112 protein-coding genes, 1 tRNA gene and 1 pseudogene (1 of these 114 running past the window's edge) are annotated in these 115,343 nt (G+C 46.9%); 89 read left to right on the top strand and 25 right to left on the bottom strand.

From position 1 onward, the window contains the following. The 5 genes from hrpB to AM231_RS12610 all read left to right on the top strand — a co-directional run. Positions 1-1,499, top strand: the 3' portion of a protein-coding gene (gene hrpB, locus AM231_RS12630) for an ATP-dependent helicase HrpB (protein WP_054402901.1). Its footprint begins 1,012 nt before the window's first position; 1,499 of the gene's 2,511 nt are visible here — the last part of the coding sequence; its start codon lies off the left edge, out of view; the stop codon is at positions 1,497-1,499. 78 nt (positions 1,500-1,577) lie between these two features. Beyond that, positions 1,578-2,129: a general stress protein gene (locus AM231_RS12625; protein WP_054402900.1), complete on the top strand. Its 552-nt coding sequence runs from the start codon at positions 1,578-1,580 to the stop codon at positions 2,127-2,129. A gap of 199 nt (positions 2,130-2,328) precedes the next feature. Then, positions 2,329-3,534 carry an acyltransferase gene (locus AM231_RS12620; protein WP_054402899.1) on the top strand — a complete coding sequence of 402 codons (1,206 nt, stop codon included), beginning with the start codon at positions 2,329-2,331 and terminating at the stop codon, positions 3,532-3,534. 314 nt (positions 3,535-3,848) lie between these two features. Continuing rightward, positions 3,849-4,208, top strand: coding sequence for a replication termination protein (locus tag AM231_RS12615; protein WP_053492748.1), 360 nt, complete (start codon positions 3,849-3,851; stop codon positions 4,206-4,208). A gap of 41 nt (positions 4,209-4,249) precedes the next feature. Next, complete coding sequence (locus AM231_RS12610; protein WP_054402898.1) at positions 4,250-5,254, top strand: Gfo/Idh/MocA family protein; 1,005 nt, start codon at positions 4,250-4,252, stop codon at positions 5,252-5,254. Positions 5,255-5,364: 110 nt separating this feature from the next. Here the strand turns inward: AM231_RS12610 and AM231_RS12605 are convergent, their stop codons facing one another. Next, positions 5,365-5,928, bottom strand: coding sequence for a TraR/DksA C4-type zinc finger protein (locus AM231_RS12605; RefSeq protein WP_054402897.1), 564 nt, complete (start codon positions 5,926-5,928; stop codon positions 5,365-5,367). A 236-nt stretch (positions 5,929-6,164) separates the two neighbouring features. On the opposite strand from AM231_RS12605, the gene AM231_RS12600 reads away from it, so the two are divergent. Then, positions 6,165-6,542, top strand: coding sequence for a DivIVA domain-containing protein (locus tag AM231_RS12600; protein WP_053492751.1), 378 nt, complete (start codon positions 6,165-6,167; stop codon positions 6,540-6,542). 52 nt (positions 6,543-6,594) lie between these two features. Here AM231_RS12600 and AM231_RS12595 read toward each other — a convergent pair whose 3' ends face one another. Beyond that, entirely contained in the window at positions 6,595-7,161 is a 567-nt protein-coding gene (locus AM231_RS12595) for a cupin domain-containing protein (RefSeq protein ID WP_082341615.1), read from the bottom strand. A gap of 264 nt (positions 7,162-7,425) precedes the next feature. Between AM231_RS12595 and AM231_RS12590 the strand changes: the two genes are divergently transcribed. From AM231_RS12590 to nagE, 4 genes are all read left to right on the top strand, one after another. Next, positions 7,426-10,110 carry a CHASE3 domain-containing protein gene (locus AM231_RS12590; protein ID WP_054402896.1) on the top strand — a complete coding sequence of 895 codons (2,685 nt, stop codon included), beginning with the start codon at positions 7,426-7,428 and terminating at the stop codon, positions 10,108-10,110. A 276-nt stretch (positions 10,111-10,386) separates the two neighbouring features. After that, positions 10,387-11,277, top strand: coding sequence for a PRD domain-containing protein (locus AM231_RS12585; protein ID WP_053492754.1), 891 nt, complete (start codon positions 10,387-10,389; stop codon positions 11,275-11,277). Between the two features lies 1 nt (position 11,278). Continuing rightward, the gene (locus AM231_RS12580; RefSeq protein WP_054402895.1) at positions 11,279-11,776 is read left to right on the top strand and encodes a PTS sugar transporter subunit IIA; all 498 of its coding nucleotides are present in this window, start codon (positions 11,279-11,281) and stop codon (positions 11,774-11,776) included. A 408-nt stretch (positions 11,777-12,184) separates the two neighbouring features. Further along, positions 12,185-13,642, top strand: coding sequence for an N-acetylglucosamine-specific PTS transporter subunit IIBC (gene nagE / locus AM231_RS12575; RefSeq protein ID WP_053492756.1), 1,458 nt, complete (start codon positions 12,185-12,187; stop codon positions 13,640-13,642). Between the two features lie 83 nt (positions 13,643-13,725). Here the strand turns inward: nagE and AM231_RS12570 are convergent, their stop codons facing one another. The 5 genes from AM231_RS12570 to AM231_RS30225 are packed head-to-tail and all read right to left on the bottom strand — an operon-like array spanning position 13,726 to position 17,377. Continuing rightward, on the bottom strand, positions 13,726-14,865 hold the full coding sequence (locus tag AM231_RS12570) for a Ger(x)C family spore germination protein (protein WP_054402894.1): 1,140 nt from the start codon (positions 14,863-14,865) through the stop codon (positions 13,726-13,728). Beyond that, on the bottom strand, positions 14,862-16,097 hold the full coding sequence (locus tag AM231_RS12565; protein ID WP_242615137.1) for a spore germination protein: 1,236 nt from the start codon (positions 16,095-16,097) through the stop codon (positions 14,862-14,864). The genes AM231_RS12570 and AM231_RS12565 overlap by 4 nt, the downstream gene beginning before the upstream one ends. Next, positions 16,010-16,273: a hypothetical protein gene (locus tag AM231_RS29945; RefSeq protein ID WP_242615136.1), complete on the bottom strand. Its 264-nt coding sequence runs from the start codon at positions 16,271-16,273 to the stop codon at positions 16,010-16,012. The genes AM231_RS12565 and AM231_RS29945 overlap by 88 nt, the downstream gene beginning before the upstream one ends. Then, positions 16,270-16,863, bottom strand: a complete 594-nt coding sequence (locus AM231_RS30230; RefSeq protein ID WP_278044632.1) for a GerAB/ArcD/ProY family transporter — start codon at positions 16,861-16,863, stop codon at positions 16,270-16,272. Before AM231_RS30230 ends, AM231_RS29945 begins: the two co-directional genes overlap by 4 nt. Next, the gene (locus AM231_RS30225) at positions 16,847-17,377 is read right to left on the bottom strand and encodes a GerAB/ArcD/ProY family transporter (RefSeq protein ID WP_278044623.1); all 531 of its coding nucleotides are present in this window, start codon (positions 17,375-17,377) and stop codon (positions 16,847-16,849) included. Before AM231_RS30225 ends, AM231_RS30230 begins: the two co-directional genes overlap by 17 nt. Before the next feature lie 223 nt (positions 17,378-17,600). On the opposite strand from AM231_RS30225, the gene AM231_RS12555 reads away from it, so the two are divergent. Continuing rightward, complete coding sequence (locus AM231_RS12555; protein WP_054402893.1) at positions 17,601-18,977, top strand: amino acid permease; 1,377 nt, start codon at positions 17,601-17,603, stop codon at positions 18,975-18,977. Here the strand turns inward: AM231_RS12555 and AM231_RS12550 are convergent. Next, positions 18,974-19,609 carry a LysE family translocator gene (locus AM231_RS12550; RefSeq protein ID WP_053492759.1) on the bottom strand — a complete coding sequence of 212 codons (636 nt, stop codon included), beginning with the start codon at positions 19,607-19,609 and terminating at the stop codon, positions 18,974-18,976. The two genes, AM231_RS12555 and AM231_RS12550, sit on opposite strands and share 4 nt — an antisense overlap. A gap of 220 nt (positions 19,610-19,829) precedes the next feature. On the opposite strand from AM231_RS12550, the gene AM231_RS12545 reads away from it, so the two are divergent. The 4 genes from AM231_RS12545 to odhB all read left to right on the top strand — a co-directional run bounded on the left by AM231_RS12545 (position 19,830) and on the right by odhB (position 25,718). Beyond that, positions 19,830-20,345: a metallophosphoesterase family protein gene (locus AM231_RS12545; RefSeq protein ID WP_054402892.1), complete on the top strand. Its 516-nt coding sequence runs from the start codon at positions 19,830-19,832 to the stop codon at positions 20,343-20,345. A 110-nt stretch (positions 20,346-20,455) separates the two neighbouring features. After that, positions 20,456-21,358, top strand: a complete 903-nt coding sequence (locus AM231_RS12540; protein WP_054403639.1) for a DUF72 domain-containing protein — start codon at positions 20,456-20,458, stop codon at positions 21,356-21,358. A gap of 221 nt (positions 21,359-21,579) precedes the next feature. After that, positions 21,580-24,456, top strand: a complete 2,877-nt coding sequence (locus AM231_RS12535; RefSeq protein WP_054402891.1) for a 2-oxoglutarate dehydrogenase E1 component — start codon at positions 21,580-21,582, stop codon at positions 24,454-24,456. A 5-nt stretch (positions 24,457-24,461) separates the two neighbouring features. After that, entirely contained in the window at positions 24,462-25,718 is a 1,257-nt protein-coding gene (gene odhB, locus AM231_RS12530; RefSeq protein ID WP_054402890.1) for a 2-oxoglutarate dehydrogenase complex dihydrolipoyllysine-residue succinyltransferase, read from the top strand. Between the two features lie 75 nt (positions 25,719-25,793). Here odhB and AM231_RS29060 read toward each other — a convergent pair whose 3' ends face one another. Then, positions 25,794-25,958 carry a hypothetical protein gene (locus tag AM231_RS29060; protein WP_165593395.1) on the bottom strand — a complete coding sequence of 55 codons (165 nt, stop codon included), beginning with the start codon at positions 25,956-25,958 and terminating at the stop codon, positions 25,794-25,796. 177 nt (positions 25,959-26,135) lie between these two features. Between AM231_RS29060 and AM231_RS12525 the strand changes: the two genes are divergently transcribed. The 3 genes from AM231_RS12525 to AM231_RS12515 all read left to right on the top strand — a co-directional run bounded on the left by AM231_RS12525 (position 26,136) and on the right by AM231_RS12515 (position 28,606). Continuing rightward, positions 26,136-27,218, top strand: a complete 1,083-nt coding sequence (locus AM231_RS12525; protein WP_054402889.1) for a lactonase family protein — start codon at positions 26,136-26,138, stop codon at positions 27,216-27,218. A 252-nt stretch (positions 27,219-27,470) separates the two neighbouring features. After that, positions 27,471-28,262, top strand: coding sequence for an SDR family oxidoreductase (locus tag AM231_RS12520; RefSeq protein WP_054402888.1), 792 nt, complete (start codon positions 27,471-27,473; stop codon positions 28,260-28,262). 95 nt (positions 28,263-28,357) lie between these two features. Further along, positions 28,358-28,606, top strand: a complete 249-nt coding sequence (locus tag AM231_RS12515) for a YuzB family protein (protein WP_053492769.1) — start codon at positions 28,358-28,360, stop codon at positions 28,604-28,606. Positions 28,607-28,705: 99 nt separating this feature from the next. Here the strand turns inward: AM231_RS12515 and trhO are convergent, their stop codons facing one another. From trhO to AM231_RS12500, 3 genes are all read right to left on the bottom strand, one after another. Next, a complete protein-coding gene (trhO, locus tag AM231_RS12510; RefSeq protein WP_054402887.1) occupies positions 28,706-29,611 on the bottom strand; it encodes an oxygen-dependent tRNA uridine(34) hydroxylase TrhO in 906 nt (301 codons plus the stop codon). A 227-nt stretch (positions 29,612-29,838) separates the two neighbouring features. After that, complete coding sequence (locus AM231_RS12505) at positions 29,839-30,375, bottom strand: PadR family transcriptional regulator (protein WP_054402886.1); 537 nt, start codon at positions 30,373-30,375, stop codon at positions 29,839-29,841. Positions 30,376-30,476: 101 nt separating this feature from the next. After that, the gene (locus AM231_RS12500; protein ID WP_054402885.1) at positions 30,477-31,637 is read right to left on the bottom strand and encodes a YhgE/Pip domain-containing protein; all 1,161 of its coding nucleotides are present in this window, start codon (positions 31,635-31,637) and stop codon (positions 30,477-30,479) included. A gap of 513 nt (positions 31,638-32,150) precedes the next feature. On the opposite strand from AM231_RS12500, the gene AM231_RS12495 reads away from it, so the two are divergent. From AM231_RS12495 to AM231_RS12455, 9 genes are all read left to right on the top strand, one after another. After that, a complete protein-coding gene (locus AM231_RS12495; RefSeq protein ID WP_054402884.1) occupies positions 32,151-33,188 on the top strand; it encodes an ABC transporter substrate-binding protein in 1,038 nt (345 codons plus the stop codon). 59 nt (positions 33,189-33,247) lie between these two features. Further along, positions 33,248-34,168: an ABC transporter permease gene (locus AM231_RS12490; RefSeq protein ID WP_054402883.1), complete on the top strand. Its 921-nt coding sequence runs from the start codon at positions 33,248-33,250 to the stop codon at positions 34,166-34,168. After that, complete coding sequence (locus AM231_RS12485; RefSeq protein ID WP_054402882.1) at positions 34,168-34,962, top strand: ABC transporter ATP-binding protein; 795 nt, start codon at positions 34,168-34,170, stop codon at positions 34,960-34,962. The genes AM231_RS12490 and AM231_RS12485 overlap by 1 nt, the downstream gene beginning before the upstream one ends. Positions 34,963-35,237: 275 nt before the next feature. Then, a complete protein-coding gene (locus AM231_RS12480; protein ID WP_054402881.1) occupies positions 35,238-36,626 on the top strand; it encodes a helix-turn-helix domain-containing protein in 1,389 nt (462 codons plus the stop codon). A 323-nt stretch (positions 36,627-36,949) separates the two neighbouring features. Next, entirely contained in the window at positions 36,950-37,741 is a 792-nt protein-coding gene (locus tag AM231_RS12475; protein ID WP_054402880.1) for a hypothetical protein, read from the top strand. Positions 37,742-37,782: 41 nt separating this feature from the next. Continuing rightward, the gene (locus tag AM231_RS12470; RefSeq protein ID WP_106406069.1) at positions 37,783-39,150 is read left to right on the top strand and encodes a helix-turn-helix domain-containing protein; all 1,368 of its coding nucleotides are present in this window, start codon (positions 37,783-37,785) and stop codon (positions 39,148-39,150) included. Between the two features lie 166 nt (positions 39,151-39,316). Then, positions 39,317-40,546 (top strand): CynX/NimT family MFS transporter, encoded by a 1,230-nt coding sequence (locus AM231_RS12465; protein WP_054402878.1) that lies wholly within the window; start codon positions 39,317-39,319, stop codon positions 40,544-40,546. Positions 40,547-40,818: 272 nt separating this feature from the next. Next, positions 40,819-42,048 carry a chromate transporter gene (locus AM231_RS12460; RefSeq protein WP_054402877.1) on the top strand — a complete coding sequence of 410 codons (1,230 nt, stop codon included), beginning with the start codon at positions 40,819-40,821 and terminating at the stop codon, positions 42,046-42,048. 168 nt (positions 42,049-42,216) lie between these two features. Next, a complete protein-coding gene (locus tag AM231_RS12455; RefSeq protein WP_054402876.1) occupies positions 42,217-43,152 on the top strand; it encodes an NAD(P)/FAD-dependent oxidoreductase in 936 nt (311 codons plus the stop codon). Between the two features lie 65 nt (positions 43,153-43,217). Here the strand turns inward: AM231_RS12455 and AM231_RS12450 are convergent, their stop codons facing one another. Then, entirely contained in the window at positions 43,218-43,520 is a 303-nt protein-coding gene (locus AM231_RS12450; RefSeq protein ID WP_054402875.1) for a hypothetical protein, read from the bottom strand. 179 nt (positions 43,521-43,699) lie between these two features. On the opposite strand from AM231_RS12450, the gene AM231_RS12445 reads away from it, so the two are divergent. From AM231_RS12445 to AM231_RS12410, 8 genes are all read left to right on the top strand, one after another. After that, entirely contained in the window at positions 43,700-44,086 is a 387-nt protein-coding gene (locus tag AM231_RS12445; protein ID WP_054402874.1) for an antibiotic biosynthesis monooxygenase family protein, read from the top strand. A gap of 208 nt (positions 44,087-44,294) precedes the next feature. Beyond that, positions 44,295-45,293 (top strand): AAA family ATPase, encoded by a 999-nt coding sequence (locus tag AM231_RS12440; RefSeq protein ID WP_082341704.1) that lies wholly within the window; start codon positions 44,295-44,297, stop codon positions 45,291-45,293. Between the two features lie 15 nt (positions 45,294-45,308). After that, on the top strand, positions 45,309-46,412 hold the full coding sequence (locus AM231_RS12435) for a DUF58 domain-containing protein (protein WP_054402873.1): 1,104 nt from the start codon (positions 45,309-45,311) through the stop codon (positions 46,410-46,412). Beyond that, positions 46,409-47,716, top strand: coding sequence for a DUF4129 domain-containing protein (locus AM231_RS12430; RefSeq protein WP_054402872.1), 1,308 nt, complete (start codon positions 46,409-46,411; stop codon positions 47,714-47,716). Before AM231_RS12435 ends, AM231_RS12430 begins: the two co-directional genes overlap by 4 nt. A gap of 13 nt (positions 47,717-47,729) precedes the next feature. Continuing rightward, positions 47,730-49,682 (top strand): type I pullulanase, encoded by a 1,953-nt coding sequence (gene pulA, locus AM231_RS12425; protein ID WP_054402871.1) that lies wholly within the window; start codon positions 47,730-47,732, stop codon positions 49,680-49,682. 101 nt (positions 49,683-49,783) lie between these two features. Next, positions 49,784-51,388: an S-layer homology domain-containing protein gene (locus AM231_RS12420; RefSeq protein ID WP_054402870.1), complete on the top strand. Its 1,605-nt coding sequence runs from the start codon at positions 49,784-49,786 to the stop codon at positions 51,386-51,388. Between the two features lie 133 nt (positions 51,389-51,521). Then, complete coding sequence (locus tag AM231_RS12415; RefSeq protein WP_054402869.1) at positions 51,522-51,977, top strand: RidA family protein; 456 nt, start codon at positions 51,522-51,524, stop codon at positions 51,975-51,977. A 2-nt stretch (positions 51,978-51,979) separates the two neighbouring features. Continuing rightward, positions 51,980-52,507, top strand: coding sequence for a GNAT family N-acetyltransferase (locus tag AM231_RS12410; protein ID WP_054402868.1), 528 nt, complete (start codon positions 51,980-51,982; stop codon positions 52,505-52,507). A gap of 48 nt (positions 52,508-52,555) precedes the next feature. Here the strand turns inward: AM231_RS12410 and AM231_RS12405 are convergent, their stop codons facing one another. Next, the gene (locus AM231_RS12405) at positions 52,556-53,410 is read right to left on the bottom strand and encodes an alpha/beta hydrolase family protein (RefSeq protein WP_054402867.1); all 855 of its coding nucleotides are present in this window, start codon (positions 53,408-53,410) and stop codon (positions 52,556-52,558) included. 197 nt (positions 53,411-53,607) lie between these two features. Here AM231_RS12405 and AM231_RS12395 point away from each other — a divergent pair. The 13 genes from AM231_RS12395 (at position 53,608) to AM231_RS12335 (ending at position 62,845) form a co-directional block, all read left to right on the top strand. Then, positions 53,608-53,680 (top strand) — tRNA-His (locus AM231_RS12395). Between the two features lie 125 nt (positions 53,681-53,805). Further along, positions 53,806-54,066: a YqkE family protein gene (locus AM231_RS12390; RefSeq protein ID WP_054402865.1), complete on the top strand. Its 261-nt coding sequence runs from the start codon at positions 53,806-53,808 to the stop codon at positions 54,064-54,066. Between the two features lie 152 nt (positions 54,067-54,218). Next, positions 54,219-54,800 (top strand): uridine kinase family protein, encoded by a 582-nt coding sequence (locus AM231_RS12385; RefSeq protein WP_054402864.1) that lies wholly within the window; start codon positions 54,219-54,221, stop codon positions 54,798-54,800. A gap of 134 nt (positions 54,801-54,934) precedes the next feature. Beyond that, positions 54,935-55,654 carry a DsbA family oxidoreductase gene (locus AM231_RS12380; RefSeq protein WP_054402863.1) on the top strand — a complete coding sequence of 240 codons (720 nt, stop codon included), beginning with the start codon at positions 54,935-54,937 and terminating at the stop codon, positions 55,652-55,654. A 99-nt stretch (positions 55,655-55,753) separates the two neighbouring features. Further along, positions 55,754-56,563, top strand: a complete 810-nt coding sequence (locus AM231_RS12375; protein WP_054402862.1) for a GNAT family N-acetyltransferase — start codon at positions 55,754-55,756, stop codon at positions 56,561-56,563. 36 nt (positions 56,564-56,599) lie between these two features. Then, complete coding sequence (locus AM231_RS12370) at positions 56,600-57,202, top strand: DUF4269 domain-containing protein (RefSeq protein ID WP_054402861.1); 603 nt, start codon at positions 56,600-56,602, stop codon at positions 57,200-57,202. Further along, positions 57,195-57,683, top strand: a complete 489-nt coding sequence (locus AM231_RS12365; RefSeq protein ID WP_054402860.1) for a DinB family protein — start codon at positions 57,195-57,197, stop codon at positions 57,681-57,683. The genes AM231_RS12370 and AM231_RS12365 overlap by 8 nt, the downstream gene beginning before the upstream one ends. Before the next feature lie 36 nt (positions 57,684-57,719). Beyond that, positions 57,720-58,334, top strand: coding sequence for a TVP38/TMEM64 family protein (locus AM231_RS12360; RefSeq protein ID WP_054403637.1), 615 nt, complete (start codon positions 57,720-57,722; stop codon positions 58,332-58,334). Positions 58,335-58,511: 177 nt separating this feature from the next. Continuing rightward, positions 58,512-58,838, top strand: a complete 327-nt coding sequence (locus AM231_RS12355) for a hypothetical protein (RefSeq protein ID WP_054402859.1) — start codon at positions 58,512-58,514, stop codon at positions 58,836-58,838. A 199-nt stretch (positions 58,839-59,037) separates the two neighbouring features. Then, positions 59,038-60,399, top strand: coding sequence for a sensor histidine kinase (locus AM231_RS12350; RefSeq protein ID WP_242615135.1), 1,362 nt, complete (start codon positions 59,038-59,040; stop codon positions 60,397-60,399). After that, on the top strand, positions 60,396-61,040 hold the full coding sequence (locus AM231_RS12345) for a response regulator transcription factor (protein ID WP_054402858.1): 645 nt from the start codon (positions 60,396-60,398) through the stop codon (positions 61,038-61,040). The genes AM231_RS12350 and AM231_RS12345 overlap by 4 nt, the downstream gene beginning before the upstream one ends. A gap of 190 nt (positions 61,041-61,230) precedes the next feature. After that, positions 61,231-62,184, top strand: coding sequence for a DoxX-like family protein (locus tag AM231_RS12340; protein WP_054402857.1), 954 nt, complete (start codon positions 61,231-61,233; stop codon positions 62,182-62,184). Continuing rightward, positions 62,168-62,845: a DUF4166 domain-containing protein gene (locus AM231_RS12335; protein ID WP_054402856.1), complete on the top strand. Its 678-nt coding sequence runs from the start codon at positions 62,168-62,170 to the stop codon at positions 62,843-62,845. Before AM231_RS12340 ends, AM231_RS12335 begins: the two co-directional genes overlap by 17 nt. Here the strand turns inward: AM231_RS12335 and AM231_RS12330 are convergent. Continuing rightward, the gene (locus AM231_RS12330) at positions 62,835-64,127 is read right to left on the bottom strand and encodes an MFS transporter (RefSeq protein WP_054402855.1); all 1,293 of its coding nucleotides are present in this window, start codon (positions 64,125-64,127) and stop codon (positions 62,835-62,837) included. The genes AM231_RS12335 and AM231_RS12330 overlap by 11 nt on opposite strands. 261 nt (positions 64,128-64,388) lie before the next feature. Between AM231_RS12330 and AM231_RS12325 the strand changes: the two genes are divergently transcribed. From AM231_RS12325 to AM231_RS12290, 9 genes are all read left to right on the top strand, one after another. Further along, a complete protein-coding gene (locus AM231_RS12325) occupies positions 64,389-65,144 on the top strand; it encodes a DUF2087 domain-containing protein (protein WP_054402854.1) in 756 nt (251 codons plus the stop codon). A 32-nt stretch (positions 65,145-65,176) separates the two neighbouring features. Beyond that, complete coding sequence (locus tag AM231_RS12320) at positions 65,177-65,530, top strand: GIY-YIG nuclease family protein (protein ID WP_054402853.1); 354 nt, start codon at positions 65,177-65,179, stop codon at positions 65,528-65,530. A gap of 149 nt (positions 65,531-65,679) precedes the next feature. Then, complete coding sequence (locus tag AM231_RS12315; RefSeq protein WP_054402852.1) at positions 65,680-66,528, top strand: DegV family protein; 849 nt, start codon at positions 65,680-65,682, stop codon at positions 66,526-66,528. A gap of 120 nt (positions 66,529-66,648) precedes the next feature. Then, the gene (locus tag AM231_RS29055; protein WP_165593394.1) at positions 66,649-66,804 is read left to right on the top strand and encodes a hypothetical protein; all 156 of its coding nucleotides are present in this window, start codon (positions 66,649-66,651) and stop codon (positions 66,802-66,804) included. Between the two features lie 162 nt (positions 66,805-66,966). After that, complete coding sequence (nagZ, locus tag AM231_RS12310; protein ID WP_054402851.1) at positions 66,967-68,289, top strand: beta-N-acetylhexosaminidase; 1,323 nt, start codon at positions 66,967-66,969, stop codon at positions 68,287-68,289. A gap of 257 nt (positions 68,290-68,546) precedes the next feature. Beyond that, complete coding sequence (gene rpoD / locus AM231_RS12305) at positions 68,547-69,497, top strand: RNA polymerase sigma factor RpoD (protein WP_053492808.1); 951 nt, start codon at positions 68,547-68,549, stop codon at positions 69,495-69,497. A gap of 202 nt (positions 69,498-69,699) precedes the next feature. Next, on the top strand, positions 69,700-70,722 hold the full coding sequence (locus AM231_RS12300; RefSeq protein WP_054402850.1) for a UDP-N-acetylmuramate dehydrogenase: 1,023 nt from the start codon (positions 69,700-69,702) through the stop codon (positions 70,720-70,722). Positions 70,723-70,856: 134 nt separating this feature from the next. After that, complete coding sequence (locus AM231_RS12295) at positions 70,857-71,786, top strand: manganese-dependent inorganic pyrophosphatase (protein WP_053492810.1); 930 nt, start codon at positions 70,857-70,859, stop codon at positions 71,784-71,786. 357 nt (positions 71,787-72,143) lie between these two features. Continuing rightward, the gene (locus AM231_RS12290) at positions 72,144-72,659 is read left to right on the top strand and encodes a hypothetical protein (RefSeq protein WP_054402849.1); all 516 of its coding nucleotides are present in this window, start codon (positions 72,144-72,146) and stop codon (positions 72,657-72,659) included. 118 nt (positions 72,660-72,777) lie between these two features. Here AM231_RS12290 and AM231_RS12285 read toward each other — a convergent pair whose 3' ends face one another. Continuing rightward, positions 72,778-73,488 (bottom strand): hypothetical protein, encoded by a 711-nt coding sequence (locus AM231_RS12285; RefSeq protein ID WP_242615134.1) that lies wholly within the window; start codon positions 73,486-73,488, stop codon positions 72,778-72,780. Positions 73,489-73,781: 293 nt separating this feature from the next. Between AM231_RS12285 and AM231_RS12280 the strand changes: the two genes are divergently transcribed. From AM231_RS12280 to AM231_RS12255, 6 genes are all read left to right on the top strand, one after another. Then, complete coding sequence (locus AM231_RS12280) at positions 73,782-74,546, top strand: amino acid ABC transporter substrate-binding protein (RefSeq protein ID WP_053492813.1); 765 nt, start codon at positions 73,782-73,784, stop codon at positions 74,544-74,546. Positions 74,547-74,704: 158 nt separating this feature from the next. Beyond that, the gene (locus tag AM231_RS12275) at positions 74,705-75,364 is read left to right on the top strand and encodes an amino acid ABC transporter permease (protein WP_054402847.1); all 660 of its coding nucleotides are present in this window, start codon (positions 74,705-74,707) and stop codon (positions 75,362-75,364) included. A 15-nt stretch (positions 75,365-75,379) separates the two neighbouring features. Next, positions 75,380-76,126 carry an amino acid ABC transporter ATP-binding protein gene (locus AM231_RS12270; protein ID WP_054402846.1) on the top strand — a complete coding sequence of 249 codons (747 nt, stop codon included), beginning with the start codon at positions 75,380-75,382 and terminating at the stop codon, positions 76,124-76,126. A 183-nt stretch (positions 76,127-76,309) separates the two neighbouring features. Then, complete coding sequence (locus tag AM231_RS12265; protein ID WP_054402845.1) at positions 76,310-77,803, top strand: alpha-N-arabinofuranosidase; 1,494 nt, start codon at positions 76,310-76,312, stop codon at positions 77,801-77,803. 8 nt (positions 77,804-77,811) lie between these two features. Continuing rightward, on the top strand, positions 77,812-78,150 hold the full coding sequence (locus AM231_RS12260) for a DUF6171 family protein (protein ID WP_242615133.1): 339 nt from the start codon (positions 77,812-77,814) through the stop codon (positions 78,148-78,150). A 79-nt stretch (positions 78,151-78,229) separates the two neighbouring features. Further along, on the top strand, positions 78,230-79,477 hold the full coding sequence (locus AM231_RS12255) for an MFS transporter (protein WP_054403635.1): 1,248 nt from the start codon (positions 78,230-78,232) through the stop codon (positions 79,475-79,477). A 141-nt stretch (positions 79,478-79,618) separates the two neighbouring features. Here the strand turns inward: AM231_RS12255 and AM231_RS12250 are convergent, their stop codons facing one another. The 3 genes from AM231_RS12250 to AM231_RS12240 form a co-directional block, all read right to left on the bottom strand. Continuing rightward, entirely contained in the window at positions 79,619-80,872 is a 1,254-nt protein-coding gene (locus AM231_RS12250; protein WP_054402844.1) for an MFS transporter, read from the bottom strand. Positions 80,873-80,874: 2 nt separating this feature from the next. Continuing rightward, the gene (locus tag AM231_RS12245) at positions 80,875-81,948 is read right to left on the bottom strand and encodes an ROK family transcriptional regulator (RefSeq protein WP_054402843.1); all 1,074 of its coding nucleotides are present in this window, start codon (positions 81,946-81,948) and stop codon (positions 80,875-80,877) included. A 182-nt stretch (positions 81,949-82,130) separates the two neighbouring features. After that, the gene (locus AM231_RS12240) at positions 82,131-82,877 is read right to left on the bottom strand and encodes a sulfite exporter TauE/SafE family protein (protein WP_054402842.1); all 747 of its coding nucleotides are present in this window, start codon (positions 82,875-82,877) and stop codon (positions 82,131-82,133) included. Between the two features lie 71 nt (positions 82,878-82,948). Between AM231_RS12240 and AM231_RS29050 the strand changes: the two genes are divergently transcribed. Together AM231_RS29050 and AM231_RS30445 are read left to right on the top strand one after the other, a co-directional pair. Further along, positions 82,949-83,089 (top strand): hypothetical protein, encoded by a 141-nt coding sequence (locus tag AM231_RS29050; RefSeq protein ID WP_165593393.1) that lies wholly within the window; start codon positions 82,949-82,951, stop codon positions 83,087-83,089. Then, positions 83,089-83,197: pseudogene (locus AM231_RS30445) on the top strand (LacI family DNA-binding transcriptional regulator); the annotation flags it as partial. The gene AM231_RS29050 and the pseudogene AM231_RS30445, both read left to right, overlap by 1 nt. Positions 83,198-83,368: 171 nt before the next feature. Here AM231_RS30445 and AM231_RS12235 read toward each other — a convergent pair. Next, on the bottom strand, positions 83,369-84,043 hold the full coding sequence (locus AM231_RS12235; protein WP_054402841.1) for a pentapeptide repeat-containing protein: 675 nt from the start codon (positions 84,041-84,043) through the stop codon (positions 83,369-83,371). 264 nt (positions 84,044-84,307) lie between these two features. Here AM231_RS12235 and AM231_RS12230 point away from each other — a divergent pair, with 264 nt between their 5' ends. The 5 genes from AM231_RS12230 (at position 84,308) to AM231_RS12210 (ending at position 87,514) form a co-directional block, all read left to right on the top strand. Then, positions 84,308-85,402 (top strand): redoxin domain-containing protein, encoded by a 1,095-nt coding sequence (locus AM231_RS12230; RefSeq protein WP_054402840.1) that lies wholly within the window; start codon positions 84,308-84,310, stop codon positions 85,400-85,402. Positions 85,403-85,494: 92 nt separating this feature from the next. Next, entirely contained in the window at positions 85,495-85,827 is a 333-nt protein-coding gene (locus AM231_RS12225; RefSeq protein ID WP_054402839.1) for a hypothetical protein, read from the top strand. 304 nt (positions 85,828-86,131) lie between these two features. Beyond that, on the top strand, positions 86,132-86,968 hold the full coding sequence (locus AM231_RS12220) for a WXG100 family type VII secretion target (RefSeq protein ID WP_054402838.1): 837 nt from the start codon (positions 86,132-86,134) through the stop codon (positions 86,966-86,968). 19 nt (positions 86,969-86,987) lie between these two features. Next, entirely contained in the window at positions 86,988-87,188 is a 201-nt protein-coding gene (locus AM231_RS12215; RefSeq protein WP_054402837.1) for a hypothetical protein, read from the top strand. Between the two features lie 5 nt (positions 87,189-87,193). Next, the gene (locus tag AM231_RS12210; protein ID WP_053494190.1) at positions 87,194-87,514 is read left to right on the top strand and encodes a DUF4176 domain-containing protein; all 321 of its coding nucleotides are present in this window, start codon (positions 87,194-87,196) and stop codon (positions 87,512-87,514) included. A gap of 119 nt (positions 87,515-87,633) precedes the next feature. Here the strand turns inward: AM231_RS12210 and AM231_RS12205 are convergent, their stop codons facing one another. Continuing rightward, positions 87,634-89,325 carry a glycoside hydrolase family 13 protein gene (locus AM231_RS12205; protein WP_054402836.1) on the bottom strand — a complete coding sequence of 564 codons (1,692 nt, stop codon included), beginning with the start codon at positions 89,323-89,325 and terminating at the stop codon, positions 87,634-87,636. A gap of 42 nt (positions 89,326-89,367) precedes the next feature. Beyond that, positions 89,368-90,153 carry a glucose-1-dehydrogenase gene (locus tag AM231_RS12200; RefSeq protein ID WP_054402835.1) on the bottom strand — a complete coding sequence of 262 codons (786 nt, stop codon included), beginning with the start codon at positions 90,151-90,153 and terminating at the stop codon, positions 89,368-89,370. 358 nt (positions 90,154-90,511) lie between these two features. Between AM231_RS12200 and AM231_RS12195 the strand changes: the two genes are divergently transcribed. The 5 genes from AM231_RS12195 (at position 90,512) to AM231_RS12175 (ending at position 96,650) form a co-directional block, all read left to right on the top strand. Further along, positions 90,512-92,581 (top strand): bifunctional rhamnulose-1-phosphate aldolase/short-chain dehydrogenase, encoded by a 2,070-nt coding sequence (locus tag AM231_RS12195; protein ID WP_054402834.1) that lies wholly within the window; start codon positions 90,512-90,514, stop codon positions 92,579-92,581. A 196-nt stretch (positions 92,582-92,777) separates the two neighbouring features. Further along, positions 92,778-93,554: a DeoR/GlpR family DNA-binding transcription regulator gene (locus tag AM231_RS12190; protein WP_054403634.1), complete on the top strand. Its 777-nt coding sequence runs from the start codon at positions 92,778-92,780 to the stop codon at positions 93,552-93,554. Positions 93,555-93,672: 118 nt separating this feature from the next. Continuing rightward, positions 93,673-94,410 carry a (Fe-S)-binding protein gene (locus AM231_RS12185; RefSeq protein WP_054402833.1) on the top strand — a complete coding sequence of 246 codons (738 nt, stop codon included), beginning with the start codon at positions 93,673-93,675 and terminating at the stop codon, positions 94,408-94,410. Then, a complete protein-coding gene (locus tag AM231_RS12180) occupies positions 94,397-95,926 on the top strand; it encodes a LutB/LldF family L-lactate oxidation iron-sulfur protein (protein ID WP_054402832.1) in 1,530 nt (509 codons plus the stop codon). The genes AM231_RS12185 and AM231_RS12180 overlap by 14 nt, the downstream gene beginning before the upstream one ends. Then, on the top strand, positions 95,910-96,650 hold the full coding sequence (locus AM231_RS12175) for a LutC/YkgG family protein (RefSeq protein ID WP_054402831.1): 741 nt from the start codon (positions 95,910-95,912) through the stop codon (positions 96,648-96,650). The genes AM231_RS12180 and AM231_RS12175 overlap by 17 nt, the downstream gene beginning before the upstream one ends. Before the next feature lie 102 nt (positions 96,651-96,752). On the opposite strand, the gene AM231_RS12170 is transcribed toward AM231_RS12175, so the two are convergent. After that, complete coding sequence (locus AM231_RS12170) at positions 96,753-97,457, bottom strand: copper amine oxidase N-terminal domain-containing protein (RefSeq protein WP_054402830.1); 705 nt, start codon at positions 97,455-97,457, stop codon at positions 96,753-96,755. Between the two features lie 144 nt (positions 97,458-97,601). On the opposite strand from AM231_RS12170, the gene AM231_RS12165 reads away from it, so the two are divergent. Beyond that, a complete protein-coding gene (locus AM231_RS12165; RefSeq protein WP_054402829.1) occupies positions 97,602-98,084 on the top strand; it encodes a hypothetical protein in 483 nt (160 codons plus the stop codon). A 219-nt stretch (positions 98,085-98,303) separates the two neighbouring features. Here AM231_RS12165 and AM231_RS12160 read toward each other — a convergent pair whose 3' ends face one another. Beyond that, the gene (locus AM231_RS12160) at positions 98,304-99,158 is read right to left on the bottom strand and encodes an SDR family oxidoreductase (protein ID WP_054402828.1); all 855 of its coding nucleotides are present in this window, start codon (positions 99,156-99,158) and stop codon (positions 98,304-98,306) included. A gap of 288 nt (positions 99,159-99,446) precedes the next feature. On the opposite strand from AM231_RS12160, the gene AM231_RS12155 reads away from it, so the two are divergent. Both AM231_RS12155 and AM231_RS12150 read left to right on the top strand, forming a co-directional pair. Continuing rightward, positions 99,447-100,955 (top strand): UDP-N-acetylmuramoyl-L-alanyl-D-glutamate--2,6-diaminopimelate ligase, encoded by a 1,509-nt coding sequence (locus AM231_RS12155; protein ID WP_054402827.1) that lies wholly within the window; start codon positions 99,447-99,449, stop codon positions 100,953-100,955. Positions 100,956-100,978: 23 nt separating this feature from the next. Further along, positions 100,979-102,073: a PQQ-dependent sugar dehydrogenase gene (locus AM231_RS12150; protein ID WP_053492840.1), complete on the top strand. Its 1,095-nt coding sequence runs from the start codon at positions 100,979-100,981 to the stop codon at positions 102,071-102,073. Positions 102,074-102,183: 110 nt separating this feature from the next. Here AM231_RS12150 and AM231_RS12145 read toward each other — a convergent pair whose 3' ends face one another. Further along, the gene (locus tag AM231_RS12145) at positions 102,184-102,822 is read right to left on the bottom strand and encodes a helix-turn-helix transcriptional regulator (protein ID WP_053492841.1); all 639 of its coding nucleotides are present in this window, start codon (positions 102,820-102,822) and stop codon (positions 102,184-102,186) included. Between the two features lie 285 nt (positions 102,823-103,107). On the opposite strand from AM231_RS12145, the gene AM231_RS12140 reads away from it, so the two are divergent. The 11 genes from AM231_RS12140 (at position 103,108) to AM231_RS12090 (ending at position 115,184) form a co-directional block, all read left to right on the top strand. Continuing rightward, positions 103,108-103,344 carry an indolepyruvate ferredoxin oxidoreductase subunit alpha gene (locus AM231_RS12140; protein WP_015736133.1) on the top strand — a complete coding sequence of 79 codons (237 nt, stop codon included), beginning with the start codon at positions 103,108-103,110 and terminating at the stop codon, positions 103,342-103,344. Between the two features lie 812 nt (positions 103,345-104,156). After that, positions 104,157-105,317: an ROK family transcriptional regulator gene (locus AM231_RS12135; RefSeq protein WP_053492842.1), complete on the top strand. Its 1,161-nt coding sequence runs from the start codon at positions 104,157-104,159 to the stop codon at positions 105,315-105,317. A gap of 29 nt (positions 105,318-105,346) precedes the next feature. After that, entirely contained in the window at positions 105,347-106,351 is a 1,005-nt protein-coding gene (locus AM231_RS12130) for an asparaginase (protein WP_054402826.1), read from the top strand. Between the two features lie 87 nt (positions 106,352-106,438). Beyond that, positions 106,439-108,025 (top strand): glutathione ABC transporter substrate-binding protein, encoded by a 1,587-nt coding sequence (locus AM231_RS12125; protein ID WP_054402825.1) that lies wholly within the window; start codon positions 106,439-106,441, stop codon positions 108,023-108,025. 115 nt (positions 108,026-108,140) lie between these two features. Next, on the top strand, positions 108,141-109,067 hold the full coding sequence (locus AM231_RS12120) for an ABC transporter permease subunit (protein ID WP_053492845.1): 927 nt from the start codon (positions 108,141-108,143) through the stop codon (positions 109,065-109,067). 12 nt (positions 109,068-109,079) lie between these two features. Then, on the top strand, positions 109,080-109,988 hold the full coding sequence (locus AM231_RS12115) for an ABC transporter permease (protein WP_054402824.1): 909 nt from the start codon (positions 109,080-109,082) through the stop codon (positions 109,986-109,988). Positions 109,989-110,003: 15 nt separating this feature from the next. Beyond that, complete coding sequence (locus AM231_RS12110) at positions 110,004-111,008, top strand: ABC transporter ATP-binding protein (protein WP_054402823.1); 1,005 nt, start codon at positions 110,004-110,006, stop codon at positions 111,006-111,008. Then, positions 111,005-111,994 carry an ABC transporter ATP-binding protein gene (locus AM231_RS12105; protein ID WP_053492848.1) on the top strand — a complete coding sequence of 330 codons (990 nt, stop codon included), beginning with the start codon at positions 111,005-111,007 and terminating at the stop codon, positions 111,992-111,994. The genes AM231_RS12110 and AM231_RS12105 overlap by 4 nt, the downstream gene beginning before the upstream one ends. 41 nt (positions 111,995-112,035) lie before the next feature. Next, positions 112,036-113,490 carry a leucyl aminopeptidase family protein gene (locus AM231_RS12100; protein ID WP_054402822.1) on the top strand — a complete coding sequence of 485 codons (1,455 nt, stop codon included), beginning with the start codon at positions 112,036-112,038 and terminating at the stop codon, positions 113,488-113,490. Between the two features lie 18 nt (positions 113,491-113,508). Next, entirely contained in the window at positions 113,509-114,195 is a 687-nt protein-coding gene (locus AM231_RS12095) for a copper homeostasis protein CutC (RefSeq protein ID WP_053492850.1), read from the top strand. Between the two features lie 47 nt (positions 114,196-114,242). Then, positions 114,243-115,184: an ROK family protein gene (locus tag AM231_RS12090; RefSeq protein WP_242615132.1), complete on the top strand. Its 942-nt coding sequence runs from the start codon at positions 114,243-114,245 to the stop codon at positions 115,182-115,184. Positions 115,185-115,343: the final 159 nt, after the last annotated feature.

Below are 115,343 nucleotides of genomic sequence, written 5' to 3'. Positions count from 1 at the left end.
GGAGTGAGGAAGAGCATCGTCACTTGCCGGAGAGCACCATTCCAGCGATTAAGGAATCTGATCTGGCCCCTCTAGCTTTGGAATTGGCTGTATGGGGGACACGTGACCCGGCGGAGCTTGCTTGGCTTGATGTGCCTCCCCGTTCAGCTTATATGCAGGGTCAAGCATTGTTAATGCAGTTATCCGCTCTGGACGAGTCGGAGCATATCACCCAGCATGGACGTAAGATGGCGCTTCTTGGACTTCATCCTCGGCTGGCTCATATGCTCCTGAAGGCTGAAGAAATAGGTGAGGCTTCATTAGCTATTCGGATTGCCGTATTGCTTCAGGAACGTGATATTCTGGGCAGAGGTCTTGCGGTGGGAGATCAGGACCTGCGCACACGTGTCGAGCGGCTGCTTATGTATGAACAGCAGGGTCACCAAGCTGTTGAAGGAGATTCGGCTAAGGAGAGTGTGCTGCAGAGGATGAAGTTAGAGATCAAGAAGCTCCATGCGGGGCTGCATTTAACATATACAACGAGCGGAAAGCTGGATCTCTGCGGATTACTGCTCTCCTTCGCTTATCCGGACCGGATTGCAAAGAACAGAGGGGGGAATGGATTTCTCATGCGTAGCGGCCGGGGCATCAGATTAACCTCGGCGCAGCCCATGAGCCGTGCTCCATTTATAGTGGCGGCAGCCGTTGATGACCAAGGTGCAGACGGAATTATTCAGCTTGCAACCGAATTAAACGAAACATGGCTTGATAAGTATTATCACGGTGAGATGGAACAGTATAAGGAAGTTCTATGGGATTCAGCATCAGGCAGCATCAGAGCAAGATTGAAGCTGATGCTCGGAGCTATCGTGGTGAAGGAACAAGCTTATCCGAATCCGTCCGGAGAGGAAGTTGGGCGGGCACTGCTGCAAGGCATCAGGCAGGAGGGGCTTGGGCTGCTTCAGTGGAGCAAGGCTGCGCTTCAGCTTAGAGAGCGGATGGCCTTTATGCATCGACATGATCCTCAGGGCAAGTGGCCCGATGTTTCGGATGATGGCCTGCTGGAGCAAGCGGATGAATGGCTCCTTCCTTATGTGGATGGATTGCGGAATCGTCATGATATTAGGCGCCTTGCCCCGGGCACTCTCTTGGAACATATGCTCAGTTGGGAGGAGAAGCAGCAGCTTCAGAAGGAAGCACCCACCCATATCAGGGTTCCGAGCGGATCCATGATCCCGATTAACTACAGTGACCCGGAACAACCATATCTGGCAGTTCGCCTGCAAGAGATGTTTGGGCTGCAGGATACCCCTCGTATTGCTTGTGGAAAAGTCGCGCTTACTATTCATCTGTTGTCACCAGCGCAAAGACCTGTACAAGTCACATCGGATCTGCCAAGCTTCTGGCGCAATGGATACTATGAGGTGAAAAAGGACTTAAAGGGCAGGTATCCGAAGCATTACTGGCCAGAAGATCCCTTGGAAGCAATCGCAACCCGTCGGACCAAGCCGAAACCGTGACATCATCTTGGACACGTTTAAAATAACCTTCAGTCGGGTAATGTTAAAAAGAAAGACCACCGATTAGGAGGGTTTATCATGGAGAAGAAAATGGTTGGGGTATTCCGTTCCGAACAGGAAGCAGCCAAGGCAATTGAGCAGCTTCAACGGCATGGTATTCCGAATGATGCCATTTCGATCATAGCAAAAGATAAACGTGAAGCCGAGGCGATCGCGGAGCAGACAGGAACCATGGCACCCGAAGGTGTGGCTGCAGGTGCAGCAACCGGCGGCATACTAGGAGGAACAGCAGGTTTGCTGGCAGGCTTGGGAGCTTTGGCCATACCTGGCATTGGCCCGATTTTAGCAGCAGGCCCCATTGCAGCTACGCTTGCGGGCGCAGCAGTCGGTGCAGGAACCGGTGGATTGGTAGGGGGCTTCATTGGTCTTGGTATTCCGGAGGATGAGGCAAAAGAATATGAGTCCTATATAGATCAGGGTCGTATCTTAGTCATGGTAGACGCCGATCAAGAAAATACAGGCATTTACGATATATTCCGCGATTATGATGACAGATATGGGGAACGAAACGGGGCGGTTTCTCAAGATCGGGAAGATACACTGCCACCAGGTGGAACTTATCTGCTGTAAGAAACATAGACCGGTTCCGGTAAGGAACCGGTTTTTTAATGAGCACTGGCATTTTTGGTGCGTACATAACCTTCAGAAAGTAGGATCGTGCTGGTGATAACATGATCGTCCGTAATAATTTGGATTACCTGATGACGGGCCAAGTACCTTACAATGAGTATATAATTACTGAACCAAGCTAAGCTGAGAGGAGAGCGGTATGTCCAAAGAGAGAATACCGGAAATTGAGCGACTGCGAGGACTAGCTTTTCTGGCCGTAGTTTTGCAGCACTCCATTGCCAATTATTCTGTAGCTCCGGGAATGACAGCAGACGATGGATTGGGGATGGCAGTCCTTCTGATGGCAACAAAATTTGCTGTTCCCGTCTTTATTTTTATTACCGGCATGGTGCTGTTTTATAATGATAAGGGATCATTGCATTACGGCAAATTTATAAAGAGGCGTTTCGGTGATATTTATGTCCCGTTTGCTGTATGGACCTTAATTACGCTATTATTTAATCATAAGTTTAATCCTGTTCGGCTTGATGATTGGAAATACCTTGGGGAAGTATGGTTAACAGGGAAATCGAGCTCGCATTTTTGGTATATTATTATGTTGTTTCAATTCTATTTGTTGTACCCGCTGTTTCGATCCGCTATTTTGGGAATAAAAGAACGCTGGAATTGGAGAACACAGTTAGCAATCTTGATTTTATCCGGATTGATGTACGTGGGTTTAACGGGAATTATTAATGATATCGGCCAATGGATGGGCAGCCTGAATATACCGGTATGGAGCGATCTGTTCACAACCTATGCGGATCGGAATGCTCTATATTATTTCTTTTATTTTGCGCTCGGAGCTGCAGCCGGGTTATACCATGACTCCTGGAATAAATGGCTGCAGAAGGCCCGGCCCGTCATATGGATCGTGTTCGTGTTTATGTTTGGATATATGCTTATTCAGGCCGTGAATGAGATTCGTTCAGCTGAAAATGGCGTAATTACGTTCTATTCATTATCATTGCTCAAGCCCTCGATGGCTATCTTTCTAATCAGCTCCATCTTGGTCATGTATGATGTTGCTGGTTGGGTCTGCCGTTATGCGGGAGGGGGAGTGAATACACTTCTAACCTCTATTGGGATATACTCCTATGGAGCTTATCTGATGCATCTGTTGACCCTGCGTATAAGCTATGTCGTGGATGAATCCCTGCTGATTCACATGCCACCGTTTGTTCGAATCCTTGCCTCTTGGCTCATTAGCGCAGCTGCTGCTTATGGCATCACGCGCCTGCTTGCTAAGCTGCCGTTCGGAAAGTGGCTGGTCGGAATTGCGGGCCCAAGGCAGCATCATCATAGACGGCGAACCGGCGGCAAATCGCAGCCATCAACCAATACAGGCACATCGGCTGGCATATAGCCTACAAAGCCACCCTCTAAGGGTGGTTTTTTTGTTGAGGATGAACCTCCGTGAGTCGCTAAACCCAACCATCCAAACGACAACAGATGAATAATTAATCATTATTAAAATACAACATATGAAAAATTCATAACAGAAACCATGAATAACATTCTCGCATCATTCCAGCTATACACCAAAGCTTCGAACGTTTCAATTACCTTCTTCATGGTTTAAAAGAGTAGAATGAACCCTATTGTGCAAACTGGGAAACTGCGAGTTATAATGAGGGATATTATGGATTTTCATTAGTCGCATGAAGGGGGAGGCGTACCGTGGCATTTATGATTGCTCAGCGCGCTTTTATTAAAGTTTATCTCATCACCAAGGTTGAACAACAGCGAGGCTACGGATATCAGATGCTGGAGGAACTGCGGCAAGAGTTCAAGAGCTATGGATATTCACCGCCGCAGAGCGAAATTTATCGGGCACTGCATGAATTGGTTCAGGAAGGTGTTCTATACCGTACCAAGCAGTTGAAGGGGAATGACCCCCGGGTGGATTTTCAGGAAATCGTTCTTTATCATTTTACAGACGAAGGTGCAGAGAAGGCCAAGCTTTATAAGAAACAGGTAAAGACGGATTTGGACCGATGCCTGGGGATTCTTCACAAAGCGGTTAATGATAACTTTTAGGGTACTAACGGAATGGAAGCAGCCAAAGGAGGAATGACCTCGTGAGCAAAAAACTGCGCTTTGGAATTATGAGTACGGCCCGTATTGCAAGAAATTCGATGATCCCAGGCTTATTGAAATCGGAACGCTGTGAGATCGGGGCAGTTGCAAGCAGGAATGCGGAAAAGGCATGCGAGCTCGCAGAACGATATCATATCGGAAAATATTACGGATCTTATGACGAGCTTTTGCTCGACCCTACGATTGATGCTGTGTATATTCCGCTGCCGAATCATCTTCACAAGCCTTGGACCATCAAAGCTGCAGAAGCTGGAAAGCATGTTTTGTGTGAGAAACCAGCAGCCTTGACGGAAGCAGATGTAAGGGAAATGGCGGAAGCAGCCAAAACACATAATGTGCTATTTGCAGAAGCTTTTATGTACCGGTATCATCCCAAGCATGCCCGTGTTCGAGAAATTATTGAGAGTGGAGAGATTGGTCAGCTTCGAGGGATTCATGGATCTTTTACCTTCAACAATGCGGAGGATAAGGGGAATGTCCGCTACAGTAAAAATATGGGCGGAGGTTCTATCTATGATGTGGGGTGCTATCCTATTTCAGCTGCGCGCATGATTTACGGACAGGAGCCAAAGGCTGTAACAACCCATGCTTTCTTCTCGGAGGATCATGACGGAGTAGATATGATGGTGCATGGAATGATGGAGTTTGGGAATGGGCTCGGACTTACATTTGAATGCGGCATGTGGACTTACTCCCGGTGTTCATTAGAAATCGCGGGAACCGATGGCAGAATCGAGCTTCCTTCAGCTTTCGGCTGGGAGCGGATGGAGGATATGGCCCAGATTTTCATTCATACCGCAAAGGGCACGCGCGAGGAGAAGGTCGGAATATATAACCATTTCGCACTGCAAGCGGATGCCATGGCGGCTGCTGTGATGGATGGTACTCCGCTCCCTTATGGCCCGGAAGATGCCATCTGCAATATAAGGGCAATCGAAGCGTGTCTGCAATCAGCAAGATCCTCGTCTCGAGTAGAGATCATGTAATCTGTGGAATGTTGAATTCCGAAAGTTATATCTCTGGTTACGAAGAAATTTGTCCTATTAATAAAAGCTGGTACCTGAGCAGGTACCAGCTTTCGTTTAGCTTTCTAAGCTCATACATCCTTCTTGTAGTCGTCTTGTCCAGGCTTAACAGACATGCCGGGCGAAGTAGACGTACCGTAGTCTTCCACGGCTTCCCAAGCGTCGGCGTCATCGAATTTACCATCAGCCCTTTGACGGTTAATTCCTGCTCCTGACGGAGGCGGAGTCATCACGCTTTCTTCAACCGGCCGATCGTCACTTATATCCTTTCGCGGAGTATCTTCAACACAATAGGCGGTATAAGGTAAAGCCTCCAGACGTTCATATGGAATTTCACGTCCGCAGATTGCGCAAATCCCATATTGTCCCTCGTCCATTCGCTGTAAAGCGGAGTTAATCTCATCCAATTCTTCAGAAAGTGCTTCTTCAATTGCCATGTCCCGTTCGCGTTCGAAAACTTCGGTCCCAACGTCTCCGGGATGGTTATCAGCGGCGCTCAGTTCCCCCGTGGAATCCCGCAAGGAGGCGTCCCGGATAGTTTCATCCCTGGAGTCCAATTGCTTCTTCAATCGTTCTTTGTCGCTGAGCAACCGTCTTCGCAGTTCATTGTATTGTTGTTTTGTAATGGAAGTCATAATCTATAGTCGCTCCTCTCCAGTATGGTTGCACTCTAAAAGTTCTTAATGTAAATCAATACCCGAAAAGGATTGGTAACAATCACATGAATCATGGCGAAGGCAGCCTGCTGTTTTTGGAACATTCTCCAAAAAAGACCCCGAGTATTTTATTCATCGTGCTGAATATGATATAAACAAAGATAGAGAGAAAGCTCAAAAAGTAGGATTGTGCTAATATTTGGAGGTAAATCAATATGGATGAACACATGAAACGCCGTTTGGATAAACAGAAAAAGCTATTTCGGCAGCTAGGCATTCAACTGGACGCTTTGTCTATCCATGAGAAGGATTTTTCGAATAAACTGAGAGGATATGATCAGGAGGAAGTGGATTCCTTTTTGGATGAAGTAATTCAAGATTATGAGCGTTTCTATGCGACCATATCTGATCTTATGGATAAATGGCAGGAGCAGCAGATTACCATTCGCGATCTCAAGGCAGGGATTAAGCCGGAGGCTGAACGTCCGGCATTGAATCCGGAAGAGATTGAAGAAACTGTTGCGAAGCTGGAAGCAGACTTGCATTTGCTTAAGAAACAAATCCGCCCTGAACAACGATTTTATATTGACTGATCCATTACATATGAAAGTCTCTTTAGGTATCGCGTAAACCACACGAGGCCCGTCATTGGCCGCGTGTGGTTTTGTTGTTCTGGCGCATTGTATTAAGCCATGGCGGTTCAGGATGAGAAGGCTCAGAGGCTGTGGGCATCCACTCTTTATCCTGCGGAGCAAGGTTATGGTTGCCGTATGTATGAGTTTGCTTGGATGAAACCTCTTTTTGTGGGATCTTTGCCTCCTGAAGCGAGTATGACCATGCCGGTCCAATATCCATTTGTTGTGGATGCTGAGCGCTATAGATCAAGAGAAGAATCGTATTGGAAGTTAATGAGGTCAGCCAATGGCACCAGCCTGCCGGTGCATGTAATACTTGGCCGGATTCGGCCAGAATTAGACGGACTCGTTGATCTCCCGGATCAATTAAGGAATAACTGATTTCGCCCTGAATGACATAGCATAATTCGTCGCAGTCCGGATGGCCATGAGGAGAGAGGCCTTCTCCCCGTCCGAGATGGATTTCTGACATATACATCCCTTGCAGAAGGGGAAGCTCTTGTGATGACACAGCTGCAGCTCCATGGCTGGCTTTACCCTCAGCCTGCTTTCTTGGATTGGATATATGCTTTGTCAATGCAGTATCGCCGACTTTATTTTTAAGGTTATCATTTTGAGGCCACCTCCAACTTTTATATCTTTAGGCTCTTATCTTGCTAAGCAGCGGGAGTATAATTTGATTAATACAACATATGCAAATTAATATATAAATCTGACTGCCTAAGACTAAAGTATCATTGATAGAATGGATAAGGGTTTTGCTTGTAAACCATTTTCATAACAATTACTATGAGAATATGAGCAGACTAATTTTGACAGATGATAAAGGGAGGTTAGCCGCTTGTCTAACAACCTGAAATTCAACATTCGCAGCAAGATCGTTTTCGGATATTTATTAATACTATTGTGTTTCGGAGTTTTTCTCTGGATTGTATCACTCCATATCTCTTCATTGCAGGAAGAGGCGGATTTTATAGAGGTCCATGATATCGAAGTACATAATCTTACACATGAGATCGAGAAAGATTTGCTGAACATGGAAACCGGCCAAAGAGGTTTTGTCATCACAGGCGATGACAGCTACCTCGAGCCCTTTAATCAAGCCCTGTCGGCCTGGCAGATCAAGTACAACAAGCTGTACCAGCTTGTCAGTGATAATCCAGAGCAGGCCAATCATCTTGAGAATATCAAAGAGAACATCAAGGAATGGATTACGGTCGCCGGCCAGCCGGCAGTACAACTCAAACAGCTCGGACAGGATGAAGAAGCACTTCACTTCTTTATTAACGATCCAGGTCAGCAAACCATGAAATCCATTAATGAGCTATTCCTCTCTTTTAGAAGTAAGGAACGTGAGCTAACCACCTACAGAATTGAGGAAATGAAGGATAGCAACACCCGTTTATTATATCTGATGTACCTGCTGTGGGCTGGAGCCGCTGTGATTACGATATGCGCAGCCTTGCTTATATCCAAAAGTATTGTAAAACCAATATCCATGGTGACCCATATTATTTCCGATATTGCCAAGGGCGGTAATATGTCGCAAAGGATACGTGTACGGTCAAACGATGAAGTCGGCCAATTGGCGGACACAACCAATGAACTGTTGGCCCATGTTGGAAGGCAGAACTGGGCCAAAGATCATGTTTCGTTAATGTCCACGCTCCTCCAATCATCTGACCGCGTGGAGACCGCCGTCCAATTCTTCATTCATAAGCTGGCGGGGATTTTGAAACTGCCCTATGGTGCCGTATTCATTAATAAGGAAGGAATTGGGCTGGTAAAGGCAGCAGCCTTTGCCGATCCTGATGGAGAGCCATGGAACAAGGTCCGAGATCGTTTTCTGCCAGGAGAAGGTTTGGTGGGGCAATGCATGCTGGAACAGAGAATGATTATTGTAGATGATATTCCTCCCAATTATGTACGGATCGAATCGGGGCTGGGTGATGCTGAGCCGAGCACGCTCCTGCTTGCACCTGTCATGTTTGAAGGACAAGTTCTTGGCGTGATAGAATTGGCTAAGTTTCAGCCATTTGACGAGCTGGAAATACAGCTGCTGGAGCAACTTAATCAACAGCTTGGGGTAACCTTAAATTCAATTCAGAGTAAAATGGAAATTCAACAATTATATCATGAGTCCCAATCCTTGAATGAAGAGCTGCAAAGTCAAACCGAAGAATTGCAGACACAAACGGAGGAGCTTCAAACTCACACCGCTGAGATGCATATGTTAAACGAGCGACTAGGCGCCCAGAAGGAAGCCGCACAAATAGCAGCCAAAGAACTGGAGAAATACGCTAAGGAGCTGGAGAAAAGCTCTAAGTATAAATCTCAATTTCTGGCGAATATGTCTCATGAGCTGCGGACTCCGCTCAACAGCATGCTCATACTTTCTCAGATATTGGCTGAGAACAAACAAGGTAACCTCTCTGAAGAAGAGCAGCAGTATGCCTCTGTTATTCATAACTCGGGCAGTGAATTATTGAATCTGATTAATGATATTCTGGATTTGTCCAAGGTAGAAGCAGGAAAGCTGCAAATTGACATGAGCCTCGTTAATTTGACTGAAATTCCTGAATTAATGGAAGGATATTTTTCGAAGAGCGCTGAATCTAAACATCTGAATTTTAATATCGAAATGGCGGACGACCTCCCTGATATGATATACAGTGATGGGATGCGGCTCCATCAAATTCTGCGCAACTTGCTCTCGAATGCGATTAAATTTACCGAGAAAGGCAGCGTCACATTACAGGTGCAGAAGATGGATTCCATCGTAACAGCAGATTTTATGATAAATGGTGAAGTTATTGCTTTTTCCGTTGAAGATACGGGGATTGGAATTTCGGAGGAACATTTAATGGCGATCTTTGAAGCGTTCCAGCAAGGGGAAGAGACGACAGCCAGAAGATTTGGCGGGACGGGGCTCGGATTATCCATCTCGCTGCATCTGGCTAAGCTGCTGGGCGGTTATATAACCGTGGAGAGTAAGGAAGGGGTTGGCAGCAAATTTGTCTTGTATCTGCCATTGCTTACGGAGGATAGTCAAACCGACAATCTCTTTATGCTGCCGGAAGTGGCTGCTACCGCGAGTACATCCAGCTTGAATGATATTTCAATGGAGGACTACGGGGCGGATGAAATCAAGCGATTGGCACACAAAACGGTCTTGATCGTAGACGATGATATTCGGAACGTATATCGTTTAACCAATGCACTTGAGAAACTCCAGATGAACGTACACACAGCACATAATGGATTTGAGTGTTTGGAGCTGCTCAACAAGCATCCAAATACGGACGCGGTATTGCTGGATATGCTCATGCCGGAAATGGATGGAGTAGAAACATTGAAACGGATTCGTGAGAATCCGGAATGGTCAGACCTTCCCATTATCGTCATGACCACGAATAAAACGAGCAATAATGAGCAGCTTATTACTAGCGGTGCGAATGATTCTCTTCATAAGCCTATCCATATTGATGAAGTGATTCATATACTTCAAAATTGGATTGCGGTGTAAGCCGGCATCGTCAAATCAGGGGTAGAATTAGAGGGGAGATCCCTATAGATGGCTGCGTTTTGGCCATGTCAGATGTTGACGAATGCTAGAGAATTGTTTTATGATGGAATCATAGTTTGAACAAAAGACGGCGTGTTACCTTAATAGGGCATGAGCCAAGAAGAGACACTTTCATAAGGGGTCTTTTCTTGGCTTTTATTTTTTTGCAAGAAACTCTCCTGGCTATTGGATCCTTCGGCGGTTCACTGATTAAACTTAAAGGAAAGGGGGAAGATAATGGGCGGGATCGAGTTGTTTACAGTTGTACGCGTTATCGGTAACAATGTCGTGATGGTGACTGGTGGCAAGAAGGAATCAGAGTATGTCATTCTGGGCAAAGGAATCGGCTTTGGCGCAAAAGCAGGCGGTATTATTGCTTCGGATGATAAGCGGATTGAGAAGCTATTCAGACTGGAGGATCAGGATCAATGGAGCCAGGCGCATCATCTGCTCGAAGAATTTGATCCGCAGGTCTTGGAGATTACGGATCAGATACTTAACCTGATTGGACAGGAATTTCCCGGCACTCTAAATGATAAAGTGTATTTGGCCCTGCCCAGCCATATCCAATTTACGATATACAGGATTCGTAAAGGTATGGATATCATCAATCCTTTCCTTGAAGAGACCCGGATCAGCTTTCCCAAGGAATATGATATCGCCGTCAGGGCAGCAGAGCTCATCAGCCATGCTTTCCATATTGAGGTTCCTGAGGACGAGATCGGTTTCCTGACCTATCATGTGTATTCGGCTGTTAGCCATGTGCCCGTTGGCCATTTGGTGAAGGCATCGAATGTGGTTGGAAAATTGGTTAAATATATAGAAGAGGAACGGAAAATCTCGTTTGATCGCGGAAGCATGGATTATGTTCGTCTTCTTATGCATTTGAGATTTTCGGTAGATCGAATCTTGAATCAAGAAATCCATGTGGACAATCCGTTCGCGGAGCAAATCCGCACCAAGTTTCCTTACGAATACGATCTGGCCACCCGACTCTCGGCAATGATGGAGCATGAGCTTGGCAAGAAGGTTCTCGAAGCGGAGGTTTGCTTTCTCGCAATGCATCTATATCGTTTATTCACAGGTCGACTACAGCAAAAGAATCAACAACCTAGGGAGGAATCTTAACATGTTTGATCGTTGGAAAAAGAAAAAAACAGCAACTGCTATTCAAGTCACAGCCCCAGTAACGGGGAAAGCCGTACCTTTAGCACAAGTCCCCGATGAGGCGTTTGCTGGCGGACATATGGGCAAAGGGATCGCCATTGAGCCTTCAGAGGGCAAATTGATAGCGCCTTTTGATGGTACGGTTGCCCATGTCATCAAATCCAAGCACGCCGTGATGCTGGAGGATCCAGCAACTGGTCTGCAGTATTTGTTCCATATCGGTATCAACACAGTAGGTTTAAAAGGTGAAGGATTTACGAGCCATGTGCAGGCAGGCGATCAGGTGAAGTCGGGACAGACGCTCATCGAATTTGACATGGTTGCTATTCAAGCTGCAGGTTATCCAACCATTACACCGATCATCGTAACCAATGCGGATGAACTGGCTTCCAATGTAGAAAGTCAGACAGGTGATGTCGTAGCAGGACAAGATACCGTTCTGACCATTGAATTAAAGTAGTTCGATTGTAGGAGAAAAAAAGTAATTGGTCATTGACAAAACAAGAAGATGTAGATTAAGATATCAACATCAAATGAATACGTTTTAAGGCGTGTTACCATAAGCATGGGCATGAGCCAAGAAGAAACGGACTATTTTTTATATAGTCGCCGTTCTTCTTGGCTTTTTTTGTTGACATTGAGTTCGAGATGGCCAACAAAACGGTCGGAAGTCCCCATATCGTAAATAACAGAATGACCGGATTCATGCTGCCTTAAAATGATGAATACAATACAGGGACTCTTAAGGAGGAGGATTTACTGAGGTTTGTTCCCCGAATGAAAGGGAAGAAATGGTGATTCATTCGATGCATTATGTAAACGGTTTCAAATCAAAGCTAAATTATTGAAGTTGAAAGGATGATTGAGAATGCTGGCTAAATTACAAAAGCTGGGTAAGTCCCTTATGCTGCCGGTGGCAACATTGCCTGCTGCAGGTATCTTGCAGGGTCTTGGATTAATTGACTATCAAAAAGATATACCGTTGGGAGCTCTCGGAGCTTTTCTGAATCAATATGTAACTCCATTCATGACTTCCGGGGCACTTGCAATTCTGGATAATTTGCCGATTATCTTCGCGATCGGTGTTGCGATCGGATTCGCCGGAGACGCCGTTGCGGCTCTGTCCGCATTGATTGGTTATTTGGTGCTGACACGGGTGTTGGAAAAAGTACCTTTGCAAATACCTTTTATTGCAGATGATGTAAAGTTAAATATGGGTGTGCTCGGCGGTATTTTGGTAGGTTTATGGTCCGCGTATTTGTTTAATAAATATCACAAAATTAAACTGCCGGATTGGCTTGGTTTCTTTGCCGGCAAGCGGTTCGTGCCTATCATTACGGCTGCCTCTGTTATGGTTTTAGCTGCCTTAGTAGGTATGATCTGGTATCCAGCTCAGCTCGCTATTACAGCTTTTGGTAACTGGATTGTAGGACTTGGTGGAATCGGAGCATTCCTCTTCGGCACAGCGAACCGATTGTTAATTCCTACTGGCTTGCACCATGTTCTTAACACGATTGCCTGGTTCCAAATTGGTGATTTCACGAACGCTGCTGGTCAGGTTGTTCAAGGTGACTTGACCCGATTCATGAATGGAGACAAATCGGCAGGTATGTTCATGTCCGGATTCTTCCCGATCATGATGTTTGCAGTGCCTGCAATAGCGCTGGCCTTCATCCATACAGCAAAGCCATCCAAACGTAAGTTGGTCGGTTCTCTTGTGATCAGTTCGGCAGTTGCTTCGTTCTTGACCGGTATTACAGAGCCGCTAGAATTTGCGTTTATGTTCCTCGCTCCTGTACTGTACATTGTGCATGCGATTTTGGTAGGTCTATCAGGTTTAATCATGTACTTGCTGGACGTACACTTGGGCTTTGCCTTCTCGGCAGGTATGATTGACTATCTCTTATATCTGAAGCTGTCCACCAATGCATGGCTGCTCATTCCTGTTGGTCTGGCTTTCGGGGTACTGTATTACTTCCTTTTCCGGATCATCATCGTAAAGTTTAACCTGAAGACTCCAGGTCGTGAAGATGATGAAGACGAGGTGGTAGATGATGCGTCTGTCGGAAATCCCGCTGCTGCTATATCCGGAGAATCAAAAGCGGCCAAAGTCCTTGCAAATATCGGCGGACCTGAGAACATTACGAGCATTGATGCTTGTATCACACGTCTGCGTCTCGTAGTTAAGGATGAGAAGGCTGTTAAAGATTCGGAGTTGAAAAAGCTCGGTGCTTCTGGCGTCATGCGCCTGGGGCAAGGTGCGGTTCAGGTTGTATTCGGACCTCAAGCGGAATCCATTAAGGATGAAATTAAAAAGATGATGTAAATCCTTGAAGCAGCTGCTTCTAATAGAAGAAACCCGGTACTTTTTTAAAGTGCCGGGTTTCTTTTTTTGAATTTATAAAACATTTATCGATTCAAATTTTTGCGCTGCCCCCAATATCGGAGGTTCACGTCGATGTTAAGCTTAAGCGGCGTTTCGTCATTGATCTCTTCTTTTTGTTCCGCCAGATTTCTCCATAGATTTGGATGGGTTCGATACAGTTGAAGAGATAGTCCGTAAGGGTCCGCATTTAAGGAGGCTGCTTTCAAAAACGTGTTAAACATTTCTTTCTGTAGAGCCTTTTCGGTTAATCGCTTCATTTCCTGGATGCTGACTTGACTATACATAGTTTGTACCGTGCCAGTTGCTTTGAGATGAATTTGATAAGAGACTTCCTCCCCTTTATGGATAACATCAATCGAGGACTGAGGGTCTCCCAAACGTATGCTTCCGGCAACACCTTCGTCGGATTGTACGACAATAGAAGCACTGGTTGCCTGAGTGGCTAACCAGCGAAGACCTAACAAGTCTGACCGGCTCAGCCACCCCATAAGCTTCTTGTGCTTGATAAGAAACCCGCCGTTAACTTCAAGGATCGGGTGCTGCTTCAAATTCTCTGACCAGTTTTGATTCGTAATATGAAGAGAGGGCAATACCACGGTGGCGGCTTTTTCACGATACTGCCGAATGAAATTGACGAACTGTATCGGACGAATGAACGAGAACTGAGCATAGCTTTCTTTAGGTTCATGAAGCAGGGAATGAAGTGGAGATAACTGGAAAAATGGCGATACCGAGAACAAATCCTCCATATTGTCCTTAGTGCCATATATCCATTTGGTATACCGTATTTCCTGCGAACGATTCGTCAGGTCAAATACCTGAGATAAACGCTCGGGATCGAGCACGGCTTCCGATAAGACTAATGCGGTAACATGTCCCCACGACATTCGCTGCTGATTCGTTGTGTACAAATCGATTAGAGCACCAGCCAGCGTAGATCCTTTCCCTCGGCCTACCCAGATCGGTGCCTGATCTGTCTGCTTACTGTCCTGTTGCTTGGCAGCCGTAGCAAAATCCAGCATTTGGACGTATACGATGTATTGCCCATCCTTGTAATCGACGCCAAGCGCCGTAATATAGTTGATATCCTGCACTTCTTTGTTATCCCAGCAGCCAGTGAGCAAGAGGGATATGAAGCATAACATTACCAGGGTCCGTTTCATAATGCGCCGCCTTTTTTCCTTTTTCCAGGATATCGCATGAGATTGCGAATAATTCTGGATAAGGAAAACGGAGAAAATGGAGCAAGAAAAGGCTGGCCATAGGGCTTATGGTTAGCGGCATATTGAACCATCATGAAGATGGCAATGAAAAAGCCGAACAGACCGAATATCGAGGATAAAGCGAGAACAAAAAACCGCAGTATCGTTTGGGTGACCACAAAATCCTGATTAGAATGAGTGGAACCGGCAACAAAGGAAAGTGCGCCGATGACCGTCATCGTCGGTGAGAAAAAACCACCTCGAATCGCAGCATCACCAATAATGATCCCGGATACAACCGTAATCGTGGAAGCAATGGGAGAAGGCATCTGCATTCCGGCTTCCCGCAGCAGAGTGAGCAAAAACAGGATGACCAGCATCTCAATACCGGTAGGTATAGGCATTCCTAAACGGGTATTGGCAACAGTCGCCAGCAGCGGGAATGGAATCTGATCTTGATGAAATGATACAAGCGTAATATAAAACCCCGGAAGCAGGATGGATATCAGGAAACCGATCAGTCTGAGTATCCTCCATGGAAATACGAAATAAAAAGGCATCTGGGGATCTTCGGCGGCAAACAGCAGCTGCATAAAACTGGCGGGTGCAATCAACACAACGGGGCATCCCTGCATCAGGATGATTAATCGGCCGCGAGTCAATGAATCATAAGCAAGATCGGTTCTGCCTGTGTAATCAAACATCGGAAGGATGGTAAATCGGTAAGGAGATAGGATCTCGACCAGTTCTCCGATGCCTACAGGTGGGTCCCCGGTATACTCATTCAATTTACCGATAACGGTTTCTACGGCTTCTGTAATCACTTTGTCTTTTAGGTACATTATGCCAACTGAGGTTTTGCTCTTGTCGCCAAGCTTGAATGAAGAAAAGACCAGGTTTGGGGATTTGAGGCGTGTGCGTATGAGTCCCACATTCACATCTAGATCCTCAACAAAGCCATCCCGAGGTCCCTTGATCGATATTTCGGAGGCGCTTTCTTCGGGTGATCGGCCGGTGTTTTTACAGGTATTATAGGAATATAATAAATCGAACTGCGGGAAATAAAGAGCGACATAGCCACCATACACAATCTCATCAACTGACTCTACGTTGGCATCCGATGCTTCCAGTGTGAGCTCGTAAACAAGTCTGGTCGGACGGATGGATGCTCTTGCATGTTTGCGAGCTGCCACTCCTTAAGAAGTGCAGGCACAAAGACTTCTGACATCAGATCGGAATCGGACATCTTCGGGCTGTATATGAGTATAGCCCAGGGCATGCCTGTACTATCTTTTCCCGGGTAGGTCGAGATGCGGATGTCATCAGAATCGCCATAACGCTCTTGAAGCTGCTGCTCTGTCATGTTCATAGTTCCGATTCTCCTTTCCTAGTGCTGGAATGGTCCTCTTTGGGTGTTTTGCGGATCAGGAGGAACATCAATAGGCTTAACATTGTAATATAAACAGCGGATAAGGGAAGAAAGTAATCTGCTATCGCATAATACATTTTGAGATTGCTGATGGGAGAAACACACAATATGACAAGTAATGTAGATACCGTCAATACGCCGGCCTTTTGCTTCGTTGTGGGAAACAGGTTCTCTATGAGTAGATAGATGGAGACAGAGATCGAAATATAGGCTCCGCTAAGCCACTGAAAAATAGATAAAAAATCGACATGCTCCACGAATTTGCCCATCTTCACAAGCCGCCATTGTTCATAAGCTGGATATCGCTGCAGCTGCATTTCATCAGATCCAAATTCGGTTAAGCCGCCAATCGTAGGCCCAAAAGTCAGAAATATAAAGGCAGCATGCATGAGTAGGATCACGCCAAAACGAGGTTTTTTCTGCAGGTGGGGGCGAAGAAACAGTAAGAAAACGCATTGGGACAGCCCTCCAAACATAACGGGAAGCCCGCTCAGAACAGGAAGGAACCCATCCTCAAGAACAGGCAGCAAATAACTGTAATTTTTGTTTTCTTTGATTCGCAAGGGATACGAAAATACCAAGTAAAACGACTATAGGGAGCAGGATACCGGCAGATATGCCGATCGTCTTCATGCCGTGGTTCACTGTGATATAACATAAGATGATAAGCAGAAAGGTGGTGGCGATGATAGGAGTCTGGATCATATAGGTGGACTTGGTCCAATCAATGACTTCCTTCAAGGTATAGAAGGCAAACATGAAGAAATAAAGGCCAAACATGCTAACGATCAATAGCCGTGCCCATTTGCCGCTGCTTTCCTCCAGTGCCTGTGTAATCGTGCGATTACCCATCTTATGAATAATTCCATATGTGAGTACAATCATGGGCAGGAATAAAAAAGCAGACAAAATAATCGTAATCCATGAATCCCGCCCAGACTTTTCCACGAGAACAGGAATGATCATGACATGGTTGGTCAAACCGGCCGTCAGCATCATAATCATAAATAACTGATTCATAGGAATATTTCGTGATCCTGCCATCCTGTGCCCCTCCTGCTCTCTTTTGTTTATCGTTCTCGAGGGTCAGCCAAAATATGCGAGAAAACACAAGTACAGGTCTCTTATGCGCTTTATTTCACATTTTGGAGTGGAGATGAATGGAAAAAGATGGATCATTGTCGTTCTGTGTACATAAAGCATGAAGGATCTCTACATAATAGTTAGAGGCTGTAAAGGCACAATCATAGATGTGGAGGATCGGATCATGAGTAAAGGGGCGAGAACAAAAGCAGGGGATTTACGATGGTGGCAGTTATCACTGCTGGGAGTGGCGTCCACGATAGGTACGGGTTATTTTCTCGGATCGGCGCTCGGTATTCGAATGGGAGGACCGGCTTTTCTTCTTTCTATTATATTGGCAGCAACAGCCACTTACTTCGTGTTTGATGTGCTGGCAAGAATGACGGCGGAAGATCCGCAGAAGGGCTCCTTCCGAACCTACGCCAAGCAAGCCTATGGCCGCTGGGCCGGCTTCTCCACAGGGTGGATGTACTGGTGTTCCGAAGTGCTGATTATGGGAAGTCAGATGACGGCACTCGCGATTTTTTCCCGTTTTTGGTTTCCGGGTATTCCGATGTGGATCTTTGCGTCCGGATATGCCGTCCTGGGGCTGTTTGTGATATGGATTGGGAACAAGGGATTTGATCGGCTGGAGAATGTGCTGGCTGTTATCAAGGTCGCGGCGATTTTCATGTTTCTCGTTATTGCAGCCGCTGCATGGATGGGGTTGCTTAAAGGCGGTACAAAACCGCATGTGCCCAGCAGCATGAACGCTTTTTTTCCAGCGGGTGCAATGGGCGCTTGGTCTTCTTTGATTTTTGCCTTTTATGCGTTCGGCGGTATTGAGGTCATGGGAGTCATGGCCGTGCGGCTGAAGAACCCTAGAGAAGCGCCTAAGTCGGGGAAGGTGATGATACTGCTGTTATCTTTCGTATACGTCCTCTCGATTGGTATGGCAGTGATGATGGTAGCGTGGAACCAATTCTCCAAGTCCAAGAGTCCCTTTGTGGTGGCGCTTAGCTCCTATAAGCTGCCGTTTATTCCCCATATATTCAATGCTGTATTGATTATTGGCGGTTTCTCCACCATGGTCGCCTCGCTGTATGCCGTGACTACGATGCTGGTTACATTATCGGAAGATCGGGATGCACCCCGCCTATTTTCCCGAAAAATGTTTAAACGGAAGACTCCCTTATATGCACTTTCCCTGACAGCCGCCGGATTGATCCTGTCCATTGTGCTATCTTTGCTTATGCCAGGCAAGATATATGAGTATTTAACGACGGCTGCAGGATTGATGCTGCTGTATAACTGGTTCTTTATCCTGGTAACGGCAGGTCGGTTAATGGAGCTTACCACATGGGGCAAGATCAAAAGATATATCGGAATGCTATTGATCGCTGCAGCCGTCAGCGGCACCGCACTTCATGCTACAAGTCGTCCAGGGCTATGGATCAGTCTTGGTTTTATTGTGTTAATCAGTATTGTTGTACTGTGCATGCGCTCCGTATGGAAGAAATCCGAGCAAGGCGAAGCGGCCAAACTGGACAAGCCTAAGCTTCGTCCCAAGCCTGCACGCTAGTACAAGAGAGGATACAATAGGGTTATAGCCCGAATTCCGAAATAAACGCCAAAGACGATCAAGGAAAATCCGGATAGTATGGAGATAAGGGAAAGAGCTTTATTGCTTAAATAGCGGCGAAATATGCTGCCAAGCGCAGCCATGAACAAATCCCAGACTACGACACCCGTAATGACAGCCACACTGTAGAGAAACAATTGTCCCGAACCGTTGTCAGCAGCTGTTTTTACGAGGATCGAACCGTAAATACCGAGCCAGAACAGAATGGTCATGGGATTGGACACGGACATCAAAAAACCGGAGAGCATGCTCTTCCATAGCGTATCTTCATTACTTGCTTGACTGATGGTTACTTTGTTGGCATTAAGAATGCTTTCCAGTCCCGAATAGATAAGTACAAAGGCGCCAAACAACCATAGAAAAGTCTGCATAAACGGTGTGTTCAGGAAGTGAACGACCCCCAGATAGACGAGGACCATATACAAGATATCGGCCAAAACTGCACCGATGCCGAATAACCAGGCATGCCAGAACCCTTTTTTTATCCCTTTATCCAGCTGCGCCGCATTGACTGGACCTACGGGGGCAGACAAAGAAAGGCCCAAGATCATGTAGCTTATAAAAATACTCATTATTCCACCTCTCGTTACACTGACATGAATAAGGATGCTTGTACTTCAATGCTTGTACATTGTATTCAGCAGCATGGCAAACTAAAACCAGGAAAAAATAAGAATTAGTTATCAAAGCCGCGCGAGCCCACTCCCGCGGCTTTGATTGTGTTCATATCTTTGATACGATAGAGAGGATTTGTCTGTAAGGCTGATATGTCTATAAAAAAGGGGGCGAAACATGATAGATCATCCTTATCGCATTACCGTGTTGTCAGATACGCATATGCCAAGAAAAGCGAAGGCGCTTCCTGCAGCACTGCTCGCCGATTTAAAGCAGTCAGAGCTGGTTCTTCATGCGGGTGACTGGTCCAATTGGGAGCTGTATGAGCAGCTTAGCCAATATGCTCCAGTGGACGGGGTGGCAGGGAATGTGGATGACGATCGAATCGTGGAACGGCTCGGTTACAAAAAGCTGCTGGATATCGAGGGAAAGCGAATCGGTATCGTGCATGGACACGTTGGCCAGGGCCGAACGACGCCAATACGCGCAAGGAAAGCATTTACCGATACGGAAGTCGATTGTATCTTATTCGGCCACTCCCATATACCTTTTATAGAATGGGTAGAAGGGGTGCTGCTGTTTAATCCCGGCTCTGCTACGGACAAAAGACGACAGCCGGAGTATTCTTATGGAAGAATCTACATCCAGGACGGCAGCTTGGAAGCGAAGCATGTCTTTTTCGATCAGAAGTAATAGCTATCCTGGTAGAATAACCCACATGATGCTTGCTTTTAAAAATGACCGAATGAGGTTAATGAATAGAAGTTTCAAGGATGAAAAATCTTGTCGATGAGAGGATTGTTATGTCAAAGAAGGAACAGCTCGAACAGCATATTCAAGTAGGTGTATCGGGGTGGGGAGATCACGACAAATTGTATGATGAGGGCACCAAAGCGTCCGATAAGCTGGCAATGTACAGCAGGCACTTTCCGATTGTGGAGATGGATAACTCATTCTATGCAATACCTTCGCCCGGACAGATGAAGAAGTGGGCCTCCGTTGTGCCGGAGCATTTCGGTTTTATCGTAAAAGCTTATCAGGGTATGACTGGTCATGCGCGAGGGAAGGACAAGGATCGATATCCAAGCATCAAGGCGATGTTTGATCACATGCTTGAATCTATTGAGGAACTGCAGAGTGCCGGCAAATTAAGAACAGTGTTATTTCAATATCCGCCATGGTTTGGATGCGAGCGTAAGCATGTGGACATCCTCAAGCGCACACGAGAGTGGATGAAGGATGTGCCAATCGCCCTGGAATTTCGCCATCAGAGCTGGTATGCTCCTGAATTCCGGGAGAAAACTATGGAACTTATGCGTAATGAGGGCTGGATTCACAGCATAGCTGACGAACCCCAAGCAGGGATTGGCTCCGTGCCTGCCGTTCTTGAAACTTCGGGCACCGATGCCGTAATGATCCGTATGCATGGGCGAAATACCGAAGGGTGGCATTCCAGCGGTCAGCCCAATTGGCGAGAGGTGCGATATTTGTACCGTTACAGTACGGAGGAATTGGAACAATGGAAGGAACGGATCGAGCAGTTGCTGGAACACTCGAAGCAGTGCTGGATTATTTTCAACAACAACTCGGGTGGTGACGCTTCCGACAATGCGAAACAGCTTCTTCAGCTCATGGGAATGGATAGCGGGCCGGAGCCATTGAGGCAGATGGACTTGCTGAGTGAGGATATAATAGGAAACAAATAACTTTAAATGGAATTTATACAGTTTACTGGTTGATAATCGAGCAAATCGTCAAAAAATTGACGCAAATTCATCTGTTTCTGAGATCAATATTATATATAAAGGGTATTTTCGGTATTAAGGCCAAGTGTATTATAATGTAATTGTAAGAAAACATTTAATTCATGTAAAATGAGAAATTCCGTCCTTGAACTATCAAAATAATCTGACGGAGGGAGTCAGCGATGAAGACCCTTGACAGAATGACAGAGGGACCCTGGCAGAAGTACTATGGTCCAAACTTGGGCTACATTCAAGATCAGTATGAGAAGTTTTTGCAAGACCCACAATCCGTGGAACCGGGATACCGTGAGCTGTTCGCCAGCTGGGGACCGCCTCCATCTTTGGAAAACAATGAAAAGAAAGCGGATTCGCAGGGACAAGGTTTTAGCTATGACCCGCAATTATTGAAAAAAGGGGTAGCTGCCGGCAAACTGGTGTGGAACATCCGAACATACGGTCATCTGGCCGCCGACATCGATCCGATTGGGATTGGAAATGAAGCTGACACAAGTCTGCTTCAACCAGAAAGCTACCAACTCAGCCAAGCGGATTTGGCAGCACTGCCTGCGGAGATCGTCTGGGAGGAGGCTCCTGACGATGTCAAGAATGGCTTTGAGGCAATCCAGCGGCTGTTACAACTATATACAGGCACCATTGCCTATGAATTCAGCCATGTGCATGATGAAGAAGAACGCAAATGGCTTAACCAGCAAGCCGAATCTGGACATTATATGTCCGAGATGAGTGTGGCCGAGCGCAGAGGGCTTCTGAAGAAGCTGCTTGAAGCTGAACAATTCGAGGAATTCCTTCATCGTACCTTCGTAGGAGCCAAACGCTTCTCCGTAGAGGGCAATGAAGCGCTAGTACCGCTGCTTGATCAAATTGTGCGGGAAATGGCCGAAGCGGATGTTAATTCCATTCTGGTGGGCATGGCTCACCGGGGCCGTTTGAATGTCCTGGCTCATGTTTTGGGCAAGGATTACAGCAAGATTTTCTCGGAGTTCATGCATTCCCCGAATAAACATCTGGTGCCATCCGAAGGCTCTATGGGTATTAACTATGGCTGGACGGGTGATGTGAAGTACCACCTGGGCGCGGATCGTTATTTGAAGAATGATGAAGCGCGCGAGATGCGAATTACACTTGCGAATAACCCGAGTCATCTGGAATACGTTAATCCAGTGGTGGAGGGATTTGCACGTGCTGCTCAGGAGGATCGCAGTAAAGCGGGTTATCCGAAGCAGGATGTGAGCAAAGCTCTGAGCATACAGATTCATGGTGATTCCGCTTTCCCTGGTGAAGGGATTGTACCGGAGACCCTGAACTTCAATAAATTGCCGGCATTCCGTACGGGTGGATCGATTCACATTATTGTGAATAACCGCATCGGATTTACGACCGAAGGCAAGGATTCCAGATCCACTCATTATGCAAGTGACTTGGCAAAAGGGTACGAAATTCCAATCATTCATGTCAATGCGGATGATCCGGAAGCATGTATCGCTGCTGCCCGCCTTGCCAGTGATTATCGTAACAAGTTTAAGAAGAGCATTCTCATTGACCTTGTCGGCTACCGTAAATATGGCCACAATGAGACAGATGATCCGGAAACAACCCAGCCGCTGATTTATCAAAAGGTGAAGAATCACCCTACCGTAAGTACTATTTATATGAAGAAACTGGTAGATGGTGGTTATTTGACCCAAGAGCAAGTGGATGGTTTGAAGAATGATATTGTCGACGTTCTGAAGAATTGTTACGAGAGTGTAAAAGCGAAGGATCCTGTTGATCAGATCCTGCTTGGACTGAGCCCGGCTGACAGTAAGCCGAAGACGGAAGCAGCTACGAACGTATCTGCTGAGGTACTGCGCGGAATCAATCGCGAGCTTCTGCAGTGGCCGGACGGCTTTACCGTATATCCGAAGCTTAAACGTATTCTGGAGCGTCGCAGCAACTCGCTTGACGAGGGCGAAAAGGTCGATTGGGGTCATGCAGAAACCCTGGCTTTCGCTACGATTCTTGCTGACGGCAAACCAATCCGGATTACTGGACAGGATGCCGAGCGTGCTACTTTTGCGCATCGTAACCTTGTGCTTCATGATTCGGTTAATGGAGATACCTTCTGTCCGCTGCACCGGTTGCCTCAAGCGAAAGCTTCGTTTGCAATCCATAACAGCCCGTTGACGGAAGCTGCTGTTGTTGGTTTTGAATATGGCTACAATGTGTATTCTCCTGAAACCTTGGTTATCTGGGAAGCGCAGTACGGCGACTTTGTTAACTGTGCTCAGGTTATTATTGACCAGTTCATCTCAGCGGGTCGTTCGAAGTGGAGACAGAAGTCCAGCATGGTTATGCTGCTTCCTCACGGCTATGAAGGAAACGGACCGGAGCACTCCAGTGCAAGATTGGAACGCTTCCTCCAGCTCAGCGGAGAAGATAACTGGACCGTGGCGAATCTGACTTCTGCAGCCCAGTACTTCCACCTGCTGCGTAAGCAGGCCGCTTCTACGGAAACCGAAGATGCTCGTCCACTGGTCATTATGGCTCCGAAGAGTTTGATCCGTAATCCGCGGGTAGCATCGCCGGTGAATGCATTTAGTGAGGGAGGCTTCCAGAAAGTGTTGGAACAGCCGGGCCTTGGCAAATCACCGAAGAAGGTGGAGCGTCTTGTTCTGTGCTCTGGAAAAATTGCCATCGATTTGGAAGAAGCGTTGGCTAAACAGGATGACCCTGATCAATCCTGGCTGCATATTCTTCGGGTGGAACAGCTGTATCCTTTCCCTAAAGAAGAAATTTCCCGTGTAATGCAGAAATTCCCGAACCTCAAAGAGATTCTCTGGGTTCAGGAAGAGCCTCAAAACATGGGCAGCTGGAGCTATATGGAACCAAGAATTCGTGAAATTGCACCTAAAGGCACAGAGGTCCGTTACAGCGGACGTCCTGAGCGCTCAAGCCCTGCTAGCGGTTATCAGGATGTTCATGCCTATGAGCAACAGACCATCATTTCTTTTGCCCTTAATCGTAAAACTATAAATCAACAGATCTCATTGGGGAGGTAGCGGCTGTGAGCGAAATTACTGTACCAGCTATGGGCGAATCCATCACCGAAGGAACGATATTCAAATGGCATGTTAAAGAAGGGGATAGCGTTAACATCGGTGATGTGCTGCTCGAGTTAGAAACGGATAAGGTTAATCTGGAAATTAGCGCAGAGTCCGAAGGCGTTGTGGAAAAAATCCTTCGTCAAGAAGGCGATAATGTAACGATCGGTGAAGTGATCGGTCAAATTTCTCCACAGGAAGGTGTTGCAAAAGCACCGGCACCGAAGGCAGCTGAAGCTCCTGCATCCGCTACGGCGGAGGCTGCCCCAGCACCGGTTGCGGAAGCACCGAAGCCGCAAGCTCCGGCACCATCCCAGAACGAGGAAGGATCCGGTCTGACCGCATCGCCATCCGCACGCAAACTGGCTCGTGAACGCGGGATTGATCTGGACCAGGTACAGGGTCGCGACCCGATCGGTCGGATTTACCATGATGATGTGAAGAATCACAATGAAGCCAAACAACCTGCTGCAAGCAAGCCAGCGGCTTCTGCACCTGCACCAGCTGCAGAGTACGGCAAACCGGTAGAGCGTACCCGGATGTCCCGCCGTCGTCAAACGATTGCGAATCGTTTGGTTGAGGCTCAGCACACGGCTGCCATGCTGACAACATTCAATGAAGTGGATATGACAGCAATTCTGGATGTGCGCAAGCGTCGTAAACAAGCATTCCAGGAGAAGCATGATGTAGGCCTCGGATTTATGTCATTCTTCACCAAAGCTGTTGTAGGGGCATTGAAGAGATTCCCTCACCTCAACGCTGAAATTGATGGCGACGATATTGTCGTGAAGAAGTTTTATGATATTGGTATCGCTGTTTCAGCTAAAGAAGGACTTGTCGTTCCTGTCGTTCGTGATGCTGATCGTCTCGGCTTTGCTGAGATTGAGAAGGAAATTGGTGCTCTTGCGGCTAAAGCTCGTGATAATGCTCTGTCATTATCAGAACTGCAAGGAGGTACCTTTACAATTACGAATGGTGGCGTCTTCGGCTCCCTGCTGTCCACGCCGATCTTGAATACTCCGCAGGTGGGTATTCTCGGCATGCACAAGATCCAGCTTCGCCCGGTAGCGATTGATGCTGAGCGTATGGAGAATCGTCCGATGATGTACATCGCTTTGTCTTATGACCACCGGATCGTTGACGGATCTGAAGCTGTTCGCTTCCTGGTTACCGTGAAAGAGCTTCTGGAAGATCCAGAGTCCCTGCTGCTAGAAGGTTAATTTCAGCGCAGAGATATGTTTAAATAAGAAGGCCGCATGGTTATAACCATGCGGCCTTCTTTCATATACCTGAAATTATGATTTGGATTGTTTATCGTTTGGATCTGGAAGATCCCGAGGATTCCAATTCTCGGCCTGAGGCTCCACATCCTGATGTTTATTCACCTTGTCTTGTTGTTCCTCTGAGTTGTTCTCCGAATTCTGGTGATTGCGTACTTCATCGCCACTGGGTTGTGTCATGGGAATACCTCCTTCAATTGAGTATATAGAATACATACCCGATAAGACAAAAGAAAAACAGGCACCATCCCTTAAGTCATTTGATTTTCATGAAGGTTAAAGTTAACATGGAACTGGTGGTAACCATCTTACATATATCATTGCATTATGGATCTACGAGAGGAGAATATGAGCATTATGACGAATCCTTCCAAGCGTACATTGCTGTTTACAGGCGCCTATGCAGAACGTGACGAAAGCGGTGTATGCGTGTATGAATTTAACGAGAACAGCGGCGAAATGAAATTGCTTGATCAAGTGTCTGGCATTAAGAATCCGACGTTTCTAAACGTGGATCCGAAATCCCAGCGTTTATACGCCATTGGCGAAATATCGGAGCAAGGTGGTAAGACAGGCGAGATCATCAGCTTTGGCATTGACCCTGTCGCTGGCAAGCTAACCGAACAGAGCCGTATTCGCAGCGTAAGCAGTTCTACTTGCCATATCCAACGTGATGAGGCGAGTAAGCACTTGATCGTTTCGAGTTATCATGGAGGTTTGGTAGGTCTTCATCCGATCGTTAAGGACGGACAAGCCGGTGAATTGCTGGATGAGAAGAAACATGCCGATCTTGTACCTGTTGGGGAAGATCAGCAGTCCAGAGCGCATTCAGCATTCTATAGTCCGGATGGAAAGTATGTATTCGTACAAGATTTAGGTCTGGACAAGATTCTTGCTTACACGGTAGATGAAACGACCCAAAAGTTAAACTTTCAAGGCTTTACACAGCTTGAATCGGGTGCAGGACCGCGCCACTTGGCGTTTCATCCCAGCGGAGCTTACGCTTATGTCATCAATGAGCTAAATTCCAGTGTAACCGTGCTTCGTTATATCCAGGATGAAGGTCGTTTGGAGGTAGTGGAGACGGTATCGACATTACCGTCTGATTTTGAAGGAGAGAGTTATTGTGCTGAAATTGCCGTTTCGGAAGATGGTAAAACGGTATACGGTTCTAACCGCGGTCACGATAGCATCGTCGTATTCTCCGTGAATGAAGATACCGGCTGCTTAAGCCCCATTCAGTATATCTCAACAGAAGGTGGCCATCCGCGTCATTTTACATTGATGCTAGGCGGCAAATTCATGGTCGTTGCTAACAGAGACGGGAATAACCTTGTACTATTTAGCGTGAGTCCGGAAGACGGCAAGCTGACCTTCACAGGATATACGGTCACTCAATCCAAGCCAGTATGTGTAAAGCCAGCGGTATTTCAAGTTTAGTCCTGGGTGATAACCTTATAACTACCTATTTTAAATACGAGAATCGTTCCCACAGCTGCTTGGCAATTTGGTTGCCATGTAGTGGGGAACGATTTTTTTAGTTTATGCAAGTTCAAATATGGCAGGGGGATGAGTTGAAGGCTGCTTCCATGTCTTGATAGGAGTTTAGGCAGTTTGGTTCCAATACGATTCAGAGAAGGGCTCGTAAGGGTATGTATAATCATGATTAATTAAGACAGGGAGGTTGTGGCAATGTCAACAAATCAACGTTTGGATGGAAAAGTAGCCATCGTTACCGGAGCTGGTTCCGGAATCGGCCGGGCCGCAGCCCTTCTTATGGCGGAACAGGGCGCTAAGCTGCTGTTGATCGATATTGATCATGAACGTGTGGAAGAAGTTAAACGAACCATTGAAGAAGGCGGAGGTGAAGCACTAACGGGCAACTGTGATATCTCCAAAGCAGAGTCGCTGAAGGATTGCTTTCGTCAAGCAGCCGAGCAGTGGGGCAAGATTGATATCGTGTTTGCCAACGCAGGGATCAATGGGACCAAGGCTCCGATAGAGATTATGGAACTGGATGAGTGGGATGCTACCATCAATACGAATCTAAGAGGAACGTTTGCAACAATCAAATACGCGATTCCTTATTTGAAAGATAAAGGCGGCAGCATTATCATAACCAGCTCCATTAATGGTAACCGCGTGTTTACCGGATTTGGATTCTCCGCGTACAGCACCACGAAGGCTGGCCAGGTTGCTTTTATGAAGATGGCTGCCTTGGAGCTGGCGCGATATAAAATTCGAGTAAATGCGATCTGTCCGGGTGCCATTGCGACCAACATTGATGAAAGCACCATTGCGAAACCGGAGCTTGAAGAGGTGACCATTCCGATTGAGTATCCGGAAGGCGACCAGCCTTTGGCGGATGGTCCGGGACAACCAGCACAGGTAGCCCAGCTGGTGTCTTTTCTAGCATCGGATGATGCTTCCCATATTACCGGCACTGAAATTTATATCGATGGGGCAGAATCCCTCATACATTAATTTCACTCAATGGATCGATTATTTGACAAAATCGGTCGTTTTCATCATAATGAATGAACGAATTGTCAAATAGAATTGTGGTGATTGAGATGGGGATGGGGATTGTTGTTGTGGAAATATGCGACAGCAACTTGATGAGTGCTTTGGAACTTGAGCATCTTGAGGAATTATATCCCGAAATCGCTGTCCTGCGGGCGGATTGCATGAATCTTTGCGGGCTTTGCAAGCTTCGGCCCTATGCATTGGTAAATGGCAAACGTGTATTCGCGGCAACGACGGAGGAATGCGTTGAGAAGATCAAAGTGGCCATTGAGGAAGAGTTGTCTGTTTTCCAAGATGATTAATGCGTCTTGAGACGTCATCCTACTATATAAAAAAGGGCAAGATGCGACTGGTTCGCATCTTGCCCTTTCGTTTGTTCAAAGAAGAAATAGATGTAGCTCTTAGGAAGCGTTGTGGCTGGCAGCGACAATCTCTTCGCACTCCGCGGAGCAGCAACCATGGTGAAGCTCCTCACACTCTTCACAGCATACATGCTGCAGGTGGCAAGCGTCGTTATCGCAGTTGATATACCGGTCTTCCGGCTTGCCGCAGTGATGGCATTTACCCACGATAACATCCTCGTCCGTCTGATTGATGGGCACCGAAATACGCTCATCGAAAACATAACATTTTCCATCGAACAGACGGCCTTGCACTTCAGGATCTTTTCCGTAGGTGACAATCCCGCCCTCAAGCTGGGCAACATCTTTGAAACCTTCCTTCAGCATAAAGCCGGTCAGTTTCTCGCAGCGAATGCCCCCTGTGCAGTAAGTCAGGATCGTTTTGTCCTTGTGCTCGCTTAGGTTCTCGCGAATCCATTCCGGAAACTCCCGGAAGGATTGTACCTCTGGGCGTATCGCATTGCGGAAATGTCCGATATCGTATTCATAATCGTTTCGTCCATCGATAACGATCACATCGTCACGCTGCAGGGTCTCATAGAATTCCTGAGGGGATAAGCGGGTTCCGCTGATCACATTGGGATCAAGTTCATCCTCCACGCGGAAAGTAACGAGCTCTTCGCGGTGACGGACGAACATTTTCTTGAATGCATGTTCTTCGGATGGATCAATCTTAAACACCATATCCGCGAACAGCGGGTTGGCGTGCATATCCCGCATATATTGTTCCGTTTGTTCAATCGTACCGGATACAGTACCATTAATGCCTTCAGAGGCAACAAGGATACGTCCTTTGAGGCCCAGGTCTTTGCAGTATTGAAGATGTTCGTCCTTGAACATTTCGGGGTCCGGGATTTGAACAAATTTATAATAGAGAAGAATCTGATACATCTGTTGTTCTGACATGATTTCATCACCTGTTCTTTTCTTATATTCAGCCACTTCCATACCTTATAGAATTGTATTGAATTCAATCCACATAGTCAACTTAAATGTATAGAAAGTTTGCCATCAATTGAGAATCCCGGAGTAGTTCATATTAAGGACTGCTTATGAAATAAACAATCCTCCGAGTCTCATCATTACAAGATTCGAAGGATGGGTATGTAGACTGGGTCTTTTGTAAAGTGGGGCTATAGTTCCGTCAGCTCTCCCCGTACGTATGCCAGCAGCTTTTTCAGCCAAGAGATTTCAAGCTCCATATAGCTTAAGGAATGCTCCTGAATCAAATGAACATTAAGAGGCGTCCTGTGCTTCAGCGGATTCCAATCCTCGACAATTCTCTTCTTTGCCGCTTGAAGTTTTTCGATAGCCTCCTCGATCAGAAAGGCCAGTTTGACTGGATCAGCATGTTTGAGAAATACGGTGGAAGAATAGAGGGACTTTACATCTTTAAAGTTCTTGAAGGCGGCGTAAATTTCCTCCTCCAGCACTTTTCGTCCCGCATCCGTTATGCCATAGGTTGTTTTCTCAGGCCGGTTCTCTTCTCGTGTAACCTCTATCTTCTCGATAAATCCTTGTTTCAACAGCACTTCAAAGTTGTAATATAAACGTCCGTCGTTTATTTTTTGGACATCCTCCAGGTTATCGCTTTTCAGCATTTTTTTGATATCGTAAGGATGATGGTTTCCCTCGCACAGATTCCCCAAAATAAATACGCGAAGCGACATCGGCAAAGTCCTCCCTTTTCGCAACATACGAAGAGCCAGCCACTTCCCTGAAGGAAGCAGCAGGCTCTTTAGAATATACATTTATTTTAACTTAAAATGCTTTAAGATGCAGTAGAAATTGCTGATTTTTGTTTATCTGCCTCAGGTGACATGAATTTAAAGGATAATGCGACAAGAACGGTAGAGACAACGGCCATAATAATCAATCCTGTGAGATGTTCGCCGATTTTGCCACCGCCAAAGAGGATGCTGAACTCGGTTTGAACGGTATAAAACATAATAGAAATATGACTAAAGAACTTAAAGAATCCGTCCATCATACCGTAAGTAAGCACGGCACCACTCGAGATGGTCTGAATGAGCATTAAAGTGAGATTAGCAAAGATCGCTTTATCTTTTAACAGAATACTAAAGATCGACATGAACTCAATAGCAGCGAACAGTTCCAGCGAGTGGAGCAGCCACATCTTCACGAAGGTCTCGGTTCCATATCCACCTTGCACCAGGAAGTAAATCGTGAGCCCAATAAGCGGTGCCAGCAAGGAGACAAGGGCATTCACACCCTGTGCGGACCAGAAAGCGGGCCATAGTCCCATTTTTCCTTTGACCGTGTTCATTCCTCCGACAATCATCATGGAGAAGATCATGGCACCTACATAGGAAACCATCGTCAGGAAGAAGGGGGCCATCTGATTATGCATTCCCGCAGGTACAGGGTTAGAATAAACGACATTTGGCGTTACTTTGGAAGGGATATCAGCTGCAAGTGCCTTAGCTTGATCCGCCGGCATATTCAGCTTCAGCATAATTCCTTCAGCACCCTGAACAGCAAACTGCTGATTCAGGCTATTTGTAATTTGTGTAGAAATCTGATCCATTGTGCTGGTTACCATCGCCGGATTAGACTGGTTAATCATAAAATCCAATTGGGGATGCTCACCCTGCTTTGATAGCTTTTCACCAAAGTCTGCCGGAATATGCAGAATCATATGAATATCACGGTTATTCAATTCTTCCTTGGCCTGATCCAGTGGAAGATTCGTTACCATTTTAAATGGCAGTTGTTCCTGAAGCTGCTTGGCAATTTGCTCACCGGCTTTAGCATCCTCATTCACAATGGCAATGGACAGCTCGTCCATATTTCTCGGGATGGCGGAATAGCCAGACATGAAAATAGCGATGAATGCGATCTGATAAAAAATAATCATGACGATGCCGCCAATGACAGATCCATTCTTCAATAAAGTAAGAAAGTTCTTCATTTCTTGTGTACTCCTCTGTATATAGTATTTATATTTAAGTACTCAAATTTGAGTAAGTAATGATAAATTATACTCATCGACATAACCTGTGTCAAATTTCACAAGCGAAGTTGCTATGACATTTTTAACACTTGGTGTGGATGAATGTTAACAAAGAGAAGTATTTCGGGCGAGTTAAGACCTCAGGGACATCTCTAGTAAGTAAATATGGATCTAATTACCAGGCTGAGGAAATATCTATTTTATGGCTAATTAACTTTATCTTCTATATTAAACGTCGATTTTTGAGAAGACATCTGTCAAAAAGGGGAAGTTCTTTATAAGAAGCACTTTCTCTATAAAATCTTGATTGACGAATACAATTGGGTACATATAAAATGTTCATAATAGACCGTTGTTCAATAGGAACAACCTATTTTTTTACTTTAATGCTTTCGTCTATGAAAGCGGGGAAGCGTTGTCGCTTTATGTAGAAAGTTATGAATTTGGTTAACAAAGAGAGGGGTAACATTGATGAAGAGAAAAATGTGGTTATCACTGACGCTCTCCGCACTGCTCGTGACAGCAGTCGGTTGCGGAGACAAGCCTGGAGGCGATGCGACTAAGACCGGCAGCGGTGGCGATGCCGAGAAGAAAACGTATAGCATTGCTATTTCACAAATCGTAGAGCATCCATCCCTGGACGCAACACGGGAAGGCATCCTGGCAGCACTGAAAGACGGCGGTATCTCAGAGGCCGACGGAACGCTGAAGATCGATTACAACAATGCCCAAGGTGACCAGGCAAACAACCTGTCGATTGGACAGAAGTTAAAGGATACAAAATCGGATCTGGTGATAGCGATTGCAACCCCATCCGCACAGGCTGTTGCAGATAACGTGAAGGAGAAGCCTGTCTTGTTCGCGGCGGTTACGGACCCGCTTGATGCGAAGCTGGTGACCGACCTGCAGAAGCCGGGCGGCAACGTGACAGGAGCATCGGATACGAATCCTGAAGCAGCCAAACAGTTGATGGACTTTATCAGTACCCAATTTCCGAATGTGAAGAAGGTTGGTCTTGTAATTAATGAAGGGGAAGCAAATGCGGTTGTCATGGCGAAGACAGCTGAAGAGGCGCTAGCTGAGCATGGAATTGAGCTGGTTAAGGCTTCTGTTACCAATACTTCCGAGATTAAACAAGCAGCTGAATCACTAGTCGGAAAGGTAGATGCTTATTACATAACGTTGGATAACGTTGTGGTCAGCGGCGTTGATACCATTATCCAGACAGCACAAAAGAATAAAATTCCGTTCTTCTCCAGTGACCGCGATACAGTGGAGAAAGGGGCATTTGCCACCGTCGGATTTAAATACTATGACCATGGCTACCAGGTTGGTCAAATGGCGGTAGAGATCCTGAAGGATGGTAAGAACCCGGCTGATATGGAGGTTACAAAGCCGGATAAGCTTGACTTGATATTGAATGCGAAGGTTGCGGCTGACTATGGTATTGAAGTAACGGACGCCATGAAACAGGAAGTCAAAGACCCGGACAACAACATCATCGAGTAACTGTAAGGCGCGGACATGACTGCCCGCGCCTTGCTTAATTCTATAAGGAGGGTCATGACATGCTGGATTTCATAATGAGGTTGGATGGTCCGATTGAACTGGGCCTATTGTATGCGCTGATGGCACTTGGCGTGTATATAACGTTTCGTATCCTGGATTTCCCGGATCTCACGGTGGATGGAAGTTTTACAACAGGCGCAGCAATCTCAGCCGTTCTGATAACGAGCGGAGTGAACCCATGGCTTGCAACGCTGGCTTCATTCGGCGGAGGCATGCTTGCGGGAGTATGTACAGGTTTACTTCATACGAAAGGCAAAATTAACGGCCTGCTGTCCGGTATTATTATGATGATCGCCCTGTGGTCCATTAATATGAGAATCATGGGCAAACCTAATATTTCACTCAGTCAGGAAAAAATTATCTTCGGTTCGATTGATCCAATATATATCATGCTCGTGATCGTAATTATCGGAAAGCTGCTGCTGGATGCATTCTTCCGCACCGATCTTGGTCTCGCGCTCCGAGCAACTGGTGATAACAAGCGGATGATTCGCAGCTTTGGTGCCAATACCGACACTACAACGATTCTAGGCCTCAGCATCTCTAATGGATTAGTTGCTTTATCCGGGTCTGTGGTCGCCCAGCAATCCAGCTTTGCCGACATAAGCTCAGGTATCGGTATGATTGTGATTGGTCTGGCATCGGTTATTATCGGCGAAGCTGTGCTCGGAACCGGCTCGGTCTTCCGGACGACGCTGGCTGTTATCTGTGGTTCAGTCATCTACCGGATCGTTGTAGCTGCTGCTTACGAAATTCCATGGCTGGAAGCTTCGGATTTGAAATTAATCACGGCAGTTATCGTCATTATCGCCCTGGTGGTTCCAACCATCAACCGAGCGATGAAACAGCGTTCACAGGCACGAAAACGCTCCACAGAGCTGCTGGCTACACAAGGGAAGACCAAGGGAGGTGCTCTCTAATGCTGGAGATGAATCATGTGTCCAAGCTGTTTAATCCGGGAACGGTGGATGAGAAGATCGCCCTAATGGATGTTAATCTTCATTTAAAGCCGGGGGATTTCGTAACGGTTATTGGTAGTAACGGTGCAGGTAAATCCACACTGATGAATATTATTTCGGGCGTGATGAAGCCGGATGCCGGAGAAGTGCGCATTGATGGTACGTCCATCGGACATTTGCCTGAGTTCAAACGCAGCCGCTGGATCGGACGGGTATTCCAGGATCCGATGGCGGGCACGGCACCGCATATGACCATTGAGGAGAATCTGGCAATGGCATACCGCCGCGGCCAGTCCCGTGGATTCAGCATTGGCGTTACAGCCGCCAAGCGTGCTACCTTTCGCAAGCATTTAGAGCGGCTCGGCATTGGACTTGAGAGTCGATTGCGGGCAAAAGTTGGGATGCTCTCTGGCGGAGAGCGTCAAGCGTTAAGCTTGTTGATGGCTACCTTTACACAGCCGCAAATCCTGCTATTGGATGAGCATACGGCTGCCCTGGATCCTGCCCGTGCTGATTTGATCACTCGTATCACCGATGAAATCGTACGGGATATGAAGCTGACAACGCTCATGGTCACGCACAATATGGAACAGGCAATCCGTCTAGGCAACCGCTTGATTATGATGGATAAGGGACGCATCATTCTGGATGTCAACGAAGAACGCAAGAAATCGTTGACGGTAGAGCAGCTGCTCGGGGAATTTGAGCAAATCAGCGGTCACAAGCTATCCGATGATCGTCTGGTTTTGGGATAATACTTGTTCTAGATGAAGTGTCGTTATGGTTCGAGCAAAGAATACAATTGTTGAATCTCGATGAGTTAAATACAAAAAGCGTTCCGGGAATTGCGGAACGTTTTTTGTTGGATTCATGAGTAGATCTATAAGAATGTAAAATGAGATGTCATTCTTTTTAAATTATTAATAAAATATATGTCGGAAATAACTATTGACCGCTGGAATATTAATCAATATGATAGGATATAGAAAAATATACTAATATTTGGTTTATATACTAAGGTGGTGTTAGCTTGGTGATGACTGCCACGATTCGAGAACAAATTGAAGGCTTTTTACATAAAAACGAATTAACAATTAATCGGTTTGCCGAGATTTCTGAGGTTAACAGCGGCACGCTGAGCAATATTCTCAATGGGAATCGGCCGATTTCCATGCACCAATTAGATCGAATAACAGAGGCCATGAGTTTGGAAGAGGGTTATTTTTACGATTTATACATAAATGAATGTATCTTTCATGCTACCCCGGATTGGCGTCGCTTAGGGCCATTTCTCCACCGTTGTGCAGAGCTTGGGAAGCTGGATTGTCTGGATCAGTGTGTCCGATTGACCATGGATAGCACTTCCTATGCGTCTTTGTTATTCGATACGGCGGAGCATTTTTTCAAAGAGGGAAAGCGTGAGGCGGCTGTAATACTCTATAAGAGTGTTGCTGAAAGCGAACGATTTCAGCATTCGGAGCGCTTGGCCCTGTGTCAGTATCGGTTGTTTAAGCTTGGGCTCTCAGATGATCAGGAAGCTAACTTGAGGGCTGCCGTATATTTTGAGCCTTATATTGATCGATTAGATGAAGTATATCAATTGGATGCATTAGTGGATTTGATAAACGTAAATGGGTCTATCCATCGTTGGGATAAAGTTGAGGAATTTGCTGGGCAAATGTTACATAAAGCTAAAATTGAATATAATTACAATCAAACCGAAATAAAATATGAAGTGAAAAGGAAAAATCCTCTTATTTTCTATATATTATATGCAAATTTATCATTAGAAGCCAGCTTTAGCGAACGTGGTGAATACGAAAAGGCACTATATTATGTATCACAATACGAAGATCCTATATGGACAAAGAACACTGACAATAAAGAATTAATGATAATTGATCAGTTTAAAGAATGGGCTGTTGCTAACAGATATGTGTATCAGTTAATGGTCGGACAAATTGAAGTTCTTTCTGATTATGTAGAATACGTCTCAACACGTGAAGATGAGATTTTTCTCGCATTGTGTAACATAATGATCGCAGCAAATCGGCATAAGTTTAAAGTGGATCATATCTTGGAAAAATTTCAAGATTACCTAATCTATAAACCACAATGGAACAACATCGGTAAAGTTAGTGAGCAAGTAACACTAGAGAGGTATACACGATTATTGGCTGAACTAGGGATTTACTTTATAAATTCAGAACAATTTGATAAAGGTTTAGATTTTGTATTGGAAAGTTTGTGTAATTCAATTAAAATTAACAGTAATAACGGTATGCTTAGATGTATGGGGGTATTTGAACAGTATCGTCACATGTCATCGATTGAAACACAAAATCGTTATACTATCTTAGTTAGCGAGGTGCAAAAGTTAAATGAGAAAAAAATTGGTTTCTCTGCTAGTTACCTTTAGTTTTACTCTGGCTGTTATTCTTCCAACACTAACTCCTCCTATCGACAGTGACAAACAGCCAGGCGAAATTTCAACATTGTCGACCCATGGATTTGGATCATCTGGTACATAATTAGTATTACAAACCAACTAAGAATATGTTTTAGAGAGTTCTAAGCTTCCAATCTTCGGAAGCTTTTTTCTATTATTCAGGAAATTGTTTGCTTTAAATATACTTATATTTCATTCTGTTCATTGTCACTATTGACCTTGTTAATGTAAAATAATAGCATGTAATTAATTGTTACTCATACTAATACTTGGTTTTCCATCAGGGGGTGTTGTTGATTGGAAACGTCAGCCACGATTCGCAGTGGAATACTGTGAAAGTCCTTGCTAGAAAAATGGGTCACATAGCTAGATTGCATTATAATAATAATAGAAGGATCACAATCTTGCACGATGGTCAAGAAAAACCGGTAATTTCTTATATACTTTATTCTTATCTAATTCAAGCTAAAGTCTGTAGAGAAGCTGGAAACTTTGAAGAAGCATTAAATTTTATATCTTTATACGAATATCCGGATTGGATAATCGCTCCTTCCGAACAGGAACAAATAATAATCTCTCAGTTTAAAGATTGGGCAAAAGCAAATAGGTACCTATATCGGATGATGTCTGGATATTCAGAAGCTGTTGAGGAATATGTGAACTATATAAAAACGAGAAAAGATGAAATCTTCGCGGCCTTATGTAATGTGGTGGTAGCAGCGAATCGTCATCATTTCAACATAGATCATATCTTGGAGCAGTTTTCTAAGTATCAAACCTATAACCCGCAGAAAAACCAACTGGGTAAGATCAGCGAGCATGTTACAATCAGTCGTTATAATCGCCTCTTATCAGAGTTAGGGATATACTATTTGAATTCCAAACAGTATGACAGCGGTTTATCCTATATACTCGATAGTCTCGAGTATTCCATAAGAATTAAAAGTGATAATGGGATGCTGCGGTGTATGGGGATATTTGAGCAATTCCGTCATTCATCATCCGAGGACATACTAAAACGGTATGATAAATTAATACGTGAAGTCCAAAAATTATCCGTGTATGCTTGGAGCCCTCAAGTGTAAGTGAAATACTAATTATGGGCTTTTTCTGGGGGGTTGTTTATGTGATAATGACAGCAACGATTCGCCACGAGATCACAGAATTTATGGAAGATAATAATATGACTATTAATCAGTTAGCGAGATTATCCAGTATTAATAGTGGATCGTTAAGCAGTATTCTGAATGGAAATCGTCCCATGTCGGTGAATCAAATTGATCGCATCACTGAGAGCATGGGACTGACAGATGGACATTTTTATGATCGTTACATTTACGAATGTATATTTCATACAACCCCTGACTGGAGGCGTTTAGGAGCTTTTCTTGAACGATGTGCTACATTAAATAAACTGGATTGTCTTCATGTAGCCGCGCGGATGACGATGGAGAACATTACTTATGCACCGATGTTATTCGATTTAGCTGAAACCTTCTATAACGAGGAAAAATACAAAGCTGCTGCAATTCTGTATGAATGTGTGGCTGAGAGTGAGAAGTTCCAGCACTCTGAGAGGTTAGCCCTCTGTCATTATCGTCTTTTCCTACATAGCTCAAGCGATAATCAAGAGACGAATTGGCAAGCAGTGGTATTATTCGAGCCATACATTGAAAGGTTGAATGAAAGCTACCAACTCGATGCATATCAAAATTTAATCAATATTTATGTTTCACTAACACAATGGGATAAAGCGGCTTCTTTAGCAGTGAGAATGGGATCTAAGGCCATGGCAGGATATGAGAATCCACACAGTGGATATCAAGGCAGACATCCTCACATATTCTATATACTTTACTCTTATTTAATACGAGCAGGTCATTATTATGAATGCAGGGATTATGAACAAGCTTTGTACTATGTAGGTTTATATGAAAAACCAGACTTTATTAAAAAACCTACGGAAGATGAATGTAAAATTATTGAACAGTTTAGGGAATGGGCAGAAGCTAACCGATATCTGTTTGGCCTGATGAGTGGTCAGCTAGATGTCCTAAAGAAGTATGTGGACTATGTCGCATCAAGAGAAGATGAGATTTTTTTGGCTATATGCAGCATTATGATTGCCGCTAATCGTTACCAACTTCATGTTGATCCTATTTTGGATCGCTTTAAAGAGCATCTGCATTATAGACCTCAGAAAAATCAAATCAGCACGATCAGCGAGCAAGTTACAATGAGCCGTTATACACGCCTTCTGGCTGAGTTAGGAATATACTATTTGAATTCAAAACAGTACGATCGTGGATTATCCTATATTCTGGACTCCCTTGAGTATTCCATAAGGATCAAAAGTGATAATGGAATGCTGCGGTGCATGGGGATTTTTGAGCAGTTCCGTCATTCATCATCCGAGGAAATACTAAGACGGTATGATGAATTAATTGGTGCCGTTCAAAAATTATCCGTTTATGCTTGGAGCCCTGTTGTATAGGGCGGTATGTTCTGAAGTTTCCAGGTTTTCGAACGACCTTCGACGGGTAACATATGATGCGTAGACAGTCATGATGGAACCGTAGGCTATAGCCTTAAAGCCAGCTTTATGATAAACTCGGATAAGTCTGTTTTTGCATATTGGTTTACAGTAAGGAGTCCATGTCATGACATCAAGAAATTCTTTAGATCAAGCTACACATTCAGCAGGGCGTACATGGCTGGCCTTTGCAGGTATCATTCTTATTGCCATTAATCTGAGAGCAGCGATTACTTCGGTGGGCCCGCTGATCGGGATCATTCGCGAAGATACGGGCATCTCGAGCACTTTGGCCGGGATGTTGACCACATTACCGTTATTAGCGTTCGCTTTATTATCACCGCTGGCACCGACCATGGCCAAGAAGTGGGGGCTGGAAACAACCCTGCTGCTGAGCATGGTCGTTTTGACGATTGGTATTGGCATTCGCTCGATCTCCTCGTCATATACACTGTTGTTAGGTACCGCATTCCTCGGTATGGCTATAGCGGTAGGTAATGTGCTGCTCCCGAGTCTGGTCAAACGGGATTTTCCACGGCATATCGGATTAATGACAGGCACATACTCTGCCTCGATGAACCTGCTTGCAGCGATCGCGTCCGGTTTAAGTATTCCGTTGGCTACACAAGCAGGGCTTGGATGGCAGGGCTCGCTTATCTTATGGGCATCGTTGTCTGTAATAGCGAGTGTGGTATGGATGATCCGGCGTGGTCGTTCGGGAAAAGCCGTTGAAGTAAGCTCTGCTGGGCCCAAACAGCAAAGTGTGTTTAAATCACCACTTGCTTGGTATATTACTTTGTTTATGGGGCTTCAATCGTTTACGTTCTATGTAAACATCTCCTGGCTGCCTGAGATTCTGCGGAGCCAGGGCATTGATTATAGTGCTGCAGGCTGGATGCTCTCGATTCTTCAATTTGTCAGTCTGCCGTTTTCCTTCATCATACCTGTGTTGGCGGGGCGAAACCCTAACCAGCGGCTGCTCGTGACGATTTCGGCGTTATGCATGTTGATTGGTTATGGCGGCTTATTAACAGGAATGTCCTCATTAAATCTTTTATGGGTGATGTTGGTTGGTATTTCGGGTGGTGCGAATTTCAGTTTATGCTTGATGTTCTTCACCTTGCGTACCAAAACCGCTCAAGAAGCCGCTGCGTTATCCGGTATGGCGCAGTCATTGGGGTATTTATTGGCTGCTGTCGGCCCGCTGCTTATCGGTTTCTTGCATGATGCCACGGGAGCATGGAGAATCCCGTTGACGTTGTTGTCAGGCGCAGTCGTTGTATTGTTCATTACCGGTTTTATGGCAGCGAAGCCAGGCTATATCTCCGTACCGAATGATGAGAAGCAAAAAGGTTAAATAGAAAAGTAATCGCAAACGAATATCATTCATGCGGAATAACCTGGGAACGAACCATGGACACACAAGTCCATGGTTCGTTTTGTTTTATGGTCTGACCATGTTTCCCTAAGATCAACACCCAATTTCAAAAGATTTTACATGGCGTTTACATAAAGCGGTAGATTGGACAACAGTCTTCATATAATCTGAAATTTGATCATGCGCTATACATAGTAGTAAGCACAATGATTAATGTTCTTTCTTATCAAGCTTACAGGGAGCGATGATATTTGAATTCGCAAACAGAGATAGACCAAGCACAAAACCAAACAGGGAATACGCAGCCAACCGGCAAGTGGCGTGCATTGAACGAAACCTGGTGGACAGCTCTGCAGCTGGGGCTCACTTCGTTTGGAGGGCCAGTTGCTCATCTTGGATATTTTCACCAGACTTATGTAAGGCGTAAACAGTGGTTGGATGAGAAGAGTTATGCGGATCTGGTAGCACTTGCCCAGTTCTTGCCCGGCCCAGCCAGCAGCCAAGTAGGTATTGGTGTGGGGATCATGAGAGCAGGGCTGTGGGGCGGTCTGCTTGCTTGGCTTGGCTTCACCTTACCGTCTGTGCTCATGCTGATGCTCTTTGCCTATGTGATGCAAACATTTGACCCTGGTTCGTCAGGATGGATTCAAGGTCTCAAAATTGTTGCTGTGGCCATCGTGGCACAGGCGGTACTGGGCATGGCCGGCAAGCTGGCCTCTGGCCCCGTTCGGGCAGCTATCGCGCTAATAGCGATGGCCAGTGTCCTTCTGTGGCAGAGTCCCATCTCTCAAGTAGCGGTAATTGCTCTTGCTGGTGCAGCGGGGATCTGGCTGTTTAAGCGGCAGGTAAACGAAGAAAACGCCTCTGTGATCCGAATGCCAATGAGTCGGAGAGCCGGTCTTAGTTGTTTGGGTCTGTTTGTTTTGTTATTGATAGGTCTGCCACTCCTGAACGGGATGACTCATCTTCAGTGGGTAGGGATTGTAGACAGCTTCTACCGTGCGGGCTCGCTTGTATTCGGAGGCGGACATGTCGTTCTGCCGCTCTTGGAGAATGAGGTCCTTCTCAACGGCTGGATGTCCAAAGAGGATTTCATAACCGGTTACGGAGCGACGCAAGCCGTGCCTGGGCCCTTGTTTACTTTTGCCGCTTACCTTGGTGTCTTGATTTCGGGAGTTCCCGGTGGAATTATAGCTACACTGGCCATTTTTTTGCCTGGATTTCTGTTGATCGCAGGGACCATGCCCTTCTGGAACAGTCTGCGCAGCAATCCCAAGCTACAAGGCGTGTTGACAGGGATGAATGCTGCTGTGGTTGGGATATTGCTGGCGGCATTATATCACCCCATATGGACGTCCTCCATCCACAGTCCGTTAGAATTTGTAATCGGGGCGGGTCTGTTCGGAATGCTGATGTTCTGGAAATGCCCCCCGTGGCTTGTGGTTCTCATCGGTGCATTAGCTGGACAACTGTTTCTGTAGAGCCTAATTTAGCATAGGCCTTGGCATAGGATGCCAAGGTCTATTTGATGTGCAGGAGTAAATCCTTGCAGATTGGTTAAGTATTAGGGTGTACGTCTTCTTATCGCCTTTGCTGGCTCGTAGAGCAACGAACCTTAATACTATATAGAAATGAGTGAAAGTGGATATATGATGGAGAACGAAGTGAAGGATTGCATTATCGTTGGCGGAGGAATTGCCGGCCTGCAAGCAGCCATACAATTGGGCCGATACTCGGTCCATAACATTCTGGTGATCGACCGTGGGACGGGGCGGTCTACCCTCTGCAAGAATTACCGTAACATACTCGGTTGGCCGGACGGGGTCTCCGGTGATGAGCTAAGGAAGCTAGGACGAAAGCAAGCGGAAGCGGTTGGCGTAACGTTTGCAAATGATGATATCCGGAAGGCAGAACGAGATCAAGCACAGCATTTTGTGTTAACCGGCACAGACGGAAAGCAATACAAGTCAAGAACCTTGCTGCTCGCAACAGGCTTGATGGACCGCTTTCCCAAGCTTCCCGGACTCATCTCTGCCCTCGGGACATCCATCTTTGTGTGCCCCGATTGTGATGGATATGAAATTCAGGATCGAAAGACCATTGTTATAGGCTCGGGGGATCACGGAGCCAGCATGGCCGTCCTGTTATCGGAGCGAACTGGGGATTTAATCTATATCAACCATGAAGGAAAGTCTGTATCTTCTGAATATCTGTCTCAATTAGCGGAGCTTGAGATACCCTATGTTGAGAAGAAGGTGTCCGAGATTCGCTGTGAGGAAGACGGTATCCTATCGGCCGTCGTTTTGGAGGATGGCAGCATAATGACGGCCGAGCGGGGATTTATATCCTTTGGCGGAAACACGATCTATTCTGAGTTGGCTGAGCAGCTGGGAGCGGAGCTTGAGCACAACCGGCATGTCAAAGCCGATCCCCGGACCAAAATGACGAATATCGAATTGTTATGGGTTGCAGGTGATCTGGGTGTCCATTCCGAATTGTCCACTGTGGCGATGGGGGACGGATCGGTGGCAGCCATCTGGATTCATAAAGCTCTTAAGAAGATGAATAACGGGACGGATCAATAAATAAACCGCCTGATCAGACACGGCAACGATGCTTCATGACCGTGAGATCAGGCGGTTCTTCTGTTTTATTTTAGATCGAATCTTGTGATATGGTCTGTAAGGTTATATTTCTGCAGTAACTCGGCTTGTTTGGGACCGATTAGATCAAAATGCGGGTAAGGCAGGCGGTAATGGATATAGTCCGGGTTAAGTCCGTTGGATATGCACCAATCCTGAAGACGGTGAATATCCGAGCAGCCCACTTTGGTCACCGTGTTGAACTGTGGAAACCGTTTGTCATACCAGTAATGAGTCAAAAAAGCGATGTCTCCTTGCTTCACCTTCAACTTCCATTGCTGCAATTCCTGCTTCGAGATGCCGAATGCCATAGTTGTCTCATCCTCATTCGTATATTCATGCTTCTTATTATATCAGCATATACTTGACTGCACCTATTAGTTTACCACAGCATGTTGGGAAGCCAAGAAATAGTCCTGTGTGCTATCTATATGAAGTTTACCGTGACCTGAACGTTGATGGGATGGATATCGAAGAGGGGGGAAGCGATATGATACTGGAATCAGCGATTCTTTATATCAAACCTGGGCTGGCAAGTGAGTTTGAGAGCGCCTTTCGTGAGGCCTCAAGTGTTCTGTTATCGAAAAAAGGTTATATAGACCACGAGCTTCACAAGTGCGTAGAGAACCGGGACGAGTATATATTCCTCTCTCGCTGGAGCGGCATTAAAGACCCCTTAATCGGCTTCCGGAGGCATCCGGATTATAAGAGATGGTCGGACTCTCTCGATCCGTTTTATGCTCGTCCTCCAGAAATTAAGCATTATATCGACATCCGTGTGGATCGTCGCGATGAGGCAGATCAGGTGCTGATGAAAATATTGCTCGCTAAAGGTGCGACATTCACGGACCCGGAAGAGACGAAATCTGAGGAATGAACCATGTTGAGTCATGAATATCCATAAAGTACCAATAACGTATTGTAACTCGAGGCTGTCTGCGGACAGCTTCTTGGTGTGTCACAAGCAATAAACGGGAAGAGCATGTTTTATTCCGGCACAAAAAGATACCACCAGTGTGCATTGAATAGGATTTTGCCTCAATTAACAGGAATAATGGTATGTCGTGACGAATTTTGTGTGTGAAGTGAAACTATATAAGGAGTGGGTTACTATTACTATAGATTATCATGGTGTTCGTCGTCTTGCTGACGATATTCGGGTAAACGTTTCCAAAGTCATGGTGGGTAAAGAGCAATTGATTGATCGTCTGTTTATCGCCATGGTCACTTCCGGTCATGTACTCCTGGAGGATGTGCCTGGGACAGGCAAGACTTTACTGGCCAAGTCCATTTCAAAATCCATTGATTGCACGTTTAAGAGAGTACAGTTTACTCCGGATTTACTGCCGTCAGACTTGAGCGGTATTTATTTCTATAATCAACAGTCCTCGGCTTTTGAATTCCGTCCCGGACCACTGTTTACCAACATACTCCTGGCCGACGAGATTAACAGAGCGACCCCGCGTACACAGTCCAGTCTGCTGGAGTGTATGGAGGAACGCCAGATCAGTATTGACGGGGTCACCCATCAACTGAAAGAACCGTTTCTTGTCATTGCCACGCAGAACCCGCTCGAACAGCAAGGAACGTTTCCACTGCCAGAGGCGCAGTTGGACCGTTTTCTATTTAAACTGAATATGGGGTATCCTTCTTCAGAGGAAAGCGTAAATATACTGAAACGATTTAAAGATGATCAGCCTTTGGAATCTCTTACGGCAATCGCGACATCTGACAGCATCGTAGAAGCCAGGCATATCGTCAGCAAAGTCCATGTGAGTGACGAAATGCTTGCTTATATCGTTGCGTTAGCTGAGCAATCCAGACGCGATGAAGCAGTGCTGTCCGGCGTAAGCCCAAGGGGCTGCCAAGCTTTGCTGAAAGCCGTACAAGTTCAGGCTGTTCTGAAGGGCAGGGAGTTTGTAACGCCTGATGATGTGAAGGATTTGGCTGTGCCGGCTTGGGCACATCGTATAAAGCTTAAGGGAACGCTACATAGCCGTGGCGGTGCTGCCGCATCCGAGGAGGTCATTGAGCGGCTGCTGCAGCAGGTTGCCGTACCGACCGAAGAAGGCATCATGTCATAGGGGGCGATATCGGGAATGGGAGCCTACTGGATATTGTTAATCGCCGCTGTGGCGGTCGTAGTGCAAGCCAAGATTTTTAACCAGGCATTGAAAAAGCTGAACTACACCCGCTCCTTCAAGGTGTCTACCTGTTACGAAGGAGATTCCGTGGAGTTGATTGAAATCATCGAGAATCGTAAAGCATTGCCTGTGCCCTGGCTCAGGGTGGAGTCTCAATTCCGCTCAGGCCTGGCATTTGATAATCAACTTAACCTGGATATTAGTGAAGGCCAATTCAATCAGAACCACAAAAGCTTCTTCAGTCTGCTGCCATGGACCAAAATTCATCGTAGACATCGGATTACCGCTCAGCGAAGAGGTCTGTATAAGCTGGGTTCCGTTACGATGACAGCGGGTGATCTGGTCGGGATAGTCTCCATTGTGCAGAGCAAGACGATGACGGGTGGTATTATCGTATATCCCATGCCCATGGATGTAACTGAGATGGATCTGCCGGTCCAAACCTGGATGGGCGAAATGCTGGTTCGACGATGGATATTAGAGGATCCTTTCCTAACATCGGGCGTACGTGAATATCGGGATGGAGATCCGTTAAAGGATATACAATGGAAAGCAACGGCACGGACTGGCCGTTTGCAGGTCCACAGACGGGATACGACAGCTGACAGCCGACTCTTAATCTATCTGAATATCGAGGACCACGAGCAGATGTGGAACAAAGCGACCCGACCTGAGCCGATCGAGCATGGTATCCGGCTAACAGCCGGTATTACGGCACATTTATTAGCGCAAGGGATGGAAGTCGGGATGGGGACAAACGGCACGCTGGGTGAGGAAACAAGCCTTGAGGCGTTTGTCCCGGTTGCAGGCGGCATGACGCAGCAGCAGCTCATATTGGAAATGCTTGCACAGCTTGAGCTGACACGCAGGCTATCATTCCATGACTATATGGTGCAAGAACTTTCCCGGCATACAGAGGCAACCGATATTCTTGTACTGAGCACATACGTCAGCCCCAGGCTGGAAGAAGTATTTCAGCGATTTCGGGAGTTTGGCCATACGATCCAGGTCGTTCCTCTTGAAAATGTACCTTCTCCTGCGAAGGAGGTGTCTGCATGAGTAGTCAAGGTTCCAGAGGATTTATAAAGGTGTTCTTCCAGGGATTCGTTGAATGCTTGCTCTATTTTCCTGTGCTTTTTATTCCGGTATTCTACTTATTGCCCGAAACGTACCGATGGATCTGGCCTGCAGTGGTATTAGGCGGGTACCTATTAGGTTATCTAGGTTCGCTATGGTTCAAGTTCGATCGTCAGTTCAAGGCGTTATTATGGGCGTGCCTGATGGCTATTGTGGTACCCATCGTTTTTGCAGGTGTAGATCGGGCGCTCGTTTATCTCATTCCTGTATTGTTTATAGCCAGTTATCGAGGGAGCCGCATGGAGCAAGTGGACTGGAGTAAGATGTTCCCGGGAATTTATTTCCTGGTAGGATTGATCTTGTATGGGCTCAGCAGCTTTGTATTACGTTATCTGGCTTCCTTCCAGGATGGAATGGCGCTACTTACCTGGATGGGGGCAGCGGCGCTAATCACGACCCTACTGATCGTCAATCGCCAATCCGTGCTTGAGGAAACCCTTCCAGGCAATGACCAGCCTATATTGGAACGGCGTGTGCTGCGTTACAACCGCTGGTTTGTCATCATATTGCTGCTTCTGATCGGAACCGTTGCTTTCCTTCCCCAGCTGCAGCAATGGGTCTCTGATTTAGCCAGAGGGATTACATCATGGATCATTGGCATTATAGGTACGGGAACGGAGCAGGTTCCAGATTCGCCTCCTGAGCCAGAACCTCCACCGGAAATCCCTTTCTTGGATGAAGAAATAAAACCAGCAAGTCCGTGGATCAAGATAATGGAGAAAATTCTGCTGTATGTTGTTTTCACGGTGATTGGAATCGGTATCATCTATGCTTTGTTTAGGTTAGGTAAAGTGCTGCCACAGCTATATAGAAGATTCTCTGCATGGATGAACAGGTTAATGAACAGGCAGCCTGCTCCATCCTCTCTGGGATATGAAGATGAAGTGGAGAAGATTGAACATGATCCGGCTTCCAAGCGGTTAAGACGGTTGTTATCCGGTATGCGAATCGGTGGAAAGTTACGTTCAGGAGAAGGACCTCAGCAGCTCAATGAGAAAATTCGCCATATGTATCGGATGATACTTTCTAGAAGTATCAGGGAAGGCTATCATTGGAAAGCATCTCTAACGCCGCGGGAAACCAAAAGCGAGCTTATGGAATGGGACGGTCAGAGTGATAGAATACCGCCATCCTTGATCGAGCTTTATGAGGAAGCCCGTTATGGAAACCGTGCTATCACTCAAGAAGAGGTTGATCGTTTACAACAAGAACGGAAGTCTACATAAGGAGTGAGACATCTTGTCCGTACAAAAAGAAAGCGATGCAGTCATTCATTACGGGGATCTGGCCGTAACCGGCGGAGTCTCCGTGTTTGATAAAGAATTTGACGAGCTATTTTACTATGAGGGAACCGATTTGGGATTAACCTATCACCCTCAAGAGTCTGCGTTCCGTCTGTGGGCGCCGACAGCCAGCGAAGCCTATGTTCTTCTGTATGCGGATTGGCAAACAGCAGAAGCCCGTCGATACGCGATGACTCGAGATGTGAAAGGGACCTGGCAGCTAACCATCGCAGAAGATCTTCAGGGCATGTATTATACCTACCAGGTTCTTATCGGGGACCAGTGGAACGAAGCCATTGATCCCTATGCAGCTGCCGTTGGCGTCAACGGGGACCGAGCTTGCATTGTAGATATGGCGACGACCGATCCTAAGCGGTGGACCGAAGACAAACCACCATTACATAGTCCGGTGGATGCCATTATCTATGAATTGCATGTTCGGGATTATACCATCCATTCGGACAGCGGAGTGGAGCACAAGGGCAAGTTTAAAGGTCTTACAGAGACAGGCACACGCGGGCCGGAAGGAATTCGTACAGGACTCGATCATATTGCTGAGCTGGGAGTTACGCATGTGGAGCTTCTCCCGATCTATGATTTCTCAACGGAAAGCGTGGATGAAACCGCGCTTCATGTCCCACAGTACAATTGGGGGTATGATCCTAAAAATTACAACGCCCCCGAAGGTTCGTACGCTACCGATCCATACATACCTGAGGTGCGGATTCGCGAACTGAAGCAGATGATTCAAACTTTTCATGATCACGGCCTTCGCGTCATTATGGACGTGGTGTACAACCATGTCTATGACGGGTATTTAATTAATTTCACTAAGCTGGTCCCTGGATATTATCTTCGCTATAACAAGGATCGCAAATTTTCCAACGGATCGGGATGCGGTAATGACACAGCCTCCGAACGGCCGATGATGCGAAAGTTCATTGTGGAATCCGTCCTGCACTGGGTGAAGGAGTACCGGATTGACGGTTTTCGCTTCGATTTAATGGGTTTGCTGGATGTTGAAACAATGAATGAAATCCGGTCACGTTTGGATGAGATCGACCCATCCATCATCACGATCGGAGAAGGCTGGGTTATGAATACCGAGCTGGAGGAAAAGAAACGTGCGAATCAGCAGCAAGCAGCGTTGATGCCGCGGATCGCGCTTTTTAACGACGGATTCCGGGATGCAGTTAAGGGGGACATCTTCCAATTCGACTACAAAGGCTTTGTAAGTGGAGGTGTTGGCTACCAAGACAAGGTAAAGCGAGGCATTGTGGGAGGCATTTCGTATTCCAGAGAAATCAAGGCATTTGCCTCCGAGCCAGATCAGTGTGTAAATTATGTGGAGTGTCACGATAACCATACCCTATGGGACAAAATTATGCTGTCGACGGAAGGAGATACTGACATCGTGCGCCGTGCTATGCACCGACTGTCATCAGCCATGATCCTGACCAGTCAAGGCATCCCTTTCTTACATGCTGGCCAAGAATTTTATCGATCCAAGAATAGGATAGAGAACAGCTATAACTCCAGTGATGAGATCAATCGACTAGATTGGGAGATGGCATCACAGCACCTGGATGGAGTGAGATATATTCAGCGGCTTGTTCAGCTTCGCAAGGAGCATCCGGCTTTTCGAATGAAAGATGCTGCATCGATTCGTGAGCAACTACAGTTTGAGCCCTGTCCTGAGCATGCCATTGCTTTCACTCTTCGCGATCATGCAGGTGGTGATACAGAGAAACATATATATGTACTGTATTATGCGGCTCGCAAAGAGTCTTCTCTCGTTTTACCCCAGCTGGGCGATTGGAAGGTTTTGCTTGGAGAAGAGCTTATAAAACGTATAAGTCGGGAATCACTTGTCGTCTCCGGAATTGGCGCTGTCATATTATCCTGCTAAACCATGAACAGCCAGCTAATATTACCAAGAAATGAATAATGCCTGATTCTACCTTCATCTGATATGCTGAGAGTATCAGATGATAGAATCGAGGCGTCCCTTTGAAGAAATATATCCTGTCACTTTGTTTGCTGTTGTCATTTACAGCGCTGTTAAGCCCTGCTCAGACATCAGCGGCGCAAGCTCCTGGTTCAACTGCTTTTCACGATATTTCAGCTAGCTTTGCCAAAGAGGCGATTAATCGTCTGGCCAAGCGGAGTATCGTAAGCGGTGACGGCACAGGGGCTTTTTTGCCGCGAAATCCGGTTACCCGTGCCGAGTTTGTCACGATGGTTGCCAGAATGCTCAGGATGGAGCCTGTTCAGAATGATCTGCCGGCCTTTCGGGATGTATCGAAGTCGGCTTGGTATTATGGCTGGATTCATGCAGCCCTTAATCTATCGATCGTTGAGGGGAATGGATACCGGTTTTACCCGAATGATCCGATAACTCGGCAGGAGGCCGCTGTAATCGTAATCCGTGCCATGAAGCAGAGCGGAGTAAATTACACAAATACAGCTGCCATCTATGCAGATTCTGCTTCTATTGCTCAGTGGGCTTGGAATGCTGTTAGCCAAGCGACTGGTACGGGTTGGCTTCAAGGAAGCAAAGGGCAATTCAGACCGCAGGACGCGATTACACGCGAAGAGACAGCAGCACTATTGGACCGAATCCTTCAGACGGGGAATGTGAAGTCCAGAATTGACAGTCAGACTCCAGTGAATATTCATATGGGCTGGCTGTATAATGGCACGGCAAACCAATACATCTCTTATGCCAAACGAGCCGGATTGAATGTGCTTGTACCCCGGTGGTTTTACATGGAGTCTAACGGAAAGGTGTCCGACAGCACGGACATCGAGCTGTTGAATTGGGCGCATAACAATGGTCGTCAGGTCTGGGCGATGGTGGGTAACTGCGGCAATGATGAAGGAACTCACCAGGTTTTGAGCAGTGCACCAATTAGGAAGTCCGTCATAGACCGTATTACTGCCAATGTGGCCCGATATCGATTGGACGGGATTAATATCGACTTTGAGAACGTTATGCCTTCGGATCGGCAGAATTTAACGACCTTCATCACGCAATTATCTATCGAATTGAAGCGGCTCGGGGCCAAGTTATCCATCGATGTCTCTCCTGATCTGAATACGGATTGGACGGCTGCCTTCGATTATGCGTCGCTTGGCAGGCAAGTGGACTATATGGTGCTCATGAGCTATGACCAGCATTGGGGCGGCTCGCCCATAGCGGGCTCTGTATCCTCCCTGCCATGGAGCGAATCTGCTCTGAACAAGCTGCTGACTCAAGTTCCGGCTAAGAAAAGCATTATCGCCTATCCGCTCTACACCAGGGATTGGCGGATTGCGTCATCGGTGTCCTCACAGGATATCACTTTGGTCGAACAGGGACATCGCACTCGTCTGAAACGAGCATCCTTATCATGGAATGCCGATGTGGGACAGTATGAAGCTGCCTATAGAAATAATGGGATTCAGCATCGTATATGGACCGAGGATGCCCGCTCACTGTCATGGAAACATCTGATGGCGGCCCGATATCAAATTGCAGGATATGCCTATTGGTACCCGGGCGCCGAGACAACAGACGTATGGCAATCCATTTACAACGCAGAGCGTTATGCCTCTTATTCCTTTGGGATATAACACTCATCTTATTGGATTTATGACGAATCCCGGCTGCGTGGGCTTCGTCTTTTTTTAGTTGTAAAGCCGAAATTCCGTGATACAATAGTAAAAATCAATTTTGGGATATTTTTCAAGAGAGAGGTGTGTGGATATGGCTAATCACGCGGAGGAACGGCTGAGGCAGCTGGGCATCAGCTTGCCGGAAGCCAGCTCGCCAGCCGCCAAATACGCCAACTATGTCATCGTTGATGGGTTAATGTATGTTTCAGGCAAGGGTCCCTCAGGACAGCCAAGGGGCAAGCTAGGCGTCCAGTACACGACAGAGCAGGGTTACGAATTCGCTCGCCTCACCGGAATTGAAGTCTTAGCTGTATTAAAAGAAGGCCTTGGATCGCTTGATAAAGTGAAGCGCGTCGTTAAGATTCAAGGCTTCGTTAACGCAACAGCCAACTTTGAAGAACACCATAAGGTGTTGAATGGCTTTTCGGATCTGATGCTAGAGGTGTTCGGAGATCAAGGGATACATGCGAGATCCGTATTCGGAGCTGTATCCTTGCGGGATCAGCTGCCTGTTATTGTCGATTCGATATTTCAAGTGGAGGAGTAGGCATGGTAATGGAATTAAGGGAGCTGCAGGAGAAGGAGAGCGAGGGCCTTCTGCTTATGGTCCAGGAAATTGGTGATGGCGGAAACGGCTTTGTTAACAGCTTAAACAGCATAAACATGGAAGAATTCTCGTCCAAAGTCCATCGGAATTATGAAATAGCGCGAAGCATCAACTTGCCCGACGAGTATGTTCCCCAGACGATTTACTGGCTGAACCATAACGACAAGCCTGTGGGTTACGGCAAACTCCGACACCGTTTAAATGAGAAGCTGCTGGAGTTAGGAGGGCATATCGGATATGTCATCAGGCCTTCAGAGCGTGGAAAGGGCTATGGCAAGCGGATGCTGGCCGAATTGATTAAGAAAGCCCAAGAGAAAAATATAAGCCGGGTGCTCTTAACCTGCGATGAATCCAACCTGGCTTCCCGTCGCATCATTGAATGGAATCATGGTGAGCTGAGTTCCATTGCCGACGGGATGTGTAAATACTGGATTGATACTTCACAGGACTTAACTAGAAGAGATTGTTAGGAATATGGGATCAGCAAAACAAACCGCACAGAATATAGCTTCTACTTCTCACACTCTCTTCAACCAATCGAACATCCGGTTGATTGCCGCAGCATGCTGCGGCGGAGGAAAATGATGCCGGAGTCCTTCATACAGATGGGCTTCCGGCTGATGTCCTTGTTCCCGCAGTTTCTCAAGCATGCGATAACTATGTTCAACCAGGACTTGCTCGTCCAGCGTTCCATGGACGAGCAGGACTGGACATTTGATACGATCCGCATAATGAATGGGGGATCGGAGCATATACTGTTCAGGTACCTTGGCAGGTGTGCCGCCAATGACTCTCTTCATCATTCTGCGCAGATCGATGCGCTCTTCATATGTTTGCGCCAGATCCGACACACCGCTCCAGAGAATCATTTTGGAAATTTGAGGTGATACGGCTGCTGCTACGGCAGCGTTGATAGCACCACGGGAGAATCCTAACAGATGGATTCTGCTGTCATCGATCCAGGAGAGGTGAGATAGCCATTCGATGGCGGTAATCACATCTCTAGTATCGGCACCTCCGAATTCATCACGTCCCTCGCTGCCTTCATTCCCGCGGTAGGCAGGGGCAAATACAGCATATCCTTGCGCTGCAAACTCCTCGATCCATTTTAATCTGACGGCTCCAATACGTCCGATGCCACCGCGGCAATATATGACGAGGGGCAGTTTATTTGCTGTCGTGCTTAAAGATTCTTCGGTTGAATTTTGGTCCATATTCATGGAGCAAGCCAGGGTTTCGGTTACCCTTACACCTTGGACAGCGTTTACTTCTTCGATCAGCACCCGGCCTTGCGTGTGGGATAACTGTGGGGGTAGTCCTAGATAACCCTTAACCTGCAGTCCATCTGAGACATAGTCAATGTGATAGATCATGGTGGCTCTACCTCCAGTTATAATCATCTTGCTGCTTCGTGGATTGGTTTTCGCAATTACAATAAATGAGTTCCAATAAGTATAGTATTTTCCTGCTGCTGAAATCAATGAATCCATGTAAGGAATTACAATTTGCCATAGGCCTGATCATTTGGTAAATTAGTAACTCGGACATGATCATCTTGTCCATTGCCATGGCGGTCGTGGCGAAGGGGTTAACGCACCGGATTGTGGCTCCGGCATTCGTGGGTTCAAATCCCATCGATCGCCCTTTAGTAATTATATAATGAGAAGGAGAGCCGAATGGCTCTCTTTTTCGTGTTATTTCTGAAGCAGAACCAGATGCCAGTGTGCATATAAAATGTTATAATGATGTGGAAATCGAGGTGAGTCTAATGGCAAAAAAGAATCGGACAGCCCCCTTACCACGTAAAGAAGCTGCGGAGAAACCCGCAACGTTAAAGGATATGCTGGACCCGCAAGTGCTGGCAAAATTGAAGGCGACGACCGAAACCTTGAAAGCAAGCGAAACCGAGCGGCTTGAGAAAGAGAGACAGGAGCGGGAAGCTCAGCGCAAGGCCGAGCAGAAGCGTCGCGATAACGACTTCGAGTATTTGCTGGAACATAGCGAGATGGATTGGAAGAAGTATAAATGACAGGCGGCCATACGCTGTCTGTTTTTTTATAAATGGATAAGAAACTTTAAGCTGGCTGACAATCGAATGTATAATGAGAAACAGGAAATACATGGTAATCATCCATAGGCGAAAACTGCTATTTGACCAATGCGGGGAAAGGTTAAGGGATTATGGAACATAATCAGACTTTAACGATCGGAATTGGGGGAGGCTCTGGCAGTGGCAAAACGACGCTAAGCTTTGAGCTCAAGCAGAAGTTAAGCATGTACCGGGTAGAGATCTTTCATATGGATCGTTATTACAAAGCCGAGAGACCCATAGCCAAGGCGCCCTTCACGAATCAACTTTTTGAGGATTTCAATCATCCGGATGCGGTTCATATTCAGAGGCTGATTGAGGATGTGGACAAAGCGATACATAGCGGCGAGTATGATGTGATCATCATCGAGGGGTTTCTTTTATACCAGTTCGAGCAGCTGCGGAATCTTTTGCAATTGAAAGTGTTCGTGGATTGTCCAGCGGACGAAAGAATGATTCGCCGTAACCGGCGATTTACGGAAAAGGGCCATAGCGAGCAGGAAGTCCTTCAGGAATATTTACAGCTCGTTCGGTACCGGCATGATGAATTCGTAGAGCCTACCCGTTGGTATGCGGATGTGGTGTTGAATGGCTCAATTGAGGGGAATCTTGGCTGCTCGGTTGTGACAGAGTGGATCTTGGCCAAAATTCAGGAGAATCGGATACAACCTTAAGCGGTTAGTTACATCATATTTTGGGAAGCCGATGAATCCTTATTATCTTGATGATATTGATATGTTGTTGATGTCATACTGCAAGCAGGTTACAATAAGTAAGTGTTTAATAAGCTCGCTAGGAGGCGAATAGAATGAAAGTTGAAATATGGTCGGATTTTATGTGTCCGTTCTGTTATATTGGTAAACGCCGTTTTGAAACGGCATTGGAGCAATTCCCTTATAGAGATCAAGTCGAAGTGGTGTACCGCAGCTTTGAGCTTGACCCTAATGCAGCGTACAAGCCGGGTGTCAGCATGGATGAGTTATTGGCATCCAAATACGGCATGAGCCTGGAACAAGCCAAGGCAGCCAATGCGAACGTGACCCAGCAAGCAGCTGGTGTAGGACTGACCTATCATATGGATCGCATTATCCCGGCCAATTCATTTAATGCTCACCGTCTAGTCCATTTTGCAGCTCAGCATGGTAAAATGAAAGAGATGACGGAGCGGTTATTCTACGCATATTTTACAGAGGGCGGAAATCTTGAAGACAAAAACTTGCTCTCCGATCTGGCAGCAGAAGTAGGTCTGGACCGTGAGCAAGCGGCGGCTACGCTTGAAAGTGATGCCTTCCAAACCGAGGTGCGCGCAGATGAAGCAGCTGCACCCCAGTTAGGAATCCGGGGAGTGCCATTCTTTGTACTGGGGGGTAAATATGCCGTTTCCGGTGCACAGCCGCTTGAGGTTTTCACGGATGCTTTGGATAAGGCTTATCGTGAAGCGAATCCGCTGGTAATGATGAATGATTCTGAAGATAACGGAGGCATGTGTACGGACGGGTCTTGCGATCTGCCAGACCAGGCGAAGTAAATTCATACTCTAAGCTATTCATGAGCCCGAAGATCGGAAAGCGAGTTTTCGGGCTCATTTACTCATTTACTGGCACTACGATAAGCAAAGGGGGATAATTTGATGCAGCTTCCATCTGAGGAACTTATGGTTCGTATCCAGCAGTCGGAAACGGACTACATGTATGATCGAATGAAAGCAATCGAAGAGCGGGCCGGAAATCCGGAGGGTGTGGAGATGGCGTATTTTGGCCATGCCTTGTGCCTATACAGCAAGACTATGCCGTGGCCTTCTTTTAACACGGTAAAAGGGATCCGGTCGGAGGATGTGGTCCATCTGGATGCTATCCTTGATTTCTATAAATCCAGAAACCGCAGCTTCCAGTTCGAGCTTGTTCCCGGCATGGTCAATCAAGAGCTGCTAGCAGAGCTAGCCAAGCGCGGCTTCTACCAATCCGGGTTTCATAATTCCTTATACATAAATCCACAAGAGCTGAAAGAAGTGCCAGATACCGGAATAGTGATCAAAACAATAGACAATGATGACTTTGAAGATTATGCTAAAGTACATTGCCTCGGAACAGGATTGCCTGACCAGGGGATTCCCTCTGTTGCGTCGAACAATCGAGTATTATACTCGCGTCCGGGCTGGAAATTCTATATGGCCTATATCAAGGGACAGCCGGCTGCAGCGGGTGTGATGCATGTGAATCATTCCACGGCTTCGCTTACATTTGCTGCGACACTCCCTGAGTTTCGAAGACAGGGCTTGCATCAGGAGTTGCTTCGTAAGAGAATAAGGGAAGCGAAACTTGAAGGGTGTAATCTCGTTGTCTCGCAGTGTGCCTTCCTGTCCCAGAGTCACCGAAACATGGACGCGATTGGCATGAAGCTGGCTTATGTGCGGACAACCTGGACAGAGCGCCAGTAGGCTGGATCGTAGAAGTAAGGCAGGGGGCAGTAATCGATGCAGGAAGACATCCATTTTCGAAATATAGAATACTTGCACCGCGGCTCTGCCAAACAGCAGGATGCGGCATTGGTGATCGATGAGCTTGAAATAATGGATCATCTGATATCCTACGATCCCATCCTGGTCGGAACCATTCCGATCGGCATTGATATCGATGGGAGCGATCTTGATATTATATGCTGCGTGTCGGATTTTGCCCGGTTTGAACAGGAAATCAAAGCTCGCTACAGCAGGTTAATTCCCGAGCTCACTTTCTCATCCCGGATTGTAAACAAGATAGAACGGATGGTTGTGCGTTTTCAGTATAAAGACTGGGACTTCGAAATATTCGCTCAGCCTGTGCCTTCTTCCAATCAGAACGGTTATCGTCACATGATGATTGAATTCAAGCTTCTGAATCGGCTGGGTGAAGCTGCAAAACAAAGAATCATCGAGCTGAAGAGGTTGGGTTACAAGACGGAGCCTGCCTTTGCGGAGCTGTTGAATATCCCGGGTGATCCTTATGAAGAACTGTTAAACATGTCATCCTGGTCGGAGGATCAACTGGATATCTATATATCAAATCTTGATATGGATAAGGAGCGGTGTCATGAGTGAAAAGCTGCAGTTGTTGAACGAGTATTCCGAGTGGATGGGCAAGGTTAAAGAATTCGCAGAGCAGGATGAGGCGTATTGGAACAGACCGCTTGCCGAAGGAAAATGGACGGTACGTGATGTCGTATGTCATATTATGCGCTGGGATGAATATTTCTACGAAGGTGCGATCGCGAAAATTTCTTCAGGAACACCACTCACTGTCAAGCATCTGGATTATGATAACTTTAATGAAGAGGCGAGAGGTTATGCCAAGACGGTATCGACGGAAGCTCTGGTAGATCAGACACTTATAGCCAGAGAGAGGCTGGTTCGGGCAATTGAAGCTTTGCCAGAAACGGCATATGACCAGCGGTACACGGATGGAGATGGACATCCTTTCGAAGTGGCACAGTTTATGCGCGACTTCATCTGGCATGACAAGCACCATCTGGCACAGCTGAATGGGGTGCTTCAAGCAGGTTCATCGGCAATACAAACGTAGAAATGGGTGAAGTCATTGAATGGCTACTTAGACATCATGTCTTATTTTACCGAGAGTAATCTGGAATGGTTTTTAGAACAGTTTAGAGCTTTAGGACCACTGCCAGGCATACTGTTAACCTTCTTGAAATCCTTCATACCTCCGATGCCCACGATGGTGATCGTAGGTGTAAATGCGGCGGTGTACGGGCTTTGGGCAGGGTTTCTATATTCCTGGATCGGTATGGTGGCAGGATGTTTGACGACATTTCTTCTGGTCCGCAAAATATCCGGTTCGGCGCTCATCGAGCGTTGGGGGAATAAACCTAAAGTCCAGCGCGGCATGCGCTGGATTCAGCGGAATGGATTCAGTTACGTCTTCTTGCTTGGCATACTTCCTGTCGGCCCGTTTGTCGCTGTCAATATAGCCGCCGGGCTGGCGAGAATGAATGTACTATCCTATCTCTTGGCTGTAAGTTTGGGCAAGGGCATTATGATATTCTGCGTTTCTTACATTGGCGCCAACCTGTCTGACTTTATCGCGGAACCCTACAAATTGCTTGGCGTTCTTGCTTTTATTATCTTATCCTTATGGGCCAGTCGGAAATTGGATTCCCACTTTGTAAGAAAACAAGCGGTACAAGATACACAAGCAGAGCTCCAGTCCAATTAATTGGCCAAACCATCTGTTTATTATACTGAGCTGGATGTCATTGATTAATGTTAAAGATAAGCTGGCGGTATGGTCGTTTATTGGCCATATCGCCTTTTTGCATAGCACAGACTCTCTTTTTCTGTATAATGGAAAATAGATAAATCCTAACCAGTACAAGCAGTAAGGAGTGTGCTTATGGCTAAACTGGCCTCATCCATTCTGGAAATGATTCGTATGATGATCATCATGATGATCTTTGTGACGGTTTTGGGCAATATCGAGCATCAAATACTGAAGCTCTGGGTTCCCTGGGACGGACTTTACTACTTATTCTTATTCATAGGGAATGTGTTGTGGTTTGCGGTACTTTATCGGAATCGCCTGCAATTTAGCGAATGGTATCGATCGAAGATGAAGGAGAAATTATCCAGAAAATCAACGTGGACCTTAGTGTCTCTGGGTACGATCTTTATTGCAGCACCGGCGTTGAATAAAATGGTCGCCTTCGTAGCAGGGCTGTAATACAATTGGAATACGCTGAATTTGCCGTAATACATTAAGGGGCCATCCCCAAGGTCGATACCTTGGGGTGGCCCCTTACTTAATTCTTACAGACTTTGGAGAAAGCCCCTCTTTTGGTATTATCCCCTCAAAGTAGACACTCGAAAAAGTCCCCCTGCTTCTGCAATTGTGGTAGGATGAGTTTATATATGGGAAGAGAATGGGACGATGGATCATGATGTATTATGTGGCTGCACTTTGGTGTGCAGCGGCTGTGCTGTTAGTAAGTCAGCCTCGAAGCGGGGTGAACCGCTGGGCCGCTTTTTTTCTATGGAGTGCCGGAATCGGCGGATTGACGGATTGGCTTGTACCTGACGGCTTTATTGCGGTCCGATATGAACCCTGGATTCAGTTTCTGAACCATAGCCTGACTCCGTACGGCGTGTTGATATTTTGCATGGTGTACACCCGGAAGCCTCGTGACCCCAGGCGGATGCGCCATTTCAAAATAGGCTTGTTATTGCCGGTGTTTGTCATGCTGGTTCAGGTTTTGTTGTCTGAGGGTTACCGAATTCATTATGGATTGTTATTCGTATGGACAGGCCCCTATTATGTGGCTGCTTGCGCCTTGCTTATTCGCGGATTATCGGAAGAGATGAACCCGCAGAAACGCAAAAATATGTGGATCACAACCTGGATCATGGTGCCTACTTTGCTTGGTGTTATGCTGCTGATTAATGTTGGGAACTTAATCGCACCCGGTTATGATTCCTTTCGGTATGTGTCCCTGTTTATTCTGTATTCGATGGGCGTTGCGACAATCTGTACTTTTGTATATGGCGTCCTGGGTGTTCGTCTTCGATTTGAGCGCGATCCACTGGATCGCACGATGCAGGCTGTCAGTTCGGGTACATCGATGCTGAATCATACCATTAAGAACGAGATTGGGAAGATTGCGCTGAGCACGGAAAATGTGAAGCGGATGCTTCCTCCGGATAACGATAATGCATTGGAACAACTGGAGGTCATTGCCCATTCCTCGGAGCATCTGCTGGCAATGGTTGAACGGATGCAGCGGCAGATGAAGGTGTTTAAGCTTGAGGAGGCGCCAGTCTGTATAGACGAGATGATGGTTGAGCTTATGCTTCGTGAGCAGGAGCTGTTAAGCAGAGATGGCATCGAATTGAAGGTGATTTGCCGTGATCGTCCATGGCTGCTCATTGATGCCGTCCATGTACAGGAAGCGATCAGAAATCTCATATCAAACAGCGTTGAGGCGATGCCTGATGGTGGGCTGATTATCATTACAGTTACAGCAAACCGAAAAGGAGCTGCCATTTCCATTAAGGATAACGGAATAGGTATCCCACGGGAGCAGCAGGCCCATGTGTTTGAGCCCTTTTACAGCACCAAGAGTCACCAGCGGTTTAACTTCGGCTTGGGATTGTCATATGTTTATAATGTCATGACGCGAAGCGGAGGTTCTGTGGGACTTGAAAGCAGCGAATCAGTCGGAACGGAGATTACGTTATATTTTCCCCGCAGCAAAATCATTCGTTTGTCCGGGAGGGATGAGGCTTGAATCAAATACACATTCTGCTGGTAGAAGATGATCCGGACTGGATTAAATCTATTATTTATTTTCTGAATTCGCAGGAAGATATGATCGTGGTTGGTGCGGCTGAGTCGCCCGAGAAAGCTGTGGACATGGCGTTAATCCTATCGTTTGATATCGTGCTGATGGATATTCAGTTGACTGCAGGCAGGCTTGACGGCATCTACACGGCTGCCGAAATTATGGAGCGCAAGCCAGAGGCGAAAGTTATCATGCTGACCTCGCTCGATGATGAGCGGGTCATTACGCAATCTTTTACGGCCGGGGCTGTTAATTACATTGAAAAGTCAAGATTTAAGGAATTGCCGGCAGCTATTCGCCAAGCTGTGCTTCACCCCGGATCTATGGATGTGCTGCTCAAGGAGTTCGCCCGCCTCAAGCGTGAAGAGCAGCTGCGGAACTTGACGCCTGCGGAGCGGGAAGTGTTTGAACTGTTGGAGGAAGGATATACTCATTCCCAAATGGAGAAGAAACTGTTCAAAACCGAAAGCACGCTCAAGAACCAAATAAATAAAATTCTGAAAAAGCTCGGGGCCAAGAACGGCAAGGAGGCCGTGGAGAAGGTTCGTCGTAAAGGGATTGTGAAAGAGAACGATGGAAAAGGTTAAAGAGTTAATTTATCCCGAGTTGATATAGGGAGCATGTGAAGGAGGTACTACAAATCGTAGTACCTCTTTTTTGTATGTACTACAAAATTGAGGTCTGACGGTGTATTCTGCATGGTTGTAAAATGACTTGTAAATAGCGGAAATGTCCGGCAGTAAAGAGGAGGACATTTTGATAGGGAGATGAACACCCATGAAGAGAAATCCGATCTATGTAGAACTTGATATGAAGACGGATATGGATACATTGTGGTCGTTAACGCAAATACCAGAGCAGCACACGCAGTGGGATTTACGATTTTCTGAGATTCACTATTTGCCGATGTCAGACTCAGATATCCAGCGCTTTTTATATAAAACCCGCATCGGTTTTGGATTGGAAGTAACGGGAGTAGGCGCTGCGAAGACGGTTGAACATCGGGGATCGGGAAACCGCCTGTCTACGCTGCGCTTCAGTTCGGATCAGCGCATTTCCCTTATAAAAGAGGGGAGCGGCTATTGGAGGTACACGGATAACGGTGATGGCATCGTTACCTTCTGTACCCGGTATGATTACAGAACACGGTTCGGTATGCTGGGCGTCTGGTTTGACCGGCTGCTGTTTCGCCCTCTGTTCGGTGCAGCGACGGCTTGGAGCTTTGATGTGCTGCGTTTATGGGCAGAGAAGAATATACGGCCTTCGGCTACCATCAGGAAGGCATATATCCATGCTTTGAGTGTATTTCTTCTGGTCTTGCTCTGGTGCTACGAGGGGCTGGTTCCCAAGCTGTTGTTTCCGGAAGCGGGTGAGCTTGATCTTCTCCGGCAATCAGGCTTGGCAGCGGGTCAGGAGGGTCTGATCCTCACATTACTTGGTTTAAGCGAGATTGGCGCAGGTTTATTGACACTGTTCTTTCACAAGAGTCGGTTGTGGTACAGACTGCTGATTATCTTGCTCACGGTCCTGATGCTTGGCGCATGGATGATAGATCCTCAGCTCATGAAAGCTCCGTTCAATCCGCTAATATTGAGTCTACCCATGATCGGATTGTGCTTCATTGCCTCGCTGTCGGCTGAAGATCTTCCGAGCGCTTTTCGATGTGTGCGAACACCTGCCTCCAGGCTTAAAACCCGCAAAGGAGTGACGAAAGATGACATCAATCTATGAACAAGCTCTGGGAGCAGGGTTCAAGCAGCTCCATCCCAAAATTCAGGAGCGATTCGGATTAAGCAGTAAAGACCATATCGCTTCAATCGGCGAAGGTGTCATGGAAGAAATTTGGTATGCCCGCTGGGCTGCACTGCCGCTACATATAGGGACGACACGGCATATTATGTTTCCGAATCGGGGAGAAGCAGTTCCATTTCGGATTGAAAACTATGCATATCAGGATGAATGGGGGAGGGAAACCGTCACGTGGTGCCGCACCTTTAACTTCCCTGGCATTCAGCGGCGGTTTGATGCCACGATGATATATAGTGAACAGCGCGGCCGTGTCGTGGATTACTTAGGGAACAAGCAGCATTTGGCCGTCGACCTGCGGATCACTGCAGGCGATAACGGAGGAATCCGAATTCAATCGGGGGAGCAGAGATTCTATGAAGGGCTGTTGGGATTTAGAGTCCCTCCATGGTTTACCGGAACGGCTGACGTATGTGAATGGTATGATGATGTGACTCAGAAATACCGGATATCTGTTCAGGTGAGCAATCCAGTATTCGGGCCTGTCTTTCGGTATAAGGGAAGCTTTCAGGCCCGGATAATCACAGTTGGGGAAGATGATGTTCCACCTCATGTCAAACCCCTGCGGGTTGAGATTAGAGAGTAGCGGAGGACTCGGAGGTGATGCTGCGGTCCTTACGTTCACGAAACATGCGATAGTATAGAAACGAAGATAAGACATACAGCGTTCCTGTGATACAAAATGTGATGGCATATCCCCAGTAGCTTCCATATGTAGTTACCAATCTGGACTGGATCGGTCCCATGGTGGCCCAGCCGAGCATAAAGGCGGTTTGCGTAACTGAATTCGCGATGCCCCTGCGGTGATCCGGCACACGATCGATCAGAATCGAGGACTGAATCGGATTGGCGGCATTCATCAAAGCTTGGCGGAACAGGAATCCGACGGATGCTATGAGGAGTACATTCGTGAAGCCGGTTAACAGCAGGAAGGGAAGGGACAAGACTTGAAAGAGCACCACGGCTCTGACAGCCCCAACGCGGTTCACAAGGGAGGGTCCGATCAGCATAGATACAATCGTCATGACTTGTCCAAGTGATATTAAGATTCCGACCGCTGATAATGAGACCGAGAAACGGTTGGTAAAATACAAATTTAAGTAAGGCACGACGAGTCCCGAGCCCAGCCCGATTAACAATTGGGCGAGCGCAAATTGTCCGATAATTTTGAAATCGCCTGCGGCTGAGGTGTTTACAACGTTACCTGATTCGGGTACTTCGGCAGGACACACTGGATCCAGCGACTGAGTATCCCCTGGTTTCCGCTCCATCGTGAACAGGAGTGGGAAGAACGCGGTAAAGGTTGTCAATCCGCCAATGAACAGCGCGGTTTTCAAGCTGCCGACCTTATCCATGCCCATTGCCTGCAAGGCATCGGCCAGGAAGCCGCCTCCCATGCTGCCTAACACTTGGGAAGCCAGGACAAGCGAGGCGTGAATGCTAAAGATGCGCATACGTGCCGATTTTGCCGTATTTTCCGCCAAAAACGGGATAGCTAGTACCTGAAAAAAGGATGCAAACAGGCCAACGTAAATCGCCAGGCCCAGCAGGCTGAATTCGCTCTCCAGAAATGAACGAGCAATCAGTCCCGCGCCGCTTAGCAGTGCGCCAAGGATCAGTATCCGCTTGCGGCTGCCACGGTCCCCGATCAGACCGATTGGAATAAACATCAACGCGGTGGCCAGGGATTGAATACTGACCACTGTTCCATTCATGGAGTCATTGTATCCCAGGCTTTGTATGTACAGATTATAGAGTACGCTAAACATGCCGGTACCGAACTGATACAGCACATTAGCCAGAAAAAACAGCTTGATGTTACGCGGCCAAAAACGGATTTCGTTTGCCGACCGATGTATGAAGCCCATGATGATACCTCCTAAATTTGACAGCAGCATCTCCTATTCTAGCAGGTTGAGCAGAGGTGAGGAAGCATTATTATAAAGAGTTTGTCACGAACGTTGTACTTAAGTATTCGAAAATCATATCTGCATGGAAGTGGAACCTCATTCTAAGCTCCCTTCTATCGGGTATGGTTTTTTTGTGGAATGGGGATCATTCGTCCGATTGACAAAACATAGACGAAATAATAAACTGTCTATAAATAACATAGAAAAGTGGTGTTCACATTGGATCTTAACGATCGTTTCTGGAATGCGTCTATAGATGAACTTAAACAAGGGTACATTGACGAAGGCCCCGTATGGGTATGTCTTCTATGCGGCAAGACGCTGGAGAAAGGGATCATCTACCCGGATCGAGAGGTATTGTATGAATCGGAACGATATATGAATGTTCACATCCGCCGAGAGCACGGCTCCGTATTTCAGTATCTGTCAGGTCTTGATAAGAAGCTGACTGGACTTACTGAGCATCAGAACCGATTGCTGCAGCTCTTTTATCAAGGGAAGAATGATAAGGAGGTACAGGAAGAGCTCGGAATAGGCAGCGCATCGACGATACGTAATCACCGGTTTGCTTTGAAGGAGAAGGAAAGACAATCCAAGGTCCTGCTGACTTTAATGGAACTGCTGAAGGATAAGGACAATCATGCACCGGCGTTTGTTGAAATACCCAAGCAAGCGAAGATGGTAGATGAGCGGTACAATGTTACGGAGGAAGAAAGAGAATCGATTTTGGCGAAGGTGTTTCCGGAAGGGACCGATGGACCGCTTAAGACGTTCAAGATCAAAGAGAAGCAGAAGTACGTCGTCCTGCGTGAAATTGCTGCTCGTTTGGAGCCTGGAGTGATCTATTCGGAACAGGAGATTAATGACATGATCGGCAGGGAAAACCCCGATTATGTGACGATTCGCCGATATTTGATTGAATATGGTTTTTTGGATCGCAAGGATGATGGAAGCCAGTACTGGTTAACAACGTAAACATAAATGCCAAGATAGGGAGGATCATAACCATGAGTCGCAGACAAGAACTGAATCAAATATATAAGGAAATAAAGATAGAAGCCGGTATTTATCAGATTCGAAATACGCAGAACGAGAAAGTATGGGTTGCCGGGACGAATAACCTGAAAACCATAAACGGCAAACGGTTTGAGCTGCAGATGGGGACAAGTTACAATAAGACGCTGCAGAAAGAATGGAATGAATATGGAGAAGATGCGTTTGTCTTTGAGATTCTGGAGAAGATCGAACCGAAGGAAGATCCGTACTATGATCTGAAGGATGCAATTAGCAAGCGGGAAGCATTTTGGATCGAAAAGCTAGAGCCTTTTGGAGAAAAAGGATATAACACGGTAAGAAAATAAGGCTTTTGTGTGGCAAATGTCTCGTAGGATATGAAATCGCATGCCTTTCAATTGCAATGCCGGGCAAGGGTAAGATATGATGATTTTAGCGGCTTCAATCGCTTCCTTTCCTATTTTTTACTACACGAAAGCGAGACGTGAACACGATAATGAGATCCATTGCATGGGTGACCGACAGCACGAGTACCATTGATCCTAAATTCGCCAAGGACAATCATATTTATATTGTACCTTTGAGGTTGATACTTGGACAGGAGGCTTACAAGGAAGGAATCGATATTTCGGCGGAAACCTTCTATGACAGAATGAAAGATGAACCGAACGTCAGCAGCTCACAGCCACCGATCGGTGAATTTATAGAATTATATGAAGCTCTGAAAGAGAAATACGATGATATCATTGCGATTCATTGTTCGTCTGAGCTTAGTGGCACATTGAATTCATCCATGCAGGCTGCAGAGATTGCGGAGGTATCCGTTGTTGGCATTGACTCCCAGGCAGGGGCGTTCCCAGTGCGTGAAATGATCATGTCCGGTATTCAATGGCATCGTCAAGGGGATACTGTTCAGGTGATCAAAGATAAAATTCAGTCCATGGTGCAAAACATGTCATTCTATCTCATTCCTGCAAGCCTGCACCGTCTTCACAGCAGCGGCCGGGTGTCCGGCACCCAGCTGATTTTGAGTAATTTGCTGCGTATCCATCTTTTGCTGCGTTTTGATGAGGGCAAGGTCATTGTGGAAGAGAAGATTCGAACATTCAAGAAGGCCAAGCAGAAGATGCTTGAGCTTATGAAAACGGATCTACAGAAAATTAAGAAGGTGTGCATTATGCACGCAAACAATGTTAAAGAGGCTGAGGAGATTCAGAAGGAGATCCGAGGCGAGCATCCATGGTTGAAGACGGAAATTATGACCTTTATTCCGGTTGCGGGCATCCATGCAGGAGAAGGCACGATCGCCATGTCGTGGATTAGAAATCATCCCGCTTACTCTTAGTTATATTTTAGATAAGCCTGCAGATAATATCTGCAGGCTTTTGTCATGCTTTTCGATTCTGTGAGTGCAATGTGGTTGAATATGTAGTAAAGAATGTTCCAGGAAAGGGTGAAGGTAGAGATGAAGGTAATCATTACGCAAGCCGAGGCCATGCAAAAGAATATCTGGGATGATATTATGCTGATGTTTGGCAGAACGGATGAGGATGAAGTGTGGGATACAGAGCAGTTCATCCTGACAGAGGAGCAGGCGCGAAAGCTAGGGCTGCTCAAATAGGGGCCGACACCCGCAACTGATGCGGCTGTTCTCGCCTGATCAGGAGCCTAGACTGGAATTAATTTCATGTTTGTCATGGAAGGACTCTGGTGATAACAGAACGAATATATGTAAGGTGAACTAGAAGGAAGGTGACCAGACTTGAGGCGTAGAGTCCAGTGGATGAGGATAATGATACTGGCAGCCGTCTTGCTGCTTGCCCTGGCAGGTTGCAAGGACGAATCCGGAAGGGGAATCTCCGGTAACAATGGTCAAGAAGCTGCTCCATCGTCGCAAGGGCAGAAACCGCAGGAGCAGGAGCCCTCTCAAGAACCGGATAAAACCCAAACTCTTCCGGGCAGTACTGGGGAAGTCGAGGACGGGGATTTGCCGAGCAATGGCAAAACGGAAGCTGCAGTTACTGAGTTAATGTCCAGTATGACCGTGCAGGAGAAGATCGGTCAGTTGGTTCTGGTCGGAATAGAAGGTACGGCGATGGATGATACATCGCTTAAATTGATTAAGGATTACCATGTAGGCGGCTTTATCTTTTTCAAAGACAATATCACGAGCACACAGCAATCCGTGAAGCTGTTCAATGAGCTAAAACACGCTAATGCAGCAAATCCTGTACCGCTATGGCTAAGCATTGATGAAGAGGGTGGACGGGTTACCCGTTTTCCGGAGGAGTACGTTAAACTGCCGTCCAGCGGTAAGGTAGGCGGTTATAAGAATCAAGAATTGACCAAACGTGTTGGTGGTCTTATCGCAGAGAAAGTCTCGGGCCTCGGTCTTAATATGGTATTTGCTCCGGTGCTCGATATTAACAGCAATCCGAACAACCCGGTTATTGGTGATCGGTCCTTTGGTACGAACGCAGATGCCGTAAGCGAACAGGGGATTGCCTCCATGAAAGGGATTCAGGAGAACGGAGTCGTTCCTGTCGTTAAGCATTTTCCAGGCCATGGAGATACTTCAGTCGATTCTCATCTCGGACTTCCCGTTGTTGAACATGATCTGAAACGGCTGCACGAGCTGGAGCTGGTTCCATTTCAGCAAGCGATTAATGAAGGAGCCGATGTGGTGATGGTTGCCCACCTGTTGATGAAGAGCATCGATCCGGACACGCCATCCTCCTACTCAAAGCCAGTAATCAACGATCTATTAAGAGATGAGATGGGGTTTAAGGGTGTGGTCATCACGGATGATATGACGATGGGAGCTGTATCCGGTAATACGGATGTAGGCGAGGCTTCTGTGAAATCCATCCTGGCAGGGAGCAACATCGTATTGATTGGACATGAATATGATATGGAGATAGGCGTCATTCAGGCATTGACCGACGCGGTTGAGGAAGGCGTAATCTCGGAGGAAATGCTGAATGATCGGGTAAAGACCACGCTTCTACTTAAGCAGAAGTATCAGGTGAAGGATGAGCCGGTGAAGACACCGGATGTAGAGCGGTTGAATCAGAAGACGAAACAAGTACTAGATGAAATGAAATAAACGTAATTATGAATGAGGACAAATTCTCACTGGTTCTGTTTCCGCCATTTTCACATTTCATTACTGTTAACAAAAATGCAGAGTGATTAAAAAACCCGATCTCTGCTGAGATCGGGTAAATAGACTAGAATATATTAGAAGTTGATATAATGTAAAAAACGTGCTAAAATGAAGGATAAATAACTATTGGCTTAAGTCATAATAACCTAATGCTAGAATAGCATGAAAATTTGGGATTGTCAACAGGGGGGCATAGAATGGAGAACCGTCAGAGCGCGGATTTTGCATTGGAACGAGAGGTTGCGGATACAGAGAAAACGGCAAATTCTCCGACAGAGGATTTTTCTGTTCACGACGATCTCACACTACCGCCAGGCATCAAGATTAGTGATCCAGTTCGTATGTATTTAAAAGAAATCGGTCGTGTTCCCCTTCTATCTGCCGATGAAGAAGTGGAACTGTCCAAACGAATAGAGCAAGGAGATGAGGAAGCGAAACGCCGTTTGGCGGAAGCGAATCTTCGTCTCGTTGTAAGTATAGCAAGACGCTATGCCGGTCGGGGAATGCAATTCCTTGATTTGATCCAGGAAGGCAATATGGGCTTGATCAAGGCTGTTGAGAAATTCGACTATTCCAAAGGCTTTAAATTTAGTACGTATGCCACTTGGTGGATCCGTCAGGCAATTACCCGCTCCATTGCAGACCAAGCAAGAACGATCCGGATTCCAGTGCATATGGTAGAAACCATTAACAAGCTGGTACGTGTATCAAGACAGCTGCTCCAAGAGCTGGGCCGCGAACCGACACCAGAAGAAATCGGCAAAGAGATGGATATTAGCCCGGAGAAAGTGCGGGAGATCCAGAAGGTATCTCAAGAACCTGTATCCTTGGAAACGCCGGTTGGTGAAGAGAGTGACTCTAATCTGGGAGATTTCATTGAGGATCAGGATGCTTTGGCACCTGCTGATGCTGCAGCATTTGAACTGCTGAAGGAGCAGCTGGAAGAAGTTCTTGATACACTCACAGAGCGTGAAGAGAATGTACTCCGTTTACGCTTTGGACTTGAGGATGGACGGACCCGTACGCTGGAAGAAGTGGGGCAGGTGTTTGGCGTTACGCGTGAACGCATCCGGCAGATCGAGGCGAAAGCGCTCCGTAAATTGCGCCACCCGAGCCGCAGTAAGCGTCTTAAGGACTTCCTTGAATAATTTTGTAATAAATGGAATGAATTGAAGTGATAAATCCTTGGGTACGGCCTGCGGGCTGTATTCCAAGGTTTTTTGCTGTTTCCTCAGGAGATTCTGGCCCAATTGACACCACATAAGAAGTTGCATCATAATGATGTAACATCCCTACATGGGTAAGGTTTTTGTTGTGTTGAATGTGAAGAATAGGGAGTGACTGTTTACGATGACTTTACATACATCTGCTATCGACCGACTGTGCAAACGGAATGTAGAGTTGGCGGCTTTTTCGACTTACGGAATTGGTGGTAAAGCTAATTATCTGGCCCTGCCTGAATCCTCCTCTGACCTGGCGGACCTGCTTCAGGACTGCATGAAACGTGGGATTCCTTGGTATATTTTCGGAATGGGTTCTAATATTCTTTTCCCCGATGAACCGAAACATGATCTGGTATTTATATCGCTCAAAAACTTGGTAGAGCTTCATGTGTCCAATGGAAAATGGCATGTTTCCTCCGGGACCCCCATGTCTATGCTCTCCCTGATGGGGTTAATGGGCGGGACTGACTTGCTGGATTTTACTTTTTTGCTGCCTGGCTGTTTAGGGGCCGGTATCTATATGAATGCCAAATATAATGCCCGTCAGATATGCGATATATTGGATGTCGTATATTATATCGATACAACGGACCCGAGCTTGAAGGTGCAGTCAATCGAGGCAGCGGACTGTTTATTTGCTTATAAACAATCGATATTTCAGATGAACCCATGGATTATTGTAGGCGCTGATCTTAACATTCCGGTTAGCTCGGAAGAACAGATTGATATGACGTCCGTACTGCTTAAGGATTGGAAAGCTCGCGGCAGCCATCCATCCTCATTGCCATCGTTCTTCTCATTTTTTCTGGGAGAGGTTCATGCGCTGGCCGGAAAAGGGATAGAGACACCACAGGCGATGCTGGATATCATTAAATATCGGACGAGTAAACGCCATTTCGATTTCCCGTCCTGCGGTTCGGTATTTAAGAATAATTACGATTATGGAGTTGCAGTAGGCTCGCTCGTAGATCAGCTGAATATGAAGGGAACGGAATATGGAGGCGCCATTATTTCCCCGCATCACGGAAATATGATTCTGAACCAGAAGAATGCCAAGGCTGCGGATATTCTGTACTTGATAAATTTGATCTCCGAGTCGATCAATAACCATTATGGATTTGTTCCCGAGCCGGAGATTGTACTGGTCTAAATCGATAGTAAAATAATCTCTGTAAAGAAATTGGAATAAGTAGAATTTAATGATATAAAACGCTATAATCAGATAGGAATCATCCGTTTATTGGACTAAACGATGAAATTCATGTTGCGAGAGGGGTACCATGTATGGCTAAAACATTAATTTTTGGACACAAAAATCCGGATACCGACACGATCTGTTCTGCTATTGCTTATGCTGATTTGAAGAATCAACTCGGTCTTGCCGCCGAGCCTGTACGGCTTGGTGACGTGAATGGCGAGACGCAATATGCGCTCGATTTCTTCAAGGTGGAGGCGCCACGTCTCGTCGAGACGGTAGCGAATGAAGCGCAAGAGGTTATTCTTGTAGACCATAACGAACGTCAGCAAAGCGCTAGCGACATTGATCAAGTTCGCGTGATTGAGGTTATCGACCATCACCGCATCGCGAACTTTGAAACAAGTCAGCCGCTATACTACCGTGCCGAGCCTGTTGGCTGCACAGCTACTATTCTGAACAAGATCTACAAGGAGAAAGGCGTCTCCGTTCGTAAAGAGATTGCGGGTTTGATGCTGTCCGCGATCATTTCGGACTCGCTGTTGTTCAAATCCCCAACTTGCACGGAAGAAGATGTAGCAGCTGCACGCGAGCTGGCGGAGATTGCAGGCGTGGATGCAGACAGCTATGGGCTGGACATGCTTAAGGCTGGTGCAGATTTGAGTGATAAATCCATCGCGCAATTGATTTCCCTGGATGCGAAGGAATTCCAAATGGGTGGAGCCAAGGTTGAAATTGCTCAGGTTAATGCGGTCGACACGAATGATGTACTGTCCCGTCAAGCCGAGCTTGAAGATGCCATTCAGGGGATTATCGCGGAGAAGAATCTTGACTTGTTCGTATTGGTCGTGACTGATATTCTTAACAACGATTCCATTGCTCTTGCGCTTGGTAAAGAGTCCAAAGCGGTTGAGAAGGCGTATAATGTTTCCTTATCTGAAAATAAGGCTCTTCTTAAAGGCGTTGTTTCCCGTAAATCGCAGATCGTTCCTGTTCTGACCGAAGCATTTACTCAATAATAAATTACTCACATAAACAAGCCTGACCATGACTGAGGGACTCAGCGGGTCGGGCTTGTTTATGTTGTGCTTATTTGTCAGCCTCTTCTCTTTGGGGCGTCTGCCGACTCGAAATATTTGGAAGATGGGTTGAAGGGTTTGCTAACGAAGATGGAAAGATTGAAGCATTGTAATGAATTTACGACGAAATGACATCCTTTTTCCAGCGAATGTTCTTATAATGAAGATACTGCAGGACCTATCATCGTGTTTCAAGTCCCAGGAATTGGGTTAATATTGAACAATGAATGGTGAATCGGGCACTGAAGCAGTTAGAATAAACGGTATAACATCAAGTATAAGAGGAGCGATGAGAAGATGAAGAAGTCGGCTTGGAAATTGGGATCTATGATGCTGCTTGTGCTCATCATGATGACAACTGTTGGCGTGGCCTCTAGCAACCAATATGAGCCGGTTCCGGATGCTTCGAATCAGGAAGCTGCTTACATAAATAATCTTGAGATCAGAGACGGCAAGGTATATCTGGAAGTGGATCCGATCGAATGGTATGAGGGAGAAGAAGCGAATCGGGTATTCCGTGAACGTGAACAGGATCCGGAGATGACGGAAGCTCCTGACGGTTATTATATCGTAAATGATACGGAAGAGCAGATTGAACTACCGGTAGCCGATGATGCAGAAGTACTGCTTCAGATATACGACCATACTGGACGGTATGAGGATGCTCAAATTTCCTGGAACCAATTGGTGGACTTGAACAAATTTATCAACATTTATGAAAAAGACGATATCGTGGATATGAAATGGTTCCCATTCCATCTCACAATTGAAGATGGCACCGTAGTGAAGATTATCCAGCAATACGTGCCGTAAATGCATGAATATAAACGTAGTAGATGAATAAGAGCCGCTCCATCTCGGTTAATGCCAACCGTGGAGCGGCTCTTGCTATGTGCTTGTCACAATATATACCTACTAAGAAACAGAAATGTTATCGGGTATGTTTCATCGGTTGGAGTTTGCCATTCACGACATCGCTGACAAATGGTGCAATGCGGGACTTGCGTTCAGCGTATTCTTCCTTTGTTAGCTTGCCTTCGCTGAGCTTTCGATCGAGTCTCTTCGTGATTGCCTGGACTTGTTGATCAATGACAGCCTGGACTGGCACGTCACGTTCCTTCGCGATCTGGGCCAGTGATTTTCCGGAATGCAGCGATTGTTTGAGTTCTTCCGGTGTTGTTTTTAAAAGCTTGGCAAGCTCTTCTCGATCTGAGATCAGTTTTCCATGCCGGTAAGGACTTCTATGTTGATGCCAGCCGCCCTTGGCGTCAAGCAGTTTGTCCGCCACGGCCGAGTAATCCATACCTTCTCCTAACTTTTGCGGATGCGATGAAACCCGGGCCTTCAACAGCTCGATGAGTTTGGCTTTCATAGCTTCGCGTGCAATCCCTTGCTCCTTGGCGATGTCCGCCAGGGTTGACGTCTTGAGTTTATCCTTGAGAACCTGAGGTTCCAGCTTTAAGAATTTGGATAGATCCATAAACATATGACCGGCTTTTTGCGGTCTGTGTTCGTTCTTGACCGAAGGGACTGGCGAGGAATCCACTGGCTGCCCGTGCGGTTCTGCAGAAACCGTCGAAAGAACAGCAAAACTCATGATGACAGCGATGGCGAGAACCCCCGAACGCCGTATTAATTTCAAGAAAGTAACCATTGTGTATTTACCGCCTCTCTTGCTTGGTGTTAGTCCTTGCGTCCTTGAGTTTCCCGTAAATCAGAATCATCTATAAAGTATCCCTAATACAGGGCAAACATACATATTTTTCAAAACTAGTACAACAAGCCGTCATTCTATGAAACTATCGACTCTTCCTCGCTAATATGCTATCATGGAGTCCTGATAACGTAGTAAAGTGTAAAAGCAGTTGTGTATATTACTGGATTGCTAGAAATCCTGAATATCACTGCGTTTATGACAACAAGGGGGATTTTTTGGTGAGAAAGATAGCATTAGTATTAGCGGGATTTATGCTTTTATTGACCGTAGTTGGATGCTCAAAATCCGCGAGCGGTGGCAATGAACTGGTTGTCGGAATTGACGACAAGTTCGCACCTATGGGATTCCGTGATGAGAACAATGAACTTGTAGGTTTTGATATCGATTATGCACGCGCAGCCGCTGAAAAAATGGGCAAGGAAATCAAGTTCCAGCCTATCGACTGGAAAGCAAAAGAATCCGAGCTCAGCAGTGGACGCATCGACTTGATATGGAATGGCTATACCATCACCGAGGAGCGTAAGGAAAAGGTGCTGTTCACGAAGCCTTATCTTGAGAACAGTCAGGTCGTAGCGGTTCTGTCTGATTCCGATATTAGCTCCATCAGCGATTTGGCTGGCAAAGAAGTCGGCTTGCAGGCATTATCCTCAGCAGCAGATGCGCTAAGCGCTAATGAGATTCATGATCAAGTCAAGATCAACGAGTTTCCTGATAATGTGCTGGCTCTTGGCGACTTAAAGAATGGTCGTGTGGATGCCGTAGTCATTGACGAAGTTGTATTGAATTACTACATGTCGAAGGAAGAAGGAACTTATAGGATTCTTGATGAACACTTGGCACCGGAACAATACGGGATCGGAGTTAAGAAAGGGAATGAGGACCTACTGAACAGTCTGCAGAAGGCTCTGGATGACATGAACGCCGATGGTACAGCAGCCAAGGTTTCCGAGAAATGGTTTGGCGAGAATAAAGTACTGAAGTAAGATGTTCACCGAGGATGTTAATCGATCCTCTCATAAATTCTCTAAGAAACCGGACTTTATCAAAGGATCCGGTTTTCTGTTCCAATCCTTGGATTTAAGAAGACATTAAGAAGAGTGTCGGTTCTTAGTTGAAGCTCTTCTATTAGGAGTTAAGTATAATGAGTATGGATTATATTATTCAAATCGGCAAGCCGATGTTGGAAGGTGCGCAGACGACGATTCTGTTATTCTTCATTGCGATCCTGGCCTCCATCCCGCTCGGCTTTATGTTCACATTAATGGTCAGAAGTGCCATTAAGCCGCTGGCATGGTTCGCTAACGCCTACATTTATGTGTTCCGCGGAACGCCGCTGCTTTTGCAGATGCTGTTCTTTTGTTTTGGATTGCCGGTGCTGCCAGTCATCGGAGATTATCTCGTATTGGACCGCTTTGTGGCCGCATGTTTAGCGTTTGCTTTAAACTATGCTGCCTACTTTGCGGAAATTTTCCGAGGAGGCCTGCTGGCAATTGACAAAGGGCAGTACGAGGCTTCCAAGGTGCTGGGTCTCAATCGGTTTCAGACGACGACCAAGGTCATCTTGCCGCAAATGTTCCGCGTAGCGCTCCCTGCGGTATCTAACGAATCCATTACACTGGTAAAGGATACGGCGCTGCTGTACGCTGTGGCTGTGCCTGAGCTGCTGCATTTCGCCTATACGGCGGTCAATCGTGATGCAACTATTATGCCATTTTTTGTTGCTGGCGTGATCTATTTGCTAATGACGCTTGTGTTAACAGTGTTCTTTAAATTTTTGGAACGTCGATTTAAATATGAGTAAAAGGACTGTCGAGTGATGGCCATTATTGAAGTAATGCAGATGAAGAAGTCTTTCGGCTCTTTGGATGTGCTGAAGGACGTCAGCTTTGATATTCAGAAGAATGAAGTGATTGCCGTTATCGGGCCCTCCGGTTCTGGTAAGAGCACCATGCTTCGCAGTCTCGTGCATTTGGAGGAGGTTAACGGCGGGTCGATCAAGGTGCAGGACCAATACCTTGTGAAGGATGGCGCTTATTCAAGTCAATCACAGATCAAGGCAATTACATCCCGCATGGGCATGGTGTTTCAGCATTTTAACCTGTTCCCTCATCTCACGGTGCAAGAGAATCTCGGTTTGGCTCCCAAATATGTAAAGAAACAAACCAAAGAAGAAGTAAGGAAAAATGGCGCAGCTCTATTGCAGAAGGTAGGATTGTTGGATAAAGCCGATGTATATCCGGGCAATCTGTCCGGTGGACAGAAGCAGCGTGTTGCCATCGCGAGAGCACTCATGATGAATCCGGATATTATGCTCTTTGATGAACCGACATCGGCACTCGATCCGGAATTGACAGGAGAAGTGTTAGCGGTCATCAAGCAGCTGGCTGAGGAGCATATGACGATGGTGATCGTGACGCATGAGATGAGTTTTGCCAAGGAAGTGGCAGACCGAATCATCTTCATGGATAACGGACAGGTAGTCGAATCCGGAACACCGGATCAAATATTTAATCAACCGAAAATGGAGCGGACTCGGGAATTCTTAAACCGGGCAACGCGATAGGGAGTACTGGCTGGGGCTGGATCGGAAGATCGGCTTCCGGCCAGTCTTTTTTATTAATAATTTTTTAGTTAAAAGTTTGTTTATTGGTTGACGTAAGTCGGATTGATAGTAATTCTTCTTTTAAAGAAATATAAACTGATTAATATATTATTCTACAAAATAATGCGAGGAGCGGATTGAGTCATGAGTCATGTTATTACCATTCATTCCGATTTACCAGAAGGCAAGATCAACCGAACTATTTATGGTCATTTTTCCGAACATCTGGGCCGCTGCATTTATGAAGGGATATGGGTAGGAGAAGATTCGCCGATCCCGAACACGGAAGGAATGCGAAATGATGTTTTGAAAGCGCTACAGCAGTTGAAAATTCCGGTCCTCCGTTGGCCTGGCGGTTGTTTTGCTGATGAATATCACTGGAAGGACGGAGTCGGCCCCCGAGAGAATCGGAAGCAAATGATCAATACGCATTGGGGCGGCGTTATGGAGAATAATCATTTTGGCACGCACGAGTTCCTGCGTCTCTGTGAACTTTTGGATTGCGAACCATACATATCGGGCAATGTGGGCAGCGGAACCGTGCAGGAGATGTCGGAATGGGTTGAATATATGACCTTCGATGGCGTGTCACCGATGGCTGCATGGCGTCAGGAGAATGGCCGTGAAAAGCCATGGAAGGTGAAGTATTTTGGCGTGGGGAATGAGAATTGGGGCTGCGGCGGGAATATGCGCCCGGAATATTATGCAGATTTATATAGACGATATCAGACGTATGTTCGTAACTATGACGAGAACAAGATCTACAAAATTGCTTGTGGTCCAAACGTCGATGATTATCGTTGGATGGAAACGCTCATGAGGGAAGCTCATCCTTACATGGATGCGATCAGTCTTCATTATTACACGCTTCCGGGTGACTCCTGGGCAAGCAAGGGGGCTGCTACCGGATTCAGCGAACAGGAATGGTTCAGCACGATGAAGAAGGCGCTCCATATGGATGAATTAATTACACGTCACTCAGCAATCATGGATCAATATGATCCCAATAAGCGGATCGGCCTGATTGTGGATGAATGGGGCACCTGGTATGATGTAGAGCCGGGAACAAATCCAGGTTTCTTATATCAGCAGAATACCATTCGTGATGCTTTGGTGGCTGGGCTGACACTGAATATTTTCCATGAACATAACGATCGGGTTGTAATGGCGAATATTGCCCAGGTCATTAATGTGCTCCAGTCGGTCATCCTGACAGAGGGGGAGAAGATGATTCTTACGCCGACTTATCATGTGTTTAATATGTATAAAGTGCATCAGGATGCAGAACGTTTAGCAACTCATCAGACCGGAACGGATTATGAGATGGACGGCGACAAGATACCACAAGTCTCCGTAACTGCCTCCAAGGATCAAACAGGCAGCATTCATGTGAGTCTGTGTAATCTCAGTCATGTGGAGCAGAGCGACATAACGATTCAGCTTCGGGGATTGAGTGAAGCGGTGTCCGAAACTACAGGTCAGCAGCTAACAGCCGATTCGCTGGATGCGCATAATACCTTTGAATCACCGGAGAACCTTAAGCCGTTAGCATTCCATGCATATGAATGGGAAGGCGACGTCCTGCGGGCGAAGCTCGCTCCCAGGTCCGTCACCGTTCTAAAAATCACGACAGGATAATCGATGATATGGCGGACAATCAATGTAAAGGCTGCCAAGACGGTTACCGGATCAGCGATGAACAAATTCATCGTGTTCTGGCCTCTCCGATGTTCAGCTCCGACCGCTGTGTTTCGGATGACGAGTATGATACCCGTATACAAGTGTGCAAGTTATGTCCGAAGCTGCTGGGAGGAACGACCTGCGCACTGTGCGGCTGTATCGTACAGATCTCCGCCAAGCTCAAAGCTAAGTGCTGTCCGTATCCTGAGAAGACCGCTGGCTCGCGGCCGTTCATTCTATATAGCGATTTATTGCCAAGCCTGCCTCTCATGGAAGGAGCAGGTTTTTTTGCCATATGTGACTGACCCCTCTCTTTACAGAAATATACAATCATGGTATGACTAATAAAATGGATTTGCTTGCGGGAGGGGAGAGGGTGTGGACATGAAAAGAGGAAGCTTTTTATATTACTGGATCGCGCATTCCAGTATCTCACTGGCAGGCGTAGTCTACCTTATGGTACTGACAACCTTTATGTATCAAGAGTCCGGATCGGCATTCATTGCTGCGTTGTTTCCGCTATTTAATGCCGTTGCAAGGTTCTTGGCTGGCTTTACGGCTCCGCTTGTCATGGAGAAATTCAGCTTCTCCAAGCTTCTGGTACGGCTTCAGGTCATGAAAGTTCTATTGTTGACGACGCTCGTTATCATATTTCCATACATATCTTCTCAGGTTTACATATTGTGTATCTTTATTTTATTGATAGCTTTCACGGAAGGATGGGGAAACCCGCTGATTCAATCCATGGTTCCGAGAATGGTTGCACCAGACCGCTTGGTGAAGGCCAACAGCTCATTATCCGTGACTAGCCAATCCTTGCAGATTGCCGGATACACGTTTACGGGCTTTGTTGTCATAAGGTTTGGACATATGCCAACGCTAATCATAAGCTGTTTATTGGTCTGGCTGTCCGTGATCTGCCTATGGATTGCCGTGCGTTCCATGAAGGAGAAGGAGCCGGCTGGCGGTGGTCAAGAGAAACCAAGCTGGGAAGTCATTCGGGAAGGCTGGTTATACCTATGGAGAATTCCTACTTTGCGATTGATTACGATGATGGATATGATTGAAGGGGCTGCCGGAGCCATCTGGGTGGGGGCGATTACGCTGGTTTTTGTAAATGAGGTACTTCATCAAGGCGAGGCATGGTGGGGATTCATTAATGCCAGCTATTATATCGGCGCTATTGCAGGCGGCTTGCTGACGCTGCTGATATCTTCATTCATCCAAAAAAACTTGATTGCTTGCATGGCCGCTGGTTCTGCTGTATTCAGTCTGCTGACCTTATGGTATGGCTTGAACAGTATCCCTGTTATGGCCTTAATTCTATGTATCGCAATGGGACCCGCATATCAGCTGAGGGATGTCGCCCAGCAAACGGCGTTCCAATCGGCTGTGGATCATCAGATGCTGCCGAAAGTTTATGCATCACGTGATATCTTGATATCTACCATAACGAGTATATCCATGGCTGCCAGTGGTTTAATAGCGGATACGCTCGGGATTCGTATGGTATACATTGCTGGTTCTGTTTGTATTGCGATATCGGCTGGTTTGTCATTTATGATCTTGAAGCTGCAAAAAAATGCGATCACAACCCTGGCAGCGGAGGCAACCGACAGCCCTTTATCATGAATTGGTTACGGAAAATCCGTACGCACAAGGTGAAAGTGATATCTGTACGCGGAGCAAGCCATCCGCTGAGAATGATGAAAGGGAGTCCTCTTATACAATAAGAGGACTCCCTTTTGAGTGATTCATTAAACATTCGAATGATCAGATCAATTGCTTGCGTACTTTTAAATATCGATACAGAAGAATACCAAAGAATGAACAGAGCAAGGCGCAGAGTCCGATGAAGCCATAGCCTGCTTGGAGCCCGCGCAGCAGACCAAGCTCCGTTCCACTGCCGTACATTTGCTTGAATCCGTTCGTAATCGCTCCGATCGCGTAGTTGCCGATGACGCTGCCGATTCCCATCATGGTGACGATGAACGTAATCGCAGTGTCACTCTCTTTGGGATATCTTTTGGCGATTAGAGCCATAACGGTCGGATAGATCGGCGCAATTCCAATGCCCGCTGCAGCGAACAGGAAGGCATACGATTCGCCCCCAAAAATGGCGATAAAGGTGCATACGCCTGTCAACGCGGACAGGATGATAATGGACAGTGTGAAGCCGATCCGGTCCGTGATTGGCCCCAGCAGCAGACGTGCCGCCGAGAAACAGAGGAAGAAAGCAGACAGCATTCCGGCTGCAGCGGTAGGCTCCCATTGGTACGATTTTTCAAGGAAATTGACGAGCCAGCCGCCAACGGCCATCTCCGACACGACACCAAAGGACAGAATCAGGACGACAAGCCACAGAGCGCGATCTTTGACTAATACCTTGAGTGGAGTCCGCTCCGTTACGGATAGATCATCACCCGGAAACTTGCTCATGAGCGCCGGAATCATCGGCAGTATGGATAACATCAACATGGCCAGATACATCCCCCGCCAGTCCAGCGTGTACTGAAACACGGTTACGGTCATGAGACCGGATGCAATCATCGGTGCCACGGTAGAGCTGATTCCGTAGAAGAAATGGGACAGGTTCATCATGGTGCCTGTGTTTCTCACGAAGATACGTGCGGCCAGTATGGCGAGTCCGATCTCGAGCATTCCATTTCCTATGTACATGAAGAAATAGGACGCCGTAAATGTGGGATAGCTGTGTGACAGAAATATAAAAATGCCCGAGACAGCCATCGAACCGAAGGCCAGTATGGTAACCCACTTGATACCAATCTTGCGAGTTAACAGAGCGGTAAAAGAGCAAGCGATCAAGTATCCGAGCGCATTCAGTGAAAGTAAGGTCCCGATCTGCATCTCATCCAGATTGAAATCGAACTGAATTCTCGGGATGGCTGGTCCCTTAATATTTTCCGATATTCCAAAAATGATAAATCCGAGAAAGATCGTTGCCAAGTGCAGGGTGTAGTCTTTGCTGAACTTAGGTTTTGTTGTCGGTTGAAGGTCTGAATTCACGGTTACTCCCCATTCGTCGTCGTTGTATTTATAAATGTGCTGGTATCGGATATCATCATATCCATCGCAAGCCGCTGGAGGCCGGCTATATAATCATGTTCCCAAGGGCGAAGCAGCATTTCGGGCAGATGCGTCTGCGGTACGTAAGCGGAAGCCCGGTCTTTAATGGAACGCAGGGTGGAGGGCAGCAGGTTATGCTCGCACCACAGAATGGCGTCAGGGTTTAAAATCGCAGTTAAGGTGGCGCTTAAGCGGCTCAACGCATCGATTTGCTCTTCATCCGGCTCGACCAGACTGCTCATTACGGAGTCTCTGCGGTCCAATACATGAAGAAGGTTGTTGTCTCCACTCATCGGCACATAGCCGATCTCACCCGTGAAGAACGATCGTCCCCGAACGACATTACCGTTGATCAACAGCCCCGCCCCCGGCCCATTGTGTCCGAGGTACACGTATACAAGGGAGGCTTCCTCCGAGTGACTAAGATTCTGGTAGCCGAGCACGGCTGCGTTCATGTCATTTTCTACGATTACAGGAATAGAGTACATCTCTTCCAAATAGGCTTGGAGGTCGAAGTCCTGGAAAGCGCTATACGACGGTATGTGAAAAATAATACCATCCCGCACCGACGCCGGCATACCGACGGCGATTGAACGGATTTTCGGATAACGGTGCGCCCAGTTTCTGATTTGGGAGGCCAGCGCTTCCGGTCCAGCCTGGAGAATACCATCTTCAACCGTCCTCTCGATCAGATCGCCATTCCAATTAAAGAGGGTGTAGACGCTCTGGTCCTTCTCATAATAAACGGCCAGCCCCAGCATATAATTCGGATTAAAGGCATAACGGTTTGCCCTCCTGCCGCCGCTGGACTCATCTAATCCGAGCAGGTGGACTTCACCTTCCTTCGTCATCTGTTCCAGCACTTTGCTCACGGTAGGAAAACTGATCCCTAGTTGTTCACTGAGCTCCGCCTTGGTTCCGCTCCCAAGTTCAAGCAGGGAAGAGCGGAGGGCCCGCCGCACAGCGAACTTCATGGATTGAGGTTTAGGTATAGCTTCATTGCGCGTAGTTATCACCCCGTTTTCTTACTTATTAAATCCGTTTAATAAGTGTCTGCTGATGATTATTGCATACAGAGCATGATGGTGCAAGAACAATTTTAGGTCAAGGCTTTGGGAGAGGGACAGATAGAAGAAAAAGAGCGCCCGCAGGTGAGAGAAAGGTGTGCGTACGCTCTTTGAGTGATTATTAGGAGCCATTAGCGGAGGAGCATAATGGTCCCGCCGAGAATCGGCATGAGGATCATCGAGAACCGCAATAGTGTGCGAGGTGCTTTGTTGGTGAATTTGGCTCCGATGTAGGAGCCGATCATCGTGCCTGCAACGACTTGCAGCAGGAGCAATCCGTCAATATATCCTGCCTGAAAATAACCGAGGCCGCCAAAGAGGGCGATTGGCATGATCACCATCATCGTCGTGCCTACGGCCAGTGTGATTGGCAAGTTGAACAGAACCATTAAGGCAAGCTGAATGAACGGAGTCGAACCGATGCCGAACACTCCGGACATTCCGCCGGTGATTAAGCCGGAGATTAGGGCCATCATCCAGAACCGGGAAGAATGGATAGAGGTTAGCATAGGCTTTGGTGTGAGCTTCATGCGGGTCCTCAGCATGATTAACAGACCGGACAGAAACAGCATCATTGCCGTACACCATACCAGCCGATCCTCCGGCATAAGCCGGGCGGCAAAGCTGCCTGCATAAGAACCGATAGCTCCGAATAATCCAACGGCCAGCCCGGTTGATAGAATCGCATTCTTCTCCCTGATATGACTGATGGAGCCGGAGATCATGGTGAATACCATGGCTGCGATGGACGTGCCAAGTGCAGTATGAACAGGAATGTGAAATACAGTCACCAGAAGTGCGATAATAAAGCCGGATCCGCCGGCACCGACAAAACCGAGAAGCCCGCCCAGAAATAACATCGTGATGAAAATACTCATATGAGCCTCTTCTTTCTTTGTGTATTCATTTCAATTTTTCTATTATACATGAAAATTAAGATGTCGCATCCATGGGCTATCCAGCACAAGCCAGCGGCGTGGAGGAATCGACAGATTTGATAGAGCTTCATGGTACCGCTGATCAGATATCCATTGACAATAGCGAGACTCCACGAGAAAATGTACGCGCGTACATTACCAGGGAGGATTGATTTTTATCGCTAGTCGTAAAGAGGCAGCTCAGGCTTGCCGGTGTTTCAGAAGCCACGGTGTCACGTGTTCTGAACGGGGTCGGTCCGATCAAGGCAAACGCTATGAGATGGTGAGCACTTGTAATATTCCCGCGCAATTGCCACTCGGTTTACCGAAATATACGCTGGATCAATTATACTTCATACAACAAAATCGGCTTAACTCGGAGGGTCCATTGAACCAACGGGGAAGCCGATTTTTTATGCTGTGCTTGAACGAGTTCCTTATCCATTCATCCACTATTCTTTCACGACGAGACCGAAGATTTTGGTTAACGGAATCGCTTGATGCGGCGAAATGATGCAGCCTTGAAGATCTTCCAGGGTGGCGCCGATATTATGGAAGTCTGTTCGACTCAGATCAATTCCCGCCAGCTTTGTGCCGGAGAACTGCGATTGGTCGATCTGACAATCCAGGAATTCGACCTTATGTAACTCGGAATGATAAAAGTCCGATTTCACGAGCGAGGTGGATTGGAAAGATACCTGTTTCATATTAGCAAATCGAAACGTGGCGTAGTCACCCGTGCATTGATGGAATACGACATTTCGAATCGTTGCCGCCGTCAAATCGAGACCAAGAATTTTGCAATGATTAAATTGTACCCGGTACATGATGGCTTCGCTCAGATTTACATTGGACAAATCACAGTGGTTGAACACGAGATCCGTAAGCTCGGCATGTTCAAGTGTAACGTGCTGGAATGTAACATTTTGGAATATCATTTGGTCGAATTGAACCTTGTCTGCCGAAATATAAGACACTGTCTCGTCCTGGCATATGGATTGTACGAATGAGGATTCATCATCAAGTCCTATATCTGAGAGGATCACAGATTCTAGCTGTTTCGGAAGCTTGGGTTTCACGATTTTGACCGGTGTTGGCGACTTGTCAGTTTGGCTGTTCGATGACATGAGTTTACCTCCAAACATCGGAATATGTATTCATTGAGTAGAAGTATATCATGTCCTTAGCACATTGTCCGGTCACGGTTTTGGGAAATAAAGAAGGATCACAGAACATGTCCGCGAATATAACATAAGGAAATGAGAGAAACACCACATCTGATCGATCATAAGGCATCTGCGACAAGTTTACATTCGGATGACAATCTACTATGATGTTGATATACCCCGGTGGGTAGTGAATAAGCCATGCCGCACCATAGGAGGTCACATTTGAGTATAATTCCAATCGGTCCTTTGATGATCCGAGCAGATATCGTTGTTTTTCTGATATGCGCCGCGGCCGGGTTTGTCGCTTTACGTTTTCGGTTGCATCAGATCCCACAGCGGGAATGGTTACTGGATACCTATTTATCTGTACTGATTATCGGTTTTGTCTCATGGAAATTCGGAATGCTGGTATTCGATCCAATCCGGACTCTCCAGCATCCGGGTGCGCTTATTTATATGACAGGCGGAGCTAAAGGTTTATGGCTAGGGACGATCCTTGCTCTTATATATGCCGCTCTTCGCTGGAGGAAGCATAGGGAAGATTCCGCCTTGCTAGTAAAATCAGCTGTCTTGGTGATTTATGCCAGCGGTTTCGCAGGGTATCTGTTTCTATGGTTATGGAGAGATGGGGCAGACCTATCGTCTTCCTTATTGTATACCATATTGTTCGGCGTGCTGTTCATATTCAGCTGGCTACACTTCAAATCGTCATTGACCAAGTTCCTTACCTTGGGTTTAGGGAGAAACGGAGCGGTATGGGTTGTTATGTTAGCCCTTTTGGTATGGGTTATCTATGATTTTACTTTTAGCACGGCCAATAAGCGTGAAGCTGCGACGCCTTCGATTCAAGAGGGAAGTAAGGAAGTCATTGCGGAAGGTTTGAAGCCAGGACAACGCGCCCCGGATTTTACTCTGATGAATCAGAATGGTCAGGAGGTTAAGCTGTCTGACTATCGCGGACAAACGGTGTTTCTTAACTTCTGGGCATCGTGGTGTCCTCCTTGCAAGGTTGAGATGCCTTATATGCAGGACTTTTACATCAATCACCAGAATGAAGAAGTCATTATACTGGCTGTTAATATGACGCATTTGGAGAAGAGCGCGAGTGAAGTCCACTCTTTTATTGAGAAGAACGGGTTAACCTTCCCTGTCCTGTACGATCAGAACGGAGACAGTACTCACCGATACGAGGTGGTGGCCTATCCGACCACTTATGTTATTTCACCCGATGGTACGATCTCTGAGCGGTTTCAAGGGGCAATTGACGAAGACCTGATGGTTAGAGCCTTTAGGAAGGCTAGTGATGTAGGCAGGTAAAAGAGCGGAAATTCGCTGACGCGGACATCTATCTCTGCCCTCTTTCCCTCAGCAGGAATATAATACACAAACGCTGGGGAGGAGATGAAAAAGTGCAACCAATACCAATTTCCGCAGAAGGCTGCAGAGGGTATATCGGTAAAACCGTTTGTGCGGTCATGCACGATGGAAGAGAAGTCGTGGGGACAATTCGAGGTGTTCATGACCATGGACTTGAGCTTGACTTTGGGAACCCAACCGCATATACATTGTCCACTAAGGGGAAAAAGGGGAAAAAATCTGTAAAATCGACTAAAAGAGGAGCCCAAACTTCCGCATTCGGGCCTTATGGCTATGGTCCTTACGGAGGGTATGGCTATGGAGCCAATGTGTTTGCCTGGAGTACGATCGCATTGTTGTTCCTCATTCCGTTTTTATTTATCTAAAGCGATAGAGAGCACATATCACGGACAGAAGTTCATATCTAGTGATGAAAAGACCGTGCGGAAAGCGTTCCGTACGGTCTTTTTTTTGACATTATTTTATGACTCAGGCCAGTTCTATTTTACTAGTTCCGATCACATGGAAATGAACCCTTCGCTTGATTGTCGCTTTCCTTATTACCTACTAGAATAGAAAAATGTGGTTATTCGCTTGATAAATCGGTTAATAGTCTAATGAAGTAAATTGGAAAATGTATAGACTGCCTGATAGAGTAATGGCAGCGTGACAGAAGGGGCGTCCATATTTATGTCTAATCGTATTTTAGTTACACCTGAGCAGCTGGAGCAGGTCTCCTCGCAATTTGCGCAGTCGGGACAACTCAGCAGCGATATGGTGCAGCAGCTTCAACGAAGCATTCATGAATTGGAAAGTCAGTGGCAAGGTATGACACGGGAGCGATTCTACGGAGAATACCAGCAGGCCAGATCAACGATGCTTAAATTTGTTGAATGCCTGCAATCGATCTCTACAGAATTGAATCAAATCTCGGTGAAATTCCGTACAACAGATGAACAGGTGAATGGAGCGGTTGTGGGCGGTGCAGCTGCAGGTGCGGCCGTTCTGGCAGGGAGCGCGGGCAGTGGTGCTGTTCCAGCAGCGGGAGTCAAAGCGCCAAAGGGACCAGCCGTGGATCCAAAAACAATACTGGATAAAGCGATAGAAGGCTATGAAGTCGAGGGCAGCGTCGTTGGCAATAAAGAAAATGGCCTGTATGCGAATGCAATAAACGGCAAAGCCAGTGCAAGCCTTGTGGAAGGCGTGGAGGTTGGCGGTTCGATCGTTGAAGCGGGCTTTGACAACGATTATGCCAATGGTTCAGTCAGCTTGATGAATGCTGAGGTTGAAGCATCCGTGAAGGATGGCACATTGAGCGTGGGTGCTGAAGGCACAATTACCAAATATGAGGGCGGGTTTAAGATACCTTTGCCATGGACTGATAAATCATTAAATATCGGCGGATCTGCATCACTGGGTGTGGTTGGCGGATCAGCTGAAGTAGGTAAAAACGGATTAAGCTTCCACATTCCCCTCGGGCCTGGAATCAGCTTGTTCGGATTAGGCGGTTCCGTATCTGTTAAGTAAGAAGGAGGCGCAGGCGCCGATGAACGATAAACAGCGAAAATTCAAATACATAATGATGGTCATTGGCATCGTAGGTGTGTTAGGAACAGTGATTCCTAATCTATTGAGCACGGAATATGCGGCTGCGGAGAAGACCGTTATATGCCTATCTTATCTGGTGGGTATACCGCTCATCGTCTCGATTGTATATGGGATCGGCAAAAAAATATTGAAGGGTTGATGAACATGGAACAGCATGATAACACAGAACAGAAGCTGCTGCCCATCGGATCTGTTGTTAAGTTTAAGGATTGGAACCAGACTCTGATGATATATGGGCGAATGCAGAATGACTCCAAAACGCTCAAGCGTTGGGATTACGTTGCATGCTTTTACCCGCACGGCAATCTTACTGCAGACTCCAATATCTTTTTCAATCATCAGGATATCTCAGAAGTCGTATTTATGGGGTATGTTAACGAGGATGAGATTGCATTTCGCGATGCTCTCATGGAAGGAATTGCGAAAGCAGATCAAATGGCAGCAACAGGGAAAGACCCCTCGTAATATATAACATTACTTGTCATGAACACATAAACGGCCTCTCATCCCCTGGATAGGGTATTGAGAAGCCGTTTTTTCGTGTGCGCTAAAAGTTTATGGGGAGGTTTCCTACAGGCTTACAATCAATAAAGCCGGTATACTCTTGCCTCATAAGGCTGCAGCTGAATCTCATCTGCTTCTTCATCCAGATTCGGACTGTAGTTGGAAATCAATAGCTCTCTGGACAAATCGCGAAGGTCTTCAGGCCATTCAAATACCGGGCTCTCTCCAAAAAAGTTAAGGATTACGATGATCTGATCCTCACTCCCGTCCAGCGTGCGCGTATATACATACAGCTCAGAATCCAGCGGCAGCAGTAATTTATACTCGCCATACACCATTACTTTATGGGTCTTGCGCAGAGCGAGGAGACGTCGATAGTAATGAAAAATGGAATTCGGATCACTCATCGCGGCCTCTACGTTCACTTCCGAATAATTGGGATTCACTTTAATCCAAGGATCACCTGTGGTGAAACCTGCCTGAGGACTGGCATCCCACTGCATCGGGGTGCGGGCATTGTCACGGCTTTTGGCGCGAATCGCCGCCATGGTCTCATCCATTGGTTTGCCATGAAGATGAGAATACTCATAATAGTTCAAGGTCTCTACATCACGGTAATCCCCGATCGTTTCAAAAGCCACGTTGGTCATTCCAATTTCTTCACCCTGATAAATATAAGGGGTGCCCTCCAAGGTTAGCATAAATGTGGCTAACATTTTGGCCGATTCAACACGATACTGTTGATCATTGCCGAACCGGGATACAGGTCTCGGTTGATCGTGGTTTCCCAAATAGTTGGCATTCCAACCTTTCTTGTGAAGGGTTGTTTGCCAGTTGCTTATTATTTTTTTAAGTTCAAGCAGTGTCCACGCTCGGGGTACCCACTTGCCTGTGCCTGCTGAGGCGGAATCCAGGTTCATATGCTCGAACTGAAATACCATGTTGAGTTCATGGCGAGCATCCCCTACGTACTCCAGTGCCTGTTCGGGACCCAATCCGGAAGTTTCACCTACCGTCATAATGTTGTAATCCATCCAAACTTCCTCATTCAGTTTCTTCAGCATCCAGTGGACCTTCTCGAGATTGGAGAACAACTGGTAAGCACGCACAACGGGAAGGTGCTGAGGATTATCCGCATTTGGCAGACCTTCTGCCTTAACGATATGGGCGATGGCGTCTAATCGAAAACCATCTACACCTTTTTGCAGCCACCAGCTGATCATTTTATACAATTCGTGAACCATTTCGTCGTTGTTCCAATTCAAGTCGGGCTGATATTTGGAATACAGATGCATATAGTACTCATCGGTATTCTCATCGAGTTCCCACACCGATCCACTGAAATAAGACTCCCAATTGTTAGGGAACAGGCCATTAACCCCTTTTTTCCATATATAGTAGTCTCGTTTGGGGTTATCGATAGAAGATCTGGATTCTTTAAACCATGGATGTTGATCGGAAGTATGGTTTAGCACCAGGTCCATCATGATTTTGAGTCCCCTGTCATGAGCCTGCTTCAAGAGTTCATCAAAATCACTCATGGTGCCAAATTCGGGGTTAATCGCATAAAAATCACTGATGTCGTATCCGTTATCCTTACCGGGAGAATCATAAATGGGGCAGATCCAAATGACATCAATACCGAGGTTTTTTAAATAATCCAGCTTGGAAATAATCCCTTGAAGATCACCTTTCCCATCTCCGTTGCTGTCCTTAAAGCTGACTGGATATATCTCGTAAACGGCTGCTTCCTTCCACCAGGTTTCATTCATGTGTGTATTCCTCCCGTCATGTAGTGATGGTGTTATGGAAGTTTATCCGTGTCCTCCCTGGAAGGACGGGTACTTGGTCATGCCTCCGTCAGCAAATAGGGTAATCCCCGTGACGTAACTGGATTCGGAAGAAGCGAGCCAGGCTGCGGCAGCGGCGATCTCTTCCGGACGTCCGATATATCCGAGGGGAATAAGAGATTCAACGCCTTTCTTCGCTTCAGGATCGGAGAACTTGGCAGCGTTAATCGGGGTATCGATGGCCCCTGGGCCGAGGTTGTTGACACGGATTCCCTTCGGTGCGAATTCCAGCGCTAGCGTTTCGGTTATCATTTTGACTCCGCCCTTACTCGCGGCATAATGAAGGAAATGCGGCCAAGGAATGGTTTCGTGAACGCTTGATATATTAATAACTCTTCCCTTGATCTGATGCTCGATCATATAGTCGATCGCTTCACGACAGCCCAGAAAGGTACCCGTCAGGTTCACATCCAGCACCTTTCTCCAGTCCTTTAACGATAAATTTTCGGAAGGGACTTCGTTCTCAATCCCTGCGTTGTTAACCATGACGTCAAGCGATCCAAAATGATCATGGGCAGCAGCCACCAGCTTGCTGACATCCTCTTCACTGGTGACATCTCCATATACCCCTACAGCTTTACCTCCATAGGATTCAATTTCGCTGACCATCTGTTGTACTTCTTGCTCGTTGCCCAGGTAGTTGATGATGACATTCATCTTCTCTTGCCCAAATCTTAGCGCGATCGCCCGTCCGATACCGGAAGAAGCTCCCGTTACGATAGCAGTGTTACCTTCAAGATCTTTGTACAAGCTAATCCCTCCTGTCGTCGAGTCTCTAAGTGTACAGTACAGTAATATTTTAACCCGGAACAATATGGGTGAAGCTCGCTCTTCAGGTCGTGAGTCCGAAGGCGGGGGGATAGTAGGAGAACATGGCCCAAGAATCGTATATGTGTGCATTATGCGAGAGTGGTATAGACGAAGGTAATGTCCGACATGCCTGTTTAAGTTTGTTTTTGTGTCAATATCAAATATAAAAGGATGAAAATAAATCATCATTCCTTTGTTTTTGCCTTGAAATAAATACTATTCAAAAACAAACAGACGTGATATCATGATAAACAAATATAAACAAAAATTTTGTCTGTTCAATCGGAGGGGAAGCTTCATGGTTCAGAGCTTATGGGAAAAGTCAAAGGCACAGCAGGCTAAGAGTACATTGGATGAGCTCGTTTATCGGTCGAATTTGATTGGTGCCGATCGACGAGTGTGCAACTGGGGCGGTGGTAACACATCCAGCAAAACAACGATACAGGATTTTCGCGGCAATGAAGTAGAGGTTATGTACGTGAAGGGCAGTGGCTCTGATCTTGCAACCATGAAATCTGGCAATTTCACGGGCTTGCGCATGGAGGATATTCGGCCGTTGTTTGATAGAGATTCGATGTCGGATGAGGAGATGGTGGCTTATCTGGGCCACTGTATGGTAGATGCTAAGGACCCGCGTGCATCCATCGAGACGCTGCTGCATGCTTTTCTGCCTTTTAAGCACGTTGACCATACACATCCGGATGCCATTATCAGCTTGTGCTGCGCTCATAACGGCAAAGCAACAGCTCAGGAAATCTTTGGCGACCGTTTCGTGTGGGTTCCGTACGTCCGTCCGGGATTTACACTGTCTAAGATGATAGCTGAAGGGGTTCTGGCAAATCCAAAAGCAGAGCTTGTTCTCATGGAGAAGCACGGACTCGTAACCTGGGGAGATACATCTGAAGACTGTTATGCACAAACCATTCGAGTCATTAGTGAAGCAGAAAGCTACATTGAAGCAAGGGTAAGTGATGAGAAGCTGTTCGGTGGTCCGAAGCATGCACCGCTCGCCTCCGATATACGCCGCAGCTTGGCTTCTGAAGTGATGCCTGTCATCCGCGGCGCAGTAAGTGATGTGAAGAAGATGATTCTCTCATTTGATGATCAGAAGGATGTACTTGATTTTGTCGGCGGTAAGGAATCACCAAGGCTGTCCCAAGTTGGCGCAGCTTGCCCCGATCATCTGGTTCATACCAAGGTCGTTCCACTCTTTATCGACTGGACACCCGATGCTGATGATGTTGAAGGTCTAAAGACAAAGCTTATTGAAGGCATAGCCAAATATAAAGAGCAGTATATCGCTTATTTTGAACGTAACCACCATGAAGGAGATGTCATGTTTGAAGCTGCGCCTCGTGTCATTCTCATTCCTGGAATCGGTATGATTAACACCGGGAAGAGCTGGGCTAATTCGCAAGTCAGCGGCGCACTCTATCATAGAGCGATTGCCGTTATGCGGGGTGCAACTGCTTTGGTTGATTTCGTTTCTCTGAGCGAGAATGAATCCTACAATGTAGAGTATTGGCCGCTCGAGTTATACAAATTGAGTCTGGCACCGGCCGAAACGGAGTTTTCCCGTCAGATTGCCTTTATAACCGGGGGAGCAGGCGGTATCGGGAGTGCAGCGGCCCGCAGATTGGTGTCAGAAGGAGCCCATGTTGTTCTTGCTGATCTGAACCTAGAAGGGGCACAGCAAGTAGCTGAGGAAATCAATGCAAAGTACGGAGAGAATCGAGCATTTGCCGTTAAAATGGATGTAACTGACGAAGAAGCCGTTCAGCGCGCTTATCGTGAAACATCCATCACCTATGGCGGTGTTGATGTGATTGTTAATAATGCAGGGCTTGCTACATCCAGTCCTTTTGACGAAACGTCTTTAAAGGAATGGAACCTGAATATGAATGTGCTCGGAACCGGTTATTTCTTAGTTGCCCGAGAAGCCTTTTCATTGATGAAGGTACAGGGACTTGGCGGAAGCATGGTATTCGTAGGGTCGAAAAATTCCGTGTATGCCGGAAAGAATGTTACTGCTTACAGCTCAGCAAAAGCTTTGGAAGCCCACCTGGCCCGCTGTATTGCTGCAGAGGGAGGAGAGTATGGAATCAGAGTGAACACCATTTTGCCTGATGCTATACTGCAAGGCTCCGCGATATGGAATTCGAACTGGAGAAACGAGCGGGCAGCAGCGTATGGCATTGAACCGGAACAGCTGGAAGAACACTATCGTAAACGCACTACACTGCTTGTTAACATCTATCCGCAGGATATTGCCGAAGGTATTGCTTACTTTGCTTCATCCAGATCTTCGAAGACAACCGGCTGTATGCTGACGATTGACGGCGGAGTACCTGCTGCATTTACTCGCTGATTCATAGGGAAGAAGAAATTGTTGCGATTGCTCATTCATGCTTGCATCAGGTAGGTTTCGGCATTCATAATGAAAATACTAGGTACAGTGAACTCGAATGCAAGGAAAGTAGCCTACCTGTTCGAGTTAGCGGTTCGCTCGTTCAGCGAAGGCAGGCAATAGAGAGAATATATGTATAGTAAGGATGGGCGGTATGATGCTGGTAGCAGAACGGTATGAGAAAATAGTAGAGCTGGTCAACGAAAGAGGGAGTATCCGTGTCTCGGAGCTGAGCCAGCTGTGCGGTGTGACGGAGGAAACGATTCGCCGTGACCTCGATAGGCTGGAGCATGCAGGGCGTCTGCGCCGTTCCCACGGAGGAGCGGTTAGCGTGAAGGATCAAGCGGAGGTTCAACGTTCGCAGCCGGAAATACCGTATGCTGAGCGGGAAATCACGAATGCGAGTGAGAAGCAGCAGATTGCGGAGGAAGCGGTCAAGCGAATCCAGGCGAATGATCGCATTCTGTTGGATGCAAGTTCAACGGCTTGGTATATGGCCAAGATTATTCCGGACATTCCGATTACCGTTCTCACTAATTCAATTAAGGTGGCTGCTGAGCTTAGTACCAAGGAACGGGTACAGGTCATATCGACAGGCGGTATTCTGGCTCATCGCTCTCTCTCCTTTGTCGGTCCGCTGGCGGAACGCTCGCTTGATGCTTATTACGTGGATAAAGCTTTTCTATCATGCAAGGGTGTGCACCTTGAACGGGGGCTTAGTGAATCCAATGAGCTTCAAGCAAGAATCAAGCATCAAATGATTGGCATGGCCGATGAGACCATTCTGCTCGCCGATGCCAGCAAATTCGGCATGCAAGCTTTTGCGCAGGTTGCCGATCTATCTCAAGTGAATCTGATCATTACGGATCAGCGTTTGACGGAGGCGGAAGCGGCTCCATATCGAGCTTTGGGCATTCCGGTTGAGTCTGTTTAGAACATAGAAACACTACTTTATATACCGATATGGAATCCCCCCACGAATCGGGGGGATTCTTGCTTAGCCCGATTTCATTGATATCGGCATTGATCCTGATGATGGCGAGGTGAACACGATGAAGATTTCATTATTTGTAACTTGTCTCAGCGATGCCTTGTTCCCGCGGGTAGCTGAAGCGATGGCAAGACTTCTGGGAAGGTACGGCGTGCAACTGGAATTCCCGGAAATCCAGACTTGCTGCGGCCAACCGGCCTACAACAGCGGGTATTGGGATGAGGCACGCATCAGTGCCAAAACCATATTGGACGCTTTTGAAGATAGTGATTTTGTTGTGGCTCCTTCGGGCTCCTGTACGTATATGATTCATCATTATCCGGACTTATTCAAAGACGATCCAACATATTTCAATAAAGCGAAAGTGCTCCAATCCAAGTGCTACGAGTTCACACAATTTCTGGTTGATGTTCTGGGTGTAACTGATGTAGGAGCCTTTTATCCGCAAAAGGTAACCTATCATCCTTCCTGCCACGGAAGCCGATTGCTTGGCGTAAAGGAGCAGCCATTAAAGCTGATGAAACATGTGAAGGGGCTGGAGCTTGTTCCATTGCCTTTTGCCGAGGATTGCTGCGGGTTCGGTGGAACGTTTGCCGTTAAGATGGCAGATATTTCAGGTGCCATGGTAACGGAGAAAAGTGATCATGTGCTGGAAACCGAAGCATCTGTATTGGTCGGTCTTGACATGGCCTGCCTCATGAACATTGCCGGCAATCTTCGTCATCGGGGGGAGAGGGTTAAGGTCATGCATCTGGCCGAGCTTTTGTATGAGGGGGTGTGTGCACATGAGCTCATCTGAATTGAAAGCCAAGACAGTTAAGGAACGTGCAGGTCAAGCCCTTAACAATGATTTTCTGCGCAACGCGGTGAAGTTTACGACAGAGCGGCTGCGGCTTGGCAAAAAGCTTGCGTCAGAAGAACACGGTAACTGGGATGTGTGGAGAGAGCGTGGACGCCAGATCCGGCTCCATACCATTGCTCATTTGGATTATTATTTGAATGAGTTTGCTGAACAGGCCAGGGCCAACGGAGCCCATGTCCATTTTGCGGAGACAGCAGAAGAAGCGGTGGCGATCTCCCTTCAGATTACCGAGCATAAGTCGGCGAAGTCCGTCGTGAAATCGAAATCCATGGTCTCCGAGGAGCTGCATCTGAACAAAGCCCTGGATTCCATCGGTGTGGAAGCAGTGGAAACGGATCTCGGCGAATATATTATTCAGCTTGCAGATGAGACGCCTTCTCACATCATTATTCCCGCCATTCACAAGAACCGTTATCAGATCGCGGAGTTGTTATCTGCAGAAGCAGGCGAGACGCTGCCGCCCGATACAACGATTCTGGCAGGTTTTGTCCGCATGAAGCTGCGCGAAAAATTCCTTGAGGCGGATATTGGCATGACAGGGTGTAATTTTGCGATTGCCGAGACGGGCTCTATGGTATTGTTCGAGAATGAGGGCAATGCCCGCATGGTCACGACCGTGCCCAAGACTCAGATTACCCTGATGGGCATGGAGCGGATTATTCCCTCATGGGCAGATCTCGAAGTAATGGCGACCTTGCTGCCGCGGTCGGCGACCGGTCAGAAGCTGACCGTTTATATGTCCGGCATCAGTGGGCCGAAGAGAGAAGCGGATGCAGATGGGCCTGACGAAATGCATATTATTATCATCGATAATGGACGCTCTCTGCAGCTCGGCGATCCTGAATTTCAGGAGCTGCTGAACTGTATTCGCTGTGGTGCATGTCTGAATGCATGTCCCGTTTATCGACATATTGGCGGGCATGCCTATGGCGGTACGTATAGCGGACCGATCGGTGCTGTATTAACGCCAGCCTTGAACAAGAACGTAGCGGAATGGGATGATATCGCTAACGCCTCCAGCCTGTGCGGCGCCTGTTATGAAGCATGCCCCGTGAAGATTCCCTTGCATGATATGCTGGTATCCCTGCGTCGCCGAAAGATTGAGGCCGGGCGCGGTGACAAGCTGGAAGCGATGGGGATGAAGGGCTTCGCGGCGGTCATGGGGAATGCCAAACGCTATCGCAGTGCGATAAAGCTTGGAAAGTGGGGACAGAAATTAGTCGTACGAGGCGGGGAAATAAGGACGCGAATCGGTCCATTAAAGGGATGGAATTCGTACAGGGTAACACCCAGTTTGCCCAAGCAATCCTTCCGTGATCGTTGGCCGGAAGTTGCACAGGAAATTCACAGTACATCTGGACCAATGAACCCTGAAATCGCAGCGCGATTGAAGGAGCGGCTACTCGCAGCAGAGTTCCGAAAGGGGGAAAAAGCCTATGACAAGCGAAACTGATCACAATTGGCTTAACCGCCTTGAAGAACAGTCACGTCTGAAACAAGAGCAATTCATGGACGGTATCGCGGCGAAGCTGGGGAGAGACCGGATACGCACTGCTCCGGAGCACCCCTTCCGCGGGGCACCCGACTTTTGGAAGGAGTTCGAATGGCCGCTGGAGCAGAGGATTACGCAGTTTACAGCCAACTTTGAAGCAGCCGGTGGCCATGTGGTAAGGCTGAGCAATCGCGAAGCTGTCAGCCAGTTTATTAGGGATAAAGCGGTGGAGATGAGTGCAGCGACTATTCTTCGTCAGCAGGAAGAGGCGCTGAGCTGCCTGAGGCTGGAAGAGAGCTTGCTGGAAGCACAGGTACTCTCCTGGAATGATGAAGCAGACACCGATTGGAGGGCTGTAGCTGCCAGAGCAGACTTTGGTATTGTCATGGCAGATTATGCGACGGCTTATACCGGTTCAATAGTGGTGAAATCTGCCCCGAATAAAGGCAGATCCGTCAGTCTGCTGCCGACCGTGTTGGTGGCTGTCATCCCCGTTGACCGAATGGTAACCCGACTAGGAGAGATATTGGTGCAGTTCGATCAGGCCGGGCGTGAGCAGCTTCCCGCAGGGATTCATTTTATCTCGGGACCAAGCCGCTCCGCTGATATCGAGAACGATCTTACGATTGGCGTTCACGGCCCTGGCATTGTATATGCCTTGCTGGTAGATTCCTATGAGAATTAACGAATGACATTTGATTAATAAATAGCCCCAAGCGGGAGCAGAAACGATATGCTCTCGGCTTGGGGCATTTATGATTATGGGCTGATAAACCTTTTATCAATTTTAGTATTCTTGTTTGAATGTTAGACCAGGAAAAACTGTGTATGATGAAAGGGCTTTTGCTGATTGTTCAACTTCTTTAATTAGATATTTATCACTCTTTGGTTTCGGGGTTACATCAATATCCCATGTATTTTCAGTGGGTGATGAGCGACCAACATAATTAACGAATTTAACACGCACTTTATACTCGCCTCTACCGTCCACTGAGCCCGTCTGTTTGGCATCAATGATCTCATAATTTAATAATGAAGGAAAATGTCCGCCTCCAGGTACATAAACTCCTGGAGCAATGAATGTCTTATCGAAACCTTCAACGACAAGGCTCTTAACCAATTCTTCATCCTGGCCATCATACCCTATAATAAACAGGTCAATCGTTCTCTTGACTGCAGCCCACTCCTCAGCAGACGTATCATTGAGTGATTGACTCCAAACATCGGTTGTTTTTGGATTAGAAGTTCCCTGTTGGATGGAGACTGTCTGCGTTTTGGAATCCCATGAGACATTGGCCCCAAGTGCCTTAGAAATCGTGCTGATCGGGACGAGAACTCGGCCATTTACATTCTTTGGAGCAACATCGGTCGCAATATTGTTCCCATTCACGACGATTTTAATTTTCCCAGATCCAAAAGCATAAGTCCCTCCCAATACCAGCGAAATACTAAGGGCTACAGCTGAGATCGAGAATAACTTTTTATTTTTCATAAACAATACCTCCTACAAGTGATCTGTATTAAGATAAACGAAAGATTCGAATAATTAGTTACCAAAAAAGTAAAAAACTATATTTATTCAATTAGGGAAGGTGCGGCGGAGGCTATTGCGTTACAATCATCAAGGGAGGAATCTATGAAAATAAGAATGCTATTCACAATGGTTTTGCTTAGCGTTTTATTTTTGCCCGCCTGTTCAAAAGCGGGAGACAACAAAAACCAGGAGACACACAATCAAAATCCAACCACCATTTATATCTCTCTTTACAGAACTGATTCAACAAAAGTTCAACCGGAGCTGATCAACGTGGTAGGCGTAGACGACCCTCATTTATTGAAACAGGCGAACGATTGGAAAAAAGAAGGCGTTCAGGCTACTTTACCTTCTCCTGATAAGATTGATCATATTTATGTCCTCCAATATTCATACGAAGGAGCCAACCCAAAATCGGAGTATTATATGTACGTAACGAACAGCGAAGGAAACAACTATATAAAGCAATTTGAATATAACGGTTCTTACGATTCCTATCAGGATTCTCTGAAAAAAGAAGATGTAATAAAAAAGATTGGCCTGGACGGTTGGAAGAAAGTTTCGGCTATGGAATGGTTGTATTAGTGGGTTCCAAATTAATAGATGATTGATATTCCTTTAAATTCAAAATAAAACCCACTCCTATGCGAAAGCAAGAAGTGGGAATGGGGAAACCGTCTGTAGCTAGCTATTCTTTACATACAGCCGTTAAGGAATTTCTGATACTACCTTTATCAGGAGCATGGGTATATAGAAAAAATTGAAATTCTTTAGGGAGACAAGGCACTATTCTTGAGCGGGACATTACTTGCCCTTGCGCGTCAGTTCAGCCAGATGGTCCCACTGCTCATGGGTAATTTCCGCCAAGTCGTTGAACTGCCCCGCTCCCTGCAGCCATTCACCCCCATCAATCGTGATGACGTCGCCATTAATATAACTGGCATAATCAGAAATGAGATACGCGGCAAGATTGGCCAGCTCCTCCGCATCCCCTACGCGGCGAAGGGGGATGCGGTCGATCATCTTTTGCTCTAGATCAGGTGTAGGTGATAGCCTTGACCAGGCGCCTTCGGTAGGAAACGGACCCGGTGCGATTGCGACCTGTCGGATACCGTAAGTGGCCCATTCAACGGCGAGGGAACGTGTCAGCGCGATTACGCCTGCTTTGGCGGCTGCAGAAGGAACCACATAGCCAGAGCCAGTTGAAGCATATGTTGTGACGATGTTAAGCATCGTTCCGCTTTTGCCTTGCTCTATCCAGCGTTTGCCGACCTCCAGGGTTGCATAAAAGGTGCCATGCAGTACAATGTTCAGCACCGCATCTACAGCTCGAGGAGAGAGACGCTCCGTTGGGCTGATAAAATTCCCGGCGGCATTGTTGACTAGCACATCAATGCCTCCATAATGCAGCTCTGCCGCTTCAACGAGTGCAGCGACCTGCACAGGATCTCGTACATCACAGCTTTTGTACCATACCTCGAAGCCCTGTTGCTTTAATTCTTCAGCAGTTTGACGCAGAACTTCCTCACGGCGTCCGCAGATGACGAGCTTGGCGCCGAGCTGAGCGAATTTCTCACCCATGGCTCGCCCAAGTCCTGTTGCGCCTCCTGTTATTAATACGACTTTATTAAGCAGCAAATCGTCGGTGAACGGTCCCATGGATCAATCTCCTTTCATCCAGGTGGTGGATACAGCCAAAGCATAGGAAGTAGGATAAAATTTAGATACAGGAAAGCTATAACATTTGATCGCCACAGAATTGTAATCGTTTATAATCAGAGTACCACGGTTCTTCATTCCCGTCACCCCTGACTTGATTCAGAACAGAGCTGCTTGGTTAGGATAATTAGAAAAGCTGGTTAAAACCATACATAGTCGTCCATTCTACATCTTATACATCACATATGTTCTGGCATTAAGATTACATCACGAGACGAGGATGCCGATATGAATCTGAAATTACTGACGGAGCGGCTGATACTTAAGACGATAACGGGCAGCACTTCTGTGGATATCACGAACATAGAAACAGATTCACGCGCGATAAGGCCAAGCGGCCTGTTTGTCTGTCTTCCGGGTTTTCGCGTGGACGGCCATGACTATGCCAGGAATGCAATACAAAACGGTGCGGTTGCCATCGTCGCTGAGCGAGAGCTGCCTTTGCTGCCAGGGAGCATTACCCTTATTGTGGTACCGGATACACGAAGAATATTGCCGATTCTCGCAAACGTTTTTTATGATAATCCTACACAGCGTTTGAAACTGATCGGAATTACCGGAACGAATGGCAAGACAACCACAACCCATATGATTGAAAAAATCCTTAACGATGCTCATCGCAAAACGGGCATTATCGGTACATTGTACATGAAGATGGGGGAACATGTTGAGAAGACGCTGAATACCACGCCGGATACGATCCAGCTGCAGCGTTATGTACATACCATGGTCACACAGGGCGGCTCCTATGCCGTGTTGGAAGTGTCTTCGCATGGATTGGATATGGGGAGAGTTCGGGGATGCGATTTTCAGACCGTCGTTTTCACGAATTTATCACACGATCATCTGGACTTCCATTCCAATATGGAGAGCTACCGCAACACAAAGGAGTTGTTGTTTACTCAACTCGGTAACAGTGAGTTCGATATGCTGAAGAAGGCAGTATTGAATGCCGATGATGAAGCATCGTCCTATTATGCGAAACGTACATCCGCACAGATCATCACCTATGGTATTCATAATATGGCTGATGTTCGGGCAACGCATATTCAAATATTACCGGAGGGCTGCAAGTTCCATGTTGAAACGCCGTGGGGGCAAGGCGATATCAGTTTGAAGATGCATGGTGCTCATAATGTGTATAATGCCCTTGCGGCGGTGACCACTTGCCTGCTGGAAGGGATAACGCTTGATGAAATCCGCAGAAGTCTTGGGCAATTTGCAGGGGTTGAAGGCCGGTTTCAAGAGATAGAGACAGGACGAAGCTTTCGCGTGGTTGTAGATTATGCTCATAATCCCGATGGACTCAAGGCTACATTGCAATCCGCCAAGGAAATTACCAGAGGCAAAATGATATGCGTAATGGGCTGCCGAGGCGAGAGGGATCGATTGAAACGACCGATTATGGCGGATATTGCTGCTTCATACTCGGATTATGTGTTGTTCACAACAGACAATCCGTTCTCGGAGGATCCAGAGCAGATTATGATGGAGATGTTGGGAGGCTTAACCTCGCATGAGGCAGGGAATTGGGAGGTTATCCTGAATCGCAAAGAAGCCATTCAACGGGCAGTGGAACTGGCAGGTGACCATGATCGGATCATTATTACCGGACGAGGTCATGAGACCCGCTATATAGCAGGCAGCCAGATGGAAACGTTTAGCGATGAGGATATTGTGATGAATTCATTGCAGTGTATGAAGCAAAGCATCCAGATCATGACACCGGAGCTATAAAAATTACCGGGAGGTGCTGGACTATGAAAAGAATGAAGTTTGGCGCAAGCGTAATCGCGGCCTTGCTGCTTCTTGTTGCCTGTACTCAGCCTACCCCTTCAAAGGAAGAAGGGAGGCAGGAAGAACGCCAGGAGAAGCAAACAAATCCAGCCTATCAAGTGGTTGCAGAGCAGTTGAGAACACCTTGGTCTATCGATTTTGACGGTGCTACGATTTATGTCAGTGAGCGGGAAGGGAATATCGTACAGATCAAGAACGGCGTTCTTACCAGACAGTCGCTTCATACCAACAAGCCGGTAGCACAGATAGGCGAAGGAGGATTCCTGGGCTTTGCGTTAGCTCCTGATTTTCAGGATTCCGGCAATGCCTTTGCCTACCATACCTATGAGCAAGGTGAAAAGCTAATGAACCGATTGGTCCTTTTGAAGCAGGAGGGGAATCAATGGAGAGAATCGAAAGTTCTCCTGGAGCGCATTCCCGGCTCCAATGTGCATAATGGCGGGAGAATATCGATCGGTCCTGATAAGATGCTCTACGTAACGACGGGAGATTCAGGTGAAGAAGAACTTGCACAGAACCAGGAGAGTTTGGCAGGCAAAATATTGCGTTTGACGCAAGATGGCAAAGTCCCGGCGGATAATCCGAACGCAGGCTCCTATGTCTTTACGTTAGGGCATCGGAACTCGCAGGGCATGGCCTGGAATTCGAAAGGGGAAATGTACAGCTCTGAACATGGACCATCCGGTACGCCAGGGGGACATGACGAAATTAATAAGATCAGGGCAGGCAGCAATTACGGATGGCCCGAAATAATTGGAGATGAACAGCAAGAGGGCATGAAATCACCGATATACCACAGCAGTGAAACGGCTATTGCCCCTTCCGGGATCGCTTTTGACGAAAAGGATCACTTGTATGTCGCAACCCTTCGCGGTCAGAAGCTGTATGAATTTCAGCCGGAGAATGACTCGCTTAAAGTGGTAATGGAGGGTGAGGGCAGATTAAGAGATGTCAAAATTCATAACGGGCGAATTTATGTCATTACGAACAATACCGATGGCCGGGGAGTGCCTTCCGATCAGGATGATCGACTGCTTGTGCTGGAATCATTCCATTAAGTGGACATGTCTGCTGATTCAGAGAATAGAATAGATTAAGAACAGCTACTAAAAAGGCCCCTTCCTTGTATGGAAGGAGCCTGAAGTGGCAATAACAGATATTATGTTTGCTAGGCTTCCGTTTGCTTTCGAATGCGATACACGCATTTTTTACCACCCTTGGCAAGGCACTCGGTACGTTCCACATCTGCTTCCAGCAAGGATTGAAACAGGTCTAGCTCGCAGCGACAGGCGTGCTGATACCGGTTGGCTACCTGGGATATGGGACAGTTCAGCTCTTCGAGGAGATACTCCTCTTCGGTGACTTTTTGGTAATCAACCATATAGCCGTTATCGTTCTGAATCTGGGCAAGGGCAGCCACCCGATCCTCGAGGGCCTCCGCTTTGACCGTCGGCGTGTACTTGTTCAACAAAGTATCCTTGCGCTTATCAAACAGGAGTGAAATCATCTCATCGCCAGCCTCTTCTTGCAGCTCATTAAGCAGATCGAGCGCAAGCGCATGATAGTTCTTAGGGAAAAAGTCCTCCGCAGAATCAGTAAGACGATATAAAGATACGGGTCTTCCCATCGGCTGCTTCACGGTTCGGTATGTGATGTAACCTTCACTCTTCAAGCTTTCCAGATGACGCCGTACAGCCATGCCTGTAATGCCAAGCGCTTCGGTAATGGACTTTGTGCTGAGCTCACCATTTATTTTTAACATTTGCATGATATATTCGCGGGTGGAATATGCAACTTCTTGATTCACTATAATCACCGCCTTGATTCTCGATGAATCTCTCATTTATAACAAAAAAGTTTAAAAAGCAATATGTCTCATCTTATGTCTTTACCTACCATAAGTCAACCGAAATGGCTGATTTATGAACCGTCATAACAAGGTTTATTGACAAGTGGGAAGATTAACCACATAATTATTATATATTGTAGTATAAAAAGTATACAAATCCAAATGATCTGAGATGTCATGCTTTTATGAATGGGGAGTTTGGTTAAAAGAAACACGATTATAATTAGGAAGGTGGAATTGCGGATGTATGTTATCGGCTCAGCTTGTATTGAAGAGAAGGCGGGAGAATGCGTAGATGTATGCCCTGTTGATTGTATAGAAGAAGGGGATGACCAGTTCTACATTGATACTGATATTTGTATCTCCTGTGGTGCTTGCGAAGCTGCTTGCCCCGTCGCAGCCATTTTTTATTTTGAAGATCTGCCGGAAGACCAGAAGCATTACTTTGATAAAGCGGTTGAATATTACAAAAATAAGTAGGGCGCTGCGGTTCGAGTCTAGCGAGCGCTTCGGTTTGAGCCTATCGGGCGCTCCGGTTTGAGTCTATCCGCTCTGTTGTCCGTCCGTTTCTCGAATGGAAATAGGCAAGGTAGAAACGGACTCCCAAAGGATCGGCTATCCTCAAACCTCCGCTGGTGATGATTTAAAAGACTAAAGATAAGAGACTGAAAAGATTAAAAGATTTAAGAAATGAGAAGAAGATAGAAAGCTTATAATTAGAAGAATAAAAGATTATATTTTGTGATCACATATATAGAAGCAAAGATAATTAGTCGAACTAAGAGAGCCTCAAGCAGAAGAGCTGGTGCATAAAAAAATATTTCTTAATACATAAGCCATCCGGGATGATCGAGGGCAACCTCGAATTTTGTTCTCGGGTGGTTTAATTATATCTACCCTTTAAAGCCATCTTGGATGAAGAATGTTCCATTCATTCTTTTCCGGGGTGGCTTTATTGTTGTTTTGCAATGGCGTTGTTATCTACATTTTAGGAGATGTGATGTCATGTCCATGTCATGTTGTACGTGTTGGACGGTCATTTGTTTTCATGCAGGAGATAGAATTTCTTTCGCAAAAAATTGAAATGCTTACATTTCCATAAGCAAAAAAATAATATTTAAATGTGTCATATATATTGACACTTTTATAAAACGCGTTTTATTATTAATATCACTGGAGAATAAAATTCATAAAAATGATAAAAATCACTGTTTTTTGATGATTGTAGATCTTTTCAATTGGTAAAATGATCTATTTAATCTACTGGTGAAATTAATTAGGGGATGTCTTTCATGAAAAAGCATGATCAAGACTTTATGAAGCGGCAGAACAGACTCACAGTATTTCAAATCATCAAGAATGAACAGCCGATTTCAAGAGCAGTTATTGCCAAACAGACGGGAATGAGTCCAACCACCATCAGTCGCATCGTATCGGAGCTGACAGAAGAGGGTTACGTACACGAAAAAGAAGAACAAGCTTCCACAGGTCGTGGAAGGAAATCTTCTCTTATCGAGCTGCTGGATACAGCGGTGATCTCGATCGGCATTGAGCTGGATCGTTATCAAGTCCATATTGGATTTATCGATGTACAAGGAAATGTGTTATGCAGCGGCAGTTGTCCCAGAGCTTCGAATGATACGGCGGAGGTCACGATTGCCCGGATAGCAGACACCATCGAAGCGCTCATCTTGGATTGCGATATTGATCGCAGACGGGTTGTGGGAATTGGTGTAGGTCTGCCAGGAATTATCGATGTTGACGCAGGTATTGTTAAATTCTCAGTACAGCTTGGCTGGAAGAATGTACGCCTATCCGAGAGACTCAAGGAATTAACAGGTCTACAAACGGTCGTAGATAATGAGCTGAAGGTGAAGGCACTGGCAGAACAGTTGAAGGGCTCGGCATACGGCTCCAACCGGACCGTTCTGCTCGGCTTCGGTAACGGTGTCGGTTCTGCGCTCATCTTGGATGGGGAGATTTACCGTGGAGTAACCAACAGTGCCGGGGAAATCGGACATACGACAGTAGACCCTGAAGGTATGATGTGTGACTGCGGCAAAGCAGGATGTCTTCAAACTTATATTAATATACCGTCACTGTTGTCAGAAGCCAGCAAGATCAAACCTATTCATTCGATTGAAGAACTGTTTGCGGAGAGACGGAATGGAACGCGATGGGCGAACTATCTAATCGACAGAGCTCTTGCCTATATGGCGATTACGATTAATAACGTCGTCAGCATGTACAATCCGGACAGTGTCATTCTAAGCGGCGAGATTCTGGACAAGTTTCCTGAAGTATATGAAGAGATTACGAATTTGTGTTATTCGCAGTACATATGGGAACCGCTGCATGACTCCTTTACGATTGTCCGCTCCAAGCTTCATGAGCATGGCGTTGTTATCGGATCGGGACTAGTAGCCCAGGACCTATATTTTCAATTGAATTAAATTCATCAGGAGAACGGAGGATCATCATCATGGGATTTGTACCATTAGTAGAGGAATATCGCGGAAATGTACTGGAGAACATCCACTACGGAGCGATCAGCGTTGTAGATGAGAAAGGACAGGTGCTTTATGCTGCGGGTGATCCACATCACATGACTTTCCTGCGATCAGCGGCTAAACCGTTCCAGGCAATCCCTGTCATGAAACGCCGTATTGACGAAGTGTACGGACTTACCGGGGAAGAAACAGCATTGTTTGCAGCTTCCCACCGTGGTGAACGTTTCCACATTGACGCATTGGAGTCTATTTTGAGAAAGACCGGCATTCGGGAAGAAGCGCTTCATTGCTGCGCAACATACCCACTCAACGAGGATGCCAAAGCAGAACGCCACCGGGACCATGAGGAGAAGCGTCGAATCTTCCACAATTGCTCTGGTAAGCATAGCGGCTTAATTGCCCTCTGCAAGTATATGGGCTGGGATGAGGACACATATTACAAGCCGGAGCATCCGGTCCAGAAAGAGATTATCGAGACGCTGGCATATTTTGCTGAAGTGCCGGTATCCTCGATCCCGCAAGGCATTGATGGCTGCGGGCTTCCCATCTTCGCGCTTCCTCTTGACCGTATCGGCTATTCTTTCCTCAAGCTGGCTTGCCCTGATTTGATCAAGGATGCAGAGACAGCAGATGCAGCTGCCCGAATGGCCAAGCTGATGAATGAGTATCCAGATATCATCGCAGATACGAAATTTGTATGCTCTGCCTTGCTTCGCGATCACAACCTGGTTGCCAAGGGCGGTGCTAAAGGGGTATATGGTATCGGTCTGCGTAAAGAACGTCTGGCAATCTCGCTTAAAGTCTCTGACGGCTCGGAGCAAGTATGGCCTTGCATCATCGCCTCTATTCTGGAGCGACTGGGCTATAGCGATCAAGCGACGATTGATCGATTGTATGAACTTGTCCCTAATGAAATCTTGAATGATGGCGGTACGCTCGTTGGAGAACGAAAAGCCGTTTACGAATGGAATGCTTAAGCTGTGAGGAACTCAAGGCTGTAGGCAGAATGCTGAAGCGGCGAGTGAATCTATAGATACTTACACATCAAAGGGGGAAAATCAACCATGAGATTCAAAGGTAGAACATGGTCACTGCTCATGCTGCTGCTCGCATTTACGATTGTTGCTGCAGGCTGTGGAAACAGCGGAGGCGGCAAAGGTGCAAGTGAAGGCGGCGGGGAATCCAAGCCGGTAACGAAGAACAATAAAGATATTGTCATTGCGATTAACGCCAACTTCATTACACTGGATCCTCACAATGCGGGCGATACGCATTCCATTTCCGGAGCTCGCACGATGTACGAAGGTTTGATGGGCTTCAACGATAAGATGGAACTTGTTCCTGTATTGGCTGAAGACTACACCATCAGTGATGACGGACTGACGTATACATTCAATCTGCGCAAGAACGTTAAGTTTCATGACGGAACAGAATTCAATGCTGAAGCCGTAAAAATCAATATGGAACGCATCATGAATGAAGAGAATAACCTGCGGATGCGTAAGAGCTTCGCGACCGTTGCCGATGTTCAAGCACCGGACGAGCACACGGTTGTGTTCACCCTTAGCCAACCATATAACGCTTTCTTGAATAAAGCAGCCATGGCACTGATGATCAGTCCGAAGGCGCTTAAGGAAAGCGCGGATATCACGAAAGATCCTGTGGGTACAGGAGCTTACAAGTTCAAAGAGTGGGTTCAAGGCGACCGTCTGGTCGTAGTGAAGAACGAAGAATATTGGCAAGAAGGACTGCCGAAGGTAGACAGCATTACATTCAAACCGGTACCGGAGAACGGTTCCCGTATTGCGATGCTGAAAACAGGCGAAGCGGATTTCATCTATCCTATGCCGACCGAACAAGTATCTGATGTGGAAGGCGATTCCAATATCGTCATCGACAAAATCGATTCCACTATCGTTCGTTATGTCACGCTCAATACAATGAAGAAGCCATATGATGATCTCAAAGTTCGCCAAGCGATCAACTATGCTATCGATAAGGATGCTTACATTAAAGTTGTTAAATCCGGATTGGGTTCGAAACTGACTTCATCCATGTCCTCCATGACACAGTACTATTCTGAGCAATCCGGTTATGATTATGATGTGGAGAAAGCGAAATCCCTTCTGGCAGAGGCTGGGTATCCGGACGGATTTGAAGCCGAGCTGTGGGGCGAGAACGATTCCGAATCGATCAAAGGCATGCAGTTCTTTGCACAGCAGCTGGCTCTTGTTGGAATCAAAGTCGATGTGAAATCGATGGAAGGTGCAACCTTGTCCGACCAGATCAACTCGGCTACGCCAGAAAATGCAAAAATTCAAATGTGGTATGTAAGCTGGTCCCCATCATCAGGCGATGCTGACGGCGCAACAAAAGGTCTGTTCAGCAGTGAGTTCTTCCCGCCAGCTGGTGCCAATACGGCTTATTACAAGAACGACAATGTAGACCAATGGATCAAGGATGCCAACGCATCCGTGAAAGCTGAAGATGCTAACGAAATTTATGCCAACATCCAAAAACAAATCTGGGAAGATGCTCCATGGGCATTCCTGGGTGTAGATCAGGTTATCACAGGCAAACGTGCTTATCTGGAAGGTGTTAAGGCATTGCCGGACGGATCGATCAGCGTGATCGACGCAGAAGTGAAATAATCAGGCAGCGAAGAGCTTGCTAAACGTATACCTTGTGGTGGGCCGCCTCTTGAATCATTAAGGAAGCGGCCCGTCTTATTTTAATAAGCTGGCATGTTGAAAGGAGGCACATCCTTTGGGAAGATATGCAATTCAAAGGCTGCTGGGTGTTATCCCGCTGTTGTTTGTTGTATCCATCCTTGTATTTATGTTTATTCACCTGATTCCTGGAGATCCGGCACGATTAGTTGCAGGTAAGGATGCCACCCTTGAGGAGATCAACGGGATTCGAGAGCAGCTGGGCTTGAACTTGCCGTTATGGCAGCAGTATGTGAACTACATGGGTGATCTGTTGAAGGGTGACTTGGGTGTATCCGTTACTTCTGGTCTGCCGGTGACGGACATGCTGGCAAGCCGATTTCTTCCGACCATTATACTGACCTTTACAAGTCTTGGTTGGGCTCTGGTCATTGGTCTTGTCATTGGTATCATATCTGCCGTCAATCGCGGTAAATGGCCAGACTATATCGGGATGTTGACTGCGATATCCGGTATTTCTCTGCCGGGCTTCTGGCTGGGACTCGTACTTATTCAAATTTTCTCCGTCGAGCTGGGATGGTTCCCGACAGGCGGCGTCGATAGCTGGCAATCCTATATCCTTCCTTCCTTTACATTGGGAGCCGGGATTATGTCCATGCTGGCCAGGTATTCCCGTACTTCAATGCTGGAGACCATGCGTGAGGATTATGTCCGGACGGGACGTGCGAAGGGTCTGCGAGAATTCGTCGTAGTCGGAAGACACGCGCTCCGCAACTCCTTGATCCAGGTTGTAACCGTCGCCGGGCTGCAGTTCGGCTTCTTGCTGGGCGGTTCGGTTATGGTTGAGACGGTATTCAGTATTCCCGGCATGGGTCGTCTTTTGATAGATTCGATTGGATTCCGCGATTATACCGTTATTCAAGCACTGCTGCTTCTGTTCGCAGCCGAATTTATCTTGATAAACCTGATTGTTGATTTACTGTACGGTGTACTGAATCCAAAAATCCGGTATGCATCGAAATAGGAGGGGGAAGCCATGAGTGATAATTCAACAGTGACGGTCCATTCCTCCGTACCGGAGGATACGCTTGCAAAGAGTCCGGCAACGGGTAAATTTAGAGCGTTTATGTCCAAATTTATGAAGCAAAAGCTTGCCGTTATATCTAGCGGATTTATTCTATTATTGTTAGTGCTCGCGGTAATTGGACCGCATATCGTTCCGTATCCGCCGAATGAGCCGAATTATGATGCAATGATGCAAGGCCCATCGGCTGCCCACTGGGCAGGTACGGACGAGTATGGCCGTGACATTCTGAGCCGTTTGATTGATGGAACCAGATTGACGATGGTGGTCAGCCTAAGCGCCGTATTTATCTCCGCATTTCTTGGAACGATTCTCGGCCTGATCAGCGGTTACTATGGCGGATGGATTGATCGTCTCATTATGCGGGGCAGCGACGTGATGTTCTCGTTCCCGGACCTGCTGCTTGCGATCGGCATCGTGGCGATCCTGGGACCGGGCTTATCCAATGTCGTTATCGCGGTTGCCGTCTTCGGCACACCGTCCTTTGCCAGAATCATACGAAGTGTGACGCTCTCTTCCAAGGAGTCTCTATATGTAGAAGCTGCGAGATCGATGGGGGCCAAACATAACCGGATAATATGGAAGCATATTTTCCCTGAGACGATACCGAGCATCATTGTCAACGTATCGATGAGAATCGGCGGCGCTATTCTGGCAGCTTCATCCTTAAGCTTCCTCGGACTTGGAGCGAAGGCTACGGAACCGGACTGGGGCGCCATGCTTAGTATGGGACGCGATTACTTGAGTATTGCACCTCATATTGTGTACTACCCGGGCTTATTAATATTCCTGACCGTGCTTGCATTCAACCTGATCGGTGACGGACTGAACGATGCCCTGGATCCGAAAACGAAAAACTAGTAGGGGGGATAGATCGTGACGCAAACATTGCTTGAAGTAAAAGGTCTTAAAACCGAATTCAAACGCGATGGATCATCAGTGCTTGCCGTAGCTGGAGTCGACTTTCACATCAATAAAGGCGAAGTGCTTGGGCTCGTGGGTGAATCCGGTTGTGGCAAAAGCGTGACCTCCCTGTCCATCATGAGGCTGCTTAAAGATACGCCCGGCAGAATTTCCGGAGGCTCAGTAAGCTTTGAGGGCAAGGATCTTGTGCAAATGTCGGAAAAAGAAATGCGCCGCTATCGCGGAAACGAGCTGGCTATGATCTTCCAGGAGCCGATGACCTCGCTGAATCCGGTTCTTCGTATCGGCAAACAGCTGGAAGAGTCGATTATGCTTCATTTGAGTTACAGCCGGAAGAAGGCGCGCCAGCATGCTATCGATTCTCTTAAGCTTGTAGGCATTCCGAGAGCGGATGAGGTCGTGGATGACTATCCGCATCAATTGTCAGGGGGAATGCGGCAGCGGGTTATGATCGCGATGGCGATGTCCTGCAATCCGAAGCTGCTGATTGCCGATGAACCCACCACCGCCCTGGATGTTACAATTCAGGCTCAAATCTTGGACTTGATGAATCGTCTGAAGACAGAGCAAGAAATGGGTATGCTGCTTATTACGCATGACCTTGGGGTCGTGGCTGAAATGTGCGACCGGGTGGTCGTTATGTATGCGGGCCGAGTTGTGGAAGAGGCAACGGTGGAAGAGCTATTTGAGAATCCTCAGCATCCGTATACGAAGGGACTTATCAGTTCGGTGCCGAAGCTTAGACAAAAGGTACGCCGTTTGGAGTCCATCCCAGGTAATGTGCCGGATTTACGGAATATGCCAAAAGGTTGTAAATTCGCTCCACGATGTCCGTATGTGATGGAGCAGTGCTTATCGCAAGAGCCGGAGCTTCTTCCGGTAGCACATGATGAGCAGCGTAAGAGCCGCTGCTGGCTGACACAAGAAGGTCACTCGAAGGGAGGAGAAACCGCATGAACGAAACGCCTTTATTAGAAGTAAAGAATTTGCAGAAATCATTCACGATAAAAAAAGGTTTCTTCGGTACGACCAAGCAGCTTCGCGCCGTGGACGGAATCTCCTTCGCCATCCATAAGGGTGAAACCTTCAGCCTGGTTGGCGAAAGCGGCTGCGGTAAATCGACGACCGGACGTTTGGTGACCCGTCTATTGACACCCAACAGCGGCGAGGTTCTTTTTAATGGGACTGATATCAGTGGATACAATGAGAATCAGATGCGTCCGCTGCGTAAAAATATGCAGATGGTCTTCCAGGATCCTTATGCTTCCCTGAATCCGAGGATGAAGGTTAAGGAGCTGGTAGCCGAGCCGCTGCTTATTCATACCAAGTTGAGTACCAAGGAGCGGGACAAGCTGGCTTGCGAGCTGCTGGAGACGGTAGGCTTAAACAGCTTTCACGCTGAGCGTTATGCCCATGAATTCAGCGGCGGACAGCGTCAGCGGATCGGGATCGCAAGAGCCTTGTCCGTTCGTCCAAATCTGATTGTTGCTGATGAGCCTGTATCGGCTCTGGATGTGTCTATCCAATCTCAGGTGCTGAACCTGCTGCAGGATCTTCAGGAAGAATACGGGCTAACTTATCTGTTCATTTCTCACGATCTCAGCGTCGTTGAGCATATAAGCGACCGGATCGGCGTTATGTATTTGGGCGCATTGGTGGAGACGGCTGATAAAGATACACTCTATGAACGTCCACTGCATCCATATACACAGGCACTTCTGTCTTCGGTGCCCGTACCGGATCCAAAGCAGAAGAAGGAGCGGATCATTCTGACAGGGGATCTGCCGAGTCCGGTAAATCCGCCAACAGGCTGCCGTTTCCATACTCGTTGTCCTTCCTGCATGGAAGTATGCAAGCAGATTACCCCTGTTTTCCGTGAGATTGAGCCGGGACATCAGGTAGCTTGCCATTTATATGACGAAGAGATCATGAAAAAAGCTTAACAGGCTCTTGGATGGTCTGATGAAGAAGGGAAGCGCTCGAAATGAAAATAACAATCGATGAAGCTCATTCGATGGAAACTTCGATTTATGCGGTATATGAGGGCGAAGAGACACCATTCCGCTTAAAGGACTCCCGGAAGAAAAGCCAGGTGTTGACATGGTTTTATGGCCGAACGGATGACGAAACCGACGATCTCATTGCCGGTATGGGACAGCGATCGAACTTGACGTCTGAGCAAGTTCGCAGAACAAGTGCAGCAGCGGCAAGAACGCTGCTTAAGGAAAATAAATCAAGCGCAGTGCTGATCCGCACTTCAGCCGCTCTTGGCGCATCTTCCATTTCCGTGGCGGATGAGTTTCAGGCTTGGGTTGAGGGCTGGATATATGGTCTCTATCAATTCAATAAGCATCGAGGGGTTACGGCCAATGTGCAAACCGTATCCTTAAATTTTCGACAGGACGATTGGCAGGGTCTATCCCGTGAAGATATGGAAACCATGATGGAATCGGCGAAGAAGCGGATCGAAGGGACACAGCTCACTAGAGATTTGGTGAATGAGTCGCCGGAAACATTAAATCCGGAAGCGTTCGTTGCGGTTGTTGAGGAACGTTTCAAGAAGGCGCCCGTTCAGCTTCATGTATACCGTGGTCAAGAGCTTGTTGATCGGCAGATGAGCGGATTGCTCGCTGTGGGTGCTGGCAGCAAATACGAGCCCGCCATGATTGAGTTATCTTATAATGGAATGAACTCCGTTAACGAGGGTCCTCATATTGTGCTCATCGGCAAAGGCGTAACCTTTGATATGGGCGGCATGAACGTGAAGATTGGCAGAGACATCAGCGATGCCCGCATGGATATGGGAGGCGCTGCAGCCGTCGTAGGTGCTATGGATATCCTGGTGTCCCAAAAGGCGAAGGTTCGCGTTACAGCATTAATCGCCGTTGCCGATAATTTGTCGGGGCCCGATGCCATGCTTCCTTCATCCGTTATTCATTATCCGAACGGTCTTAGTGTACAGGTCGCGAATACGGACGGTGAAGGACGATTGATCATTGCAGATGCACTGCTGCACGCGGCCAATCTGGGCGCAGATAAAGTGATTGATATCGCTACGCTGACAGGCAATGTCGGTGCCGCGCTGGGCTTGGAAATTGCGGGTATCTGGGGTGATCAGCAAATAACGTCTGATCTGGTTGAGATCGGCGAGCGTAATGGCGAGCGATTATGGCCTATGCCGCTGATGGACGAGTACGGTTCGGAGCTTAAGAGTGATTATGCAGATTTGAGAAATGTCGGTACTTCAACGCTGGCAGGGGCCATTACGGCAGCGCTGTTCATCCGTCATTTTGTAGCGGATTCGATGAAATGGGTGCATATCGATATGGCAGGCACGGTGCAGTATAAGCGTGAGTTTCCTCACTCTGCAGCCGGGGCTACCGGATATGGAGCCCGATTGCTGGCGGATTATGTGGAGAAGCAGTTTCACCATGCTTAAAAATAAGGAGTGACGATGATGCTGCTAGAAATTATCGCAACCTGCGTGGAAGATGCTATCACGGCAGAGAAGAATGGCGCAGACCGTCTGGAATTGATCACGGCGATAACCGAAGGTGGGCTTACACCAGGGATCGGCCTAGTTAAAGAGGTAGTAAAAGCCGTATCGATCCCAGTTCATGTCATGGTAAGGCCTCACAGCAGATCCTTTGTATACAGCTCCCATGACATAGCCACGATGATTGCCGAGATCAAGGCGATTCGCGAGGCTGGAGCCGCTGGTGTCGTACTGGGGATGCTGACAGCAGAAGGAAAGATTGACGAGGCATCGCTGGCTAAAATGCTGGAATGGACCGGCGCTATGCAAGTGACATTCCATCGGGCTTTTGATGAGCTGGAGGATCAGTTCGAAGGACTGCGCACATTGCAGAAGTATCCGGCAGTCACCCGCATTTTGACTTCAGGCGGCCCGCAACCTGCACCGCAGGCTATTCCTAGAATACGGGAGCTTGTGGAACAGTCTGCAGGCAGCGGTCTTAAAATATTGGCCGGCAATGGATTGAAATGGGAAATTATTCACGATTTTATAAACCAAACGGGTGTGGGCGAAGTGCATTTTGGCTCCGCCGTTCGGTATGGTCGGTCAGGACTGAAGCCAATCGATCCGGTTGAGCTGCGATCACTGGCTGACAGCATACATCAATAGAAGTAGCAAACCTATCGGAAACAGGTGAACATTAATTGCAAACCGTATTGAATAAACAACAAGAATTTGTGGTTGGCGTTGACCTTGGGGGGACGAAGATCGCAGCAGCGCTCTTTGATTCGGAGGGACAGCTGCTGAACCGAGAGCAGATGGAGACTGCAGGTGCAAAGACTGCGGAAGAAGTAGTTGACCGAATTACATCCATGATCCGCAGAGTATCTGACGGCCGACTGCTGCGAGGGATTGGTATGGCTTCACCAGGAACGGTTAACAGCCGTGATGGCATCGTCATTCACGGAACGAATCTGCCGGAGTGGTCTCATGTTCCTCTCAAAGCTTGGATGGAACGTGATCTGCATACCGAGGTCCAGGTGCTGAATGACGCGAATGCAGCGGCCTGGGGAGAGTATGTCAGAGGTGCTGGCAGGGGATCAACGAACATGGTATACGTGACGTTCAGCACGGGGATCGGTTCAGGCATTGTCCTGGATGGCAAGTTGTTCCTCGGCAGCAATTCCTTTGCCGGCGAGCTTGGACATCATATTATAGATCCGAGCGGTCCGCGTTGCAATTGCGGCAGCCATGGCTGCTGGGAAGTGTTTGCTTCAGGGACAGCCATTGGCCTTGCAGCATCCGAGCGGATGCTTACACAGTCCAGCATCATGTCTGAGCTGGCTGCTGGAGAACCCGGCGTAAGCGCCAAGCATGTATTTGAAGCAAAACGTCTTAACGATCCTGTTGCAGTGGAGGTCATCGACCGTGCCATTTATTACATGGCGCTAGGATTAGTTAACGTCATACACAGCTTTAACCCAGATCGTATTGTCATTGGCGGGGGTGTCAGCAGAGCAGGTGATTTGCTATTCCCGCAGTTAAAGGAAATGACAGACAAGCTGGTCATGCCATCCTATTTAGGGACATATGAACTGGTACCTGCGGAACTGCGGGACGATGTGGGTCTGGTAGGGGCCGCTGCCTTGTTTCAATAGATAACGTACAGAGAAGGTTACAGTTAGGCATTCGTACGTTCTTGTTATCCATTTGAAAAGTGACAAAAAAGCCGCCCTCTAATGAAGTGACCCCCAAAAGTTAGACACGGTTATTTCATTAGGCAGCTTTCTCAAAATGAGTTCGGTACTGTACCGGAC

It is taken from the genome of Paenibacillus solani, from assembly GCF_001277345.1.
Lineage (GTDB): Bacteria > Bacillota > Bacilli > Paenibacillales > Paenibacillaceae > Paenibacillus_AQ > Paenibacillus_AQ solani.
This window is presented reverse-complemented; position numbering and strand designations above follow the sequence as displayed.

What these genes read in the sequence shown, in the direction of transcription:
- AM231_RS12265 (WP_054402845.1), top strand. Translation starts at nt 76,310, where the DNA reads ATGAGTCATGTTATTACCATTCATTCCGATTTACCAGAAGGCAAGATC.
- nagE (WP_053492756.1), top strand. Translation starts at nt 12,185, where the DNA reads ATGCTGGCTAAATTACAAAAGCTGGGTAAGTCCCTTATGCTGCCGGTG.
- AM231_RS29055 (WP_165593394.1), top strand. Translation starts at nt 66,649, where the DNA reads ATGAAGGTAATCATTACGCAAGCCGAGGCCATGCAAAAGAATATCTGG.
- AM231_RS12155 (WP_054402827.1), top strand. Translation starts at nt 99,447, where the DNA reads ATGAATCTGAAATTACTGACGGAGCGGCTGATACTTAAGACGATAACG.
- AM231_RS12385 (WP_054402864.1), top strand. Translation starts at nt 54,219, where the DNA reads ATGGAACATAATCAGACTTTAACGATCGGAATTGGGGGAGGCTCTGGC.
- AM231_RS12335 (WP_054402856.1), top strand. Translation starts at nt 62,168, where the DNA reads ATGACATCAATCTATGAACAAGCTCTGGGAGCAGGGTTCAAGCAGCTC.
- AM231_RS12620 (WP_054402899.1), top strand. Translation starts at nt 2,329, where the DNA reads ATGTCCAAAGAGAGAATACCGGAAATTGAGCGACTGCGAGGACTAGCT.
- AM231_RS12340 (WP_054402857.1), top strand. Translation starts at nt 61,231, where the DNA reads ATGAAGAGAAATCCGATCTATGTAGAACTTGATATGAAGACGGATATG.
- AM231_RS12570 (WP_054402894.1), bottom strand. Translation starts at nt 14,865, where the DNA reads ATGAAACGGACCCTGGTAATGTTATGCTTCATATCCCTCTTGCTCACT.
- AM231_RS12160 (WP_054402828.1), bottom strand. Translation starts at nt 99,158, where the DNA reads ATGGGACCGTTCACCGACGATTTGCTGCTTAATAAAGTCGTATTAATA.
- AM231_RS12185 (WP_054402833.1), top strand. Translation starts at nt 93,673, where the DNA reads ATGAAGATTTCATTATTTGTAACTTGTCTCAGCGATGCCTTGTTCCCG.
- AM231_RS12390 (WP_054402865.1), top strand. Translation starts at nt 53,806, where the DNA reads ATGGCAAAAAAGAATCGGACAGCCCCCTTACCACGTAAAGAAGCTGCG.
- AM231_RS12235 (WP_054402841.1), bottom strand. Translation starts at nt 84,043, where the DNA reads ATGTCATCGAACAGCCAAACTGACAAGTCGCCAACACCGGTCAAAATC.
- rpoD (WP_053492808.1), top strand. Translation starts at nt 68,547, where the DNA reads ATGGAGAACCGTCAGAGCGCGGATTTTGCATTGGAACGAGAGGTTGCG.
- AM231_RS12445 (WP_054402874.1), top strand. Translation starts at nt 43,700, where the DNA reads ATGATACTGGAATCAGCGATTCTTTATATCAAACCTGGGCTGGCAAGT.
- AM231_RS29060 (WP_165593395.1), bottom strand. Translation starts at nt 25,958, where the DNA reads ATGACACAACCCAGTGGCGATGAAGTACGCAATCACCAGAATTCGGAG.
- AM231_RS30225 (WP_278044623.1), bottom strand. Translation starts at nt 17,377, where the DNA reads ATGGCAGGATCACGAAATATTCCTATGAATCAGTTATTTATGATTATG.
- AM231_RS12365 (WP_054402860.1), top strand. Translation starts at nt 57,195, where the DNA reads ATGAGTGAAAAGCTGCAGTTGTTGAACGAGTATTCCGAGTGGATGGGC.
- AM231_RS12115 (WP_054402824.1), top strand. Translation starts at nt 109,080, where the DNA reads ATGAGTGATAATTCAACAGTGACGGTCCATTCCTCCGTACCGGAGGAT.
- nagZ (WP_054402851.1), top strand. Translation starts at nt 66,967, where the DNA reads ATGAGGATAATGATACTGGCAGCCGTCTTGCTGCTTGCCCTGGCAGGT.
- AM231_RS12485 (WP_054402882.1), top strand. Translation starts at nt 34,168, where the DNA reads ATGCTGGAGATGAATCATGTGTCCAAGCTGTTTAATCCGGGAACGGTG.
- AM231_RS12140 (WP_015736133.1), top strand. Translation starts at nt 103,108, where the DNA reads ATGTATGTTATCGGCTCAGCTTGTATTGAAGAGAAGGCGGGAGAATGC.
- AM231_RS12415 (WP_054402869.1), top strand. Translation starts at nt 51,522, where the DNA reads ATGGCTAATCACGCGGAGGAACGGCTGAGGCAGCTGGGCATCAGCTTG.
- AM231_RS29050 (WP_165593393.1), top strand. Translation starts at nt 82,949, where the DNA reads ATGGGCTATCCAGCACAAGCCAGCGGCGTGGAGGAATCGACAGATTTG.
- AM231_RS12465 (WP_054402878.1), top strand. Translation starts at nt 39,317, where the DNA reads ATGACATCAAGAAATTCTTTAGATCAAGCTACACATTCAGCAGGGCGT.
- AM231_RS12355 (WP_054402859.1), top strand. Translation starts at nt 58,512, where the DNA reads ATGGCTAAACTGGCCTCATCCATTCTGGAAATGATTCGTATGATGATC.
- AM231_RS12585 (WP_053492754.1), top strand. Translation starts at nt 10,387, where the DNA reads ATGGGCGGGATCGAGTTGTTTACAGTTGTACGCGTTATCGGTAACAAT.
- AM231_RS12430 (WP_054402872.1), top strand. Translation starts at nt 46,409, where the DNA reads ATGAGTAGTCAAGGTTCCAGAGGATTTATAAAGGTGTTCTTCCAGGGA.
- AM231_RS12495 (WP_054402884.1), top strand. Translation starts at nt 32,151, where the DNA reads ATGAAGAGAAAAATGTGGTTATCACTGACGCTCTCCGCACTGCTCGTG.
- AM231_RS12600 (WP_053492751.1), top strand. Translation starts at nt 6,165, where the DNA reads ATGGATGAACACATGAAACGCCGTTTGGATAAACAGAAAAAGCTATTT.
- AM231_RS12625 (WP_054402900.1), top strand. Translation starts at nt 1,578, where the DNA reads ATGGAGAAGAAAATGGTTGGGGTATTCCGTTCCGAACAGGAAGCAGCC.
- AM231_RS12295 (WP_053492810.1), top strand. Translation starts at nt 70,857, where the DNA reads ATGGCTAAAACATTAATTTTTGGACACAAAAATCCGGATACCGACACG.
- AM231_RS12490 (WP_054402883.1), top strand. Translation starts at nt 33,248, where the DNA reads ATGCTGGATTTCATAATGAGGTTGGATGGTCCGATTGAACTGGGCCTA.
- AM231_RS12315 (WP_054402852.1), top strand. Translation starts at nt 65,680, where the DNA reads ATGAGATCCATTGCATGGGTGACCGACAGCACGAGTACCATTGATCCT.
- AM231_RS12540 (WP_054403639.1), top strand. Translation starts at nt 20,456, where the DNA reads ATGTCAAAGAAGGAACAGCTCGAACAGCATATTCAAGTAGGTGTATCG.
- AM231_RS12290 (WP_054402849.1), top strand. Translation starts at nt 72,144, where the DNA reads ATGAAGAAGTCGGCTTGGAAATTGGGATCTATGATGCTGCTTGTGCTC.
- AM231_RS12255 (WP_054403635.1), top strand. Translation starts at nt 78,230, where the DNA reads ATGAAAAGAGGAAGCTTTTTATATTACTGGATCGCGCATTCCAGTATC.
- AM231_RS12350 (WP_242615135.1), top strand. Translation starts at nt 59,038, where the DNA reads ATGGGACGATGGATCATGATGTATTATGTGGCTGCACTTTGGTGTGCA.
- AM231_RS12455 (WP_054402876.1), top strand. Translation starts at nt 42,217, where the DNA reads ATGATGGAGAACGAAGTGAAGGATTGCATTATCGTTGGCGGAGGAATT.
- AM231_RS12435 (WP_054402873.1), top strand. Translation starts at nt 45,309, where the DNA reads ATGGGAGCCTACTGGATATTGTTAATCGCCGCTGTGGCGGTCGTAGTG.
- AM231_RS12535 (WP_054402891.1), top strand. Translation starts at nt 21,580, where the DNA reads ATGAAGACCCTTGACAGAATGACAGAGGGACCCTGGCAGAAGTACTAT.
- AM231_RS12500 (WP_054402885.1), bottom strand. Translation starts at nt 31,637, where the DNA reads ATGAAGAACTTTCTTACTTTATTGAAGAATGGATCTGTCATTGGCGGC.
- AM231_RS12105 (WP_053492848.1), top strand. Translation starts at nt 111,005, where the DNA reads ATGAACGAAACGCCTTTATTAGAAGTAAAGAATTTGCAGAAATCATTC.
- AM231_RS12450 (WP_054402875.1), bottom strand. Translation starts at nt 43,520, where the DNA reads ATGGCATTCGGCATCTCGAAGCAGGAATTGCAGCAATGGAAGTTGAAG.
- AM231_RS12275 (WP_054402847.1), top strand. Translation starts at nt 74,705, where the DNA reads ATGAGTATGGATTATATTATTCAAATCGGCAAGCCGATGTTGGAAGGT.
- AM231_RS12270 (WP_054402846.1), top strand. Translation starts at nt 75,380, where the DNA reads ATGGCCATTATTGAAGTAATGCAGATGAAGAAGTCTTTCGGCTCTTTG.
- AM231_RS12220 (WP_054402838.1), top strand. Translation starts at nt 86,132, where the DNA reads ATGTCTAATCGTATTTTAGTTACACCTGAGCAGCTGGAGCAGGTCTCC.
- AM231_RS12190 (WP_054403634.1), top strand. Translation starts at nt 92,778, where the DNA reads ATGCTGGTAGCAGAACGGTATGAGAAAATAGTAGAGCTGGTCAACGAA.
- AM231_RS12260 (WP_242615133.1), top strand. Translation starts at nt 77,812, where the DNA reads ATGGCGGACAATCAATGTAAAGGCTGCCAAGACGGTTACCGGATCAGC.
- AM231_RS12135 (WP_053492842.1), top strand. Translation starts at nt 104,157, where the DNA reads ATGAAAAAGCATGATCAAGACTTTATGAAGCGGCAGAACAGACTCACA.
- AM231_RS12210 (WP_053494190.1), top strand. Translation starts at nt 87,194, where the DNA reads ATGGAACAGCATGATAACACAGAACAGAAGCTGCTGCCCATCGGATCT.
- trhO (WP_054402887.1), bottom strand. Translation starts at nt 29,611, where the DNA reads ATGTCAGAACAACAGATGTATCAGATTCTTCTCTATTATAAATTTGTT.
- AM231_RS12205 (WP_054402836.1), bottom strand. Translation starts at nt 89,325, where the DNA reads ATGAATGAAACCTGGTGGAAGGAAGCAGCCGTTTACGAGATATATCCA.
- AM231_RS12605 (WP_054402897.1), bottom strand. Translation starts at nt 5,928, where the DNA reads ATGACTTCCATTACAAAACAACAATACAATGAACTGCGAAGACGGTTG.
- AM231_RS12525 (WP_054402889.1), top strand. Translation starts at nt 26,136, where the DNA reads ATGACGAATCCTTCCAAGCGTACATTGCTGTTTACAGGCGCCTATGCA.
- AM231_RS12505 (WP_054402886.1), bottom strand. Translation starts at nt 30,375, where the DNA reads ATGTCGCTTCGCGTATTTATTTTGGGGAATCTGTGCGAGGGAAACCAT.
- AM231_RS12215 (WP_054402837.1), top strand. Translation starts at nt 86,988, where the DNA reads ATGAACGATAAACAGCGAAAATTCAAATACATAATGATGGTCATTGGC.
- AM231_RS12580 (WP_054402895.1), top strand. Translation starts at nt 11,279, where the DNA reads ATGTTTGATCGTTGGAAAAAGAAAAAAACAGCAACTGCTATTCAAGTC.
- AM231_RS12170 (WP_054402830.1), bottom strand. Translation starts at nt 97,457, where the DNA reads ATGAAAAATAAAAAGTTATTCTCGATCTCAGCTGTAGCCCTTAGTATT.
- AM231_RS12360 (WP_054403637.1), top strand. Translation starts at nt 57,720, where the DNA reads ATGTCTTATTTTACCGAGAGTAATCTGGAATGGTTTTTAGAACAGTTT.
- AM231_RS12320 (WP_054402853.1), top strand. Translation starts at nt 65,177, where the DNA reads ATGAGTCGCAGACAAGAACTGAATCAAATATATAAGGAAATAAAGATA.
- AM231_RS12100 (WP_054402822.1), top strand. Translation starts at nt 112,036, where the DNA reads ATGAAAATAACAATCGATGAAGCTCATTCGATGGAAACTTCGATTTAT.
- AM231_RS12165 (WP_054402829.1), top strand. Translation starts at nt 97,602, where the DNA reads ATGAAAATAAGAATGCTATTCACAATGGTTTTGCTTAGCGTTTTATTT.
- AM231_RS12300 (WP_054402850.1), top strand. Translation starts at nt 69,700, where the DNA reads ATGACTTTACATACATCTGCTATCGACCGACTGTGCAAACGGAATGTA.
- AM231_RS12150 (WP_053492840.1), top strand. Translation starts at nt 100,979, where the DNA reads ATGAAAAGAATGAAGTTTGGCGCAAGCGTAATCGCGGCCTTGCTGCTT.
- AM231_RS12515 (WP_053492769.1), top strand. Translation starts at nt 28,358, where the DNA reads ATGGGGATTGTTGTTGTGGAAATATGCGACAGCAACTTGATGAGTGCT.
- AM231_RS12125 (WP_054402825.1), top strand. Translation starts at nt 106,439, where the DNA reads ATGAGATTCAAAGGTAGAACATGGTCACTGCTCATGCTGCTGCTCGCA.
- AM231_RS12550 (WP_053492759.1), bottom strand. Translation starts at nt 19,609, where the DNA reads ATGAGTATTTTTATAAGCTACATGATCTTGGGCCTTTCTTTGTCTGCC.
- AM231_RS12130 (WP_054402826.1), top strand. Translation starts at nt 105,347, where the DNA reads ATGGGATTTGTACCATTAGTAGAGGAATATCGCGGAAATGTACTGGAG.
- AM231_RS29945 (WP_242615136.1), bottom strand. Translation starts at nt 16,273, where the DNA reads ATGAACATGACAGAGCAGCAGCTTCAAGAGCGTTATGGCGATTCTGAT.
- AM231_RS12520 (WP_054402888.1), top strand. Translation starts at nt 27,471, where the DNA reads ATGTCAACAAATCAACGTTTGGATGGAAAAGTAGCCATCGTTACCGGA.
- AM231_RS12330 (WP_054402855.1), bottom strand. Translation starts at nt 64,127, where the DNA reads ATGGGCTTCATACATCGGTCGGCAAACGAAATCCGTTTTTGGCCGCGT.
- AM231_RS12180 (WP_054402832.1), top strand. Translation starts at nt 94,397, where the DNA reads ATGAGCTCATCTGAATTGAAAGCCAAGACAGTTAAGGAACGTGCAGGT.
- AM231_RS12380 (WP_054402863.1), top strand. Translation starts at nt 54,935, where the DNA reads ATGAAAGTTGAAATATGGTCGGATTTTATGTGTCCGTTCTGTTATATT.
- AM231_RS12175 (WP_054402831.1), top strand. Translation starts at nt 95,910, where the DNA reads ATGACAAGCGAAACTGATCACAATTGGCTTAACCGCCTTGAAGAACAG.
- AM231_RS12555 (WP_054402893.1), top strand. Translation starts at nt 17,601, where the DNA reads ATGAGTAAAGGGGCGAGAACAAAAGCAGGGGATTTACGATGGTGGCAG.
- AM231_RS12195 (WP_054402834.1), top strand. Translation starts at nt 90,512, where the DNA reads ATGGTTCAGAGCTTATGGGAAAAGTCAAAGGCACAGCAGGCTAAGAGT.
- AM231_RS12410 (WP_054402868.1), top strand. Translation starts at nt 51,980, where the DNA reads ATGGTAATGGAATTAAGGGAGCTGCAGGAGAAGGAGAGCGAGGGCCTT.
- AM231_RS12240 (WP_054402842.1), bottom strand. Translation starts at nt 82,877, where the DNA reads ATGAGTATTTTCATCACGATGTTATTTCTGGGCGGGCTTCTCGGTTTT.
- AM231_RS12370 (WP_054402861.1), top strand. Translation starts at nt 56,600, where the DNA reads ATGCAGGAAGACATCCATTTTCGAAATATAGAATACTTGCACCGCGGC.
- AM231_RS12405 (WP_054402867.1), bottom strand. Translation starts at nt 53,410, where the DNA reads ATGATCTATCACATTGACTATGTCTCAGATGGACTGCAGGTTAAGGGT.
- AM231_RS12095 (WP_053492850.1), top strand. Translation starts at nt 113,509, where the DNA reads ATGCTGCTAGAAATTATCGCAACCTGCGTGGAAGATGCTATCACGGCA.
- AM231_RS12545 (WP_054402892.1), top strand. Translation starts at nt 19,830, where the DNA reads ATGATAGATCATCCTTATCGCATTACCGTGTTGTCAGATACGCATATG.